The sequence below is a fragment of the Halobellus ordinarius genome, from assembly GCF_031823395.1.
GTDB lineage: Archaea > Halobacteriota > Halobacteria > Halobacteriales > Haloferacaceae > Haloquadratum > Haloquadratum ordinarius.
The window spans coordinates 57,672-171,515 of record NZ_JAVQKJ010000006.1; the positions used below are offsets into that span (position 1 = coordinate 57,672).

General features: G+C 62.2%; 109 protein-coding genes, 1 tRNA gene and 1 pseudogene (2 of these 111 running past the window's edge). 56 read left to right on the forward strand and 55 right to left on the reverse strand.

Annotated elements, in window-relative coordinates; translation table 11 throughout:
- The 6 genes from RJT48_RS09410 to RJT48_RS09435 form a co-directional block, all read left to right on the forward strand.
- Positions 1 to 161 carry the end of a universal stress protein gene (locus RJT48_RS09410; protein ID WP_311172027.1) on the forward strand. Its footprint begins 277 nt before the window's first position, so the window shows 161 of its 438 coding nt (coding positions 278-438); its start codon lies beyond the left edge, outside the window; its stop codon occupies positions 159 to 161.
- Positions 162 to 290: 129 nt separating this feature from the next.
- A complete protein-coding gene (locus tag RJT48_RS09415; protein WP_311172028.1) occupies positions 291 to 980 on the forward strand; it encodes a proteasome assembly chaperone family protein in 690 nt (229 codons plus the stop codon).
- A gap of 215 nt (positions 981 to 1,195) precedes the next feature.
- Positions 1,196 to 1,330: a hypothetical protein gene (locus tag RJT48_RS09420; RefSeq protein ID WP_311172029.1), complete on the forward strand. Its 135-nt coding sequence runs from the start codon at positions 1,196 to 1,198 to the stop codon at positions 1,328 to 1,330.
- Positions 1,327 to 1,773 (forward strand): universal stress protein, encoded by a 447-nt coding sequence (locus RJT48_RS09425; RefSeq protein WP_311172030.1) that lies wholly within the window; start codon positions 1,327 to 1,329, stop codon positions 1,771 to 1,773. The genes RJT48_RS09420 and RJT48_RS09425 overlap by 4 nt, the downstream gene beginning before the upstream one ends.
- Positions 1,774 to 1,991: 218 nt before the next feature.
- On the forward strand, positions 1,992 to 2,438 hold the full coding sequence (locus RJT48_RS09430) for an Hsp20/alpha crystallin family protein (RefSeq protein ID WP_311172031.1): 447 nt from the start codon (positions 1,992 to 1,994) through the stop codon (positions 2,436 to 2,438).
- Positions 2,439 to 2,862: 424 nt separating this feature from the next.
- Positions 2,863 to 3,012 (forward strand): DUF7557 family protein, encoded by a 150-nt coding sequence (locus tag RJT48_RS09435; protein ID WP_311172032.1) that lies wholly within the window; start codon positions 2,863 to 2,865, stop codon positions 3,010 to 3,012.
- A gap of 283 nt (positions 3,013 to 3,295) precedes the next feature.
- Here RJT48_RS09435 and RJT48_RS09440 read toward each other — a convergent pair.
- From RJT48_RS09440 to RJT48_RS09450, 3 genes are all read right to left on the reverse strand, one after another.
- A tRNA-Ser gene (locus RJT48_RS09440) sits at positions 3,296 to 3,379 on the reverse strand.
- A gap of 93 nt (positions 3,380 to 3,472) precedes the next feature.
- Positions 3,473 to 3,985 (reverse strand): DUF2267 domain-containing protein, encoded by a 513-nt coding sequence (locus RJT48_RS09445; RefSeq protein ID WP_311172033.1) that lies wholly within the window; start codon positions 3,983 to 3,985, stop codon positions 3,473 to 3,475.
- A gap of 185 nt (positions 3,986 to 4,170) precedes the next feature.
- Positions 4,171 to 4,803: a dienelactone hydrolase family protein gene (locus RJT48_RS09450; protein ID WP_311172034.1), complete on the reverse strand. Its 633-nt coding sequence runs from the start codon at positions 4,801 to 4,803 to the stop codon at positions 4,171 to 4,173.
- 113 nt (positions 4,804 to 4,916) lie between these two features.
- On the opposite strand from RJT48_RS09450, the gene RJT48_RS09455 reads away from it, so the two are divergent.
- The 3 genes from RJT48_RS09455 to RJT48_RS09465 all read left to right on the forward strand — a co-directional run bounded on the left by RJT48_RS09455 (position 4,917) and on the right by RJT48_RS09465 (position 7,087).
- Positions 4,917 to 5,561 (forward strand): phosphoribosyltransferase, encoded by a 645-nt coding sequence (locus RJT48_RS09455; protein ID WP_311172035.1) that lies wholly within the window; start codon positions 4,917 to 4,919, stop codon positions 5,559 to 5,561.
- Between the two features lie 325 nt (positions 5,562 to 5,886).
- Complete coding sequence (locus RJT48_RS09460) at positions 5,887 to 6,603, forward strand: metal-dependent hydrolase (protein WP_311172307.1); 717 nt, start codon at positions 5,887 to 5,889, stop codon at positions 6,601 to 6,603.
- An 85-nt stretch (positions 6,604 to 6,688) separates the two neighbouring features.
- Positions 6,689 to 7,087, forward strand: coding sequence for an OsmC family protein (locus tag RJT48_RS09465; protein WP_311172036.1), 399 nt, complete (start codon positions 6,689 to 6,691; stop codon positions 7,085 to 7,087).
- Positions 7,088 to 7,116: 29 nt separating this feature from the next.
- Here the strand turns inward: RJT48_RS09465 and RJT48_RS09470 are convergent, their stop codons facing one another.
- The 3 genes from RJT48_RS09470 to RJT48_RS09480 all read right to left on the reverse strand — a co-directional run bounded on the left by RJT48_RS09470 (position 7,117) and on the right by RJT48_RS09480 (position 8,946).
- Positions 7,117 to 7,293, reverse strand: a complete 177-nt coding sequence (locus RJT48_RS09470; RefSeq protein ID WP_311172037.1) for a hypothetical protein — start codon at positions 7,291 to 7,293, stop codon at positions 7,117 to 7,119.
- Between the two features lie 156 nt (positions 7,294 to 7,449).
- Entirely contained in the window at positions 7,450 to 8,040 is a 591-nt protein-coding gene (locus RJT48_RS09475; protein ID WP_311172038.1) for a DJ-1/PfpI family protein, read from the reverse strand.
- Between the two features lie 51 nt (positions 8,041 to 8,091).
- Positions 8,092 to 8,946, reverse strand: a complete 855-nt coding sequence (locus RJT48_RS09480) for an HAD-IIA family hydrolase (RefSeq protein WP_311172039.1) — start codon at positions 8,944 to 8,946, stop codon at positions 8,092 to 8,094.
- Between the two features lie 168 nt (positions 8,947 to 9,114).
- Between RJT48_RS09480 and RJT48_RS09485 the strand changes: the two genes are divergently transcribed.
- A complete protein-coding gene (locus RJT48_RS09485) occupies positions 9,115 to 9,906 on the forward strand; it encodes a GTP cyclohydrolase III (RefSeq protein ID WP_311172040.1) in 792 nt (263 codons plus the stop codon).
- A gap of 137 nt (positions 9,907 to 10,043) precedes the next feature.
- On the forward strand, positions 10,044 to 10,592 hold the full coding sequence (gene dpsA / locus RJT48_RS09490; RefSeq protein WP_311172041.1) for a DNA starvation/stationary phase protection protein DpsA: 549 nt from the start codon (positions 10,044 to 10,046) through the stop codon (positions 10,590 to 10,592).
- 65 nt (positions 10,593 to 10,657) lie between these two features.
- Here dpsA and RJT48_RS09495 read toward each other — a convergent pair whose 3' ends face one another.
- Positions 10,658 to 10,840, reverse strand: a complete 183-nt coding sequence (locus tag RJT48_RS09495; protein ID WP_311172042.1) for a hypothetical protein — start codon at positions 10,838 to 10,840, stop codon at positions 10,658 to 10,660.
- Positions 10,841 to 11,074: 234 nt separating this feature from the next.
- Here RJT48_RS09495 and RJT48_RS09500 point away from each other — a divergent pair, with 234 nt between their 5' ends.
- Complete coding sequence (locus RJT48_RS09500; RefSeq protein WP_311172043.1) at positions 11,075 to 12,769, forward strand: DUF1508 domain-containing protein; 1,695 nt, start codon at positions 11,075 to 11,077, stop codon at positions 12,767 to 12,769.
- Positions 12,770 to 12,899: 130 nt separating this feature from the next.
- Positions 12,900 to 14,081 (forward strand): outer membrane protein assembly factor BamB family protein, encoded by a 1,182-nt coding sequence (locus RJT48_RS09505; protein ID WP_311172044.1) that lies wholly within the window; start codon positions 12,900 to 12,902, stop codon positions 14,079 to 14,081.
- Positions 14,082 to 14,135: 54 nt separating this feature from the next.
- On the opposite strand, the gene RJT48_RS09510 is transcribed toward RJT48_RS09505, so the two are convergent.
- Complete coding sequence (locus tag RJT48_RS09510; protein ID WP_311172045.1) at positions 14,136 to 14,834, reverse strand: hypothetical protein; 699 nt, start codon at positions 14,832 to 14,834, stop codon at positions 14,136 to 14,138.
- Between the two features lie 114 nt (positions 14,835 to 14,948).
- On the opposite strand from RJT48_RS09510, the gene RJT48_RS09515 reads away from it, so the two are divergent.
- Positions 14,949 to 18,917, forward strand: a complete 3,969-nt coding sequence (locus tag RJT48_RS09515) for a PAS domain S-box protein (RefSeq protein ID WP_311172046.1) — start codon at positions 14,949 to 14,951, stop codon at positions 18,915 to 18,917.
- A 63-nt stretch (positions 18,918 to 18,980) separates the two neighbouring features.
- Here the strand turns inward: RJT48_RS09515 and RJT48_RS09520 are convergent, their stop codons facing one another.
- From RJT48_RS09520 to RJT48_RS09540, 5 genes are all read right to left on the reverse strand, one after another.
- Positions 18,981 to 19,379, reverse strand: a complete 399-nt coding sequence (locus tag RJT48_RS09520; RefSeq protein ID WP_311172047.1) for an ArsR/SmtB family transcription factor — start codon at positions 19,377 to 19,379, stop codon at positions 18,981 to 18,983.
- A gap of 221 nt (positions 19,380 to 19,600) precedes the next feature.
- Entirely contained in the window at positions 19,601 to 20,743 is a 1,143-nt protein-coding gene (locus RJT48_RS09525; protein ID WP_311172048.1) for a pyridoxal-phosphate-dependent aminotransferase family protein, read from the reverse strand.
- Positions 20,744 to 20,949: 206 nt separating this feature from the next.
- Positions 20,950 to 21,255 (reverse strand): hypothetical protein, encoded by a 306-nt coding sequence (locus tag RJT48_RS09530; RefSeq protein WP_311172049.1) that lies wholly within the window; start codon positions 21,253 to 21,255, stop codon positions 20,950 to 20,952.
- Between the two features lie 148 nt (positions 21,256 to 21,403).
- The gene (locus RJT48_RS09535; protein WP_311172050.1) at positions 21,404 to 21,856 is read right to left on the reverse strand and encodes a pyridoxamine 5'-phosphate oxidase family protein; all 453 of its coding nucleotides are present in this window, start codon (positions 21,854 to 21,856) and stop codon (positions 21,404 to 21,406) included.
- A 397-nt stretch (positions 21,857 to 22,253) separates the two neighbouring features.
- Positions 22,254 to 22,688, reverse strand: coding sequence for a universal stress protein (locus tag RJT48_RS09540; RefSeq protein WP_311172051.1), 435 nt, complete (start codon positions 22,686 to 22,688; stop codon positions 22,254 to 22,256).
- 278 nt (positions 22,689 to 22,966) lie between these two features.
- Between RJT48_RS09540 and RJT48_RS09545 the strand changes: the two genes are divergently transcribed.
- A complete protein-coding gene (locus tag RJT48_RS09545) occupies positions 22,967 to 24,112 on the forward strand; it encodes a pyridoxamine 5'-phosphate oxidase family protein (protein ID WP_311172052.1) in 1,146 nt (381 codons plus the stop codon).
- A gap of 532 nt (positions 24,113 to 24,644) precedes the next feature.
- Here RJT48_RS09545 and RJT48_RS09550 read toward each other — a convergent pair.
- The 3 genes from RJT48_RS09550 to RJT48_RS09560 form a co-directional block, all read right to left on the reverse strand.
- Entirely contained in the window at positions 24,645 to 25,412 is a 768-nt protein-coding gene (locus RJT48_RS09550) for an IclR family transcriptional regulator (RefSeq protein ID WP_311172053.1), read from the reverse strand.
- A 192-nt stretch (positions 25,413 to 25,604) separates the two neighbouring features.
- Positions 25,605 to 26,741: a dipeptidase gene (locus RJT48_RS09555; RefSeq protein ID WP_311172054.1), complete on the reverse strand. Its 1,137-nt coding sequence runs from the start codon at positions 26,739 to 26,741 to the stop codon at positions 25,605 to 25,607.
- Positions 26,742 to 26,822: 81 nt separating this feature from the next.
- Entirely contained in the window at positions 26,823 to 28,451 is a 1,629-nt protein-coding gene (locus RJT48_RS09560) for a BCCT family transporter (RefSeq protein WP_311172055.1), read from the reverse strand.
- Positions 28,452 to 28,689: 238 nt separating this feature from the next.
- Between RJT48_RS09560 and RJT48_RS09565 the strand changes: the two genes are divergently transcribed.
- From RJT48_RS09565 to RJT48_RS09615, 11 genes are all read left to right on the forward strand, one after another.
- Positions 28,690 to 29,850 carry an iron-containing alcohol dehydrogenase gene (locus RJT48_RS09565; protein ID WP_311172056.1) on the forward strand — a complete coding sequence of 387 codons (1,161 nt, stop codon included), beginning with the start codon at positions 28,690 to 28,692 and terminating at the stop codon, positions 29,848 to 29,850.
- Positions 29,851 to 30,053: 203 nt separating this feature from the next.
- Complete coding sequence (locus RJT48_RS09570) at positions 30,054 to 31,196, forward strand: TAXI family TRAP transporter solute-binding subunit (protein WP_311172057.1); 1,143 nt, start codon at positions 30,054 to 30,056, stop codon at positions 31,194 to 31,196.
- Between the two features lie 72 nt (positions 31,197 to 31,268).
- Positions 31,269 to 33,365: a TRAP transporter permease gene (locus tag RJT48_RS09575; protein ID WP_311172058.1), complete on the forward strand. Its 2,097-nt coding sequence runs from the start codon at positions 31,269 to 31,271 to the stop codon at positions 33,363 to 33,365.
- Positions 33,366 to 33,453: 88 nt separating this feature from the next.
- The gene (locus tag RJT48_RS09580; RefSeq protein WP_311172059.1) at positions 33,454 to 33,849 is read left to right on the forward strand and encodes a universal stress protein; all 396 of its coding nucleotides are present in this window, start codon (positions 33,454 to 33,456) and stop codon (positions 33,847 to 33,849) included.
- 79 nt (positions 33,850 to 33,928) lie between these two features.
- Entirely contained in the window at positions 33,929 to 35,647 is a 1,719-nt protein-coding gene (locus tag RJT48_RS09585) for a hypothetical protein (protein WP_311172060.1), read from the forward strand.
- Entirely contained in the window at positions 35,647 to 36,597 is a 951-nt protein-coding gene (locus RJT48_RS09590; protein WP_311172061.1) for a hypothetical protein, read from the forward strand. The genes RJT48_RS09585 and RJT48_RS09590 overlap by 1 nt, the downstream gene beginning before the upstream one ends.
- Before the next feature lie 51 nt (positions 36,598 to 36,648).
- On the forward strand, positions 36,649 to 38,097 hold the full coding sequence (locus RJT48_RS09595) for an aldehyde dehydrogenase family protein (protein WP_311172062.1): 1,449 nt from the start codon (positions 36,649 to 36,651) through the stop codon (positions 38,095 to 38,097).
- Between the two features lie 106 nt (positions 38,098 to 38,203).
- The gene (locus tag RJT48_RS09600) at positions 38,204 to 39,184 is read left to right on the forward strand and encodes an ornithine cyclodeaminase family protein (protein ID WP_311172063.1); all 981 of its coding nucleotides are present in this window, start codon (positions 38,204 to 38,206) and stop codon (positions 39,182 to 39,184) included.
- Positions 39,185 to 39,571: 387 nt separating this feature from the next.
- Complete coding sequence (locus RJT48_RS09605; RefSeq protein WP_311172064.1) at positions 39,572 to 40,678, forward strand: Rossmann-fold NAD(P)-binding domain-containing protein; 1,107 nt, start codon at positions 39,572 to 39,574, stop codon at positions 40,676 to 40,678.
- A 68-nt stretch (positions 40,679 to 40,746) separates the two neighbouring features.
- Positions 40,747 to 41,880: an N-methyl-L-tryptophan oxidase gene (solA, locus tag RJT48_RS09610; protein WP_311172065.1), complete on the forward strand. Its 1,134-nt coding sequence runs from the start codon at positions 40,747 to 40,749 to the stop codon at positions 41,878 to 41,880.
- A gap of 300 nt (positions 41,881 to 42,180) precedes the next feature.
- Positions 42,181 to 42,540 carry a 4a-hydroxytetrahydrobiopterin dehydratase gene (locus tag RJT48_RS09615; RefSeq protein WP_311172066.1) on the forward strand — a complete coding sequence of 120 codons (360 nt, stop codon included), beginning with the start codon at positions 42,181 to 42,183 and terminating at the stop codon, positions 42,538 to 42,540.
- 11 nt (positions 42,541 to 42,551) lie between these two features.
- Here the strand turns inward: RJT48_RS09615 and RJT48_RS09620 are convergent, their stop codons facing one another.
- A complete protein-coding gene (locus tag RJT48_RS09620; protein WP_311172067.1) occupies positions 42,552 to 42,935 on the reverse strand; it encodes a SaoD/DsrE family protein in 384 nt (127 codons plus the stop codon).
- A gap of 151 nt (positions 42,936 to 43,086) precedes the next feature.
- On the reverse strand, positions 43,087 to 43,689 hold the full coding sequence (locus tag RJT48_RS09625; protein WP_311172068.1) for a hypothetical protein: 603 nt from the start codon (positions 43,687 to 43,689) through the stop codon (positions 43,087 to 43,089).
- Positions 43,690 to 43,716: 27 nt separating this feature from the next.
- On the opposite strand from RJT48_RS09625, the gene RJT48_RS09630 reads away from it, so the two are divergent.
- Positions 43,717 to 44,001, forward strand: coding sequence for a DUF7967 family protein (locus RJT48_RS09630; protein ID WP_311172069.1), 285 nt, complete (start codon positions 43,717 to 43,719; stop codon positions 43,999 to 44,001).
- A 50-nt stretch (positions 44,002 to 44,051) separates the two neighbouring features.
- On the opposite strand, the gene RJT48_RS09635 is transcribed toward RJT48_RS09630, so the two are convergent.
- Both RJT48_RS09635 and RJT48_RS09640 read right to left on the reverse strand, forming a co-directional pair.
- Complete coding sequence (locus RJT48_RS09635; RefSeq protein WP_311172070.1) at positions 44,052 to 45,287, reverse strand: ABC transporter permease; 1,236 nt, start codon at positions 45,285 to 45,287, stop codon at positions 44,052 to 44,054.
- Positions 45,287 to 45,988 (reverse strand): ABC transporter ATP-binding protein, encoded by a 702-nt coding sequence (locus RJT48_RS09640; protein WP_311172071.1) that lies wholly within the window; start codon positions 45,986 to 45,988, stop codon positions 45,287 to 45,289. Before RJT48_RS09640 ends, RJT48_RS09635 begins: the two co-directional genes overlap by 1 nt.
- A gap of 96 nt (positions 45,989 to 46,084) precedes the next feature.
- Between RJT48_RS09640 and RJT48_RS09645 the strand changes: the two genes are divergently transcribed.
- Entirely contained in the window at positions 46,085 to 47,170 is a 1,086-nt protein-coding gene (locus RJT48_RS09645) for a hypothetical protein (protein WP_311172072.1), read from the forward strand.
- 109 nt (positions 47,171 to 47,279) lie between these two features.
- On the opposite strand, the gene RJT48_RS09650 is transcribed toward RJT48_RS09645, so the two are convergent.
- Together RJT48_RS09650 and RJT48_RS09655 are read right to left on the reverse strand one after the other, a co-directional pair.
- Entirely contained in the window at positions 47,280 to 48,089 is an 810-nt protein-coding gene (locus RJT48_RS09650; protein WP_311172073.1) for a nucleoside phosphorylase, read from the reverse strand.
- 39 nt (positions 48,090 to 48,128) lie between these two features.
- Positions 48,129 to 48,734 carry a class I SAM-dependent methyltransferase gene (locus RJT48_RS09655; protein ID WP_311172074.1) on the reverse strand — a complete coding sequence of 202 codons (606 nt, stop codon included), beginning with the start codon at positions 48,732 to 48,734 and terminating at the stop codon, positions 48,129 to 48,131.
- A gap of 119 nt (positions 48,735 to 48,853) precedes the next feature.
- Here RJT48_RS09655 and RJT48_RS09660 point away from each other — a divergent pair, with 119 nt between their 5' ends.
- Entirely contained in the window at positions 48,854 to 49,177 is a 324-nt protein-coding gene (locus RJT48_RS09660) for a DsrE family protein (protein WP_311172075.1), read from the forward strand.
- A gap of 123 nt (positions 49,178 to 49,300) precedes the next feature.
- Here RJT48_RS09660 and RJT48_RS09665 read toward each other — a convergent pair whose 3' ends face one another.
- The 8 genes from RJT48_RS09665 to RJT48_RS09700 form a co-directional block, all read right to left on the reverse strand.
- Positions 49,301 to 50,593: an MFS transporter gene (locus tag RJT48_RS09665; RefSeq protein WP_311172076.1), complete on the reverse strand. Its 1,293-nt coding sequence runs from the start codon at positions 50,591 to 50,593 to the stop codon at positions 49,301 to 49,303.
- Between the two features lie 824 nt (positions 50,594 to 51,417).
- Positions 51,418 to 52,755: a phenylacetate--CoA ligase family protein gene (locus RJT48_RS09670; protein ID WP_311172077.1), complete on the reverse strand. Its 1,338-nt coding sequence runs from the start codon at positions 52,753 to 52,755 to the stop codon at positions 51,418 to 51,420.
- Positions 52,756 to 52,774: 19 nt separating this feature from the next.
- Positions 52,775 to 54,835, reverse strand: coding sequence for a hydantoinase B/oxoprolinase family protein (locus RJT48_RS09675; protein ID WP_311172078.1), 2,061 nt, complete (start codon positions 54,833 to 54,835; stop codon positions 52,775 to 52,777).
- Complete coding sequence (locus RJT48_RS09680) at positions 54,832 to 57,006, reverse strand: hydantoinase/oxoprolinase family protein (RefSeq protein ID WP_311172079.1); 2,175 nt, start codon at positions 57,004 to 57,006, stop codon at positions 54,832 to 54,834. The genes RJT48_RS09675 and RJT48_RS09680 overlap by 4 nt, the downstream gene beginning before the upstream one ends.
- Positions 57,003 to 57,344, reverse strand: a complete 342-nt coding sequence (locus RJT48_RS09685; protein ID WP_311172080.1) for an acetone carboxylase subunit gamma — start codon at positions 57,342 to 57,344, stop codon at positions 57,003 to 57,005. The genes RJT48_RS09680 and RJT48_RS09685 overlap by 4 nt, the downstream gene beginning before the upstream one ends.
- 193 nt (positions 57,345 to 57,537) lie before the next feature.
- Positions 57,538 to 58,497, reverse strand: a complete 960-nt coding sequence (locus tag RJT48_RS09690; protein WP_311172081.1) for a uroporphyrinogen decarboxylase family protein — start codon at positions 58,495 to 58,497, stop codon at positions 57,538 to 57,540.
- Positions 58,494 to 60,512 carry a hydantoinase/oxoprolinase family protein gene (locus RJT48_RS09695; RefSeq protein WP_311172082.1) on the reverse strand — a complete coding sequence of 673 codons (2,019 nt, stop codon included), beginning with the start codon at positions 60,510 to 60,512 and terminating at the stop codon, positions 58,494 to 58,496. Before RJT48_RS09695 ends, RJT48_RS09690 begins: the two co-directional genes overlap by 4 nt.
- Before the next feature lie 351 nt (positions 60,513 to 60,863).
- Positions 60,864 to 61,658 carry an IclR family transcriptional regulator gene (locus RJT48_RS09700; protein ID WP_311172083.1) on the reverse strand — a complete coding sequence of 265 codons (795 nt, stop codon included), beginning with the start codon at positions 61,656 to 61,658 and terminating at the stop codon, positions 60,864 to 60,866.
- Between the two features lie 163 nt (positions 61,659 to 61,821).
- On the opposite strand from RJT48_RS09700, the gene RJT48_RS09705 reads away from it, so the two are divergent.
- The 3 genes from RJT48_RS09705 (at position 61,822) to RJT48_RS09715 (ending at position 64,483) form a co-directional block, all read left to right on the forward strand.
- Positions 61,822 to 62,589: an IclR family transcriptional regulator gene (locus tag RJT48_RS09705; RefSeq protein WP_311172084.1), complete on the forward strand. Its 768-nt coding sequence runs from the start codon at positions 61,822 to 61,824 to the stop codon at positions 62,587 to 62,589.
- Between the two features lie 365 nt (positions 62,590 to 62,954).
- The gene (locus RJT48_RS09710; RefSeq protein ID WP_311172085.1) at positions 62,955 to 64,094 is read left to right on the forward strand and encodes an amidohydrolase family protein; all 1,140 of its coding nucleotides are present in this window, start codon (positions 62,955 to 62,957) and stop codon (positions 64,092 to 64,094) included.
- 2 nt (positions 64,095 to 64,096) lie between these two features.
- On the forward strand, positions 64,097 to 64,483 hold the full coding sequence (locus tag RJT48_RS09715) for a Rieske (2Fe-2S) protein (RefSeq protein ID WP_311172308.1): 387 nt from the start codon (positions 64,097 to 64,099) through the stop codon (positions 64,481 to 64,483).
- A 453-nt stretch (positions 64,484 to 64,936) separates the two neighbouring features.
- Here RJT48_RS09715 and RJT48_RS09720 read toward each other — a convergent pair whose 3' ends face one another.
- Both RJT48_RS09720 and RJT48_RS09725 read right to left on the reverse strand, forming a co-directional pair.
- Complete coding sequence (locus RJT48_RS09720) at positions 64,937 to 65,698, reverse strand: IclR family transcriptional regulator (protein WP_311172086.1); 762 nt, start codon at positions 65,696 to 65,698, stop codon at positions 64,937 to 64,939.
- An 82-nt stretch (positions 65,699 to 65,780) separates the two neighbouring features.
- The gene (locus RJT48_RS09725) at positions 65,781 to 66,926 is read right to left on the reverse strand and encodes an acyl-CoA dehydrogenase family protein (RefSeq protein WP_311172087.1); all 1,146 of its coding nucleotides are present in this window, start codon (positions 66,924 to 66,926) and stop codon (positions 65,781 to 65,783) included.
- A 154-nt stretch (positions 66,927 to 67,080) separates the two neighbouring features.
- Here RJT48_RS09725 and RJT48_RS09730 point away from each other — a divergent pair, with 154 nt between their 5' ends.
- From RJT48_RS09730 to RJT48_RS09740, 3 genes are read left to right on the forward strand one after another with little or no spacing between them, the layout of a single operon-like run.
- Positions 67,081 to 67,869 (forward strand): electron transfer flavoprotein subunit beta/FixA family protein, encoded by a 789-nt coding sequence (locus tag RJT48_RS09730; RefSeq protein WP_311172088.1) that lies wholly within the window; start codon positions 67,081 to 67,083, stop codon positions 67,867 to 67,869.
- A complete protein-coding gene (locus RJT48_RS09735; RefSeq protein ID WP_311172089.1) occupies positions 67,866 to 68,822 on the forward strand; it encodes an electron transfer flavoprotein subunit alpha/FixB family protein in 957 nt (318 codons plus the stop codon). The genes RJT48_RS09730 and RJT48_RS09735 overlap by 4 nt, the downstream gene beginning before the upstream one ends.
- Before the next feature lie 23 nt (positions 68,823 to 68,845).
- Positions 68,846 to 69,697, forward strand: a complete 852-nt coding sequence (locus tag RJT48_RS09740) for an SDR family NAD(P)-dependent oxidoreductase (RefSeq protein ID WP_311172090.1) — start codon at positions 68,846 to 68,848, stop codon at positions 69,695 to 69,697.
- Positions 69,698 to 69,784: 87 nt separating this feature from the next.
- On the opposite strand, the gene RJT48_RS09745 is transcribed toward RJT48_RS09740, so the two are convergent.
- Positions 69,785 to 70,222: a MaoC family dehydratase gene (locus RJT48_RS09745; protein ID WP_311172091.1), complete on the reverse strand. Its 438-nt coding sequence runs from the start codon at positions 70,220 to 70,222 to the stop codon at positions 69,785 to 69,787.
- 186 nt (positions 70,223 to 70,408) lie between these two features.
- On the opposite strand from RJT48_RS09745, the gene RJT48_RS09750 reads away from it, so the two are divergent.
- Positions 70,409 to 71,029, forward strand: coding sequence for a winged helix-turn-helix domain-containing protein (locus tag RJT48_RS09750; protein WP_311172092.1), 621 nt, complete (start codon positions 70,409 to 70,411; stop codon positions 71,027 to 71,029).
- Between the two features lie 82 nt (positions 71,030 to 71,111).
- Here RJT48_RS09750 and RJT48_RS09755 read toward each other — a convergent pair whose 3' ends face one another.
- From RJT48_RS09755 to RJT48_RS09775, 5 genes are read right to left on the reverse strand one after another with little or no spacing between them, the layout of a single operon-like run.
- Positions 71,112 to 71,819, reverse strand: a complete 708-nt coding sequence (locus RJT48_RS09755; RefSeq protein WP_311172093.1) for an ABC transporter ATP-binding protein — start codon at positions 71,817 to 71,819, stop codon at positions 71,112 to 71,114.
- Positions 71,816 to 72,631, reverse strand: a complete 816-nt coding sequence (locus tag RJT48_RS09760; protein WP_311172094.1) for an ABC transporter ATP-binding protein — start codon at positions 72,629 to 72,631, stop codon at positions 71,816 to 71,818. The genes RJT48_RS09755 and RJT48_RS09760 overlap by 4 nt, the downstream gene beginning before the upstream one ends.
- Positions 72,624 to 73,733 carry a branched-chain amino acid ABC transporter permease gene (locus tag RJT48_RS09765; protein WP_311172095.1) on the reverse strand — a complete coding sequence of 370 codons (1,110 nt, stop codon included), beginning with the start codon at positions 73,731 to 73,733 and terminating at the stop codon, positions 72,624 to 72,626. Before RJT48_RS09765 ends, RJT48_RS09760 begins: the two co-directional genes overlap by 8 nt.
- The gene (locus tag RJT48_RS09770; protein ID WP_311172096.1) at positions 73,730 to 74,749 is read right to left on the reverse strand and encodes a branched-chain amino acid ABC transporter permease; all 1,020 of its coding nucleotides are present in this window, start codon (positions 74,747 to 74,749) and stop codon (positions 73,730 to 73,732) included. Before RJT48_RS09770 ends, RJT48_RS09765 begins: the two co-directional genes overlap by 4 nt.
- Positions 74,750 to 74,754: 5 nt before the next feature.
- On the reverse strand, positions 74,755 to 76,062 hold the full coding sequence (locus RJT48_RS09775; RefSeq protein ID WP_311172097.1) for an ABC transporter substrate-binding protein: 1,308 nt from the start codon (positions 76,060 to 76,062) through the stop codon (positions 74,755 to 74,757).
- A 421-nt stretch (positions 76,063 to 76,483) separates the two neighbouring features.
- Here RJT48_RS09775 and RJT48_RS09780 point away from each other — a divergent pair, with 421 nt between their 5' ends.
- From RJT48_RS09780 to RJT48_RS09790, 3 genes are read left to right on the forward strand one after another with little or no spacing between them, the layout of a single operon-like run.
- Complete coding sequence (locus RJT48_RS09780; protein WP_311172098.1) at positions 76,484 to 78,430, forward strand: 3-hydroxyacyl-CoA dehydrogenase/enoyl-CoA hydratase family protein; 1,947 nt, start codon at positions 76,484 to 76,486, stop codon at positions 78,428 to 78,430.
- Positions 78,431 to 78,435: 5 nt separating this feature from the next.
- Positions 78,436 to 79,632, forward strand: a complete 1,197-nt coding sequence (locus RJT48_RS09785; protein ID WP_311172099.1) for a thiolase C-terminal domain-containing protein — start codon at positions 78,436 to 78,438, stop codon at positions 79,630 to 79,632.
- Positions 79,629 to 80,180 (forward strand): Zn-ribbon domain-containing OB-fold protein, encoded by a 552-nt coding sequence (locus RJT48_RS09790; protein ID WP_311172100.1) that lies wholly within the window; start codon positions 79,629 to 79,631, stop codon positions 80,178 to 80,180. Before RJT48_RS09785 ends, RJT48_RS09790 begins: the two co-directional genes overlap by 4 nt.
- Before the next feature lie 46 nt (positions 80,181 to 80,226).
- Here RJT48_RS09790 and RJT48_RS09795 read toward each other — a convergent pair whose 3' ends face one another.
- Together RJT48_RS09795 and RJT48_RS09800 are read right to left on the reverse strand one after the other, a co-directional pair.
- Positions 80,227 to 81,828: a long-chain-fatty-acid--CoA ligase gene (locus tag RJT48_RS09795; protein WP_311172101.1), complete on the reverse strand. Its 1,602-nt coding sequence runs from the start codon at positions 81,826 to 81,828 to the stop codon at positions 80,227 to 80,229.
- 259 nt (positions 81,829 to 82,087) lie between these two features.
- Positions 82,088 to 82,558 (reverse strand): VOC family protein, encoded by a 471-nt coding sequence (locus RJT48_RS09800; RefSeq protein WP_311172102.1) that lies wholly within the window; start codon positions 82,556 to 82,558, stop codon positions 82,088 to 82,090.
- Positions 82,559 to 83,025: 467 nt separating this feature from the next.
- On the opposite strand from RJT48_RS09800, the gene RJT48_RS09805 reads away from it, so the two are divergent.
- From RJT48_RS09805 to RJT48_RS09830, 6 genes are all read left to right on the forward strand, one after another.
- Entirely contained in the window at positions 83,026 to 83,628 is a 603-nt protein-coding gene (locus RJT48_RS09805; RefSeq protein ID WP_311172103.1) for an LURP-one-related/scramblase family protein, read from the forward strand.
- A gap of 217 nt (positions 83,629 to 83,845) precedes the next feature.
- Positions 83,846 to 85,297, forward strand: coding sequence for a dihydrolipoyl dehydrogenase (locus tag RJT48_RS09810; protein WP_311172104.1), 1,452 nt, complete (start codon positions 83,846 to 83,848; stop codon positions 85,295 to 85,297).
- Positions 85,298 to 85,479: 182 nt separating this feature from the next.
- Complete coding sequence (locus tag RJT48_RS09815) at positions 85,480 to 85,836, forward strand: hypothetical protein (RefSeq protein WP_311172105.1); 357 nt, start codon at positions 85,480 to 85,482, stop codon at positions 85,834 to 85,836.
- Between the two features lie 67 nt (positions 85,837 to 85,903).
- Entirely contained in the window at positions 85,904 to 86,689 is a 786-nt protein-coding gene (locus RJT48_RS09820) for a sulfite exporter TauE/SafE family protein (RefSeq protein ID WP_311172106.1), read from the forward strand.
- A gap of 71 nt (positions 86,690 to 86,760) precedes the next feature.
- Positions 86,761 to 88,629: a PAS domain-containing sensor histidine kinase gene (locus RJT48_RS09825; RefSeq protein WP_311172107.1), complete on the forward strand. Its 1,869-nt coding sequence runs from the start codon at positions 86,761 to 86,763 to the stop codon at positions 88,627 to 88,629.
- A gap of 179 nt (positions 88,630 to 88,808) precedes the next feature.
- Positions 88,809 to 89,306 carry a redoxin domain-containing protein gene (locus RJT48_RS09830; RefSeq protein ID WP_311172108.1) on the forward strand — a complete coding sequence of 166 codons (498 nt, stop codon included), beginning with the start codon at positions 88,809 to 88,811 and terminating at the stop codon, positions 89,304 to 89,306.
- Between the two features lie 534 nt (positions 89,307 to 89,840).
- On the opposite strand, the gene RJT48_RS09835 is transcribed toward RJT48_RS09830, so the two are convergent.
- From RJT48_RS09835 to RJT48_RS09850, 4 genes are all read right to left on the reverse strand, one after another.
- Positions 89,841 to 91,076, reverse strand: a complete 1,236-nt coding sequence (locus RJT48_RS09835) for a methyl-accepting chemotaxis protein (protein ID WP_311172109.1) — start codon at positions 91,074 to 91,076, stop codon at positions 89,841 to 89,843.
- A 74-nt stretch (positions 91,077 to 91,150) separates the two neighbouring features.
- Positions 91,151 to 91,396, reverse strand: a complete 246-nt coding sequence (locus RJT48_RS09840; RefSeq protein WP_311172110.1) for a glutathione S-transferase N-terminal domain-containing protein — start codon at positions 91,394 to 91,396, stop codon at positions 91,151 to 91,153.
- Positions 91,397 to 91,486: 90 nt separating this feature from the next.
- Entirely contained in the window at positions 91,487 to 91,939 is a 453-nt protein-coding gene (locus RJT48_RS09845; protein ID WP_311172111.1) for an OsmC family protein, read from the reverse strand.
- A gap of 108 nt (positions 91,940 to 92,047) precedes the next feature.
- Positions 92,048 to 92,557, reverse strand: coding sequence for a hypothetical protein (locus RJT48_RS09850; protein ID WP_311172112.1), 510 nt, complete (start codon positions 92,555 to 92,557; stop codon positions 92,048 to 92,050).
- 108 nt (positions 92,558 to 92,665) lie between these two features.
- Between RJT48_RS09850 and RJT48_RS09855 the strand changes: the two are divergent.
- The 3 genes and pseudogenes from RJT48_RS09855 to RJT48_RS09865 form a co-directional block, all read left to right on the forward strand.
- Positions 92,666 to 92,929: pseudogene (locus tag RJT48_RS09855) on the forward strand (thiamine pyrophosphate-binding protein); the annotation flags it as partial.
- A complete protein-coding gene (locus RJT48_RS09860; protein WP_345784747.1) occupies positions 92,906 to 93,607 on the forward strand; it encodes a thiamine pyrophosphate-dependent enzyme in 702 nt (233 codons plus the stop codon). The pseudogene RJT48_RS09855 and the gene RJT48_RS09860, both read left to right, overlap by 24 nt.
- A 52-nt stretch (positions 93,608 to 93,659) precedes the next feature.
- Complete coding sequence (locus RJT48_RS09865) at positions 93,660 to 94,886, forward strand: cation:proton antiporter (protein WP_311172113.1); 1,227 nt, start codon at positions 93,660 to 93,662, stop codon at positions 94,884 to 94,886.
- A gap of 38 nt (positions 94,887 to 94,924) precedes the next feature.
- On the opposite strand, the gene RJT48_RS09870 is transcribed toward RJT48_RS09865, so the two are convergent.
- Together RJT48_RS09870 and RJT48_RS09875 are read right to left on the reverse strand one after the other, a co-directional pair.
- Positions 94,925 to 96,457, reverse strand: a complete 1,533-nt coding sequence (locus RJT48_RS09870; RefSeq protein ID WP_311172114.1) for a potassium channel family protein — start codon at positions 96,455 to 96,457, stop codon at positions 94,925 to 94,927.
- 267 nt (positions 96,458 to 96,724) lie between these two features.
- A complete protein-coding gene (locus tag RJT48_RS09875) occupies positions 96,725 to 97,129 on the reverse strand; it encodes a hypothetical protein (protein ID WP_311172115.1) in 405 nt (134 codons plus the stop codon).
- Positions 97,130 to 97,369: 240 nt separating this feature from the next.
- Between RJT48_RS09875 and RJT48_RS09880 the strand changes: the two genes are divergently transcribed.
- The 5 genes from RJT48_RS09880 (at position 97,370) to RJT48_RS09900 (ending at position 101,017) form a co-directional block, all read left to right on the forward strand.
- On the forward strand, positions 97,370 to 99,019 hold the full coding sequence (locus tag RJT48_RS09880; RefSeq protein WP_311172116.1) for a glutamate synthase-related protein: 1,650 nt from the start codon (positions 97,370 to 97,372) through the stop codon (positions 99,017 to 99,019).
- 88 nt (positions 99,020 to 99,107) lie between these two features.
- The gene (locus RJT48_RS09885) at positions 99,108 to 99,377 is read left to right on the forward strand and encodes a hypothetical protein (protein ID WP_311172117.1); all 270 of its coding nucleotides are present in this window, start codon (positions 99,108 to 99,110) and stop codon (positions 99,375 to 99,377) included.
- A complete protein-coding gene (locus RJT48_RS09890; RefSeq protein WP_311172118.1) occupies positions 99,374 to 99,871 on the forward strand; it encodes a dihydrofolate reductase in 498 nt (165 codons plus the stop codon). Before RJT48_RS09885 ends, RJT48_RS09890 begins: the two co-directional genes overlap by 4 nt.
- A gap of 19 nt (positions 99,872 to 99,890) precedes the next feature.
- The gene (locus RJT48_RS09895) at positions 99,891 to 100,061 is read left to right on the forward strand and encodes a hypothetical protein (protein ID WP_311172119.1); all 171 of its coding nucleotides are present in this window, start codon (positions 99,891 to 99,893) and stop codon (positions 100,059 to 100,061) included.
- Positions 100,062 to 100,273: 212 nt separating this feature from the next.
- Positions 100,274 to 101,017 carry an NAD(P)H-hydrate epimerase gene (locus tag RJT48_RS09900; RefSeq protein ID WP_311172120.1) on the forward strand — a complete coding sequence of 248 codons (744 nt, stop codon included), beginning with the start codon at positions 100,274 to 100,276 and terminating at the stop codon, positions 101,015 to 101,017.
- Positions 101,018 to 101,040: 23 nt separating this feature from the next.
- Here RJT48_RS09900 and RJT48_RS09905 read toward each other — a convergent pair whose 3' ends face one another.
- Complete coding sequence (locus RJT48_RS09905) at positions 101,041 to 102,261, reverse strand: MFS transporter (RefSeq protein ID WP_311172121.1); 1,221 nt, start codon at positions 102,259 to 102,261, stop codon at positions 101,041 to 101,043.
- A gap of 63 nt (positions 102,262 to 102,324) precedes the next feature.
- On the reverse strand, positions 102,325 to 103,341 hold the full coding sequence (locus RJT48_RS09910) for an NAD(P)/FAD-dependent oxidoreductase (RefSeq protein WP_311172122.1): 1,017 nt from the start codon (positions 103,339 to 103,341) through the stop codon (positions 102,325 to 102,327).
- Positions 103,342 to 103,448: 107 nt separating this feature from the next.
- Here RJT48_RS09910 and RJT48_RS09915 point away from each other — a divergent pair, with 107 nt between their 5' ends.
- Positions 103,449 to 103,874: a hypothetical protein gene (locus RJT48_RS09915; protein ID WP_311172123.1), complete on the forward strand. Its 426-nt coding sequence runs from the start codon at positions 103,449 to 103,451 to the stop codon at positions 103,872 to 103,874.
- 270 nt (positions 103,875 to 104,144) lie between these two features.
- The gene (locus RJT48_RS09920; protein ID WP_311172124.1) at positions 104,145 to 105,134 is read left to right on the forward strand and encodes a sulfite exporter TauE/SafE family protein; all 990 of its coding nucleotides are present in this window, start codon (positions 104,145 to 104,147) and stop codon (positions 105,132 to 105,134) included.
- Positions 105,135 to 105,281: 147 nt separating this feature from the next.
- Here RJT48_RS09920 and RJT48_RS09925 read toward each other — a convergent pair whose 3' ends face one another.
- From RJT48_RS09925 to RJT48_RS09950, 7 genes are all read right to left on the reverse strand, one after another.
- On the reverse strand, positions 105,282 to 105,878 hold the full coding sequence (locus RJT48_RS09925; RefSeq protein WP_311172125.1) for a MarR family transcriptional regulator: 597 nt from the start codon (positions 105,876 to 105,878) through the stop codon (positions 105,282 to 105,284).
- 57 nt (positions 105,879 to 105,935) lie between these two features.
- Complete coding sequence (locus RJT48_RS09930; protein WP_311172126.1) at positions 105,936 to 106,229, reverse strand: hypothetical protein; 294 nt, start codon at positions 106,227 to 106,229, stop codon at positions 105,936 to 105,938.
- A gap of 756 nt (positions 106,230 to 106,985) precedes the next feature.
- Positions 106,986 to 108,293 (reverse strand): hypothetical protein, encoded by a 1,308-nt coding sequence (locus RJT48_RS09935; protein ID WP_311172127.1) that lies wholly within the window; start codon positions 108,291 to 108,293, stop codon positions 106,986 to 106,988.
- The gene (locus RJT48_RS09940) at positions 108,290 to 109,015 is read right to left on the reverse strand and encodes a hypothetical protein (RefSeq protein ID WP_311172128.1); all 726 of its coding nucleotides are present in this window, start codon (positions 109,013 to 109,015) and stop codon (positions 108,290 to 108,292) included. The genes RJT48_RS09935 and RJT48_RS09940 overlap by 4 nt, the downstream gene beginning before the upstream one ends.
- Before the next feature lie 238 nt (positions 109,016 to 109,253).
- Positions 109,254 to 110,189, reverse strand: coding sequence for an outer membrane protein assembly factor BamB family protein (locus RJT48_RS09945; RefSeq protein ID WP_311172129.1), 936 nt, complete (start codon positions 110,187 to 110,189; stop codon positions 109,254 to 109,256).
- Complete coding sequence (locus tag RJT48_RS20775) at positions 110,092 to 110,355, reverse strand: outer membrane protein assembly factor BamB family protein (protein WP_425604714.1); 264 nt, start codon at positions 110,353 to 110,355, stop codon at positions 110,092 to 110,094. Before RJT48_RS20775 ends, RJT48_RS09945 begins: the two co-directional genes overlap by 98 nt.
- A 2,129-nt stretch (positions 110,356 to 112,484) precedes the next feature.
- A complete protein-coding gene (locus RJT48_RS09950; RefSeq protein ID WP_311172130.1) occupies positions 112,485 to 113,273 on the reverse strand; it encodes a DUF7344 domain-containing protein in 789 nt (262 codons plus the stop codon).
- Positions 113,274 to 113,737: 464 nt separating this feature from the next.
- On the opposite strand from RJT48_RS09950, the gene RJT48_RS20780 reads away from it, so the two are divergent.
- Positions 113,738 to 113,844, forward strand: the beginning of a protein-coding gene (locus RJT48_RS20780; RefSeq protein WP_425604711.1) for a HalOD1 output domain-containing protein. 151 nt of this gene lie beyond the right edge of the window; the window shows 107 of its 258 coding nt (coding positions 1-107); the start codon lies at positions 113,738 to 113,740; its stop codon lies beyond the right edge, outside the window.

Sequence of the window (113,844 nt, forward strand, 5' to 3'; positions counted from 1 at the left end):
TCGATTACGTCGACGAGAACGACGTCGACCTCGTCGTGATGGGCACCCACGGACGGACGGGGCTGGATCGATATCTCCTCGGGAGTGTCACCGAAAAGGTCGTTCGACTGTCCGAGGTGCCAGTGGTGACGGTCCCGATGCTGTCCGAGTCGGAGTCGTAATCACAGATAAACAGGGCGGAGGCCCACGAGCCCAGTCGTGGGTCACTGACCCCGAAGTTTTCCCACAGAACAGTAACGAGGACCGCTGATAAGAGGCCACGAGGCGTTCACCCGAATGGGTGTTACGTGGTGAACGCAAATTCGTCGACGCGCTTCGAGAAGGAGACAGAACTGACGGCCGAATCGCCGACGCTCATCGAGGGACTTCCCGGACTGGGACTGGTTGCGTCGATCGCCGTCGATCAGATCACGAAACAACTCGAGTTAGAGCAACACGGGACCATCGTCTCCGAGGACTTTCCGCCGGTCGCGTCGTTCGACGAGGGTCGGGTTCGGGACGCCGTCCGCGTATACGCCGGCGAGGATCCGGCCGTGATGACGCTTCAAAGCGACGTCCCGATCCATCCGACGGCGGTCGAATCGTTGAGTCAATGCGTTCTGAGCGACGTAGCCCAAGAGTTCGATCGTGCCGTCTTCCTCGCCGGTGCACCGGCGGAGTCCGAAAGCGAGATCGGGGACGTCGTCGGCGTCGCCACGACCGATCGACTGGAGAGGGAGATCACCGACGCAGGGATCTCCCTGGCGGAGGGCTCCGGCGTCATCGGCGGCGTTACCGGGGCGCTGTTGCGGGACTGTTATTACGGCGACGTTCCGGCGGCAGTGCTCATCGTCCGCTCGAACCCCTACATTCCGGATCCGGGGGCCGCCCGTGCCGTCATCGAGAACGCGCTGGAACCGCTCGTGGAGTTCGACATCGACACCAAAGAACTCCTCGAACAGTCCGAGAAGATCCAAAAACAGAAACAACTGCTGTGTTGAATAGCGGTGCTGGTCAGGACAGTCGGAATTTGAGTTGGGTTGTCAGGGGCCGATGCCGCTGGTCTCAAAGCTGGTGTCACTTCGTTATGGCTCAGAGGACGCTATTCAACACAGCAGAAACAACAGATCGCCGAGCAACTAAAGCAGTATCAACAACAGGAACAGCAACAGCAACCGCGAATGGGGATGTACCAGTAAAACGCGCTTCCAGTCCAATGGAATTACCAGAGACCCCTACTGAACCCGGACCTGACGGGAGCGTACCGATGAGCCACCAGACGGAGGACGACCGATCCACACCCGATCGGGAACTGTTCGGACCGACCACCGTCCGGGGGGCGGGCGAATGACGAAGAACGTCCTCGTGCCGGTCGACGGGTCGCCACTGTCCCACGAGGCCCTTCGTCACGCGCTGCGGGAGTTTCCGGACGCGTCGATCACCGTCCTCCACGTGGTGGATCTCTTCGAGCCGAGTTACGGCGCGTATCCCGACTTCGACACCTCGTATGAACCCCTGATGGGGTCCGAAGAGTGGTACGAGCGAGCCGAGGAGATCTCGGAGCGACTCCTCGAGGAGGCCAGTGAGATCGCCGCCGATCACGACCGCGAGGTCGACACCGCGTCCGAGATCGGCGATCCGAAGCGAATCATCGTCGATTTCGCCGACGAAGAGGACATAGACCAGATCGTGCTCGGGGCGCACGGACGGACCGAGGGCGAGCGGCCCGTGTACGGAAGCATCGCCGAGATCGTGGCGCGTCGCGCGTCGGTTCCGGTGACGCTCGTCCGATGACAGAGCCAGCAGCGACGCCGCAAGCAACGGCGGTGACGGACCGTCGGGTGCAGACTGTCACCGGCCGGACCGCCCCGCTTTCGCGTCCCGGAGGTCGATCCAGGAAAACCACCGCAGTCATCCTCCGCCGACCACCCCGGCACGAGCGCGTCAGTATTCCCGCGCGATGGGAAGGATGGAACTTTTGATTCGGTCTCGCCTCGTACCCCCGTTGAGAGATGGCTAAACAGACAAACCCGTTCAAGGACCTCACGCAGGTCTTCGAGCGAATGCAAGAAGAGTTCGATGAGATAGCCCGAAGGTGGGACAGCGAGGAGCTTCCAATGGAACCGACGACGACGTCGTCGATCAGGATCGATCTCGAAGATCAAGACGAGGAACTCGTGTTGACCGCCGAACTGCCGGGATTCGACTCCGAGGACATCGACGTTCGAGTGACCGGTCAAACGCTCGAACTCGAAGCCGAACACGAGGAATCCGAGAAAGAGGAGACAAGCGAGTACATCCGACAGGAGCGTCGCCGTGCTTCCGCTGTTCGTTCCGTTCCGCTTCCCGTCGACATCGAGGCCGAAGACGTCTCGGCAAGCTACAGTAACGGTGTCCTGACGGTCCGGATGCCGAAGAGCGAACCAGCCGCAGAGACTACCGAGATCGACATCGACTGATCACCGAGACCGACGAGGTTCCTCGTTTCCTTCGACGGATCCGACAGTAGCGTTTGCAAGCCTTCGCTCATCTGATCGCACAACGGCGTTCGGTCGGATGAGCAATCAGTTGCAAACGCTACTGTAGCTGGCAGAGGCTGCACTGACGAGAGCATCGGAGCACGGGGCGGCACTCGACGAAGACGTCACCGCCGCCACAGTCATCCCCGACGACGAACCCTCTGCCGCCCAGAAGCGGTGCTACGACAGCGACGAAACAGAGCCCTTCAGCGTCCCGTACATCGCAGGCAGAATTCACGCCGGGGAGCGTCAGAAACCAGTCGAAAGTATCGGTCGGTGAGTACTATGGGGCGAGAATCGCAGGGTGAAGTATTAACCTCCGGACTACGATACAACTGGTGACGGAATCCCACCGTCGCCCACTATGACATACACGCTCGAAATAAGTGAGGAGCTCAAAGAGCGACTGGACGGCCACCTCGAGGAGGACGAATCCCACGAGGAGTTCATCGAGGAGTTGGTGTCGATGTACGAGACGGAAGGGACGTTCCTCACGGAAGGCTACTCCGAGTAACCACGACTGCCGTGTGACCCGACGGCGCGGGGATTCGCCTCGGAGATCCGCAGACCGTCCTGCGAGCTGCGGCCGGAGGGCCTCGAACTGCTCGAAGCCGACGTGAGCAGGAGGCGGTCCAGCCGCGTCCCTATTCGGTCCCGCCGGTCGTGCTGTCGGGCTCTTGCGAATTGGACTGTCCGGTGAGGAGGCGCCGGGGGACGGGGGACCCGGACCGATACGTGACGAGATCACATTATGGGGGAGGTACGCGGAAGGTCGGCTGGTCGCGTGATCCGCTACGCGGTGGGAGTGGGATTCGAACCCACGAGGCCTCTCGGCCACCTGCTTTCCAGGCAGGCACGTTAGTCCACTCTGTCATCCCACCACAGCGGTCGACCCGTACCGAACCCGGACGCGATCTGATGCTCTCCGTCCCGGAACGGAGACGTCCGCCACCGACGATCGAGTCCGGATCCGACTACTCCGACGTCTCTGAGGGGGTTTCGTCCCCATTGTCGCCTTCGCCCTGGTCCGTCGCTTCGGACTGTGGGCCGCCACCCGTCTGTGCTTCCTCGGCGTCGCCCCAGCCGCCAGCATCGACAATCTCGAAGAGTTTGCGCCAGTTCTCCTCGTCCTCGCTTTCGGGAAGCGAGTCACGCAGTTGCTGGAAGTCGGACTCGGGGACCTGCGAGTGGACGAGGTCGACGACGACGCGTGCGTGATAGGCCGCATCCGCGGGGTCGGCGCTCTCGATTTCGCTGACCCGGTCGACGAACTCCTGCCAGCCGAACCGCTGGCCGTGTTCGTGGACTGCACCGGTCAGATACCACTTGATCTCCATCGGGAGCGACGCGGCGAGGTCCTCGGCGTTCCCCTGCGGAATCCGTTGCCCCAGCGTCATCAACGTCGCTCGGGCCGCTCGCACTGCCTCGCCCGTCCCGGACAGTTCGAGTCGGTGCTGCAGTTGACCGATGAACTCATCGAATTTCATACGAGTGCTCAATGGACGGTCTAAGACGTCAAACCGGACGGCCTTTCCCATTTCGTGAAAACAGTCTCGTTTTCGCTGTCAACCGCGCCTGGAACGGACAGGTGTCGCGTTCACGTGCAAAATCAAGAGTTTCCCGTCGAGAATTTGTGGAGATCCCATCCGAGTCGACGGCGTGCCGCGAGCGCTCAGCGGAGTGTCTCGGCGAACCAGTCGGCGGCCACGTCCGCCACCTCCTCGAGTTCACCCTCCCCCTCGAAGAGGTGTCCCGCTCCCTCGACGACGTGTAACTCCTTCTCAGAGGAGAGTCGTTCGTAGGCCTCCCGATTGAGTTCGAGCACCTGCGTGTCGGCGCCGCCGACGATGAAAAGCGTCGGCACGTGAACGTCGCTGAGGACCTCTTCGGCCAGGTCGACGCGGCCGCCGCGGGAGACGACCGCGCTGACGGCTCCCTGCAGACGCACGGCCGCCCGGAGTGCGGATGCAGCACCGGTACTGGAGCCGAAGTACCCGATGTTCAACCCCCGAGTGGCGTCGCGATCCCGGAGCCACCGGGTAACGGCGACGAGGCGGTCCGTGAGTAGCGGGATGTCGAACCGGTTCTCACGAACCCGGTCTTCCTCCTCGGTGAGCAGATCGAACAGGAGCGTCCCGAGCCCCCGCTTTCGGATGACCTCCGCGACGAAGTTGTTGCGCGGGCTCTTCCGACTGGAGCCGCTCCCGTGGGCGAACATCACCAGCCCCGATGCTTCCGCCGGGACGTTCAGGTTCCCCTGGAGTTCCACATCGCCGACAGGGATCTGTAGCTGAGTCTCCGTCATCTCTTCTCTGAATTGACGTTCTCGCTCGCCTTTATGACAACTGTCGTTACCGATTCCCGAGAATATCCGCAGACTACAGGTCGCCGAACCCGCTTGACCTCTAGTGAGGGACTATGCCAGGACCTGACCGATTCAGAGACCGTGCCGAAGCGGGCGAACAACTCGGTGAGGCACTTCGGGAGCAGGAGCCGGACGTCGACATCGTGCTCGCCATCCCCCGGGGCGGCCTCCCGCTCGGACGGGCTGTCGCCGACGCACTCGACGTGCCGCTGGACATCGTCGTCGCGTCGAAGATCGGCGCCCCGGGAAATCCGGAGTACGCCATCGGCGCTGTCGCCAGCGACGGCAGCGTCTGGCGCAACGAAGAGGCGTTTCGCGGGACGGGGTCCGACGACGCGTACTTCGACCGGGAACGCGAGAAGGAGGCGGAGAACGCGCGTCAGAAGGCCGACCGCTACCGGGACGGCCGGCCGGAACCGGACCTGACTGGAAAGACCGTCGCCGTCGTCGACGACGGCGTGGCCACGGGGTCGACTGCCAGAGCGTGTCTGGAAAAGCTCGAAGGGAGCGACGCGGACCGCATCGTCCTGGCGATCCCTGTCGGCCCGCCGCAAACCGTTCGGGAGTTGGAGGAGATGGCCGACGCGGTCGTCTGCCTCCAGACGCCGAGGGACTTCAGGGGGGTCGGACAGTTCTACGACCGATTCGACCAGGTCAGTGACGAAGAAGCAATAGCGTACCTCGACTCGGGGGAGTGACTCTCCCTGTGCTCTGCTGCGCGGGCGCTCGACCGCAGTCGGATCGTTCGGCCGGCCGCAACTTTCGAAGGACGGCGTCGTTTCCGGTCCACGAGAACTGTTCACTCGACCTATTCGATTTCTTCGATGCCGTCTCGTCCCTCTTCGATGCCGTCTCGTCCCTCTTCGATGCGCGATTGGTTCAAACACGACACCGCGAATCCTCGGGTCCGAAAGCGAGAGCGGCGGGGGAATTCGGTTCGCCGTAGCCCGCTCTGCGATCTGCAGTGTCTCTCGATAGTACGCTTTATTGTCGACCCATTCGAATTACCGCGTGGATATGACGATGGAACTCACTTGGCACGGCCACTCTACGTGGCACGTCGACGTCGACGGCACAACCTTCCTGATCGACCCGTTCTTCGACAACCCGAAGACGGATCTCTCGGCCGCGGACGTCGAGACGCCGGACTACCTGCTTTTGACGCACGGCCACGCTGACCACATCGCCGACGCCGGCGCATTCACCGACGCGACGGTCGTCGGGGTCCCGGAGATGACCGGATATATGGAATCGGAGGTCGGCTTCGAGGACTCGATCGGCATGAACATCGGCGGCACCGTCGAGTGCGGCGAGGCGTTCGTGACGATGCACCGCGCCGATCACACGAACGGGCTCAACACCGACTACGAGTACAGCCTCGGCACGCCGGTGGGCTTCCTCATCAGCGACAAAAAGCCGACCCAGGAGTCCGATCCGGACACGACGACCTTCTACCACGCGGGCGATACCGGCCTGATGTCCGAGATGAAAGACGTCGTCGGGCCGTATCTCGAACCCGACGCCGCCGCGCTCCCCGCCGGGGACCACTTCACGATGGGGCCGACGCAGGCGGCGATCGCCACCGATTGGCTCGCCGTCGATCACGTCTTCCCGATGCACTACGACTCGTTCCCGCCGATCGAAATCGACACCGACGACTTCGTCCGCGAGGTGAAGGCGACCGGGACAGGTGCCGAGGTCCACGTCCTCGACGGCGACGAGACGTTCCTTTTGGAGTGATCGGGCATCGCCCGGATTCGACCGAGGAGCACCGATTGCCGGGCGGTCGGCAGCCTTTAGATGGCCCCGACCCTGTGTGTATCCGATGAGCGACATTCAGACTTCGACCATCAGCGAGGAAGGGTTCGCAAGCACGAGTCAGGTGGGCGACTTCGAACTTACGATCGACGCGACGGACGAGGCGGGACCGAACCCGAACGCCGTGCTCGTCGCCGATTACGCGTCCTGTTTCCTCCCAGCGTTCCGGGTCGGCGGCGAACAGCGCGGCCACGACGACCTCGGGAAGATCCAGATCGACGCCGACGCCGATCTCGACGACGATGACGACCTCGAAGCGATCCGCTTCGACGTCTACGTCGAGGCCGACCTCGACGACGGCACCCTCGCGGAGATCCTCGACCGCGCGAAAGACATCTGCCACGTCCACTCGGCGCTCCGCGAGGAACTGCACGCGGAGGCGACGGTCCACGGCGACGCGTTCTGACTGGACGGCAGCAGGAGTGATCCGGCGGCTTACCGTTGCCGATTGTACGCCCGGAAACTCATCGCTCGCCCCTCGGCGATCACGACGTCCCGGCCTTCCGGGTCGGGGAGGGGATCTTCTTCGACCTCGTCGTGGGACACGTACGGGTCGACGGGCTCGGGAACATCCTCCGAGTAGACGTATGGACTGTTCGGCTGACTTTCCATACACGGTATCTCGCGACGAACCTATATAAAAGTTTGTCAGACGGTATCATACCACGCGACGGGGGTCGTCTGCGTGCCTCGTACCGTCTGGGCTCCGTTCGCGATCGGTTACGAAATCCGGGAGTGCGATCCCGACGGCTCCCGTCCGACCGAATATCAGTCGTCCGCGACTGCCGGCTCGCCCGCCTCGACTTCCGTCCCCAGGAGGTCGAGAAACGCCGCGAGCCACTCGGGGTGGTCCGGCCACGCTTGCCCGGTGACGAGGTTGCCGTCGACGGTGACCTCGTCGACCCACGAACAGCCGGCGGCCTCGACCTCGGCACGAACGGCGGGGTAGGCGGTCATCTCGTAGCCGTCGAGGACGCCCGCGGCGGCGAGAATCTGCGGCCCGTGACAGACCGCCGCGACCGGCTTGTCCTCCTCGAAGAAGTGCCGGACGGTGTCGAGAACGATGTCGTGCGTGCGCAGATACTCTGGCGCACGTCCGCCCGGAACGACAAGCGCGTCGTAGTCTGCGGGATCGATCGACGCGAAGGTCGTGTTGACCTCGAAGTCGTGGCCGCGCTCCTCGAGGTACGTCTGGTCGCCGCGGAAGTCGTGGATCGCGGTCTTGACCGTCTCACCGGCCTCTTTCTCCGGACACACCGTATCGACGTTGTGGCCGACCATCTCGAGGGCCTGGTACGGTACCATCGTCTCGTAATCCTCGCCAAAGTCGCCGACGATCATCAGGATGTTCTTGCCCATCGTTTTACCTCACTGATTATTTCGTCCCAGCGTCTATAACTATTGTGCGTGTCATTCCGACAGCGTCGCCAGCACCTCTTCGAGGCCCGCAAGCGAATCGAGGACGAAGTCGGGTTCCTCATCGGGGCTACTCCGCCCCGTTTCGACCGACACGCCGGTCCGGACCAGTGCGGTCGCCATCCCCGCACGGTTGCCGAAGGCGATGTCCGTATCGGGTCGATCGCCGACGACCAGGACGTCCTCCGGCGGGAGCCCTAACCGCTCCAGTGCCATCCGGCGGGCGGGCTTGCTCGGCTTCCCGAGGACCGTCGTCGGATCGCGCCCGGCGACGTTCGCAATCGCGTCGATCACCGCCCCGGAGCCCGGGATATCGCCCTCGGCCGCCGGGATGACGACGTCGGGGTCGGTGCCGACGAAGGTGACGTCCGGATCCTCGAGGAGCCACAGACACTCGCGTAGCGTCTCGTAGTCGAACCTTCGATCGACTGAGGCGACCAGGACATCAGGGTCGAGTCCGGGCGGCGTAGCGGCTTCGCCGCCGTCCGTTCTCCCGGCTACAGTGTCGGCGCTGGATCCGTACGGAAGTACGGAGAGGCCGGCGTCCCGGAGGAGATCGACCAGCCCCGATTCGCCGACGACCGCGATCTCGCTTTTCGCGTGCTGTTCCGTGAGATACCGTGCGGTCACGGTGCCGGCGGTGATGATCTCGTCGGCGTCGACGGTGATGCCGGCGCTCGCGAGCCGATCCTCGTACGCTTCGGGCGGTTTGGTCGGGTTGTTCGAGACGAAGAGCCGATCAAGTCCCGCCGATTCTACTGCCTCCAGGCCGGCGTCGGTTCCTTCCAACGGTTGCTCTCCGCGCACGATCGTCCCGTCGACATCGAAGATGACTCCGCGGACACCCATCACTCGGGGTTAGGACGGGGGGCTGTTGAACGTAGCGGGCGGTTCGTGGCGATCGGCAGCGGGCTGATTTCCGTCGATCGCGTCCAGCACCGTTTCCGTTCCAGATCTGAGACGGTAATCCAATCTGATACGGAAAGACCGATATATGTCACGTCCTTCGGGACAGACGTGACGAACTCCCAGCTCACACTCATTCAGATCGACAACTACGGGCCGTGGACCGTGACACCGGATCCACGTCGTGAGATGGACCTCCAGACGCTTCAATCGCGGTTGTTTGCCGACCTGGCTCAGTTCGTCGGGAGTCGCGACGGCTACGTCTTCTTCACGCGATTCGACAATATGGTCGCGATCACGAACGGGCTCGACCGCGACGACCACGAACTCCTCCAGGAGTCGATCGGGAACCGTTACCCCGTCTCGATCAGCCTCGGCACTGGTGTCGACCCCTCGCCGATCGAGGCGCTCGAACGGGCGACTGCGGGGCTCCAGCAGGCCGGCTCGGCACAGGACGGCGATCGCCGCGAAGTGCTCGCCGGCGATTATCTGACGACGGACCGGCGGACGCCGTCGGACGTGCAGATCGCTCACTTCGACGTCAACGACGCGACGGGGAAGTACACCGACCGGCTCAACGAGTTCGATTCGTTCATTCGGATCGAACAGGGCTATGCGACCCTGATGCGGCACCTCCGCGAGGAACACGGAGCCCTTTCGTTCTTCGTCGGCGGCGACAACATCATCTCAATCTGTCCGGCGATGGACGAAGACGACTACCACGGGGCGATATCGCAGGTGGAAGCCGACGCGGGCGTCGAACTCAAAGTGGGCGTCGGGAAAGCGGAGAACCCGCACGTCGCGGGAATGGACGCAAAGCACGCGCTGGAAGATTGCCGACACTACGGGACGGCGGTCGAACTGAGCACTCCCAAGGAAGACGTCGGCGTGGCAACGGACTGACAGCGGTATCCCGCCCACAGATTACGGTCAAAAAAGCCGGTATCGGCCGGGACAGGGGTATCAGGATTTTCGATTGAGAAAAATATATTTCCGAATGTCAAAGTATTAAGCCCCTGGCGATCCTACTGACAACTGCAATGAGTACCCAACGGACAGTCCGACAGCAGGCCGGCGAGGTTGAGGGAAGCGAAGCGCTCCGGATGGACGCCGAGAAGGCCGAACAGATCGTCGACGCGCTCAACACCGACCTCGCGTCGACCTACGTGCTGTATCACCAACTGCGCAAGCACCACTGGAACGTCGAGGGCGCGGAGTTCCGCGACCTCCATCTCTTCCTCGGCGAGGCCGCCGAAGAGGCCGAGGCGTTCGCGGACGAACTCGCCGAACGCGCGCAGGCGCTCGGTGGCGTCCCGGTCGCCGGGATGAGCGCGCTCGAAGAGCGGGCCACAGTCGAGCCCGAAGACGAGGACGTCTACGACATCCGGACGTCGCTTCGGAACGATATGGAGATGTACGGGGACATCATCGAGACGCTCCGCGACCACGTCGAACTCGCGGAGAACCTCGGCGATCACACGACCGCGCATATGCTCCGGGAGAACCTCATCGAGGTCGAAGAGGCCGCCCATCACGTCGAACACTACCTCGAAGACGACTCGCTCGTCCTCGAATCGGCGACGCAGTAAGTCGGCGCCGCTCGCTGCTGTCTGACTGACCTTTTTGAAGCTGATTGATCAGCGGGCCGCCGACCTTACCGGCGGAGCGAAACCGCAGCGTCGACGTCGAAGGCGATCCACCCGTCGCTGTTCCCGTCTTCGGTCAGTACGACGCGATCGGGCGAGGACTGGTGAGCGGAGATCTCGGCCACCGGTGGCGCGAACTCCCCGTCGGACTCGGTCGATCCGTCCGCGTCGATCACGTTTGATCCGTCCATCACCCGGAGCTGGTGCTCGGACAGATATAATGGTTTTGGTACACCTAAAACGTCGACTGTGACGTAGTGGTACCGGTCCAATTTTTGCGGGAATCCGCCTCTACCCTTTCCTATCAGTTAGATTAGCGGGCACATCTCGGAATATTTGTGACGATGTACCTCACAAATACACGGATATCTCACCAAACTCGTAGCACGATTTATACGTGGGGGCTATGATTATAATGATGGATTATGCCATTTGGTAACGAGAACGGAATCCTGTATCGCATCTACCGAGACCGGGTGGGCGAACCGACGACGCACGACGAGGTCAGGGGGTACTGGGTGTTCCTGACAGGTCTCGTGCTCGGGACGCTCGGCATCCTTCTCTTTTTGCCGAGTTCCTCACCGGGAACGACCGCCTTCACGGTCCGGGAAGCGAGTATCTTCATCGCGGCCGTCGGAATGGCGATGCTGGTCGCCGGCCCGGTGATCAGACTCCCGCTCGCGTCCTGGTCGAACTATGCGGCGTACCTCGGACAGGCCATCTGCTTCCTTGCAGCCGTCTGGTTCGTCCTGATATTCCCGAACAACTGGTTCGTCGGGACCGGCAATCAACCGGTGGTTGTCCTCTACGCAGTCGGAATCGTAATCATCGGGGTCGGCGGCGCACTCGGGCCGCTCGTTGCGGGTGTGACCCAGGAAGACCTCGAAGGCAGCGAGCGCCGCGGCGCTGCGCTCGAATCGGAACTGGCCGAGGTCAGAGCGGAGCGGGATCGGCTCGAAGACGAACTTGCGGAAGTCGAGGCGGACTCGGACGCCGACGAAGCCGTGAGCCGCGGCGCTGCGCTCGAATCGGAACTGGCAGAGGTTAGAGCGGAGCGGGATCGGCTCGAATCGGAACTGCCAGAAGTCAGAGCGGAGCGGGATCGGCTCGAAGACGAACTTGCGAAAATCGAGGCGGACTCGGACGCCGACGAAGCCGTGACAGCGGACCTGCACGCACGGATCGACGACCTCTATTCGAGCCAGGCCCGGTTCGAACTCTACGAGGACAGGGCCGAGGAGTGGCGCTGGCGACTCCGACACCGGAATGGGAATCTCATCGCCAACAGCGGCGAGGGATACACCCGGAAGTACAACGCTCAGAAGGGAATGCAGAGCATCCGACGGAACGCGCTCGGCGCCGAAACGCTCCTCTTCGAACGGGAAGCCGAACTTCCCGAACCCGAGACAGAGTTCGAGCCCGTCGAAGAGCGAGACAGCCAGGCTACCTTCGAGATGTTCGAGGATAAAGCGGGCGAGGCCCGCTTCCGACTCCGGCACGAGAACGGGAACATCATCGCCGACGGCGGCGAGGGATACGCCTCCCGCGGCAACGCAAAGCGGGCGATCGAACGCCTCCGGGAGTACGTCGGGCCGGCGGATTACCTCTGGTTCGACCCGACCGGCTTCGAGGTGTACGAGGACAGGGCCGGCGAGTGGCGCTTCCGACTCCTCCACCGCAACGGGGAGGTCCTCGCCGACAGTGGCGAGGGGTACACACGGCGGAACGACGCTAACCGGGCCGTCGACCGGCTCCGCGAGCGGATCGACGAACTGGAGTTCGAGATATTCGAGGACAACGCCGGCGAGTACCGCTGGCGGTTGCTCGCCGGCAACGACGAGATCCTCGCCGACAGCGGCGAAGGGTACGAATCGAGAAGCGGCGCCGAGGAGGCCGTCGAACGGGTAACGGAGTATGCGCCCGACGCGGACGTCCTCGACATCGGGCGTGCAGCGTTCGAGATCTACGAGGACAACGCCGGCCAGCACCGGTGGCGACTCCGCCACCGCAACGGGAACATCCTGCTGGACAGCGGCGAGGGATACAGCGACCGGAGCGGCGCCAGAGACGGCATCGAGAGCGTCAAACGGAACGCACCGGGCGCGGAACTGGACGCGTAACTGATCTTCAGTCGGCGCCCGGTTTTCACCGACGAACCAGCGTCGAGTTCGTCGAAGCCGGGCCACGACGAAGCCGACCGCGCTCGTGTAGCAGCCGATTTTTTCACGCTGCTCGTCATACCGGCGCCCGATGGATTCCGAGAGCGTCGATATGTGGCGACCGACCACGCCGCTCATCTCGCTTCGCGCGGCGGCCGACCGCCTGTTTCTCGCCAGCGACGACCAAGTGATGGCCGTCGCGGCGCACTCGAAACGGATCGAGTGGCAGTTCTCCGTGAGCGGCACCCAGCTGATGCACGCGCCGGTCTCGAACGGGGAGTCGGTCTTCGTCGGCACCGACGACGGGACGCTTTACGCCCTCGACATCCGGACCGGGCGGGAGGTGTGGATCTTCGAGGCCGACCACGCGATTTACGGTGCCCCTGCAGTTCAGGGCGACGACCTGTTCGTCGGCAGCCACGACGGTCGCGTGTACGCTCTCGACGCGCGAGACGGTCGGGAACGGTGGCGGTACGACGCCGACGGTGGGATCTCGGCGACGCCCACGGTCGCCGCCGACACCATCTACGTCGGCGGTGACAGCCACGAAGTCGCCGCGCTCCGACGGCGGAGTGGGTTCGAGGAGTGGCGATACGGGACCCGCGCCCCCGTCGACGTCGGACCCGTCGTCGTCGACGACGTGCTCTACGTCGGCACTCACCCCGGTACCCTCCACGTCCTCGACAGGGGGACCGGGACGTCGCTTTCGACACGTTCGCTCGGGCGCTCCCCGTGCCGCGGGATGGTCCGCGAGGGGGAGACACTCGTGGTGAGCGCGGGTGACACCGCCTTCGGGTTCGACGTCACGACCCGGCGGTTCGACGTCGCCTGGCAGGCCCAGTTCGGGGCGGAAGTCGGCGTCCCCACCGCCACCGACGGTGTCGTCTACTGTGTGACCTACGACGGTGCCGTCACCGAAATCGACGTCTCGTCCGGGCGACTCAACTGGGAGTTCGATACGGAACGCCCTGTCTACGCACGGCCGAGCGTCGCCGGCGAAACCCTCTACGTCGGCTCCGAGGAGGGGTATCTGTACACCGTCCCGATCGGAGGCGGCGCAGACGAGACGAGCGTCTACGTGCCGGAGGGCCACGACGGCGCAGGGTCAGGTCCGGAGCAGGTCGGCGGGACTCCCGCCTCTTCGGGCTCGTCGGAGACCGAGGTCTTCACGCCCGGCGCCGACACCGGACAGGAAACCCGCTACTGCTCGGCCTGTGGCGCCGCGGTCGATCCGGGAGACAGTTACTGTTCGTCCTGTGGCGAGAAGCTCTGATAGTGACTGTTGTAACAGTTCACATTGTCTTGGTGCTGTCGCCGACGGCCCTCCTCAGTTGAACGACCAGTCGTCGTACACCTCCTGGGCGTTCGTTTCGGCCGGCGATTCGTCGGTTCCCTGCGTGACGTACCCGTCTAAAGCCTCTAGTTCGTCTGTCAGGGATTCGTAGACGTACGCGAGGCGTTCGCGCTCGTTGGCCGCGATTTCGTCGTCGTTCGCGTCGACGCGTTGGAGCAACTCCCGGGTGCTCGCCAGAAGGGTCCGGGCGAACATCAGTGCCTGCGAGGGGGGATGAGCGAACTCACAGAGCCTGACGTCCCCGGAGTAGACGTCGTACCCGAGGCGGGGGAGTTTGATCGATTCGGAGTACCGGAACGCACATTTCACCTGCGGCATCGGGTTCCGGAGATCCTGTGTCTGTTCGGCGAACACCAGTTCGATTTCGTCCGAAAGCCGCTGATACTCCCGGCCCAGGGCGCGGAGTTCCTCGGTGGGCGCCTCTCCGTCGTCGTACTGTTCCGCCAGGTCGTCGTAGACCGTCTCGATGTCGATGGTGACGAGCGCGATGAGGCGGAAGATGCCCGGTTCCGCCTCCCCGAAGGCCCGTAACCGTTCGCGGACCGCCTCGGTTTCGCCGAGCAGATGTTGCTCTCTGATCCCGTCCAGCACGTCGCGGACCTCCGCCTCGCTCTCGTGGAACGACTCGACCCACGCTCGTGGCGGATCGGCGGCGTCGTCAGTCTGTGACATCGTCGTGCCCCGTTTATTCCGCAACGACATGTGATTTTCTCCGATTCTCTCCCGGTCACTTTCCGACACCCCGCACACGAACGATTTACAACCGTCGAACCAGGGACTATGTGTATGTTTCCCGTGGGGGCTCGTCCACTGCAGATCGCAGTGGTGGGAGGAAATCGGGTCGTCGAGGCGCTGACCGGATGGGAGGACGACGCCAGCATCGACTTCGCGATCGACGCGGTCGAGCCGACAGCCGGTGGTATCGACACCGAACGGGTAGACTGCGTGGTCGCCGACGGTGGGTGCTCGACGATCGACGTCGTCGACGCAGCCAGTCGATGGGGCGACGAGTCGGAATCCGTCGCTGTCGTGGTCCTGGCCGACACCTGGACCACGGACCGCGTGACCGAGGCGCTCGCCGTCGGGGCCGACGAGGCGATGCCCCGGGAGCTGATCGACACCGATCCCGATCTCGTCGGGGAACGGATCGCCACGGCAGTCACCTCGGCGGGCGATCCGCGCGGGATACGGACGCTTTTCGACACCATCAACGACGGCGTCTGTCTGCACGACCCGTGGGCCGAGAACCTGCTCGACGTCAACGAGCGGATGGTCGAACTGACGGGCTACGACCGGGAGACGCTACTGGACCGCGGCGTTTCCTGGCTGAGTGTCGAGGCTGACGGATACACGAGGGAGAGCGCCTACGAACTCCAGCGGCGGGTCGCCACGACCGGCGAACCCGAAACCGTCGAGTGGGGGATCGAGACGGCCGACGGCGGCGACCGACTGCTGGAGGCGACGATCACGCCGGCCACTGCTGCCGGGGCGGATCGGGTGTTCGTCGTCTCCCGTGACGTGACCGAACGCCGCGAACTCGAAGTGACCTACCGCAACCTCTTCGAGAACGTCTCGGACGGGCTCGTGGTCCACCATCCCGAAACCGGCGAGATCCGCGACGTCAACAGCCGCTTCTGCGAGATGAACGGGTACGACCGCGAGGATCTGATCGGGGAGACGATCGACGTCGTCACCGCGCCCGAATTCGCCTACGAGCGGACACAGGAGCAGATCGAGATGGCACGCGAGGAGGGCCCACAGCTCTTCGAGTGGCGCAACCAGCGGGCCGACGGGGAGACGTTCCCGGTCGAAGTTCACCTGAGCGTCGTCGAGATTCGGGGCGAAGAGCGGATCCTCGGGAGCGTCCGCGACATCACCGAACGGAAACGGCGGGAACGCGAGTACGCGCAGATCTTCGACGGCGTCAACAGCCCGATCACGGTGAACGACCCGGAGACCGGCGAGATCGTCGATGCCAACCGGGCGATGTGCGATCTTTTGGGTTACAGTCGCGAGGAGATACTCGATCGAAACGTCGACGGGGTCAGCGTCACCGACGAGGGGTACACGATGTCCGAGGCCCGGGCGGTCGTCGAACGAGTGATGGACTCGGGGGAGACGGAACCCGTCGAGTGGAAGGTCGAGACCGCCGACGGCGAGCATCGCTGGCTGGAAATCGAGGGGACGACGGCCGAAATCGGCGGCGAGGAGCGGTATCTCGGGCTCGGCCGGGACGTCACCGAACATCGCCGCACGGAGCAGCGCCTGCGTGCGATCCTGGACCGCATCGACGAAGCGGTCTATCTCACCCCGGTCGAGGAGCTGCCGGCGGACTCACAGCCCCCGGAGTACCTCAGCTCCGGGTACGAGGAGATCTGGGGCCAGTCGCTCGATCAACTCCGTGAGACGTACGAGAACGGGTTCTTCGATACGCTCCATCCGGACGACAAGGGTGACTACCGGGCGTTCGTCGAGCGTATCGTCGACGACGTGAAATCCGATACCGCGTCGGACAGATACACCGTCGAGTATCGGATCAGACGCCCGGACGGGGGGATTCGGTGGGTGCACTCCGAGTACTACCCGCTCGAGTGGGACCGCGGGCCGCCGCGGGTCGTGATCGTCAGCCGCGACGTCACAGAACGGAAGCGAACGGAGCGGAATCTCCGCGTGATCGCCAGACGCGTCGACGAGGCCATCTATATGTCCTCGCCGGACAAAACGGAGGTCTACTACGCCTCGCCGTCCTTCGAGGAACTCTGGGATATCCCGACCGAGCGGATCTACGAGAACCCCCAGGCGTTCATCGAGCGGGTCCATCCCGACGACAGAGAGTGGTTCCGGGAGGAGTACGAACGGATCCGCACGGACCTCACCGATCCGGACCGCGAGCCACAGGACACGTACGAACTGGAGTATCGCGTCCGACACGAGGACGGCGAGGTCCGGTGGATCAGCGTCCGTGGATATCCCGTGTTCGACGACCGCGGCGACGTCGATCGCTGGATCGCCGTGAACCGCGACGTAACCGATCGCAAAGAGCGGGAGCGACGCGTGGCGTCGTTCGAGGAGGCGACCGACGATCTCGTGACGGCTGACTCCCCCGCAGAAGCCACCGAAACGGCAGTCACGGCGGGTAGTGAGACACTGGAGTTGCCCGCGATCGGCGCGTTCCTCTACGACGGTGAGGACGGCGTGCTTCGCCCCGAGTCGCTCGCCGGCCCGCTTCTCGCCGAGGCTGGTCTCGATGCTGTCGGACCGGACGACGGGCCGCTCTGGGACGCGTTCGCGACCGGGGAGCCGGTGACCTCCGCCAGGACCGGGACCGACGCCAGGAGTGTCGTCTCGGAGAGCACGTCCGGAATTCCCGAGTATCTCGACGCCTGGCGGGTTCTCACACTCGGGAACCACGGTGTCCTGCTGGTCGGGACGGCCGAGCAGTCGCTCGATTCCGAAAGTGTTCAGGGGGCACACATCCTCGCTGCGACGCTCGAAGCTGCACTCAATCACCTCCGTGGGCAAAAACGGCTGGCAGCACAGGAAGAACAGCTCCGGACACAGACCGAGCGGGCGGAGCGCCTGGACCGGATCGCACGCCTGACGCAACAGGTCGAGGCGGCGATCACCGATGCCTCGAGCCGTACTGAGGTCGAAACCGCGGTCTGTGAGCGGCTCGTCGACGCCGGACCGTACGATCTCGCGTGGATCGGGGGCGTCGAGGTCGGCAGCGACCGGCTCACCGCGAGGGCAGTCGTCGGCACCGGGGAGCAGTACGTCGCGGCGATGGATCTGACGACGACCGACGGAGTGGCAGATCCCCACCCCGCCGTGGCGGCCTGGCGCAACGAAGCGGTCCGGGTGGTGAACTCGCTGGTGGACGAGGGGCTGTCCGGAAACTGGCGGCAAAACGCCCTTTCGGCGGGCTACCAGTCGCTCTGTGCCGTTCCGTTGATGCACGAGGGAATCGTTCACGGCGTGCTGACGATCGGCACCGACACGCCGCAGGCCTTCGCGGACCGCGAACGTGACGTGCTCGGCCAGCTGGGGAGGACGATCGCGAACGCACTGTCGGCGATCGAGCGGCGACGAGCCCTCGAATCCGACGAGACCGTCGAACTGGAGTTCCGTGGTCCGGGCGACGCCCTCCCGTTCGCTCGCGTTGCTACCGCTGCCGACTGTACCGTGCGACTCGAACGGACTGCCGCTCGGGAAGACGGCGCCGTGAGCGTCTATTTCAGTTTCGCCGGCGGCATACCGGACGACGCACCGGAGCTCGCGCGACGGTCGCTGCCCGGGTCGGTCGACGTCGTAACCGAGACCGGCCCGTTGGTGGTGGAGATGCGGACCGACGAGTGGTTCGGGGCTCCACTGGCGGCGTACGGGGGTCGACTGCGCGAAGCCAGAGCGGGTGCGGGCGAGACGGTCATCAGAGTCGAGGTGCCGACGCAGACCGACGTCCGCTCGTTCGTCGAGCGGATGGGCGATATCGCGCCGTCCCTGGAACTGGTCGCAAAACGACAACACAGAAAACGGCAGCAGACGCCGATGGAGCTGAGCGACCAGGTTCGCGCGGAACTCACCGATCGACAGCTCGAGGTGCTCCGGACGGCCCTCTCGGCGGGATACTTCGAGTGGCCGCGGGACCACGACGGCAGCGAGGTCGCAGAACGCCTCGGGATCACCCAGCCGACGTTCAACAAGCACCTCCGGATCGCCGAACGGGAGACGTTCGGGTTGCTGTTCGGTGATGAGTGAACTCCCCACGGTTTCGGAATCATCGAGGTCGACCACGGGCAGACACGTGCTCCGAACCCGATGTCAGTCGCCCAGTTGCGGCGTCGGCTTGGAAGCGATCGACCGGCGGGCGTCCGAAACGGCGTCCTGTTCGCCGACGACCAGCACGAACGGGCTCGATTCGGGGGCGTACACGTCCATCTCCCGTCCCTTCTCGGAGTACCACTCGTCGATAACGGTTACGAGGCCGGCATCCGAGAGGTTCTCCAGGTGGTGGCTGACGTTCTGAATCGACGTCCCGACCCGGGCCGCGAGTTCGGATTTCGTCGCCGGGTCCCGGTACAGTTCGACGAGGATCGAGCGGGCGCTCTCGGAGGCGAGCACCGAGAAGACGTCCTCGGAACCCCGGCTATCGAGTCCGACGACTTCTGGCTCCGGATCGGGTCGGTCAGTGATCGGTTCCTTCGAGAGGAGGTGGGGCATACACAGGTGGTCGGATTCTATCTCTACAAGTGGTTTCACTACGACTGTCGACCCCCGCGACGGGCCAGGCTAGATAGATAGTCTCTTTTTAAACGACGCTGCGCTCCCCACCGACTACGTGTTCGCAGCGGACTGGCACCACGACAGCAGGGGGTCCGTCGAGAACTCACGGGTGTCCACGACAGCGCGGCGCGGTCGACCGAGCGGGCGTTTCGGAGTCGCTACTGGTCGAAGCCCTGCGCTTCGAGCCCGTCCTCGATAGCGGCGAGGAGGAACTCGATGTTCTGCGGGCGAGCGGAGTAACCCATACAGCCGATTCGCAGAATCTCGCCTTCCAGCGCACCGAGGCCGCTGGCGACTTCGATGTCGTACTCGCGCTTGAGGTAGTCCAAGAGTTCAGTGTCGTCGACGCCGTCAGGGACACGGACCGCGTTCAGCGACGGCAGCCAGAACTCGTCGTCGGGGTTCAGCTCGAAGCCGAGGTCCTCCAGGCCGGTTTTGAGCTTCGTCGCCATCTCTCGGTGCCGTTCCCAGCGGGCTTCGAGCCCCTCTTCGGCGACCAACTGCAGGGACTCCCGGAGCGCGTACACGTTCGTGATCGGCGCGGTGTGGTGGTACGCCCGTTCCTCGCCCCAGTAGCCTTCCAGAAGCGAGAGGTCGAGATACCACGAGCGGACTTCCGTGTCACGGTTGAGCACCTTCTCCATCGTCCGATCGTTGACCGTCAGCGGACTCGCACCCGGCGGACAGGAGAGACACTTCTGGCCGCCCGAGTAGGCGACATCGATGTCCCACTCGTCGACGCGGAGTTCCACGCCGCCGAGAGAGGTGACTGTGTCCGCGATGACGTAGGCATCGTGCTCGTGGGCGATGCTCGTGAGTTCGGAAACGTGCGGCTGCAGGACACCCGTACTCGTCTCCGCGTGGACGAACCCGAACACGTCGGGGTCGTGCTCGTCGAAGGCCGCGGCCACGTCGTCGGGTTGGAGCGGCTCACCCCACGGGGCGTCGACGGTGACGACGTCGCCGCCGGCCCGCTCGGCCATCGACTCCATTCGCCCGCCGAAGTAGCCGTTCGTCGGGACGAGGACGGTTTCCCCGGGTTCGACTACGTTCGCGAAGGCCGTCTCCATCGACGCGGAGCCGGTCCCGCTGACCGGAATTGTCCATTTGTTGTCGGTCTGGAACGTGTATCGGAGAAGCTCCTGGACCTCGTCCATAATCTCGATGAACGCGGCGTCCAGGTGGCCGATGAGCGGTGCAGACATCACCCGGAGTACGCGGGGGTGGACCTCGCTCGGTCCCGGCCCCATCAGCGTTCGTTCCGGCGGGTTGAGTGGCTCGGTCTCTGGCGGTTGCTGCATACGGTTTCCGGTAGGTCACCCGTGAAATAAAAAGGACAGGAATCGGTTCCCTCCGTGCTACCCGCACTCGTCCGCCTACTGGTCCTGCTTGGAAAAGACTGGACTCAGCGGGAACGTGGCTCCTTCCAGATCCACCTAAGAGCATTTCCGGAGGGCTATCGAGTAACGAAACACGACCCGAGACGGAACGACGCGATCGTGGGGGCTTATCGCCGACCCCGCACGTGTTGGCTCGTGTCGACGTCGATATTGAGATGCTCAGTCCCGCGGATCCACGCGAGGTAGTCCGCCAGTCGATCGGCATCCCGCAGTTTCTCGGCCGTATCGAACCCTTCGCGCAGTTCCTCGTTGGTGAAGAGCGCGTGGACCTGTTTGTGGCAGGGGCGACACAGCAGCACGGTCGCGCTCTCTGCACGGCGCTCGGGGCGGAGATGATGCTCTTGGACGGCCTGGGGGTCCGCGAGTCGTTCGGTCGGGATCCGCCGTCGGCAGAGCGCACACACCGTCGACATCGACGCACCAGAGAGCCCGGAGACGGATGAATATCGGGTTGGGGACTCGCAGGTACCGTGGTGCCTCGTAGTGATTACTCTCGTCTCTTCGCGCCGAGCACCATCGACGGGGGTGGCACTCGGCGGGAACCAGTGAGAGTAACCATCATCAATCGATCCCGACAGCCCGGCCGGATTTTTCCTCGGCCTCGAGGACCCACACCTGTGGGTTGTCCTGTCGGTCGACGTCGACAAGCAGATCCGGCTTGAAGGCGTTTTCTGCGATCAGTTCACGGGCCTGTTCCCACTCTTCGGCGGTGATGCGGTCGAAGGAACCCGTGACGATCGCGCTCCGCCATCCCGATGCGGATTCCACGTCGAGGGCCAGGAGACTCACGGTTTCAGACTCATCGGCGAAAGTCATCTTTTTCCACTGCTCGGAATATCCGACGAACACGAAGTACAAGCGTTCGCTCCCGTCGTACCCGAACGACAGCGGGATACCGTACGGAACGCCGTCGGCCACCATCGAAAGGACGCCGTACCCGCGCTCTTCGAGGAACTGATCGATCTCCGATTCCGTCATCTGCTTGCCATACAGTGATTCGATTCCGGATGTCATAGTCCCTGATATGAAACACCGATATAAATGGTTTGATTCGTTTCCCAAACAGGAATAAATATGTGCCGAACAGCTATGATCAGAAGCTGAATTTGGACACTGGAAAACAATACCGGTGTTTTAGCTAGTGGGCTGGCTGTTTGAAATATTGCTGCATTCGTCGGGGAGGCCACTCCGTCGAGGACTCTTCTGCCCGCTCGTGGTGGCTTCCGAGAGCCATTTCCCTTCCGAAGACCCCGAGCTCTCCGAGCTACCAGCCTACTGTAGGGTTTGCAAGCTTTCACTCAGTGAACTATGGTAAGATGGGTCCCGTTCCGTTTCGACGCCTTCGGGGGTCGTCTACAGTATATTCCCCGAAACCCGATTTTGCACCGCCGTCCAGGCGGGTCGCTCCGGGCTACGGAACGAGCACAACAGGTGTCTTCCGTTCTTCGAGAATCTGTTCCGGGGTACTGCCGGTGAACATCGCATCGGCGAACGAATCCTCCTCGTACCCCATCACGACCGTCTCGATGTCCTCTTGGGCGACGATATCGAGAATCTCCTGTCTCAGGTCCGCCATCGATTCGAGGTCCTGTACGGAGTGCATCGAGATCTCCGCGTTCGCGCCCAGTTCATCGGCTATCTTCCGCATCTCGGCGACACCCATATTCTCCTCGAGATCGATCGTGTCGGCGGTCAGTTGGACGGCGATGATTTCGAGATCGTCGTGATCGCCGAAAATCTCCAGCGCATACCGTACGGCCCGCTCACTTGCGGGCGCGACGCCGAATGCGCTCTGTGGCACCTGGGTTTCCACCGGGACGATGTCGAACGGGATCAACAGTCGCATACACATATCTAGTACTCAATATCAAGTAAGTGTTACGTCGAGGGGACCACTCGTCGGGGACTGCTCGACCGGGACGGCTGGTAGATCAGTGTTTAGGTCCCAATCCAGCGGGGACGTTCGTGAGTATCTACCCGGATCGGTGGCTCTAGATGTAGCTGTGAAGCGCCCAATAATGATTACTCTCGTCTCTTCGCGCCGAGCGCCATCCCCGTTGGCGGCGCTCGGCGAGAGAAAGTGAGAGTAATCATTATAAGACACACCACCCGAAAGCCCGAACTATGACAGATGGTCAGCCGCGACAGCCCGCGCGCTCCGGGCCGACATTATATCTGGAATCGTCCGAAATCGACCTCTCGGAGGCGTTGTGTACGGAGGTCTTCGCGGATACCGACGAAAGCGAGTATAGAGTGGTTCAGGTGACAGCGACGCAGTCGTTCGAATCCGTTCGGGACGCGCTGGACGCACGACTCGAACAGATCAACGATCCGTCCGAGGCGGCGGTCATCATCACCACCCCCCAGGCGGAAGAAGACGCCGAAGTGACAGAGGTCGGCGATCAGACGCCGCTGTACGGATTCAGAGTGAGCCCGGACGATCTCACTGGGATCTCGATCGCGTTCTCCCAACTGATCGAAAAGTGGGAACAGGAGGAGGGCCAGGTGAAAATCTGTCTCCGGGATATCGAATCGTTGCTTCCGTACCACGAAACCGAACTCGTCTACCGATTTCTCAACACCGTGCTTGCGACGCTTCAGGGGGCTGGCGCCGACGTCCACGCCCACCTCCAGCCGGACGTCGCCGACGAACAGGCGCTCCAGTTGTTCCGGTCGCTGTTCGAGAGCGTCGTCGATCAGGACGCATCGACGTTGGAGACGGGATCGGCGTCAAAGTCAGATGCCAAACGAGAGCGGTCAGCCGGAACACCCGGGACAAAGGAGGGCGCGCCTAGCGAATCAACGGACCGAAAGTCGTCGAGCGGGAGCCTTTCGAGCGCGCGTATGTCGGCGGAGGAGATCGACGCATTTCTCGAACGTGAGGGCTACGGGACCCTCGCGTTCAGCGGCGAGCCACCGTATGCGGTCCCGATCTCGTACGGATACGACGCCGACAAGCGGGTCCTGTTTATGCATATGGCCGCCTTCGACGGGAGCGAGAAGCAATCACGACTGGAAGAGTCGATGGCGGTTTCGCTGGTCGTCTCCCGGTACGAACGGCCGGACAAATGGCGGAGCGTCATCGTCGATGGGTCGGTATCACGCCTCTCGAACGAGGAAATCCGTGATCGAGACGGACTCTCGGCGTTCGCCGAAAGCGAGATGGCCTCTGTCGATATCTTCACTCGTGATCTCGCAAATCTCGATTTCGACTGGTACGTTCTCGAACCCACGTCGATCAGCGGCCGGCGGAGCGTCGGATCGATGTAATCGTCCCCGGAAGCTTTCTTTTCAGTGAGCGAATGGTGGGGGAGTAGTTACGGCTACTGTCCAGAAATTCTATGAATTCATATATAAAAATAAAAATGAAGTAATAGCTTTGTAAGTCGTAGAATAAGAATAATACCAACAATAAACTCGTCGAATGATTATAATATACATAAATATCTTATAAATAAGAATTTCTGACCTGAAAAAATTATTTCCACAGTCGCATTGATATACAAAGCATATTATAGTAAGCACTTAATATACGAAAATTTATAATATTTCGTAAGCCGGTTCACGCTCGTAATCGGCGTGAGAATCGCTCGGGGGAGCCACCCAAACTTGCTCAATCGCTCGGGAGAGCCACCCAAACTTGCTCGACAGACACGTCAGGTAGAGGCCCGCAGGGGAAGGCCGACTTCAAAAATAACAAGCGTACATCTGTTTATTTGATCATCCTCCGAGGGATCCACACCCCGAAAGGAACGGAAGTTGCTACTGAACCAACCATTATGCAAATACCGAATTTGGTTTGTCACTGATACTCAAGCTTCAGTTCGATCGTATCGACGGCCTCCAGGATTTTTGTCGGAATCGATTCGGTGAACCGCTCACCGCTCAACCGATGTTTCGGACCAGCGATACCGACCGCTCCGCGGACCTCGTTGTCCCAGATGATCGGGCTGGCCACCGCGCGAACTTTCTCAGTCGTTTCGCCGTCGTTGGTCGCATACCCCTGGTCCCGGATCGATTCGAGTTCCTCGTCCAGCGTTTCCCGTTCGGTAATCGTGTTGTCGGTCCGCTCTGGGAGGCCGAAGGCGTCGATGATGTCGCCTACTCGTGACTCCGGCAGATGAGCGAGAATTGCCTTTCCGGCCGCGATGTCGTGCATCGTCGTTCGCCGCCCGACCCGCCCACGGGTACGCACGGCGTTTTCGCCGCTGCTTTTCATCAGGTACACCGCCCGGCCGTGTTCCTCGACCACTACCCATGCAACCTCCCCGGTGTCGTCGGAGAGCTGTTCGATAACCGGTTTCGCGGCCCGCGTCAGCGGCAGTTCACCCCGCACACGGATTCCGTGATCGAGAAACTTCAGGCTCAGCCGGTAGGTCGTTCCGTCTTTCACCACGTACTCGTGATCGAGAAGGGTCGCCAGATGACTGTGGACGGTGCTTTGAGCCATCTCTTGGCTCTCTGCGATCTCTTTCACCCCCGACCCACCGTTCTCGAGGAGGAATTCGACAATCCCGAATATCGTATCCGCCGTTTTCACGGATCGTTTGGGTGACTCGTCAAGGCCCATACTACCCTACAAGGCCTGTGGCGACTAATATGTTTGTAACTGGTTCACGCACGTACCCCCGAAAGCGGTCGGAAGGATTCGGTATCTGCATAACGGAACTGCTGGCTGTGGATCTGCTTTTCAACACGAGAGAACTGATCGGGCTACATCAGCGGCCAGTTGCAACAGACTCCCCCGTCAGGCCGTCCCGCGTTAGACCGCACGCTCCCAGTAGTTCAGGAAGTTCTCGCCCAGGATTCCCTCGACTTCGGCTGCCGAGAACCGCTCGCCGAGCTTCTGGGGGATAACCGGCCAGTCCTCGTAGGTCTCGAACTCGCCGATACCGCGCGCGATGGTTCGGCTTTCGACCTTTTCGCGGTCGAACCCGAGACCGATGATGAACTCCTTGTAGTAACTCAACAGCTCCTCGGGGAACTGCGAGTCCGCGGGGAAAAAGTCGGTTCCGATCCCGACGTTGTCGGGGCCGAGGATCGAACTCGCGTGTTCCAGGTGGTCCGCGAGGACGTCCAGTGTCGGGTTTTCGTCGCCCGGGGCGATGAACCACGGGAGACCGACGATCCCCATATATCCGTCCGCGTCGGCGAGTGCCTCGATCTCCTCGTCGGACTTCCCGCGGTAGTGGTCCGCAACTGCCTGACAGCCGGCGTGGGTGACAGCCACGGGATCGTCCGAGTATTCGATCGCATCGAGCGTTGTCTGCTTGCCACAGTGAGACAGGTCCACGATGCCGCCCAGTTCGTTGATTCGATCCACCGCCTCCCGGCCGAAGGAGGACAGCCCACCTTCGGAGGGATCGTTACACCCGGTCCCAAGCAGGTTCTGGTAGTTGTACGTGAGCTGGAAGATCCTGACGCCCTCGTTGTACAGGATGTCGATCGTCTCCAGAGAGCCGTCGATGGCGCCGCCGACGTTCTGGGTGTTCAGGATGATTCCCACCTCGTCCGTTTCTGCCACCTGCCGGACGTCTCGGGGAGAAGTGATCTTCCGGAGCCAATCTGCAGCAGTGAACCGTGACTGCCAGCGCGACAGGTCACGCCGCTGACCCACGTGTTCGGGGACGCCCCGCTCGTGGACCCACGGGGTGACGCTGATGACGTCGACTCCCGCAGTTTGGTAGACACGCTGGACGGCCTTCCGGAACTCCGCGTCCGTCTCGAACCGGCGGGCCTCGTGGTCCCAGATCCGCTCCCAGCACTCGTCTTTAGAGACGCCATCGGCGACCAGCCGTCTGATCTCCTCGTCGAGTTCCTCGCGGCCGCCGTACGCTCTGATGACCTGCTCCCACGGAGCGGAGGCTGCATAGTCGAAAACGGGCGCTCGATCGGACATATTCGGCACGAAACAGCGAACGGTATTAATGGTTCGGTTGTGAGTCCTTCGAGAAATCGAGAACCAGAAGCGGAGTGGCCGTCAGTCGTCGTCAGTCGGCACGGTGCTCTCGTCCGGTGTCACGCTCCGATCCGGTTTACTGAACCAGGAGAAGCCGGATTCGAACACCATCGCGTCGTGATCCTGGCCCAACCGCACGAGGAACAGTCCGAATGCGAGCAGACACACGATGGCGAACGGAGCCCCGGTGACGATGACCGACGTCCGCAGCGCGCTGGCGCCACCGAGGACGATGAGGATTGAGGCAATAACCCCCTGCAAGACGCCCCAGAACACGCGGTTGAGGCTCGATGGCTCCTCCTTCCCGCCCGTAGTCAGGAACGCGACCGCAAGCGTCGACGAGTCAGCGGAGGTTGCAAAGAAGGTGATAACCAGGATCAGGAAGATGGTTCCCCACAGATCTCCGAGCGCGAACGACTCGAAGAGCACGTAGCCGGCGACGCCGTCGCCGTACTCGCCGACCGCCCCGAGGATGTCGACGGCGCCGGCGTTCTGCAGCCACATCGACGTGCCGCCGACGACGGTGAACCAGATGAACGAAACGCTCGTCATCGTGATGAGCGCCGTGAAGAGCACCTCCCGGATGGTGCGGCCCTTCGAGATCCGTGCCAGGAACAGGCCCACGAACGGCGCCCACGCGATCCACCACGACCAGTAGAAGACCGTCCAGAAGGAGGTCCACGTGGCACCGCCCTCGGTGCCACTCCCGGTGAAGAGGCTCATCTGGCCGATGTTCTGCACGTACGTTCCGAGCGCTGCCACGCCGGTGTTCAGGACGTTAAGCGTCGGTCCGAGCACGAGGGCGACGATCAGGAGAACCACCATCATCGCGATGTTGAAGTCCGACAGCCGCCTGATACCCCGGTCCACGCCGGCGACGAGCGAGATGGTGAAGATCACCGTGATGCCGACGACTGCGATGATCGTCTCGACGTTGCCGAACTGGATCCCAGTCCGATACGTGACCCCGGCGAGCAACTGCTGGGCGATGAACCCGAGTCCGGTCGCGATACCACCCAGCGTCGCGACGACCGCCAGCGTGTCGACGGTCTTGCCGACGATACCGTCGAGGTTGTCCTCGCCGATGAGCGGCGCGAGCGCGGTCGAGGTCCGCATCGGCATCCCGTAGTTGTACACGTAGTATCCGACGGGAATGCCGATTGCGAGGTAGCCACCCCACGCGTGGACGCCGTAGTGGAAGATGCTGTACGCCAGCGCCGGCACCATCGCAGCTTGGGTGTTGGCTTCGATCCCACTGGAAAAGAGCGGCGGCACGCTGCTGTAGTGGGTGAGTGCTTCGACAGGTCCGAAGAACACGATCCCCGCCGAGAGGCCGGCCGAGAAGAACATCGCCACGTACGAGAAGTAACTGTACTCGGGTTGCCCCTCGCCCAGTTTGATACGTCCGTACTTGCTCATCATCAGGTAGATCCCGACGATCAGGAGGGCACTCATCGAACCGAGGTACATCCAGGCGAGGCCCTGCCCGAACACGTTGAAGGCGGTGCCCAACTGTGTACTCATCCAGTCTGTTCTGAACCCGGCCACGAGGACGAAGGCCAACGTTACCAACGCCCCGACCACGAAGGGGATCGGGTCGATCTCGTCGATGAATTCTCCGATGACTCCCGTTTCTGACGAACTTGACATGCTATGTCTACCAACCTTTTTCATACCTTTTGTCTCTTATATTTTTTGGTGAGGGATGCGGCCGGATACCGGACCTCGGTGAAGCTCCAGCGGTACTAACTGTCGTGTTTCGGTAATCGATTGCCGGGGGAAAGAACTGGAGTCTCAGGACTTCCTTCCGACAGTATATCAACTGGGGACGATCGGTTTTCACACCGATAAACTATTATCGTTCCACAACAGGGCTTCTCGTATCGCAATGAAAAACGAACATTTTGAGTTCGTCAGCGACGTCCCCGTCAGCTTTGGACAGAACAGGGCCGCAGAACTCGGCAGTCTTGTATCTCAAGAGGGATGTAGCCATCCAGTTATCATTACGGATCCGGCTCTCGAAGAGATGTCTGTCATTGCCCCAGTCTGCCAGGCACTTGAGGAGAGCAGTATTGAGTACAGTATCTACACCAACGTCGAACCCAACCCGAAGGCTCAAGATGTAGATGCTGGCGCTGAACGTGCTGTGGAGGAAGGATGGGATGGGATCGTCGCGGTTGGGGGAGGAAGTACCATTGACACTGCGAAAGGTATCGCAATAGTCGCAACCAATGCTGGAAGTATAACCGACTACCAGAGGAAGAGCGGTTCCTACCCGACACTCAGTTCCGATCCCCTGCCGTTATTTGCGGTCCCAACCACCGTAGGAACCGGGAGCGAAGTCACCACAGGTGCTTTGGTTACAGATGTTGACGCGGGCGAAAAGATCGTCGTCGGTGCCCAATCGTTTGCTCCCACCCGGGCTGTACTTGATCCCTGTCTGTTGGAGACGCTCCCACCGGATATCATCGCCTCGACGGGTATGGACTCGTTTACACAGGCAGTCGAATCATACATCGCACTTGATGCAAACCCGTTCACGGAAGCGCTTGCACTTGAAGCTATCAGGATCATCTCCAAGAACATTCGTCCGGCTGTCTCCGGGACGAATCTGGAAGCTCTTGGGGATATGCAAATAGCGACAACGCTGGGTGGTGTCGCCTTCAACGTCTCCGGATTAGGACTCGTTCACGGCATCTCCCACCAGGTCAGTGCGATGTACGATACTCCACACGGAATCACAAATGCTGTTCTTCTCCCTCACGTCCTCAAATTTAACCAGATAGCAGCGCCCGAAAAATACGCCCGTATGGCTAAAGTGATCGGTCTCCCCGTGGCTGATTTAACATCCAGACAGGCAGCGGCGAGGTTCCTGGATGAAGTTGATCGATTAGTTGCCGACCTCGGGATTCCGGACGGACTAAACGAACTCGGGGTTGAGATGGAGGCTCTACCAAAAATCGCAGGGATGGTGATGGAAACCGGTTCGACGAACGTTCGAGAGTATTCTGAGGACGATGTGATCGAGATTCTCGAATCTTCTTTCTGAATCGGGTTTCACCGCCATCTTGACGCTTAAATCACAGCGCTCGGAACCGTCGAATCCGATTGTTATCACAAATTACACAAAAGGGACGCGTCTGAAAAACGGTCTTACCGTCACGCGGATTCGCCCCCCGTATTCGTAAGGAAAGATCGTGAGATCAATAAATATATAAGGCATTGCTATTATCTCCCAGTGAGGAAGCCACTATGAAGGAAAGCGAACAGCCGTCAGAGTCGGAAAATGTCAGAAATAAGAAATTTGGCCGCCGGGACTTCTTGGCGAGCACGGCGGTCGCTGGTGCTATTGGGATAGCTGGTTGCGCTGGAGGAGGAGGTGGCAGTGATGGTGGCGACAGTGACGGTAGCAGCAGTGACGACAGTAGCGGCAGTGAGGAAACCGAGTCTGAGGTCGCCAGCGTCGAACTAGCGTCGGGTACTCAGGGGACGAACGCTTACGATAGTGGTCTCGGAATACTCAGAGCGGTTGAAGAACACAGCGACACGCTGGATTTGACGATCACCGAAGGCGGTGGGTACGTCAACCAGGCGTATTTATTCGATAGTGGTGAAATCAACGCAGTAGCTCTGAACAACAACACGATCGTTCAGGCGAGGGACGGAACCGGTCCGTTCGCAGATAAAGCCGTCGACATCGTTCCCGCACAGGGCCACTGGTTCCAGAGCTCTCACATCTACTTCCTGGCGAGGGAGGGCTCTGGAGTCGAATCACTCGCGGACATTGATGGGCACTCGGTGTATCCCCTTCAGCCGGGATGGGGCGCACGCGAACTTACCGAGACGATACTCGAAGATGCGGGTATCGCCGATAGAGCCGAGTACGTAAACCTCGATATCGGCGATATGCCGGGGGCATTAGAAGAGGGGAGAGTCGATGTCACCGCCATCACTGCTGCAAATATGATACAGTTGGGTGGCTGGGTACAGGAGATGGATGTTCGTAACGACCTCTATGCCGTCGAAACCACGGACAGCTACGCGCAGGCTATCAAAGACCACCCGGGGGCACGCCACATCGTGATGGAGCCTTACGGGTGGGAGCAGGACGTAACCGGAGTCACGAACGAGGTTGACACGATCGTCAACGACGCGCAGATGTTCTTCGGCGACGAAGTGAGTGCCACGGCGGTTCGTGAACTGACTCGAACTGCCTACGAACATCAGGACACGATCCGGGAGGCAGCAAAGCACTACCCGGAGATGGATGGTCCCGAAGAGTTGACTAAAGCGGTCATCGGAAATCACCCGGTCCACGAGGGTGCCGCGGAGTACTACAAAGAGCAGGAAATCTGGAACGACGACTGGACGGTTGGTAACGTCTACGAGGGTTAAGACCGCCCTCAGGTCGTCAGTACCGCCAATCGAGTAAACCGACGCGAACCTACAAAACGATTATACCGCTATATGTCGAACAAAATAAACTGGAATTCGATCGAGCCGAGAATATCATCGTTCATCACCGTCGCTGCCATCGTGCTCTGGGCGGTCGTTATTTATTACGCTTACACTCTGGAGATATCGAGACATGCCTACACCATCATTTTCCTCATATTTATTCTGCTGATCTACTCGGCTAACGAATTCATCAAAGACGTCAATCGAGGGAATCGGCTACAAGCCGCCCTCGTTTCGATCGCTACTGTCTTTTCAGTTATTCCGCTTGGGTACGTGTTTCTGAATTTCGAGGCCCTCCTCACGACCCGCGTCGGGTACGCGTTCACCCACGAATATGTACTCGCCTTCGCGTTCACCCTGGCAGTCATCTACTACACGTGGCGCTCGTTCGGGCGGGGTTTCCTATTCGTACTCCTATTCGCCATCTTTTACGGAATCTTCGGTCAGTACTTCCCGGGGGTTCTCGCTCATTCGGGTATCTCCCCAACCCGGATGATGTTGATTTTGGTCTTGGATATTGAGGGATTCCTCGGAGGGATCGTACGACTAGTGGCAGCGTGGGTCGCACTCTTCCTGCTGTACGCCGGGCTGATGAAAGAGTATGGCTTGTTTGATCTGTTGCTCAGAGCCGCTTCTAAATCACGAAATTACATCAGCTCTGGCGTTGCTCAGTCCGCCGTTCTCGGGAGCGTGGCTATTGGCTCGATTATGGGGAGCCAGACAGCAAACACCGGTATGACCGGTTCGTTTACCATCCCGATGATGCAGGAGAACGGGATGAAAGGAACGACCGCCGGAGGCATCGAATCCGTTGCTTCGACGTTGGGACAGATTTTGCCTCCGATTATGGGCGCCGCGGCGTTTATTATGCCCACACTGATCCCCGGCATCTCGTATTGGGACGTCGTCAGATCCGGGCTCGTTCCTGCGCTTATCGTACTCAGCTCGGTGATTCTGTCGGTACACTTCGCGGGTATCAGACAGCTTGAGTCGCACGTTATCGACGAACTTGTTCAAGGGAAACTTTCGACCCGACAAAAGCTGATTGAGATTGTCCGGTTTGGACTTCCATTTGCAGTGTTGCTCTGGGCCCTTGGAATTCGTCAGTACACCGTTATGACCTCTGCACTCTATGCGAGTGTTCTTATGCTGATCATCGGAACGTTTGCACCGGTTTTGGGCGTTGTCTATGAGATTGCCCTGGGGAAAGACCCCCAAATCGTTGATGTAGAAGAAAATCCGGATACGTCTGCGTCATACTCCGGCACCATTGCTGGTCTACTCTCGAAACGATTCAGCGCGATAACAGACCAAGTGCAGAAGAACAGACCGATATATACTGTTGTCTCTCAAACAAAAAAGAGCATTGCGGGAGCACGTGAGGGAGCGATCATTCTGGCCCCGATCGTAATTATCGTGGTTGCAATCAATGGGATTGTTGATATCCTGACCGTAACTGGTGTCCCGAATATCATCGCCCTACAGCTGTATCAGCTCTCGGGCGGGATCCTCTTCGTTGCAACAGTACTCTCGATCCTCATTTGTATTCTGCTGGGTCTTGGGATGCCAACGATCGCTTCGTATACACTCGTTGCGCTGCTGATTGCACCTGGGCTGATCTCACAGTTCAACGTCCCGGACTTAGCTGCTCATTTCTTGGTCTTCTACGGGGCAATTCTGGCAGGACTGACCCCACCAATTGCGACGTGTTGTGCAGTTGCGGCCGGTATTGCTCAAGCAAGTTTCCTCAAGACCTGTTATGAAGCGATCAAAATAGCTGCCCCGATCTTCGTCATTCCGATATCGTTCGTCTATTATCCAGTTCTGGTGAGTGGCGAATTCTCAGCCTCACTCCTAGTACCGCTCTTCCCTATCTTCGTCGGATCCTTAGCGATAGTGATCGGACTAAACGCTCCCTTCCGTTTCGGGAAGTACACTACGTACGGCGCACGCGGACTCTACACGACACTCGGAGGTGTACTCGTAGTATTCCCCGATCTTCGAGTTAAGTATCTAACAGTTACCGCTCTGCTTGTGATCTTGGCTGCAACGAAGCTTCTCGAAGAAGAGCCGCTCGGGAATATAAAGCAGACGTACTTCTCATAAGGAAGTTTATATTTTGTTCAGTAATTGTCGTGGCTACGATCTCTGACCGACAATAAATTTAAATATTAGGCTAAGGGACCGTGAGACGATGTACGAAGTACTCGTACCGGTCGATCAGGACGAAGAGCGAGCGAAACACCAGGCAGAATACGTGGCATCGCTTCCCGGTGCCGGAGACGAGGTGCGAGCGACGGTCCTGTACGTGACGCCGCGCGAGGAGTACTCGGACGGGCCACGCGACTTCGAGGAAGTCGATTCGGCGGTCGCCGCCGCCGACGAGTTGGAAGGGGCAGGCGTGGCCGTCGAACGCGCGGCGGCGGTCGGGACGGTCTCGCGGGAGATCATCGACCACGCCGACGAGATCGACGCCGACGAGATCGTGATGGGCGGCCGAAAGCGCTCGGGCGTCGCGAAGGTACTGGTCGGGAGCAGCACTCAGGACGTGATCTATTCCACCGAACGCCCCGTTGTCGTCACCGGCTAATCGTGGTGAAGCGGCGCGCGGGCCGCCTGCCACCAATACCCAAAGATTTTAATCTGGGGAGCGAGCACCTCCGTTATGAATGCCAGTGAATAGAGAAATGGATAGATTCGAGGCGGGACCGCTCCGGGACGCGACAGAACTGATGCAACCGGAGCGGCTCGCCTCCCTCAAGCAGACGCGGCTGAGTTTCGCGCGTCTCCTGATCGACAAGATGACGCGCGAAGAGTGGGAGATCGAGCGCGCCGAGGGCGGCTACGACGAGCACGGTGTCGGTCGTGCCGTGTATAGCATCGAAACGCCGGACCGCCGATTCTCGTTTTGTGTCTTCTCACACGAAGCCGGGGAGGGCGACCACACCGGCCGGATCGTCGCCGAGGACTGGGATATGTGGGGGTTCCTCTGTGAGGGAGAGCCGACAGAGGAGCTGATGGAGTCCCAGTACGAAGAGCTGCCGAAAGTCCGGGAGGGACGCGCGACGTCGGATATCCTCATCTGGGTGCGCGGCAACCGGAGTACCCGCGTTTTCGATCACGTCGTCGAGTCGCTTGCGGCCGGCCATCAGCCGGACATCGACCGGCTGGCGAAAGGCGGGTATCTCACGCGCTCGTCGGGGTACTACGGGAACGGACTCAACGGGACGAAGGAGTTCAAAGCGATGGACGACGACCATCCGCTGAGTGGGCCGTATATGGCGCAGATGCTCACGATCTGGATGCTCCGCATCTACGGCTTCGACGTCGCCGAGGAGATGGCGGCGTCTCGGAGTGCGGACGCGGCCTCACTGGATTACGAGATCAAGCGCTACCTCGGGACCGGCAACTCCTCCGGGATCGGCATCATCCACTACGTCATCAACCACCCCCAACTGATCCACACCTGGATTCGGGCCCGGGAAGTCGCCCTCGCCCGAGTGAAGACGATCGAACCGACGACAGACGAGATCCGTCAGTTCGAGAGCCTGCTCGCGGACGCGACGCGGTGGTTCCGGGAGGACGAAAGCGAGACCAAGGAGTTCTTCCAGTCGAAGGATCTGATCGCCGACGGACTGACCCGGATCGACGAACGACTCGCAGCCAGAGAGGAGGCCGCCGGTGAACCGACGCTCTGGGCCGACCTCTGTTCGTGGGCCGACGAGGCACTCGAGATGGAGACACAGGAGGTGTTGCACTCCCTGTTGCTCGACGTGTACCCGGAAGTCTCTCAGGGCCTGGAGAACACGCTGACGATCAAAGAGCAAAGTGATATTGTTCCCGGGATGACGCTCGACAGACTCGAGTCGCAGATCCTCTCGAGCTACCAGTGGGCCCTCGACATCGATCTGACCGAACCGGGCACCCAGCGGTACTTCTGGTATCGCTCCATCGACAGCGAGGAGCCGCGCCTCGGGATCAGGGGCGAACACGAGTACGAGGAGTACGGGTTGCCGGTCGACATCGCACGGCAGGTCCAGCGCCTCGAACTCGATCTGCAGGCGTTCGATGCGACCGATACAGTCGCGGAGTTCCTGCTTCAGCATCCGGAACACCGGAGCATCGTCGAACGCGTTCAGACCGTCCACAACCTCCCGTACGCGGAGGTCCGGGCGAACCCACTCGGCAGGGATTTCGTCCCGTTGTCCCTGATCTCGTGTCTCAAAGCGATCTGGGGAATCCAGAAGGCGCACCCCAAATCCGAGGGCTGGGTGCGTGGAACGTTCTTCCAGGGGGCGCCGCTCCCGGTCGATATCAAACACGGCGACGAATCGTACTGGCTGTATCCCGAGAAACCACAGCGAGCCGACACATGGAGGGAGAACTGATGCATCTGAGCATTCGAGAGGTGCTACAGCTCGCCGAACGGTGTTTCTACGTGGCGGGCTTCGACCAGGGCCCCGCCCGGGCGAACGCCGAAACGGTCTGGTGGATGGAAGCCTACCGGGGGACCGGGCTATCGACGCTCCACGGCCTGTTAGACGATCTCGACGAATTCGATCGATCGTGCCTGTCGATCGACGAGGACGGTGCCGAAATCTCCGTCGTCGACAGCGGCGCCCAGCCGAGTATCGTCTCGGCCAACCCCACTGTGGACCTGAGCTGTTCGCTGGCGGAACAGAACGGGCTCGGCATCGCGTGTACGAGCACCGCTGCCGGCGACGATACGCTGGATGCGCTCGGACACCAGGCTTACCGGGCAGGGAAGCGTGGATACGTGGCGCTGACACTGTACGCTGACGAGAAGGGATCGGGCACCATCCTCGGCGTTCCGGAGGAACCGTACCCAACCGTGGTCGAGAAAACACTCGACGAGCCGTCGGTGACCCAAACCGAGATCACGAAAATCGTCGACGCGGGGCTGCACCAGCGACGGCAGAGCCCGCTGGTTCAGTCGCTTCTGACCACCGCTGTCGACGAGCAACTCGCCGCCGAGGAACACCTGCTAACGATGCTCCTGCGGAGTTCGCTGGAAGCCTCCTCACGCTCCGAACTCGACGACGAATCCGGGTTCGTCACGATCTGTATCGATCCCGATCATCCGCGGTACGCTGGGGGGGCACAGAACACCGCCGAGGAGTTCCTCGAAACCCGCGAGACCGAGTTCACCGAGACGTTCCATCCGAGTACCGTCGGTCCCCGCGTCGAGAAACTGTTGAACGACGGCGTCGAAATCGAAGAGCCAGTGTGGCGCGATATCTTCGAGTACAGTAGCGACATCCTGGCTCCGGAGTTCGAGGGCTCCTATCGCGGCGCAGGGTTCGACATCAACGAGTAAGCGGCCGCGTCGAGGGACCGTTCGTAACTGCAGACAAACTACTGACATAAAATGACAGACACACAGTACCAGTACATCGACGGCGAGTGGACCGAGGGCGAGAGCGACGAGACGATGACGGTTCGTGATCCGGCGGCACCCGACGACCCCGTCATCTCGTTCCCGCAGGCGGACAGAAACCAGGCCAGATCGGCGGTTGAGGCCGCCGATGCCGCAAGCGACCAGTGGGCGGCGACCACCCCGGACGAGCGCGATACGATCCTCTACGACGTCGCCGACCGAATCGAGGACAACCTGGATGAACTCGCGGCGACGCTCACCCGCGAGGAGGGCAAACCGATCTCGTCGAGCCGCGCCGAAGTGTCCAGAGCCGCGGAGCTCTTCCGCTATATCGCCAGCTATGCCCGGACGGCGACCGGCGATACGGTGCCGTCGAGCGATCCCGAGACGTTCACCTACACGTTCCGGGAGCCGCTGGGTGTCGTCGCGCTCGTCACCCCGTGGAACTTCCCCATCGCGACACCGTCGTGGAAGCTCGCAACGGCGCTTGCGACCGGCAATACGGTGGTATTCAAGCCCTCCTCGGAGACTCCGATGATCGCAAAACGGCTGGTCGAACTGGTCGAAGCGGCCGGCTTGCCGGACGGCGTACTGAATCTGGTCGTCGGATCGGGATCGACCGTCGGTGACGAGGTCACGACCAACGAGCGCATCGACGGCATCTCCTTTACCGGCTCGACGGGGACCGGCCAGCACATCGCCGAGTCGGTGGCCGACCGCGGGATTCCGGTCCAGACCGAGATGGGCGGCAAGAACCCGCTCGTGGTGCTGCCCGACGCAGACATCGAGGCGGCCGCCGACGCTGCGACCGCCGGCGCGTTCGGGCTGACCGGCCAGGCCTGTACCGCGACGAGCCGTCTGATCGTTCACGAGGACGTCGCCGAGGAGGTGACCGAGGCAGTCGTCGACCGCGCGGAGTCGCTGTCGGTCGGCCCCGGGATGGACGATCCGGATATGGGCCCGGCAGTCTCTGCCGATCAGGACGAAACCAACTTCGAGTACGTCGACGTCGCCGCAGACGACGGCGCGACGCTCCTGACCGGCGGGGGTCGCCCGACGGGCCTCGATTCGGGCTACTTCATCGAGCCCACCGTCTTCGGCGACGTGGAATCCGAGATGCAGATCGCCCAAGAGGAGGTGTTCGGTCCCGTGCTTTCGGTGATGGAAGTCGGGGACTTCGCGGAAGCCGTCACCGTCGCCAACGACGTCGCCTTCGGGCTCTCGGCAAGCATCTTCACGTCGGATATGGCCGCTGCGCGGCAGTTCACAGAGCAGGTCGAGGTCGGCGTGATCAAAGTCAACGGGACGACGACCGGATCACAGATCCAGATGCCCTTCGGCGGGATGAAGGCGTCCTCGTCGGAACGACAGAAAGAGATGGGGCAGCGCGCCTACGAGTTCTACACCCACGAGAAGGTGGTGTACCGAACAGATCCGTGAACCCGGTCGACTGACACTGTCGTCCCGAAGTCCGTTGCCGTACTGAAGGAACTGCCCGACCGAAATGAACGCTACTCCGGCGATGCCGCCGACCAACTGATAGACAATGGCTACCAAACTATACGCGAAAGAGGACATCCGTACTCATCTGGACCTCGCCGACTCGCTCGCTGCCGTCGAACAGACGTACACCGAACTCGCCCGCGACCGAGTCCTGAATCCGCCGAAACTCACGATGCATATGGGGGACGACGGGGAATGGCCGCACCACAACGCGTTCTCGATCGATATGCCCGCGTACGTGGACTGGCTCGACGTCGCGGGGATGAAGTGGGCCGTCGCGACCTGGGATCTCGATGCGGCGGTCCCGATCAGTTCGCAGATTCTCCTCTTCGACCTCGACGCGGGGACGTTCACCGCGGTGATGGAGGGGATGTACGTGACAGGTGTACGGACTGCCTTACAGTCCGTCGTGGGCCTCGAGCATCTCGCCGCGGAGGCTCCGTCGACGATCGGCGTGTTCGGCGCGGGATTCCAGGCCGGATTTCAGGTGTCGACGATCGATAGTCTCCTCGATATCGACGAGTTTCGCGTCTACGACGTCGACCCGGACGCTGCACACGAGTTTGCAGCGGACCTGAACCCGGAAACCGACGCCGAAATCGTCGTCACCGACTCCCCCGCCGAGGCGGCCGGACAGGAGGCTGTGATTACTGTCACAGATTCCAAGACGCCCGTTCTCGAGGCCGAGTGGCTCGACGATGCGGCGTTCGTCATCGCGCTGGGATCGTATCGGGAACTGCCGGACGATGCCATCCTCGCGACGGACCACATCGTCGTCGATCAGGTAGAGCAGTGTCTGCAGCGGGGCAGTCTCGCCGATGCCGTTGAGAGAGGCGTTTTGACGGAGGACGACATCGACACCACGATCGGGTCGGTTCTCACCGAGGGGTACGAAGGCGAGATCACTGCCGACGATTTCACGCTGTTCGTCCCGATCGGCCTAGGCGCACTCGACATCGCGCTCGCGGAGCGCATCCACAGAACCGGATCGTCGACCGGCATCAGCGAGTTCGAGTTCGTCTGAACGGTTTGGGCCCAGGGTCTTTCGAGACCTCTCATACTGATTACTCTCACTGTTTCCCGCCGAGCGCCGCCAACAGGGATGGCGCTCGACGGGAAGAGACGAGAGTAATCAGTATCAGTCGCTTTCGCTCGTTCGATAACGGCATCCGTTTGTGGGTTCCCAAGGGCGGGGGACCGATCTTTTTCGCGTCGTATCTTCGGAGTGCTGACCGAGATCTTTGCGGAACGTAATGGCTGCTACGCTCCAAACTGCTCTCACCTGTCTTTCGCAGCCTCGAACATCGTCATCCTCGACACGTGGTCGTTCAGTGCGGCGGTTCTGAGTCGAACATACATATTTTGGATGCGACCCCAACAAATATATGGTTTTGCTACGGAACGGTTGATGATGCCTGACAATCAGCCGCTAGAACTGACGTTCCTACCACAGGAGGGTGCAGTCGAGGCGGGCGCCGCAGCGATGGTACCCTGCGTGGAGACGATCGAATACGCGTTCGACCTGTACAACCACAACCGGGTCGCGATGGGTGATGCCGGGCAGCATATGCACGGCCACGTCACAACCTTCCCGGGGGAACTGGAGGGCGAAGACCTGGGTGGCGGTCCCGACCGGCGGTTCAGCGCGATGCCAGCCTACGTCGGCGGCGACATCCGCAAGATGGGGATCAAGTGGTACGGATCGAACGTCACGAATCCCGACGAGTACGGCTTGCCCCGCTCGCTGCACACGATCACGCTCAACGACCCCGCGAGCGGCCGGCCACTGTTCCTGACCGACGGGCAAGTGATCAGTTCGATGCGGACCGGTGCTGTCGCCGGGATCGGCGCGAAGCAGATTCAGGGCGACCGTGCTCGCGTCGCGACGATCATTGGTCCTGGCGTGATCGGACAGACGTCGGCACTCGCGCTGGACGAGGCGCTTTCCTCGCTTGAGGAACTCCGAATCGTCCACCCCGAACGATCGAAGGCTGAAGCCTTCGCAGCCGAGATGCGAGACGACGTCGACGCCGAGATCACGCCGATCGATTCGACCGCCGAGGCGGTGACTGGCGCCGACGTGACAGTGGTCGCCACGACCGCGTCTCCGCCGCCGAAAATCGACCCCTCGTGGTTGGAGGAAGATTCACTGGTGATCCCACTGGGCGACCTCCGGATGCCGCTTTCGGCGTTCGACTCGGACCGGATCTTCTGCGACATTCCGCAGAACACCTTGGAGTTCGCCAACCAGGTCGACTGGCAGATCTTCAACGCGATCGGCGCAGCGGTGGAGTACGGCGTGGGACTCGATATCGATCGCGCGGATCTCAGAGCGCTTCACGAACTCGTCGGTGAAGACGATACGGCGTCGACCGACGGAACCTCGATCCTGTTCGCGCCGGGACTGCCGATGGAGGACGTCGCCTGGGCCAGCCACGTCTACGAGAACGCCCGGGAAGCGGATCTCGGCCAGACGCTGCGGCTGTTCTCGGAGCCGTACTTCACCAAGCCGTACTGATGCGTCGAATCAGCAGGTACAAATCTCAGCAGAAAGAGCCCAAATCGAAGAAGTAGATATCTCTCACTATGTCAGACCACTACGATGTGATCGTGATCGGCGTCGGCGGAATGGGTAGCGCAGCGGCGTATCACCTGGCGGACCGGGGCATCGACACGCTCGCTCTCGAACGGTACGACATCCCGCACGGGATGGGCTCGTCCCACGGGATCACGCGAATCATCCGGCGGGCGCCCTCGGAAGATCCCGCGTATCTCCCGCTCGTCGAACGTGCCTACGAGAACTGGCGGGAACTCGAATCGGAGACCGGACGGGACCTGCTCCACATCACGGGCGGTATCGACGCCGGCCCACCGGATAGTACCGTGTTTACGGGCTCCCGACAGTCCTGTGAAGAACACGATATCGACCACGAGATCCTCACCGGTGACGAAGTAAACGAGCGATTCCCCGGGTACGGGATTCCCGAGAACCACCGCGCGGTATACCAAGCGGAGAGCGGGTTTCTGGTCCCCGAGCAGGGTATCATCGCCCACGTCGAGGCGGCACGCGCAGCGGGTGCCGAAATCCGCGCCCGTGAACCTGTCGAGGACTTCACTACCCAATCAGACGGAGACATCCGTGTCTCCACATCACGGGGCACGTACGAAGCCGACAAGCTTGTCGTCACTGCAGGCGCGTGGACGAGCGAGTTCCTGCCCGAGTTTGAGGCGTACGCGGTGCCCGTCCGGCAGGCACTCGCGTGGTTCGGGACGTCTGATCCGGACCTGTTCGCGCCGGATAACTTCCCGGTCTTCGTTCACGGCACGGAAGCAGACCACTACTACGGGTTCCCCGAACACGACGTGCCGGGATTCAAACTCGGGAAGTTCAACCACTTCGGGAACACTGTCGACCCCGACGAGATGGACAGAACGCCGAATCAGGACGACGAAGACCTCCTCCGGTCGTACGCCGAGAACACGTTCCCCGAGGGCGCGGGCCCGACGATGCAACTCGCCACGTGTCTGTTCACAAATACGCCGGACAACCACTTCATCGTCGATACGCTTCCCGACCGATCGGACATCACCGTCGGCGCGGGGTTCTCCGGACACGGGTACAAATACGCGAGCGCTATCGGAGAGATTCTCGCCAGTCTGGCCATTTCCGGGGAATCGGACCTGGATATCGGATTGTTCAGTGCGGACCGATTCGACTGACAACTGGCTTCTGCGGAAGTTTTCGAAGTTTGAATATAATACTAATATAACAGATAGTGAATAATAATTGGGATATGAATCGAAACCGGGAGTAGAGCTCAGAATCTGGATAAACACCCCATACTAATCGTTATTACTCGATTTTTTTGGCTCTATTCATTTTCGAACTCCACCATACTGTCATCAGAGACTAAAAAGACAACAATATCTACTATACAGAAAATTTATATAAATATCTTATTACCTGGAGCAACTCGTCCGGAGGAAAGACTCAACCGACTCCAAAACCATCTGTCGTGTATGACGGAGAAGGCCCTGGCAGACCAGGAGTGTGAGGCATGCACGAGCGACGACGAACCACTCGCCGGCGACGAGTTGACGTCGCTGTACGAACAGATCGATACCGACGTCTGGGACGTCGTCGACGGGCACCACCTGGAAGGGAGCTACGAGTTCGAGGATTTCCGGGACGCCCTGGAGTTCACCTACGAGATCGGCGAACTCGCAGAAGCGGAATGGCACCACCCCGACATCCACCTGGCGTGGGGTGAGGTGGTCGTCGAAATGTGGACACACAAGATCGACGGTCTGCATCACGCGGACTTCGTGATGGCCGCCCGGATGGATCGCATCCACGAGGACTACGCGCCCGGCGCATAGCTGGCTGGCACCTATAGGGTAATGACGTTATCTACGCCGTCTTCCCCGAGCGCCGCATAGAGGTCGGGGAAGCAGCCGACGGTAGCGTTCTCGACGGTCCCGACCGGCTCGTACTGATCGCGGCCCGCGTCGTCGGTGTGATCGAACTCCGCGAGTCCACGCTTCGTCGCACACTGGTCACAGAGCATCAGCAGGATGTCCCGCTCGGCAGCGACTGTGGCGAGTCGGTCGCCGAGCGGATCGCCCTCCCGTAGCGCGTACGTGTTGTCGTGGAAGAAGAACATCCCGGCGACGTCGACGCCGTGGGTGTCGTTCTCCAGTTGCGGGAGGATCATCTCTCCGAGCACGTAGTCGATGGTCTGGCCGGCGGTCGCAAAGATGTACGCGACGTCCATACCCGTCGCTCGGTCCGACAGGGATTTGCTCTACCGACAGCGGCGCGAATCACCGACGTCTCTGACGTGACCGTCGTAGGTGAACGCTCGGACCTCGCTCCTATTTATCAGGTCGACTCACCTCGCCGGAGTCGAACCTGTTCGGTGATTTTCAGGTCGACTTACCTCGCCGGAGTCGAACGTATTCGGTGATCGACCGAACGAGGCTTCCGAAAAGAATCAGCAGGCTGAGACCGACGAGTATGTAGAAGAGGCCGAGCGCTCCCGGTCCCGCCATTGGGCCGTCGGGGAGCAACACGAGAATAACACCGACCGCGCCGACGGCCAGAAGTGCAAAGAGGAACTCCCCTATGCGAACCACGCCGTACAGCGGATCTCTTGAGAATCGTTCCGCAAACGACGTTCCATTTTGCACGACATGATAGCCAGCGAGTACTGTCTCGGCGGTGATCACCACCGCGAACACGAATGCGACGACCGGCACGAAAAACAGCACTGTGATGCTCTCGGTCGGAACAATCTCGAAGACGATTCCGAACAGGACGGCGGCGGTAGTGACCACGCCGAGGAGCTTGCACGCCTGGAGGGGCTTCGTAGTGAGGAACGGAGGGACCATCTGCGTACCGAAGAATTCGATCGGTCCTGTAAGCGCTTTGTGGTGGCCTCCGGCGGATGCATTTTGCAGCTTTCCCGAAAGCTCCCAAAGTGCTGACTCGACAAGCGGGTCGTCAGCGGCTATCTCACCACCACACACTTCCGGTTCACCGACGAAGAGACCAGTATGAAACAGAATTCAGCGGACGCCGTCCGCGTCTGGCTGGTCGAGCGAACGTACTCCGACGACGAACAGAACCTCATCATCCTCACCTACGCCACCACCGACGGTGAGCAGTACTTCCGGAAGGAGCGGGCGCTGACGTCCTTTACCGACGTTCGCGATACGACCGCCGCCGTCGACGCCGACCCGGACAACCTGGGGCCGGTCGACGAACCGGAACTCCGGGAGCGGTATGCCGCCGAAGCCACGCGGATGGCAGACGAACACGCGCCAGACGACGTCATCTGACCTCCCTCGGGCCGTACGCTGAATTCACTGTAGGGGAACTTCCCCGATGATCACTCGTACCGCAGAGCGTCGATCGGGTCGACGTGCGCCGCCCGCCAGGCGGGATAGAGCCCGGCGACAACGCCTACGAGCACTCCCACGAGCACGGCCAGCGCCGTCCAGTACGGCGCGAACGCGAACCCGACCTCGGCGTAGCGGGTCGCAGCCCAGCCGACGACGAGCCCCAGCGGGAGTCCGAGCAGCGCGCCCCCGGCTCCCAGCAACGTCGCTTCGAGAAGAAACAGTTCCATCACGTCGCGGTTCCGCGCCCCGACGGCCTTCATAATCCCGATTTCGCGGGTCCGTTCGGTGACGCTGACCAGCATAATGTTGGCGATGCCGATCGCGCCGACGACCAGGGCGATCACCGCGATCCCGGTGACGAACCGGGTGATCTGGTCGATCACGTCGCTGATCTCCTCGGCGAAGTCCCCGCTGGTGCGCGCCACCAGATCGACGCCCGCGGGGGCAAGCTGCCGCGCGTCAGATTCGTCCGCCAGATACGTTTCGATCGCTTCGGTGACGGCCAGCGTTTCGGCCGGCTCAGAGATGACCGTGACCTGCGGATACGCTCGCTGTCTGGCGTTCGTGGCGGGGCTTTCGACGACGGCCTGATAATGTGGGTCCGCGGGCACGTAGAACTGCGGCTGGGGGCCGAAGTTGCCGACGGGCAGTTCGCCCGCGGTCCCGTTGACGACCCCAACGACCGTCAGGTTCACCGTCTCGCCGGTCCGGCGAACGGTTATTTCGTCACCAGCTGTGATGTTTTCCTCGAAGGTCGTCTCCGCAGCGACGCGATTGAGGACCACCTCGTCTGTGCCGCTGTGGAAGCTCCGTCCCGCGACGAGCGTTTCGTTCGTCAGGGCGGCCGGTGTCGTCGCCGTGAGCTGCTGGATCGAGACCGTATCGCCGCCGTGACTCACCGAATTGGCCGGGATCGACCCCCGCGGAATGACGGCCTCGACTCCCTCCAACTCCGACAGCCGGTCGATATCGTGTTCGGTGAAGAGGGGCTGGAGCGCCTGCTCGAACCCCTCCTCGTCGGCCGGCTGTCCGAGCACGTAGATATTGTTCGCCCCGGAATCGGCGATGCTCCCGACGATCTCGGACTCGACGCTGGCCCCGAACGTCGCGAAGGTGACCACCGACGCGATCCCGATGACGACACCGATCACCGTGAGCGTCGAGCGCAGTTTGTGTGATCGGATCGATCGGGCCGCGATCGTGAACGATTCACGCGGATCCATCAGTCGGTCAGCTCCTCGGTCCGTTCGATACTGCCGTCCCGAACGTGGACGATGCGTTCTGCACGCTCTGCTATCCGTCGCTCGTGCGTCACGAGCAGGATCGTGTTCCCGGCAGTATGGAGCTCGTCGAGCAGGCGCATAATTCGGTCACCAGTCTCGGTGTCGACGTTGCCGGTCGGCTCGTCGGCAAGCAGTAGCTCCGGGTCCGGCGCCAGCGCGCGGGCGATGGCGACCCGCTGCCGTTGTCCGCCGCTGAGTTCCGTCGGCTTGTGGTCGAGTCGGTCGCCCAATCCGACGTCCGAGAGCAGCGCTCGAGCGCGCTCACGGCGGCGGGGTCGCTCCCAGCCGTCGAACACCAGCGGCATCGTCACGTTCTCGAGCGCCGTGAGCCGCGGCATCAGATTGAACGTCTGGAAGATGAACCCGACTTGCGTGCCCCGAACTGCCGCCCGCTCCGTCTCGCTGGCTGCCGCGAGGTCCTGTCCCGCCACGGTGACCTGGCCCTCCGTTGGGGTATCCAGGCCCCCCACGAGATTCAACAGCGTGCTCTTCCCCGATCCGCTCGGGCCCATCACCGCCGTATAGGATCCTCTCGGCAACGACAGCGACACGTCGGCCAGCGCTTCGACGATGCCGCCGAGCCGATAGGTCTTCCGCACGTTCGACAGCGTAACCACGTCATCGGTGTCTGCCTGCGCCATTCGATCGCGTTTGGGGGGCGACGGGTATGAGCGTTTTCCGCCAGCGGGCGTGGGAGAGCAAGAACACACTTTACTGTCCAGTCCTAATCGACTGTTATGTTACCGAGATTGGGTGGACGTCGCGGCCTGCTGGGCGTTCTCGTGGTGGTACTCGCGGTCGTTCTCGCGGGATCGGCAGCCGTCACGGGCGCGCTCGGGCCGCTTCAGCAACCGTCCGGCGACGAGGTCCTCGATCGCGTCGAGCAGCGGTACGAGTCAGCCGAGACCGCGACGAGCACCGCGCGCGTCACAGTCGAAAACGAAACCACGTCGACGACGGCGACTGTCGAAGTCGCTGCCGCCGCCGACAACAGGTCTCGAACGATCGTCACCCACGACGGCACGACGTACCGGATGGGCTCGAACGGGTCGGTTGTCTGGGCCGTCGGTCCGAACCACTCGGCCGCGTGGCCCGTTGAGGCGGTGGAAGCCGGCGCTGCTCCCGACCTCTCCTCGCCTGCGACCGGCGAGGCCGTGGTGCCGGACGAATCCGACGCACAACTCCCACACGAGGGAGCGCCGGAGTTCAACGGATCGAACGTGTCGGCGACGCTCGTCGGGACGCCGACGGTCGACGGGATCAGTACCTACGAGGTCGAACTCACCCACCCTGAGGTGGACGCTACCACCTCGCTTTGGGTCGCCCAGGACGACTACCGAGTCGTGCGTGCGGTCGCCACCGACGGAACGAACCGGACTGTTGTCGCCGTCCAATCGACCGAATTCAACGTCTCGATCCACGAGAGTACGTTCGAACCGCCGAACAATCGGATCGCGCTGACGACACACGATCAGTACGACGACTTCGCGGCCGCCCAGCAGGCGACTGATCTCACGCTGCCCCGCCTGGACGGAACGTTCGCGGAGGCCAGCGTCACTGTCCGGCAGAACGAGACGATCGTCGGCCAACGCTACGTCACCGATGACGGCAACGTCAGCATCGTCTCGACCACCGCCACAGACCGGTTCGATCGCGTGTCGGAGAACGCATCCACCACGACGATCGACGGGCAGACGGTCACCGTGACGACTGCCGAGGACCGCGCGATCGCCGCCTGGACCGACGACGGTGTGACGACGGCTGTCGTCGTCGAAGGATCCACCGACCGCGCTGTGGCGGTTGCCGGCGACCTGTCCCGATAACGGTTCCCAATCACCCATCGAATTCGGCGCCCTCAAGTTCGGCGCCCTCGAGTTCCTTCGTCTCGCGTCCTTGCCGTTCGCCCGTTGTCCTGGAATCCAGCTCGCGAGTTCACTCCTCGGACCGAAAGGCAGTCGCGGCCGCGTCGACCACCGCGAGCGCGTCTCGGCTCCCCTCGGAATCGCCTTTCTCGAAGTCCGTCTCGGTCTGTCCCATCTGGTTCGTCACGTACGCGAAACACACGACCGGCCGGTCGCGGACCGCCGCGAACGTATAGAGGGCCGACGCCTCCATCTCGACGGCGAGGATACCCTCCGATCGGGCGCGCTCGATCGCGGTCTCCGTTTCCCTGAAGGGCGCATCTGTCGTCCACGTTGCTCCGGGGTACACCGGTCGGGCGACAGCTTCGCAGGCCTCCTCGACCCTCGCCCCGAGTTCGGTGTCGATGGTCGCGTAGCGCCCGCTGGCGCGGTAGTGGTGGCTCGTTCCCTCGTCGCGGAGCGCTCGCTCGATGAGCACGAAATACGGGGGGTCGTCTTTCGGGACGATCTGGCCCGAGGAGGTGATACTAACGAGAAACTGGCAGCCGGCAGCAAACAGTTGCTCTGCGACGAGCACGGCGAAGGAGGCCCCGACGGCACAGCCGATGATCCCGAACTCCTCGCCGTTGCGCTCGAACCGATACAGATCCGTGTGGTAGCCTGGCCAGGTCGGGTCCTTCGACGCATCGCCCGAGGCAGCGAGTTGACGGACGACGTCGCCGTCGGGGTCGAGAACACAGATATCCGGGACCGATCGCTTGGGGAGGTCCTTCTGGCGGCGTGCGTTTTCCAGCAGCGATTCGGGCGTGAACACGGAGGATTCGTCGAACGCTTTCGCCTCCAGGAGCGGGGGTCGATCAGGGTTCGGCGAGTCGGTCATACGGAGGGTGTTCGGGGAATCCCCCAAAGGAGATTGTGGTCACCTCGCTGGTGTTCCGACAACCGGGACGATGGCGGCAGTCGTCGGATCCTTACTCTCGATGACAGTCCGATCTGCGACGCCCAGGAAATATTCGCTGTCACCGTCGATGTACTCGAATATCGTGTCCGTCAACGCGTCGGTATCTCGGTGGTGCAGCCGCTGAAAGTAGGAACCCTCCCGTCGGAGGCCCGAGCGGACGTACTCGGAACGGGTGTTCAAGATCAGCGCAACGAAGGTCCCGTCGGTATCGAGGATCCGAACGGCCTCAGCGAGCACTGCGTCGATATCGGGGATGAATTCGAGCGTCGCAACGGAGACGAACGCGTCGACGGCGCCGGTCGCGACGGGAAGTGCGGTCGCATCTCCGAGGACGAACGGCGCCGAGACGCGTTCCCACGCAGTCCGAATCATCGCCTGCGAGCGATCGAGGCCGACAATTTCGTACTTCGGGAGTCGTTCTTCGAGCGCCCCGATCCCGCAACCGACGTCGAGGACCCGGTCCTCCGGAGCGAGGTACTGCTCGATGTACGCGGCCTCACGCTCCATCACGGCCGTGCCGAACTCGCTCTCACAGAAGCGAACGAAGTTTTGAACGTCGATCATAGGCGACCCTCCTGCCGACTCATTCGGTATCGGGAGCACCTTGGCTTAACTGTCACTGTGATTTCTCGTGTCGGAGAACCGGACTGTGCGTTCAAGGTGCGGCTCTCGAACAGTCGCGTATGGACCTCGGAATCATCCTCGAAACCAACGATCCCGAACGGGTCTGGAACGCGTTTCGGCTGGCGAACACCGCGCTCGACGCCGAGCACACGGTGGAGGTGTTCCTCCTCGGCGACGGCGTCGAGGCGCCGGACCTCGACCATCCGAAATTCAACCCGCACGGTGTAATGCTCAAATACGGGCAGAACGGCGGTCAGCTCTCCGCTTGCGGGACGTGTCTCGACTCTCGGGACCTCGAAGCGGACGGTCTGAGACCCCGCGGAACGATGGAAGAGTGCCTCGAAATCGTCGAGTCCGCCGACAAGGTGCTCACGATCGGATAACCTATAGCAGCGTTTGCAAGTCTTCGCTCACACGATCGCACGACAGCGTGCGACCGGTTGAGTAATCAGTTGCAAACCCTGCTATAGTGCCCCACACGCTCGATTCATCGAAACGGAAGCAGTTCAATCCCCGGCGGGAGCGGCGACCGTCTCGTCGGAGTCCGGTTCGACCACCTGCGTGATTACCAACACGAGTCCGATCGCCCCGCCGGCGGTCGCGACGATGAATGGAACCACGAACCCGAAACTCACCAATACGCCCGAAAGCAGGGTGCCGACCGCGATTCCGAGGCCGAACCCCATCGTCAGCAACGACAATGTCGATCCCGACGCACCCTCGCGTGCCAGGTCGCCGGCCAGTGCCAGCGACGGAGCGAACACCGCGGCGACAGCGACACCCTGCAGGAAGCGGGCGACGATCATCCCCGTCGACGAGGTGACGAGCCCCTGTGCCAGCGTCGTCGGCAGCAACAGGATGAATCCGCCGATCAGGAACGGTCGACGCCCGTAGGTGTCGCTCAGGCGCCCCAGGGGCAACTGAAACAGCACGTTCGCGAGCACCGTCGCGCCGAACTGGATCGAATACAGGAAACTCCCCTGGTTGAGCCGTTCGTTGATGACGTTCGCGAGCGGCGCGTAGATGGCGATCGATAGCGCCATCACGATCGTTGCGACGCCGAGCGCGAACACCGGGTCCAAGCCGCCGTGTTCGCCGCGAACGCGGATGGAGATATCCTCGCCGGCGGTCTCCTCGGCCCGCTCGGGATCGCTGATCAAAAGCGTGATGAGCGCGAAACTCACTGCGGCGCCGACGACCGCGACGAGGAACGCGGCGTCGAATCCGGAGATCGACCGTCCGGTGAGCACGTACGGACCGCCGGCGACGACGACCCCGGCGACGAGCGGGCCGACGCCGAAGCCCAGCAGCCGGAAGGTGTTGAACAGGCCGAAGTTGTTGCCGCGTTCCTCCGGATCGGATAGTTCGTTCACGAGGGCGACGGAGATCGGGATCGAAAACGCCGCGCCGATGCCCTGTAGTCCGCGCATCGCGAGGACGAGCAGGTAGTCGGTGAAGATCAGATACCCCGCACTACCGCTCGCGACGAGGGCCAACCCGAAGAGGAGGAACGGTTTCCGCCGGCCGGTCCGATCTGATAGCGACCCAGTCAGGGGCTGGCTCAGGCTGTTGAGAAAGCCGAACAGCGACAGCACAATCGCGATCAACAGTTCCACGCTGACCGCGATCCGAACGCCGAGCACGGAGACCGCCGATCCGGTGAGAGCCGGGAGTCGTACTGCCTGGCTCCCGATATACAGCGGGAGGACGACGACCAGAAACGAGTTCGCGAGCGCGCTGACCATCCGCGCGATCGCAAGCGAGAAGATTCGAGGATCGAGGAGCGGCGACTCTCGCATCTAGTGTAGTCGTGACGCTGCTCCGCATCAAAGGTGTCGGCCGCGGCCGGAGGATCGGGTTACGTTAGCGGATGATGCGTTCGAGTTCAGCGCGTCTATGCCCGATATCAAGCGCCTTAGTGGTTCTATCGAGTAGTTTGGCTTGTCGTTTGTGGAGCGCGATCGGACTTTCGAATTGGCGAGTAGGTATCCGGTATCATCTAGCAAATATATCACATCAATATTCAAGTCAGTTTTTCGATTATTTAAAAGTCGACCGCGGTCACCTCGCTATTCCTATCTGGGTGCACACCGCCGGTATACAGCCCGTTTCGGCGGTAACTGCGGAACAACTCGCAGTTGACGAAAAGTGATCCGCGTCAACGGCGACGACTACTGGCTGTGCGTGCTGTTGATCCTGAAACGCACGAAATATTGCAGTTCAGTCTGTTTTCGACGACAACAAACCAGACGGCGCGATCGTTTTTGACAGAGCTCTATCGACGATAGAAACGGTATAACGTCGAATTTACCGTTGCTGACGCCGATTCTTGGTGAACGTCCTCGACGGAGATGGATACTGATTCTAGATGGTATCACACGGGGATCGGAACGCCATCGGACATATATTTTTAGAAATAGAACAACGAAATTTTTCGTTTACGAATAGTTTCAGCCATATCGATCCGTCGACAGCAGAATCGTGGCTCCAGGCCTTCCCCGTCCGGCACAACTCACGCCAAAGTTAACGCGACCATTCGACGAGCCCGTAAACCACGATGCTGATCTGGATGCCCGGTCGATGGCTGATTGCTATCCCCGAGCGAGTGGATGGCAGCCGGAGATTACGACTCGGCTGTCACCTCCAGGAGGGATGTTTTGTACTCGGAGAGTTCGATCGCCGACTTCGGAACCGGATTCGGGTCGATCCGAACTTTCAGCCGCGAGCGGATGCGGCCGGCCGCATCGTCGGCAACGTCGCTTGGATCGCGATCCGACGCCGGATCCAAGACGACGTCGACCGGTATCGGCGACTCGAAGTGCACAGTGTCCGTCGAGGGGACTTTCACGCGAGCGTAGGGGAGCGCTCCCTCGACTTCGGCGACGACGTCGCGGATCGCTGACGGAAACACGTTCATTCCCTTGTAGATGAGCATCTCGTCGACGCGGCCGATACACTGCATCCGGGGCGAGGTCCGCCCGCAGGAGCAGGTCGTCCCGGTCACGCGGACGTAATCTCCCGAACGGTACCGGAGCAACGGCGTCGCCTCGCGGCCGAGCGGCGTGTAGACGAGTTCTCCCTCGGTACCCTCCTCGAACGGAATGACCCCGCCCGTGTCGGGGTCGATCAGTTCCACGTGGGCGTGGCCCTGTGCGCAGTAGTGCATCCCGTCTTCGGCCTCGCACTCGGCCCACATACAGCCGATGACGTCGCCGAGACCCATCAGCTCGCGGACCAGGGTCGCGTCCCACTCATCGTAGAGGGTCTGGCGGATCTCCGGGGTTGCAATCCCGGGGCCCCCTCCGCCGATCAGTTTGACCGCGGGCAGCTCGTCGACGCCGTGATCCAGAATTTCCGGTGCGCGCTCCGTGAGATAGCGGAGATGGGAGGTCGTCGTGAAAAGCACCGGTGCGTTCAAGTCCTGTATCGCGGACAGCAGCCGTTCCGTGGTGCCGCCGCCGGCGGGCACCACGTTCGCGCCGAGTTCTGTCATCGCCTCGAAGTAGGGCGTTCCTCCCGGCACCATCGTCTGTCCGACGCCGAAGATCACCGTCTCCTCGGGACGGATACCCGTGGCGTAGAAACAGCGCTCGATCACTGTGTTCCAGTGTTCGCGGTCCCCTGCCGTGAGTCCGAAGTACGTCGGCTTGCCGGTCGTCCCGGACGAGGAGATCGTCCGGTTCAGCTCCTCGGTCGGCACAGCCTGGTGGCTTCCGAGCGGCCGCTCCGGCGAGGGGTTCGCCTGGTTCCGGCGCTCGTCTTCCTTCGTCGTGAAGGGGACCTCGCGAAATTCGGCGAGTGTGTCGATCGTGGTCGGATCGATATCCCACTCGTCGAATTTCGAGCTGTAGTACTCGGAGTTCTCCGCTAGGTACGCGAGTTGCTCACTCAGTAGCGACTCGTGGCGGTCGACGACCTCGTCCCAGGGCGCCGTTTCGATCGGATCGTGTGTCTCACTCATAACTGATACCCCCCGATCGTCACATCCGCATCACGGGGCCTTCCTTCGCCGCGTCGGGCCAGCTCCCGTAATGCTGCAGGATCTCCTCGGGCGGCTGCTTCTCCGACCACTCTTCTTCGAACTCGTCGAACGGCACCGCCTCTTCGAGCCGACGCTTTCGGTACTGGTCGCGACGCTCCGCCGTCGCTTCCTCGTCGACGGTCAGCGATTCCTCGTCGTACTCGATCTCGTAGATGTTCTCGGCCGCCCAGTGGGAGACGCGGTCGGCCTCGATGTCCGCCATCACGGCTTCGGGATCGCGTTCGAGCGCGTCGCCGTAGCCGCATCCGCCGCCGGAATGGCCGACGAACAGGTCGCCGTTCTCGTAGGGCTGGGACTCGCGGACGTGGCTCGTGATGTTGTAGTCCGCGTCGAGCGGCTGCTCGGTGAGCAGCTCGATGAGGTCGTCGGGGACGTACTCGCCGTTTGCCATCCGCTCTTTCAGATCGGAGTCGGTGATCGTGACCCCGGGGATCGTTCGCGGGGGGTACCCCCCGAACAGTCCCTGCCCGGTCACGAGCTTGGAGTTGTGACAGATCGACAGCCACTCGACCGCCGGGACGTGGTGCTGCATATACGCTAACTGCATCCCGATCCCGCCGCGATGCTTGCCGTGCCCACAGGAGTCGGTTCCGTGGCGGAAGTACTGGTGCGTGAACGGGTACTCGTTCTCGACGAACTCCATATTCGAGGCGTGCCCGAACGGACACCACGGGAAGATGGCCTCGTCCTCGCCGTCCCGACGGGCCTGCCCGCCGGTCCCGTCGGTGTTGAGCGCGTGCGACATCAGGTCGGCGACCGGTTCGCCGTGCTGGCTGACCGCGCCGAACGCATAGCCCGCGCCGGTGTTGGCCATCGGCGCCGTCACGTGCTCGTTTTCAGTTTCGTCGTCGTACATCGACCGCGAGAACAGCGTGGTGGTCGAGTCCATCACCACCTGGTTGACCATCACGGCCTGCACGGTGGCCGCCTCGGCGTCCGGATAGAGGATCGACCCCTTCGGGATGTCGAAGTCGATCAGGTCGTAGGTGCCGTTGCTCTTCGGCAGGTCGTGGAACGGGACGCTGAAGAGGTAGTTCGCCGTGTGCGCGATCGAGGCCACCGGCTGGGAGTTGAACGACCCGTCGTTCTCTGGCGACGTCCCGGCGTAGTCGATGAGGATCTCCGGCCCCTCCTTCTCCATCGTCGCCTTGAGACGCCAGAGCCCGTCCTCGTAGCCGACGGAGTCGGCGAAGTGGACGGTCCGGAACGTGCCGTCGTTCCACGACTCGACTCGCTTTTTGGCGCCCTCGCGGGATTCCTCGATGTTGCGGCGGATGAGGCCCCTGAAGAAGTCAGGCCCCTTCTTCTCGATGATGAGTTCCTTCACCCGGCGTCTGACGCGATCGCACGTCGTCAGGCGGGCACGGAGGTCGATCTCGTGCATCCGCGGGGCCCGCGAGATGAAGTTCTTCTGCATCTCGACCATATCGCTCTTGAGCTGGTAGTTCTCGCCGATCTTGATCGGGGAGAGTTTCATCCCCTCGTCGTGCCGCGTCCGCGCGGAGATCGGCATTCCACCGGGTTCGATCGCGCCGGTCTCGGTGGTGTGGACCGCCGCCGAGACCCACGCCATAATTTCGCCCTCGTGGAAGACCGGCATAAACGCAATCTGGTCGGGGTTGTGGATGCCGCCGTAGAGCGCGTCGTTCGCGTAGAAGACGTCGCCGGGCTCGACGCCGACGGTCTCGTCGTCGGCGAAGTTGTTGATGACGTACTTCAGCGGCGGGATCCCGGTGACGACGTGGAGGTACGCGCCCGCCGCCGAGTCGATGAGGTCGCCCTCCGGCGTGTAGATGGCGACCGCCAGGTCGCGGGCGGCGATGAACTGCGAGACCCCCGAGCGCACGAACACGTCGATCCCCTCATCGAGGATCAATCGCAGGCGTTCGGAGTAGATCTCGTAGTCCCCGTGGTCGAGTTCGTCCATACAGGCCAGTTCCTCCGCCGAGGGCTCTTCGAGGTCGAGCCAGTCGATCAGTTGGTCGCGGTTGACAGTCATTGGGTGCCTCCTGGTTGTTGGTCGGTAGTTCCGTCGCTCGTCTGTTCGAGGATGCCGTTGCGGTACGTATCGAGGTGGTAGGTCCACCCGTCGGGAACGGCGGTCGTGGTGTAGTCGGCGTCGACGACCGCGGGCCCCTCGACCGTCATCCCCGGACGCATCTCGTCGTACTCGAAGACGGGGGTCGAACGGTACTCGTCGGCGTCGGCCCACAGGATGTCGCGCTCCCCGTCTCGGGCGGGATCCGGGACAGACTCTCCCACCGGTTCGGTCGGGAGATCGATGTCCTCACTGTCGACGCGCGCCTTCAGCGCGAAGTTCTCCACCGTGATCCCGTGTTCGGGCGTCACCGAGTACGAGGAGAACCGCTCGGTGTACTGGTCGATGAAGTGGTCACAGATCGCCTCGACGTCGGACTCGTCGTGGACCTCGAGTCGCGGCGATCCGACCCGCGCGACGTGGATCTGCCCACCGAACCGCATATCGAGTTCGAGTTCGTAGGTGATGTCGTCGGGGTCGTAGCCCTCGCTTTCGATGTCTCGTCGCCCCTTCGCTTTCAGGTCGTCGACGACGCCGTTGAACACGTCGTAGTCGATCTCGTAACTGGGCTCCCCGCCGGACTCCCGCAGGAACATCGACCGGGACTGCTCGTAGATGTGCAGCGTGTCCATCGTCGCCGAGCCCATCGCGCAGAACACCGGCGAGTACGGCGTCGTGACCACCGTGTCGATGTCGAGGTACGACGAGAACGACGCCGCGTGCAGCGGCCCCGCGCCGCCGAAGCTATACAGGATGAACTCCCGTGGGTCGTGACCGCGGAGCATCGTCTCCTTGCGGACCGTGTTCCCCATATTGCCGTCGGCGATCCGGCGAATGTTCCGTGCGGCCTCGGTGACCGACATCCCCGCGGGGTCGGCGACGTGCGTTTCGATCGCGTCTTCGGCCCGTTCGACGGCGAGCCGCTGGTTCCCGGCGTAGAACTTCTCGGGATCGATGAAGCCGAGCACGACGTCGGCGTCGGTGACTGTCGGCTTCGTACCCCCGCGGTTGTAACAGGCGGGGCCGGGATCCGCCCCCGCGCTTTCGGGACCGACCTCAAGCCGGCCGCCGAGTTCGTCGTTGACCGACGCGATCGAGCCGCCGCCTGCGCCGATCGACTTCGACTCGATCATCGTCCCCGAGACCCGCCACCGGTCGATGATCGGTTCGAACTCGTAGGACTGGACGCCGCCGCCGGTGAGAATGCCGATGTCGAAACTGGTGCCACCCATATCCGTCACGACGGCCTTCTCGTAGCCGAGGAGGTCACAGAGGTACTCGCCGCCTTTGAGTCCCGCGACGGGGCCGCCGTTGAACGTCTCGACGGCGGTGGTTTTGTAGGATTCGGCCATCCCGCCGGTGTTGTGCAACATCTGGACGTCGCCCTCGTAGCCGAACGCCTCCAGCCGCTCTTTGATGTCGGCGATGTGTTCCTGCATCAGCTCCGAGAGGTAGGCGTCCAGAAGCGTCGTGTTCGTCCGCTCGTACTCCTGTTTCGTCGGCATCACCTCCGAGGAGAGGAACACCGGAATACTTCCCAGATACGACGGGGGGTACTCCTCGCGGACGAGTTCCCGGATCCGCTGTTCGTGCTCGGGGTACTCGTAGGACCACAGCAGGTTGACGACGATCGCCCGCGCGCCGCGGTCGACGAGGTCGCGGATCTGTTCGCGGGCGTGCGCTTCGTCGAGCGGGCGCAGGACGTTGCCCTCGCTGTCGACGCGTTCGCGGATCCCCTTGGTTCGGGAGTCGGGGACGAGATACTCCGGTTTCTTCGCGTCGGAGATGTTGCGTTGCTCGCTGTCGGTGAGGCCGTCCGCCCAGCGCGGCCCGCGGCCGATCTGCGGGTAGTCTTGGACCCCTGCCGTGGTGAGCAGCCCGAGTTTGGGACCCTTCCGCTCGATCAGGCGGTTCATCGCGGTGGTCGTGGAGTACCGGATCGAGTCCACGTCCGAGATGAGATCAGCGAGGTCGACGTCGAGTTGCCCCGCGCATTTGCGGATCCCCTGGAAGAAACACTCCGACATGTCGTGTTCGGTCGTCGGCGTCTTCGCGGAGACAGCCTCGCCGTCGTGGACCGTGAAACAGTCGGTGAACGTTCCGCCCGCGTCGATGTTGATCCGCGTCGTCATTGTGACTCCCCGTGACGTTCGATTAGCGTCTCGATGTCCAGTTCGGTGTCGTGTGTGATCGGGTGTCCCGGCGGGAGATACTCGTTTTCGATCATCGTCCCGCAGCCGGGACAGTAGAACTCGACGATCCGCACCCATTCGGGGTCCGGCGCAAAGGAGTACTCCGCGTCCTCGATCAGCGGCCGGTGGACCTCGTGGGGGTGGCGTTCCCGGACCAGACACCCCCGCTTGTAGTTCTCCGCTGCCGGACCGATGGTCTCTGCACACTCCGTGCAGACCCAGGTCCGGTCGTCGAGATCGATCTCCAGGTATTCGGTGATCTGTTTCGTCGTGCTCATCTGTTCGCACCCCGTTTTTCAACTGGTTCGCTCGGTTCGGTCGGTTCGCTCAGTACGTTCGATGTGGCCGTGCCGTTCGGTTCGGCCGATCCGTTCGATTCCCCGCGTCCGATTCGCGTAGTCGTGTCGTTTGGTTCGTTCCTTCGTATCATATTCTCTGTTTCGAGACGGCTCACAGCGTCGTCGAGACGGCTCATAGCGTCGCCTCCACCGCCCGAGCGACGGCTTGGAGTTTTGTCGGATGGATCGCTGCCGGGATCTCCGTGCCGCTCGCCGGGAACACCGACGTCGGCGCGCCCGCGAACCGCGACTCGATCGCCGATTCGATCTCGTCGGTCGACTCGGCCAGGAGTTCGGGCGTGATCCCGCCCCCGACGCGGACGTCGGGGAAGCGGTCGGCCACAGACGCCGGATCCGTGCTGTCGACGAACACGCCGTCGACGGCAGTTTCTTCGACGATCTCGGCGGCGACGTCGACGTCGAAACCTTCGGGGACGAACGCCACAGGGACCCCGAAGAACTCCGCGATGTTCCCGAGCATCTCCAGGGCCGCCACGTCCGCCTCGATGACCGCAGACGGTGACTGGGCGCCACTTGCGAACTCGGTAACCAGAAACGCGTCGACCCCGGCACGGCCGTACGCCCGCGCCAGGTCGCCGAAGACCTCCCGGATCAGCTCGTTTGCTCCCCGGTTCGCGTCGATTTTCGCGTCGCCGAGCAGTTCGTTGAACGTCGCCACCGGTCCCGGAATCCCGCCGACGACCGCACAGTCGTCGAGGGTCGAAGCGAGCCGTTCGGTCACTTCGAGTGCGACCGGGACGCGCCCCGCGGCCGTCACGTCGGACGGTGCGTTCAGGTCCGTCGCGCCCGAGACGGACTCGACGACGAACCGGTCTGCATCGTCGCTCCACTCGACGGCGGCGTCGAGGACGTCACACAGCAGCGTCCGATCGAGCGTGGTCACGACCGCGTCGTGCTCGAAGAGCCGCTGGGCGCGCTTTCGGCTGTTCGCCGAGTGGGTTGCGTTGCGGTGGAACTCCTCGTGGGGGATCTGATTGATCTCCGCCGCCAGCGTGTCGACGAGCGGCACGAACGGACGGCTCTCCGAGAACCCCTCGAAGTACTCGACGGCCGGCGGCGATCCGAAACTCATCGTTCGATGATTCCGTTTCCGTACTCGTCGATTCGGTACGTCCACGCCGAGGGAACGACGTAGGTCGTGTCGGTCGCCTCGATCAGCGCCCGTCCCTCGACGACGTTGCCGGGCCGGAGATCCTCCCGCTGATACACGCCCGTCTCCTCCCAGCCGTCGACCGGCCAGTAGGCCTCACGGGAGCCCTTGCGGGCGTCGCTCGGATCTTCACCCTCCAAGGCCTGCGGTTCCAGCGTCTCGGTGGCGACGGGCCCGACGGCTGTGAGGACCACCGTGTCGAGATCGATCTCCTCTTCGGCATCCGCGTCGAAGGCCTCGATCACCGGATCGAGGTCGTCTGTCCCCCGAAGCCGGGAGGGGAGCGTGACCTCCCTGACCTCCGAACCCCTGCGGGCGAGGATCGACGTCTGAAGCTGGACGTCCTCCTCGTCGAACCCCTCGCCGGCCATGTCCTGAATAGCCTCCGCCTCCAGTTGTTCGACGGTCCGGTCGAACGCGCGAGTGTCGATCGACGGCGCGTCGCCGGTGATCGTTTCCCCGAACGCCTCCGAGTAGCGGTGCTCCACATCGAGCGTGGCGCCGCCGAAGGCGCTGAACTCCGCGGCCGCAGGCGCGGTTATGACGCGACTCAGGCCGGCCTTTTCGGCGAACGTACAGCAGTGAGTCGGACCGGCGCCGCCGTAGGCGATCAGCGTGACGTCTTCCGGGTCCTCGCCGCGTTCGGCGAGCTGTGATTCGATGCTGTCGGCGATGTTCTGGTCGACGCGCTCTCGGATCTGCAACGCGGCTTCCGCAACCGAGACGTCGAGCGCGTCGGCGACCTGGCGCTCGATCGCCTCCTCGGCCCGTTCGGCGTTCAGTTGCTGATCGCCGCCGAGGAAGTAGTCCGGGTCGATGTATCCCAGGGCGACGTCCGCGTCGGTCGTGGTCGGATCGAACCCGCCCAGGTCGTAGCAGGCCGGTCCCGGCTCCGCACCGGCACTTTCCGGTCCCACGGAGAGTTCCCCGTCGCGGACCGATGCGATACTCCCGCCGCCTGCCCCGGCGGTGTGGACGTCGATCATCGGAACGTGGACCGGTAGTCCGGCGACCTCCGGGAGGAGGTTCCGGTCGAGTTCGCCATCGACGATCGTTCCCAGGTCGATACTCGTCCCGCCCATATCGGCGCTCATCACCGAGTCGAGGTCGTACAGTTTCCGGAACGCGTCCGCCCCGAGAACGCCGGCGACGGGGCCGGAGTTGTAGGTGTGCAACGCGACGGTCTTCGAGACGCCGGCGACGCCGCCGGTCGACTGGCCGATGAGAAGCGGGTTCGAGTAGCCGCTGTTGCGGGCGTCGTCTTCCGCCTTGTACAACGATCGGGCCATCGGACGGTGGACGTACGCGTTGACGAGCGCGGTGTAGGTCCGGGTCCGGTAGCCCGGTCGGCTACTGACCTCGTTTGCGGTGAGGACCTGGTTGGGGCCGAGATAGTGGGGTGGGTACTCCGTCTCGATGACGGTCCGGGCCCGCTCCTCGTTGGTCTCGTCGTGGTACGAGTTGGCAAAGCTGATGAGCAGGAGCTTCGCCCCCCGGTTCATCAGCGTCTTCGCCGCCGACTGTACCTCGTCGGCGTTGACGGGTTCGATAACCTCTCCGTTGGCGCTGGTCCGCTCCTCGACGCCGACTACGAGGTCGTCGCTTGCGATCAACTCTCCGTCGCCGTCCTCCGCGCGAAACAGGTCGTCCTCGTTGCCGCCGGTCACGATGAGTCCGATCTTCGGCCCGGACCGCTCGATGATCGTGTTCGTCCCGATCGTCGTCGAAAACCGGATGACGTCGGTGTCGACGAGAAACTCCTCGGTTGGTTTTTCCAGTTTGTCCGCTGCCTTGTCGATACAGTTGCGGAAACACACCGTGAGGTCGTGGTCCGTCGTCGGAACCTTGACCGTCGTGGACCCTCCCGGATACGACACGTATCCGTCGGTGAAGGTGCCACCTGTGTCTACGCTTACGTAGTAGTTTTCCTCCGCCATACGATCGGCCAATGGCAAACAATTATTATAAATATTGGGGTGAACTCGGTCGAGGGAGTCAGTTCGATCGACGTTTGGAATTGACAAAGGATTGACGCTGCGGAACGAAATTCTGTACGCGGTCGTCGTCAGCTACTATCAGTCACAAAAGTATCTGTTACGGGAAGGCCCGAGTCTGGCGTTTCTCACTATAACTGTAGCCGAACACGGTTGCTCTGAGAGCAGATTGCCCCCTACGGAACAGATCGAGCCGCGCGATCGAATCGCCCTACCGGTCAGTTTCTCCCCGTTGGAACCAACTTATTCAGTATTAACAAACGAGTACGGACGAGGCGATCTCCATCCGTCATCTCAGGAACTGAGTTCCTCAGTGTGAATCCGTATTTCGATCTCGTTTGCTGCCTTCTTTACGACAGTCGGAAGTTCCTCTCTGAAGAGGTCTCCGGTCCAGCTCGCGGCGGAGACGGACACGCTGACGGTCCCGATCACGTCGCCGCTATCGTCGTGACGGACCGGTGCTCCCACCGCACGAATCCCGGGCATATGTTCCTGATCGTTGAGCGCGTAGCCGCGCTCGCGCACCCGCTCCAGTTCGTCGAACAGCCGGTCTCGATCGGTGACCGTGTGGGACGTTCGAGCGGGAAGTCCGTGGCTATCGAGAATCTCGTGGACCCGCGGTTCCGAAACGTGAGCGAGGATAGACTTCCCACCGGCCGTACAGTGGAGATGAGGCTGTAACCGTCCGCGCTTTTTGAAGTGGAAGTCCTTATCGACCGCATCTTCCCCGTACACTTCGTCGAGGATGAGGAGCCGATCTTCGTACTCGGTCATCAGGTGGACGCACCCGCCCGTGCTCTGGGCAAGTTGATGGATGATCGTCTTCGCGGCGGGGTAGAGGCTCGATTGGTTCCGGACCCGGACCCCAAACGGGATGAATAGCGCTCCGAGCCGGTATCGTGACTCCTCCTGTTCGACGAACCCGTAGTCTTTGAACGTCGATAGATACGTGTGAATACTCCCAGCTGATAGCTCCGAGTGCGACTCCATCTCCGCGATCGTCGCCGGGCCGTTCCGGCGAAGGTAATCCAGTAACTCACATCCCCGTTCGATGGATTGGATGGTTCGTTTCCCCGTGTTGTGTGTCATACTGTCACATTACCTCTTCGGACCTTAGTTTTTGTTATTCCCAAACTCCCACTACGGGCAACAGATACGGACTGCGGTCGCGTTTCACTGCCGATCACAGTACCATATGGGGTAACCAGTAAGAGGCGAACGTTTTTACTTCACATACGGAGATTACTTCGGTATGAACCAGTCCGATCCGCCGAATCGACCGATCAAATCTGCGCTCCGTGCGTTCGATATCCTCGAAACAGTGCACGCGTTGGAGGAGCCCACGTTCACTGATATTGCCGAGGAGTTTGCTGTCTCCGATAGCACGCTGTACGACTACCTGGAGACGCTCACCTATCGGGGATATCTCACGAAGGACGACGGCACCTATCGCCTGACGCTTCGGTTCTTCGACCTCGGGGCTGCGGCGCGGGATCGATTTCCCGTCTACAGGAAATCCCGCGAGCCGTTGAAAAAGACGGCCGACGAGAGCGGTGCGGCTGTGTGGTTGATGGTGGAGGAAGCCGGCAAAGCCGTCTATCTCGCACGTGAGATGGGCGAACAGTCCATCGAAACCCACGAACGGCTGGGCAAACGGGAGTATATGCACTGCCTGGCCTCGGGGAAGGCGATGCTTGCGTTCGCTCCGCCGGATCACGTCGAGAACGTCATCCAGCGCCACGGCCTTCCGGAGCGGACCCACGAATCGATCACCACGAAGGAGGAACTCACCGCGGAACTGGATCGGATCCGCGAACAGGGATACGCGACGAACGAACACGAGACTGCAGAGGGCGTCTCGGCTGTCGCAGCGCCCATCATAGCCAACGATCGGGTGTACGGGGCGGTTGCGATCGCCGAACCTGTCGCACGGATGCGAAACGAGTCCCGGAAACAACGGCTCATCGAACTGGTTACCACGGCCTCGAACGAGATTGAACTCAAACTGACCTACGAGTAGACGCAGACACTTTCTTCACGTGAATGCAAACCCGTATCGCCAACGGGCGACCGCAGGAGATAACAGAAGTACATATGTTATCTATCTCCCCGTCCCGATCAGTAACTTCGACAATTCCGAAATTCAATCGCCGAGGTTGGACGAGAGTTCAGGAGTGAATTCGACGGGGAGAGACTCATCTATCCCCCGTATTCCGTGAATTATTGGATCAATTCAGCTGACTGTCCAGCAGGAACTATCTCAATCTATTTCCCGTATATCGAAGTAGGGCGGTACTTTTCGAATCCCTGTCAGTCCGGATCGAGAGGGGGTGGGATTCCGACCATACCAAAGAATATATAATATATTATCTCCACAATCCGGATATGGAATCGTCGATCAGGAGACTCGACTCCGACGTAGAGGTTCCGGCGGAGGCCGCCGACGTGGAAGTCATCGATCTGGACTTCCACGTGAATCCGCTGGAGGAAGAACTCCGCCCATACGTCGATGACGAGCGGGCCTTAGACCGACTGACGACGGAATTCGGGATGTGGCCGATTCCCGACAAGTGGGACGCGGCCTACGCCATCTCCGAAGGGACCGAGGGCCTGTTCACACAGGGCCGTGCGGAGTATCCGGAAGACGTCCGGGAGGCCTGCGAGAAGTTCTCGATCGACACGCCCATCGTCAACGCGGGGCTGAATATGCTCCCCCAGCAGCACCATCCGGTACTGAAAAACGCCGTGTTGAAGGCCGGCAACTCCTATATGCTCGATCACTTCGTCGACGAGGGGATCCCGACGGCGCTGTCGATCGCCAAGTGGGATGTCGACCACGCGCTGGCCGAACTCGATCGCTGGGGCGACGAGGACGGCGTCGTTGGCGTCTACAGCTGGTTCGATCCGCGCGAACCCTGGGGCGTCGAGGAGTTCGATCCCGTCTTCGAGAAACTGGAGTCGCTCGGACTGCCGCTTATCCTCCACGGCTCCCTGGCCTTCTGGCCACAGCATTCCTACATCGGCGACGAGATGCTCACGTGGACCGAGGTGCTCGGCCTCGACTGGCCGATCCACGGGATCGTTAACACGGCGAATATGATAATGCGCGGCGTCTTCGACAAGTATCCGGACCTGAACGTCGTCTTCCAGGAGGCCGGCCACTGGTGGATTCCGTTCCTGCGGTACCGGCTGGACGAGTTCTACGAGATGCACCCCGAGGACATCCAGATCACGCCGCGGAAGTTCCCGGAGGGCGGAGAGTACCTCGGTCGGGCACCGAGCGAGTACCTCCGTGACAACATCTACGTCTGTACCCAGCCGTTCGCGTTGCCGCGCGGGGCCGGAGATGCGCGGAGTATGCTCGACCTGAGTATGGCCGGAGACACGTTTATGTACTCCTCGGACTGGCCACACCAGACGCTCGACCCGCCGACGTGGTTCTTCACGAGCCGGGCCTTCCGCGAGGACGAGGAACTGCGCGACGACGTCCTGCACGGAAACGCCAGGGAGATCCTGCGCCTGTGACAATGTCAAGCGAAAGTACCACCATCGACGGCGACGAGTACACGAAGGTCGCCGAAATAGCCGACTTTGAAGCCGGTAACGACGGAATCGCTGTGGACGTAAACGGCATCGAGATCGCCATCTTCGAGGCCGACGGGGATCTGTACGCGATCAGCAACCGCTGCTCACACCAGAACGCCCCGCTGTGTAAAGCGGGCGAACGGAAGATCAACGCCGATCACACGTGGACCGAGTCGCGAGGCGGGGTAAACGAAGAGAAATGTACCGTCTCCTGTCCGTGGCACCTCTGGGAGTGGGACCTCGAAACGGGGAAAAACGAGGTCTCCGGGGAACGCATCGCGACGTTCGACGTTGCAGTCCGCGACGAGGACGTCTTCGTCCGGATCTGAGAGCCAAGAGCGGGGCTCCGACCCTTGCATCCGACCCGTCGTGGCCGTTTGGCGGGGTGTTGTGCGTCGCCCGCGGCGCCGCCGAATCGATAGATAGCGTCCGAACCGTCGTGGCAGTGTGACACTGCGGGAGTCACAGAGCTGCTCTCTGGTACTGTAGACATCGGTAGTGGGGTGTATGGCGGTGGGGGCACGTTCGGGCGGTGGAAATCCAACCGTGAATGGCCATCTCTTCGTCTAATATTATTGGACACAGCGGATATCCGCGAATCGCTTCGTCCGCCAGTTCGGGGTCCGAAATAGCCCGACAGAATGGACTCGGTAGTGATCACGGTTTCAGGGGCCACGCTAATTTTTAAGACTCGCACGGTCGTATCAGGCTGCGATCGATATACGTCTAACAATATTAGACATATGACGCCGCTCTGACTCACAGGGGCGTCGTGGATCGGATTAGTTCTGATACCGGTAGTTGATCCCGAGAGTGTCCACCGCGCCCCGGAGTTTCTGCAGTAGTTCTTGACGGTAGGACTCGTGCTGTAGTCTCCCCGTCGGACAGGCCACTGCCAACGTGGCCTTGATTTCGGAATCCACGAAGACGGGGAGCGAAACGATTCCCATCCCTGTCACCTGCTGATCACAGTCGAAGGCAAACCCCGTCTCGCGGATTTCCTCAAGGACACTCTCCAGTTTGACCCGATCAGTGATCGTCTCTTCGGTGACTGCCTCCAGCCCGTAGCGATCGATGACCTCACTCCGGCGTTGGGGGTTCATATGGGCGAGAAATAGCTTCCCCGACGCGTGAGAGTGCAAGGGAAGCGACATCCCGGGATAGGTGCCTAACTGGAGCGACCGATCGCCAGTTTCCTGATGGAGAAGGATCGATTTACCGTCCTCTTCGACGAAGAGAGCGACTAGCTCGCCGGTTTCCTCCGCGAGCGCCGCCATCACGTCGCGGGCGGTGTGAAACAGTCTGCTCCGGAACTTCAGCCGGGAGCCCATCGAGAGGAATTTGTAGCTGAGCCGGTACGTTCCGTCGTCGTTGACGACATACCCCGTCGATTCCAGCGTCCGCAGATACACGTGGGCGGTGCTCTTCGAGACACCCAGGTGATCCGAGAGTTCGGACGGGCCCACCTGATCGCGCTCCCAGATCGCCTGGAGCACCTCGAAGGCCCGCAGTACTGATTTGATCGGGGGTGTCGATCCCTCCATAGATCCCATACCCCCGCGTATCCCATTAACCGTTTGGATATGTTAGACGCAACCGACCCGAGATCGGCTCCTTCGAAGGAGATCAGGAGAGCAATTCGCGCGCGATGATGTTCTTCTGAATCTCCGTCGCGCCCTCGTAGATCTGTGTGATCTTCGCGTCGCGGTAGAACCGTTCGACGTCGAAATCGTTGACGTATCCGGATCCCCCGTAAATCTGGACCGCCTCCTGCGTCGTCTCGACGGCGACGCGGGAGCTGTACTCTTTCGCCATCGAAGCGAGTTTCGTCGCGTCGTCGTGGTCGTTCTCGACGGCCCACGCGGCTCTCCGTGTCAGGTGCCGCGCCGCCTCGATGTCCGTAAACATCTCCGCGAGTTTGTGCTGGATCGCTTGGAACTCACTGATCGACTGGCCGAACTGCTCGCGTTCCTGTGCGTACTCCTTTGCCCGTTCGGCGGCCCCGCGCGCGATCCCGACGCCCTGGCTGGCGACGATGATCCGGGTTTCGTCGAAAAACTGCATCTGCTGATAGAAGCCCTCCCCGCGCGTTCCAACGAGGTTCTCCTCGGGAACCCGGACGTTGTCGAGAACGAGTTCGGCCGTGTCACTCGCTCTGACGCCCATCTTTCCGGTGATCTTGTCGGCCTCGAAGCCGTCCCGGTCGGCTTCGACGATGATCTGTGAGAATCCGCCGTGGCGGCTGTCGGCGTCGGGGTCGGTCTTGCAGAGCACGACGAAATAGTCGCCGACGGTACCGTTCGTGATCCACATCTTGTTCCCGTTGATGACCCACTCGTCGCCGTCTTTCTCCGCACGGGTGGCGACGGACGACACGTCCGAGCCGGCCTGGGGTTCCGAGATCGCCGCCCCCATAATCGTCTCGGCGTCGGTGATCGGCGGGAGATACGTCTCACACTGCTTTTCAGTGCCGAATTCCAGCAGGACCTCGCTCCCGAAATCGGTCGACGTGATCGCCAGGGCGATACCGGGGTCGTGAGCGAACAGCTCTTCGGTAATCAGCACGCGCTCGATCGGAGAGGCGTCTACCCCACCGTACTCGACCGGGAACTGTGCCCCGAGCAGACCGAGTTGTGCGGACTGCTCGACGATGTCGTGAGGGAACGTCTCCTCCCGGTCGTATTCACTCGCGACCGGCCGGATCTCGTTTTCGCCGAATTTGCGCACCTCTTTGAGCATCGCCTGTTGTGCGGACGGAATCTCGAAGTCCATAGATGCTGGTAGCGATTCGCAGTACCTAAATCTGGGGGGTCGATCGCTCGACTAGGCCAAATTTCGATTATGATGGAAACCGAATTACCCATATCAGTTCATATCGGTTGTGAATCACCGATAATTATTAACGGTTGGTTACTAAAGGCCGAGTATGCGAGTCTTGACCACCGCCACGGAGGTGGCTTCAGTAGACGACGAATTCGCGATCGACGGAGACGCTGTGCCTGCGGAGTATCTGTCCTACGAACTCAACGAGTGGGACGACTACGCGATCGAAGCAGCGGTGCAGATCAAAGAGGCGCGGGAGGACGTCGAAGTCGTCGCCGTGACGATCGGTCCCGAACGGAGCGAGGAGGTCGCCCGGGAGGCACTAGCGAAAGGCGCCGATCGGGCCCTGCGCGTCTGGGACGACGCACTCGGGGACCGCGCCGTTCTCGATCCCACCTCGAAGGCACAGATCCTGGCCGCCGTCGCCGAGACTGAGGAGCCTGATCTGGTTCTCACCGGCGTCCAGTCCGGCGACGACGCCTGGGGAGCCACCGGTGTCGCACTCGCCCGCGACCTCGGGTACCAGTGGGCGGCAGTCGTCAACGATCTCGAACTCGACGACTCCGCCACGACGGCACACGTCCACCGGGAACTGGAGGGTGGCGTCGAAGAACTGACCGAGATCGGCCTCCCGGCGGTGTTGACGATCCAGACCGGGATCAACGACCCCCGGTATGCGAGCCTCCGCGGGATCCGTCAGGCACACGCGAAGCCGCTCGATGTCCAGTCGCTTTCGGATCTCGGACTCGATACGCTCCCTGAACGCCTGCGCCTGCGTGAGATGCGGATCCCGGAGAGCGAAAGCGAAACGGAGTATCTGTCCGGGAGTCCGGGCGATCAGGCCTCACAGCTGGCTACCGTGCTCTCCGACGAGGGGGTGATCGACGGATGAGCGGCGTGCTCGCGGTCGCCGAACACAGACAGGGCGAACTCCGAGACGTCAGCTACCAGCTCATCACCGCGGCACGGCGTCTCGCCGACGACCTCGATAGTGCGGTCCACGTTGCCATCATCGGCGGGGAACCCTCGACGTTCGCCGCCCAACTCGACCGCGAGGGCGTCGATGTCGTTCACACCGTTGCTGAGGGGGACGAGTTCAACCACGACGTCTACACGCAAGCGGTCGAACAGTTGTGCGACCAGCTCGAGCCCGAGGTTCTGGTGACGCCGAACAGCGTCAACGGACTCGATTACGCGCCTGCGGTGGCACGCGGGCTCGACTGGCCGATCGTGACCAATCTGGTCGGCGCGCGGATCGAGGAGGGATCGCTGATCGCGACGCGGGAGCGGTACGGGTCGAAAGTCGAGGCCGATCTCGAAGTGGCGGAACTCCCCTGTCTGTTGACGCTGCGCGAGGGAGAGTGGGACCCGGCACCGGACGGCGGTCACGCGGAAATCCGCGAGGCCGACGTCAGCATCGACGGGAGCGCCGTCGGTTCGACTGTCACCGGGTTCGAGGCGGTCGCTGCCGGCGACGTCGATATTTCGGAAGCGGAGTTCCTGGTGAGTATCGGCCGCGGGATCGACGAGGAGGAGAACCTCGAACTGATCGAGGAACTGTGCGACGTGACCGGTGCGACGCTGTCGGCGTCCCGGCCGATCGTGGACAACGGCTGGTTGCCGCCGAACCGGCAGGTCGGGCAGTCGGGGAAGACCGTCACGCCGGACGTCTACCTGGCAATCGGCATCTCCGGGGCGGTCCAGCATCTCGCCGGAATGAAAGGTGCAGAGACCATCGTCGCCATCAACACGGATCCTGACGCACCGATCTTCGACGTTGCGGACTACGGCGTCGTCGGCGACCTGTTCGAGGTCGTTCCGGAACTCATAGACGCCTTCGAGTAGGTTCGGGCGGACTAATCGACACAATGGACGGACCTGTGCACATCGTCACGGGCGGTACCGGGGGACTGGGGAGCGCCACCGCTCGCGAACTGGGAGCCAACGGTTCGACGGTCGTTATCAGCGATCTGCCGACTCAAGAGACCGAAGCGGAAACCCTCGCCCGGGAGATCCGAGCGGCCGGCGGGAGTGCCACGACCGATCTCGGCGACGTCACGGATTTCGAGTATGCGGACGCGTTGGTCGAATCCGTCGTCGACGAATACGGTAGACTCGACAGCATCATCAACTACGCGGGGCTGATTCGCGACTCGTATCTCACGAAAATGACCGACGCGGCGTGGGAGCAGGTCACGGACGTCCACCTCCGCGGTCATTTCGGCCTGTTGCGGAGCGCTGCGAGACACTGGCAGACGACCGCGGAGGAACGCTCAGGCGGAAGGGCGTTCGTCTGCGTGACGAGTCCGGCCGCGCTGGGGAACGTCGGACAGGCGAACTACGCCACGGCAAAGGCGGGTGTGCTCGGGCTGATGCGCACGGCAGCGGCCGAACTCGACAGATTCGACGTCCGCGTCAACGCACTGTTGCCCATCGCGCACACGGCGATGACTGAGTCCTTTCTCGATCCCGAGGAGTATCCGCCCGAGAAGGTCGCTCCCGTGGCGGCGTTCCTCGCAAGCGAGAAGGCGGCGGACGTCTCGGGCTGCACCGTCCGGGCCGCCGGCGACAGCGTCGGCCTGGTGTCGAACCCGGAACTGGAGCGCGTCGCGTTCAACGAGGGGGGCTGGGACGTCGATGCACTCGAAACGCGGATCGAATCAGTCTTCGGCGACGAGGCGAACCGGTCCCGGACGGATCCCCGGCCGGAGCGTAACTGACTCTTCTCTCATACTGTTGTAACTTTCTCCCAGTGCTCGCCACTCCCGGTACCGGCGAGCACCGATAAGGGACTACAACGGTCGGTATCAGTCGTCCCGATACCCGAACAGCATCACCGCTTCCATCGTCACGACGGTGTCTCCCGACCGCGTGTGGACGCGTATTCGAGTACGGACCCGTCCGAATCGAGCCGTCGAAGGCTCTTTCGCGACGATTTCGATCGTCACTCCGAGCGTATCGCCGGGGCGAACCGGTTCGGTCCATCTGAGTTCGTCGACCGCGGTGCCGCCGAGGAAGTCGGTTTCGGCTGTGAAGTGATCGGTCAGCAGTCGCATCGTCAGTGCAGTCGTATGCCAACCGCTCGCGATCAAGCCGCCGTACATACTCTCCTCTGCGGCTTCGGGGTCCGTGTGATACGGCTGTGGGTCGAACTGCTCGCCGAATTCGATGATCTCCGATTCCGTGATCGTGTAGCCGCCGAACGTCCGACTCTCCCCCACCTCGAAGTCCTCGTAGTAGCGCATCGATGTGTAGCGTACAGTCCTTTACAATAAATAATGTTCTACGAAAATTATTTACCAGTCAGTCCGGATTTAACGTATATGAATTTCCACCGCGCATTTTCGAGGCGGAATTTTCGTACGATGACCCTCATCGCTTCCGAGTCGAGCGAATCTCGAACGAACGGCGGGGGCGAAGGAGGGTCATAGATGGTCGATCCGAGCGACCGAGTCGAGGACGAGAACGTCGCTGAGGCGCTCTTTTCGACCGACGCGGTCGCAGAAAGGGAGAAGTCGGAGGGCGATGGGGAAACCACCGACAACACCCCGGATTGGGAGTTCAAGACGCGCGACGTGATCATCCTCCGTGAACTGGCACGTGATCCGCAACTGTCCGCACGGGAGGTGACTGACGTCTTAGCGGAGAAACACGGAATCGACGTGAGTCACGTGACCGTGAGCAAGGCGATTCGGAATATGCGTGACGAAGGCGTCTTCCGGGAGGCGCTCATCCCTCACGAGTCGTACTTCGTCTTCGCGCTGATGGAGTTTATGTTCAACCCGGAGCACTTCGCGGACAACTGGCGGGACGCGATGGAGCACATCCGAGACAGCCAGTACTCGATCTTCTACTTCCTCGCGGACGGCGTCTATCAGTGGAAGGCCGTGATGATGTTCCCGAGCCAGGAGGCCGAATCCCGGTGGCTCCACGAGTTCTACAAAGAACACGGAAAGGTCGTCAACAACGTCCGCAGTTCGACGATGACGAACGTGCTGAAGTTCGGGACGACCCCGGGCCTGTTCGATCACCTCGAATCCGAGGAAGGCTGATACGGTCGGTCGTAACGATTTCCGGTGATCACTTCGGACGGTATCGGTGATCGTCGGTAAGGCTACGACCGACCGTACGAGACTAGACGCCCAGATACTCCTGTCTGAGCGCTTCGTCCTCGCGGAGTTCCGCAGTCGAGACCTCGGTGACGATCTCGCCCTCGTCGAGGATGTAGTGTCGCTCGGCGACGGCCATCGCCACCGCGACGTTCTGTTCGACGAGGAGGACGCTCACGTCCCGTTCTGCGTTGATGTCCTCGATAATCGACTCGATCCGGCGGACGATGTACGGGGCGAGCCCCTCACAGGGTTCGTCCAGGAGGATGAGTTCCGGGTTCGTCACGAGGCTGCGGGCGATCGCTAGCATCTGCTGTTCCCCGCCGCTCATATTCTTCGAGGGGCGGTCCCGCATCTCTTCGAGTTCCGGGAACTGATCGAGCATCTCCTCTACCGACAACGGGTCCGTGGCGTGATTCGCGGCGAGCCGAAGGTTCTCCTCGACAGTGAGATCCCGGAAGCACCGCCGACCTTCGGGCACGAGACTCAGGCCAAGCCCGGAGATCTCGTAGTTGCGGCGGGCCCGGAGGTCCTGGCCGTCGAACGTCATCGAACCGCCGAGCACACGCGGCACGTCGGCGCCCACGATAGCATGCATCGTGGTGGTCTTGCCGGCGCCGTTGCGACCGAGCAACGAGACGACCTCGTTTTCCTCGACCGCGAGGTCGACGCCGAAGAGCACCTGTCCGGTCTCGTAGCCGGCCTCCAGATCGGATATTTCGAGTAAACTCATAGTTCCTCCCGCATCCCGCCGAGGTACGCCTCCTGTACCTCATCGTTGTTCTGCACCTCGTCGGCGGTTCCGGTCGCGAGCACCTGTCCCTGATCGAGCACGGTGATTCGGTCACTGATCGACAGGACGATCTCCATATCGTGTTCGATCAAAAGCAGCGTCAGGCCGAGATCCTCCTGGACCGACTCGATGAGATCAGTCGCTTGTTCGGTTTCGCTGGATCCCAGACCGCTCGTCGGTTCGTCGAGCAACAGCACCGACGGGTCGGTCGAGATCGCCATCGCGATCCCGAGGCGTCGCTGATCCCCGTGGGAGAGGTTCTTGGCCTCGACGTCGCGTTTGTCGGTCAGGCCGACCGAGTCCAGGACGTCGAGTGCCTGCTCGACGTACTGGGTGCGGCCCTCGCCGAGCAGATCGAACGAGAACGGCCCGGATTCCATCGTCTGGACGACGATGCGAACGTTCTCCAGGACGCTCAGTTCGTTGAACAACTGATTTGACTGGAACGAACGTGCCAGTCCGCGGTGTGGCCGTTTTTCCTGCGCGATGTCGGTGATCTCCTCGCCGTGGAGATACACCGAGCCCCTGGTCGGCGCCAGCGCGTTGGTGAGGACGTTGAAGAGCGTGGTCTTTCCGGCCCCGTTGGGGCCGATGATGGCCCGCAGTTCGCCTTCCGGAACGGCGAGGTCGACGTCGTCGACGGCGACGATCCCGCCGAACCGTTTCGTGAGTCCCGTCGCGCCGAGAGCAGCGGACTGTGGGTCTCCGTCTCCGTTCGGTCGGTCTGTCGTCGTGATTTGCTGTTCAGACATCGTCTCCCTCGGATCGGAATCGTTCATAAACCCGTTCGAGACCGCCTCTGGCGAGTCCCCAGACCCCTTCACGCGGCGCGATGAGGACCGCAATCACGAACAGCAGGCCCAGGAAGAACTGCCAGTAGGCGAGCACGCCGGCCAGTTCGAGGCTGACGATCGGCAGCTCCGACGCGGGCAAGACGAGCATCTCGAAGTCCGTGAGGTAGTCCTCGGCGAACAGCCAGATGAACGCGCCCGCAGGCGGGCCGAAGAAGTAGTTCGCCCCACCCAGGACGGTCATCAGGATGACGTCGCCGCTGGTGACGACCGTCAGAAGCGAGAGCGTCGCGCCCTGCTCGTTGATTTCGAGGATCGTGCCGGCGTAGGCCGCGATGATCGCGCTCAGCGTGAACGCCCACACCTTGTACCGGTAGGTGTTGATCCCCATCGCGCGGGCGAGTTCCCCGTTCTCGCGGATGGCGATGAGTGTCCGACCGAACGGTGATCGGACGATCTGCCACAGTATCAGCAACCCGACGAACACGGCCACGGCGACGAAGTAGTACCAGTCGAACTCGAAGCCACCAAGGCTCACGTACTTGAGACCGCGCTCGGTCTCGATCCACGCCGGGACGGCGCCGCCCGCGATGCCGGTCGTCCCGCCGGTCAGTCCGGCGGGGTTGAAATTCGCGATGAAGTGTGCGGTCGTCCCGAACGCCAGTGTGAGCATCGCGAAGTAGATCTCGCCTTTCTGGACCGTGATCCGGCCGATGAGGTACGCGACGACCCCCGCAAGCAGGAGGGCGACGACGGCGGAGAACACGAACGACGAGTCGAACCGCGAGAGCCCGATCGCCGTGACGTACGCGCCGATTCCCAGGAACATCGCGTGACCGAACGAGAGCAGCCCCGTGTACCCCAAGAGGAGGTTGAACGAGGCCGCAAACAGCATCCAGATGAGGATGGTGTTGGCGACCGCCCCGTAGCCCAGGAACGCGTCGAGCGAAATGATCGGACGCACGAGGACGACCAAAAGCAGTGCACCGATCGGGACCTGATACCGGCGCAGCGCTGTCAGCGGGAGGTTCGACGCGAGCCCCTGGTCGGACTCGTGGCTCATTCGAGGAACCCCTCCTGACCGAACAGCCCGCGCGGTCGGGCGAGCAGCACCACGATCATCACCAGATACGGGACCAGCCCGCTGATTCCGGGGATGTTGATCGCCTGGATGCTCGTCGCGTCCGCGAGCGTCTGCAGATACAACGGCGTGAGGTAGGAGGCCTCCCCGATGAGGATTCCGGCGACGACGCTCCCGAACAGGCTGCCGATCCCGCCGACGACGACGACGACGAACGCGAGGATGATGAACTGGTTCGCCATCCCGAGTTCCATTCCGACAGCCGTCCCTCGCAGCACGCCCCCGAGCCCGGCGATGGCCGCCCCGAGGACGAACATCGAGATGAACCGGACGTTCATATTCACCCCGAGGAACTCGGCCATCTCACGGTCGAGCACCCCCGCACGGACGGACAGCCCGAAGTCGGTCCGCTCGATGAGCAGGTACACCGCAGCGATGACGACGACCGAGACGACGACGGTGAAGATCCTGATGCGCGAGACGGTCGTGACGCCCAGGTTCAACCCCAGATCGAGCACCTCCGGGGTCGTCACACTCAGCGGCGACCCGCCCCAGGTCGCCCGGGTCGCCTCCCCGAGCATCATCGCGATCCCGAAGGTCGCAAGCAGTCCGTTCAGCGGGTCCTCGTTGTAGAGGTGGCGCAGCACGGACCGCTCGATGACGACCCCCACGAGACCGACTGCCAGCGGCGCGAGGACCAGGGTGGCCCAGAAGGAAACCCCCCACACCTCCATAAACTGGAAGGTGAAGTACGCGCCGAGCATAAACAGCGCCCCGTGGGCGAAGTTCACGATCCCGAGTAACCCCAGGACGATAGAGAGCCCCAGCGCGATCAGCACCAACACGAGCCCGTAGACGAGTCCCCCGACGGCCTGATCGATGAACAGGCCGGGACGCGCGACTGCGCTCATCACTGTCAAAAGCAGCAAGGCGCCCCAGATGAGCGCGGCTGCGGGGGTGGTGCTGCGGTTTGTTCCGGGGATCGGAATTTCGTTCATTCGTCTCACAACGAGCAGCCGGTCTCCTCACAGGATCGCATCACGTCCCCGCCGGCGGCTGTCGCCTCGATCTGGAACCACGCCTTGTAGGGATCGTCCTGCATATCCTCCATCGCCCGTCCCGAGACGGCCCAGGTCGGGTGGACGAGCTGGTGGTCGCAGGCCCGCCACTCGAGTTCGCCCGGCATAATATCGAGGCTGTTCTGGCTCTCGACGGTGTGGCCCTCCAGTTCGCCGCGGATCGCCTCGGCGTCAGTGGAACCCGCGCGGAGCGCCGCTCGGACCTGCTGATCCATCGCGATGTAGGCGTTGGCGTGGCGGACGAAGGGATCCGTCTCGCCCTCGTCGGCGACGCGCTGGCTGAAGTCCTGGGCGCTCTCCAAGGAGTTCGTCCAGCCGACCGAGGCGATGTCCATCATCGCCGCCGACTCCTGGTTGAGGCCCCAGAAGGCGATGTCCTCGGCCTGATGTCCCATCAGCCTGAAGTTCTCGTGCATCCCCTTGTTCCGCAGCTGCTTCATCGCCAGTCGCTTGTCCAGTGCCGGAAGGACGAGGCCGATCCCGTCCGCCTCCGAGTTCTGGATGTTGTTGAGGAAGGAGGTGTAGTCGTCGTTCGGGAACGGGGTCGCTTCGGACTCGACGACGGTGCCGCCGTTTGCTTCGATCTCGTTAATGTAGATCTCCTGTGCGTTCTGCCCCCAGATGTAATCGGAGTAAAGCAGGTACCAGTTGTCCGCGATGTCGGCCATCCGCGAGCCGATAGACCGGGCGAGCATCGTATTCGAGGAATACGTACTGAACATATGGGGGAGACAGTTCTCCCCTGTTAGCGTGTCGGACGCGCCGTCGGCGATGTACGACACGCCGTTGTCGGAGGCCCACGTCCCGATCTTCGTACACACGGCCGAGGAGAGCGCACCCTGGGCGAAGTCGATTCCGTCCGACGTCACCGCCCGTTTCATCCGCTCCAGCGCCGCACTCGGGTTGACCTCGGTGTCGTACGTGCTGATCTCGATATCGATGTCGAACTCGTTTTCGAGATCTGTCGCCGCGAGTTCCGCACCAGTCTTGAGTGACGATCCCCAGGGGGCGAAGGGGCCTGTCTGCGGGTTGAACACGCCCACGTGGAGTGAACTCGGTCCAGTGTCCTGGCTTGTCGTTCCACCTGATCCGGAATCCCCGTCACCGCCATCACCGCCTGAGTCGCCGCCGGAGTCGCCACCGCCACCGGAACAACCTGCAAGCCCCGTGGTAGCAATGACTGACGCCGCTCCCGCCTTCTTCAGAACCGACCGTCTGGTAGGTGAACTCATGGTTCACTCACCCACTTAGGACATAACATTATAATACTTTCGTTAAGGATTTATACGCTTTACTGGTAGATAGTAAACGAGCACCCGGTAGTAGAGACATCTTGTTAGAAATACTCTGCTACTCCGAACGCACGATAGTGGTACGTGCCACTCTCCCAAGCAGTGTCCGACTGCCGGAGTCCCGCAGGATCCGATAGTGACTCTCCCAACAATTCATCGGTCCGCTTCATACCGCCGGCGAGAGGTCCCTGCGGACTTGCGACAATCACCGTGATTCCCAGGCGAGACCACTCACGCGATGCTAACAAAATGTATCTAAGAGAGTTTTCTAATAACCAGTCTTTCCTCGATGTGCTATTTTTGTATACAATCGATTATTCCACCACAAGATTGAATAGCTACGTTATCCCCATAGTACTTGATGCAGGAGTCGAACGTCCAACACGTCGCAGTCCTCGGTGCCGGGAGTATGGGACACGGCATCGCCGAGGTCGCTGCGATGGCCGGATATACCGTATCAATCCGCGACATCGAAACGGAGTTCGTCGAGGACGGCCTCGACAACATCGAGTGGAGTCTCGGCAAACTCGAAGAGAAGGGTCAGATCGACGAGTCAGCCGAGGAGGTTTTTGCTCGCGTCGAGGGATACACCGACCTCGAAGCCGCCGTCGAAGACGCCGACCTCGTCGTCGAGGCGGTCCCCGAAAAGATGGAGCTCAAAAGGGAAACGTTTGCCGAGGTCGACGAACACGCCCCGGAAGACGCGATTCTCGCGAGCAACACGTCCGGCCTCTCGATCACGGAGATGGCGGCCGCGACGGACCGCCCCGAACAGGTCGTCGGTACCCACTACTTCAACCCGCCGGTGAAGATGGACCTCGTCGAGGTCGTTCACGGCGAGGAGACCAGCCAGGAGACGATCGAACGCGTTCACGCGTACGTCGAATCCATCGGGAAGGTCGGCATCGACGTGAAGAAGGACGTCCACGGCTTCGTCGTCAACAACGTCCTCGTCCCGTTTATGGGCGAGGCGGCGTGGATGTACGACACCGGCGAGAGTACGATCGAAGCCGCCGACGCCGGGATGGTGTACAACCGCGGGTATCCGATGGGGCCCTTCGAGCTCAACGACTACGGCGGCATCGACATCGCCTACGACTTCCTCGACGCCGGCGAGTACGACGTCCCGCCGTCGATCAGCGAGATGGTCGACGAGGACACCCTCGGCCGCAAGAGCGGCGCCGGCTACTACCAGTACGAGGACGGCGAGGGACCGACCTACGAACCCGGCGACGGCGAGGACTTCGATACGCTCCGGATCGAGGCGCGGATGGTCAACGAGGCCGCCAAACTGGTCGGGAACGACGTCGCGACGCCTGAGGACATCGACCTCGGCGTCCGTCTCGGCGGGCGGTTCCCGCTGGGGACCTGCCGGGTCGGCGACAACCTCGGGCTCGACACCGTCCTCGAGAAGCTCGAAACTCTCCACGAGGAGACCGGCGCACCTCGCTATGAACCCGCCGACTACCTCGTCGAACGCGTCGAGGCCGGCGAGACCGGCGTCGACGCCGGGAAAGGCTTCTACGACTACTCCGGCGAGTGGCCCTACCAGTTCCTGAACGTCGACCTCGACGACCGCGGCGTCCTCTCGATCGAATTCGACCGGACCGAACGACTCAACGCGTTCAGCGAGGAGATGTTCGCGGAGGTCGGGCACGCGCTGGACGACCAAGACACCGACGAGGTCTCCTGTGTCGTGTTCTCGGGCGCGGGCGACCGCGCCTTCTCGGCGGGCGCGGACATTACCGGGTTTATGGCCAACGAGCCGACCGAGATAATGGACGTCGAGGAGTCGATCGAGCAGATTTACAACTTCGATCGGCCGACGATCGCGGCCATCGACGGCTTCTGTCTCGGCGGCGGCTTCGAGCTGATGCTCGCCTGCGATATCCGCCTCGCGACGGCAAACTCCACGTTCGGCAGCCCGGAGGTCGACCTCGGCCTCATCCCGGGCGGCGGCGGGACCCAGCGGCTCACACGCCTCGTCGGCGAGCCGCGCGCCAAAGAGATCATCTTCCGCGGCAACCACTTCAGCGCCGAGCGGGCGGCCGACTGGGGGATCATCAATCGGGCGGTCGACCCCGAGGCGTTCGACGACACGGTCGCGGAGTTCGTCGACGACATCGCTTCGGGCCCGAAGACGGCGCTCAAGGTGGCAAAGCAGGTCATCAACGAGGGCCAGGACGCCAGCCTCGATGCGGGCCTGAAGATGGAGAGCCAGGGCTTCGGCCTCCTGACCACCACGGACGATATGATCGAGGGCGTGCAAGCCTTCAGAGCCGACCGCGAACCGGAGTTCGAGGACTGATTCGTATGTCACAGAACGCAGCAATCGTCGGCGGCGGGCTCACGAAATGGGGTGAGCGCGACGCCACGTGGAAGGATCTCGCACAGGAAGCCGGGAAGGCGACCTTCGACGACGTCGAGGGGATCGAGCCCGACGACGTCGAGGGGCTGTTCGTCGGCGCCGTCCAGCCGGAGCGCTTCGCGTTCCAGAGCCACGTCGCGCCGCTCGTCGCCGAACTGCTCGGCGTCGACGTGAACGGAATGCTCGCGCGGACCGAACTCGCCTGCGCGAGCGGGCAGGCCGCGCTTCGGTATGCCTGGCTGGCGATCGAAGCCGGCAAGATAGACGTCGCGCTCGTGCTCGGCGTCGAGAAAATGAACATCGACCGCGAGCATATGCCGGAGATCCAGTCGAATATGACGAACGTGCTGGATCGCGAGTTCGACGGCGTCAACGGACTCAACGGCCCCTCGTGGTTCGCACAGTACGCCCAGCGCCACATGCACGAGCACGGAACGACACCGGAACAGCTCGCGATGGTGAGCGCGAAGAACAAGAGCCACGCCGCAGAAACCGACTTCGCGCAGTACCAGAAGCACGTCGACGTCGACGACGTGCTGGAGTCGTACGAGATCGCGCCCCCGCTGCGGTTGCTGGACTGTAGCGGAATCACCGACGGGGCCGCGGGCGTCATCCTCGTCAGCGAGGAGAAAGCCGAGGAACTGGACGTCGACAATGCCGCCTACATCACCGGCAGCGGTCAGTCCTGTCAGGCGAGCAATTCCGTCAACAACATCCCGTCGTTGACCACGTGGCCGCAGGCGCGCGAGGCGTCCCAGCAGGCCTACGACGAGGCTGGCATCGAGGATCCCGTCGAGGAACTCGACGTCGCGGAGGTTCACGACTGCTTCTCTATCAGCGAGATCATCGAGTACGAACAGCTCGGATTCGCCGAAGAGGGCGAAGGCGGGAAATTCATCGAAGAGGGTCGCAGCCACCTCGACGGCGACGTCGCGGTCAACCCCCGCGGCGGCCTCCTCGGCTGTGGCCACCCGCTCGGCGCGACGGGCGTCTGTCAGGCCCTGGAGGTCTATCGCCAGTTCGCCGGCGACGTCCCCAGCGCGCGACAGGTACCGAACGACCCCGAGACGGGACTCATTCACAACCTCAGCGGCAGCGCCTCGGTGCACAGTGTGATGACGCTCGCGAGGGACCCACAATGACCAGCCACGACAGCCCACACGACGAACAGGGCGAGCACCGCAACACAGACGAGCGACTCCGACCCGACGGCGGCGAATCCGAACCGCCGAGAGGGACGATCACGCTCCCCGAGACGGTGGAGTTCCCGGTGCTCTTGGACTTCTATGACCTCCAGGACCCGGAGCACACCCAGATCCACGAGTTCTACGAGAACCTCCGTGCGGGCTCGCTCACCACGACCGAGTGTGCCGACTGCGAGGCGATCCACTTCCCGCCGCGTATCGTCTGTCCGGAGTGTCACAGCGACGACCTCGACTACACGGAACTGCCCCACGAGGGAGAGATGCACTCCTTTACGGAAGTTCGCGGCACCGCGCCGATCGGGATGACCGACGACCCGCCTTTCGTCGTCGGTGTCGTCGACCTCGGTCCGGTTCGACTCTCCGCGCGCATCGACGACGCCGCGTACGAGGACCTCGACATCGGCGATACGGTCCGACTGAAGGTGATGGACATCGACGGGCCGACCGAGCAGGATCGCGTGTTCTACCGGTTCGTGCCGGTCTAATCGAGCAGGTCCAAAGAAAAAATCGTCGAACGGATTCGCCTCTCGGTCAGTTCACGTCGCGCTCTTCGTCGTCCCAGTGTTCCTCGCGGAGTTCGAACTTCTGGATCTTCCCGGTCGAGGTCTGGGGGAGGTCCTCGCGGAACTCGACGCTCGTGGGACATTTGTAGTGGGCGAGGCGGTCGCGGCAGAATTCGATCAGTCCCTCCTCCGTAAGGTCAGACCCCTCCCGTTTGACGACGAGCGCTTTCGGTGTCTCGCCCCACTTCTCGTGGGGGACGCCGATGACGGCGGCCACCTTCACTTCGGGGTGATCGTAGATCGTGTCCTGTACCTCGATGCTGGAGATGTTCTCGCCCCCGGAGATGATGATGTCCTTCTTCCGGTCGACGATGGTGAGCATATGGTTCTCGTCCCAGGTGGCGATATCGCCAGTGTGGAACCACCCGTCGATGCGGTCGTTGAAGGCCTGCTCGGTCTTCTCGGGTTTGTTCCAGTAGCGGTCTAACACTTGGTTACCGCGGACGACGACCTCACCTTTCGTTTGATCGTCCGTCGGGACGACGTCGCCGTCCTCGTCGACGACCTTGATCTCGGTGTTGAGCGTCGCGAAGCCGGGTTTGTTGATGATGTCGTATTTGTCTCCCTGGTCGATCTTGCGCCGAGAGTTGCTGGTGGTGACGATCGGACCGGTCTCGGTGGCGCCGTAGGCGTGGATGATCCGCCAGTCGAGTTCGTCCTCCGTGCGCCTGATCGTCTGCTTCGGCGGCGGGCTCGCGGCCGTCTCGACGCGGACGTCTTTCTCGCCCGTCGAGGGGACGTCGCTGTCCTCGTAGTATTCCAAGAGCATATTCAGGACGGTCGGCGCGCCGCCGAGGTAGGAGACGTCGTACTCGTTGATCCGCTCGAACACCGTCGCGGGGTCGAACTGCCGCTGGATGACGTGTCTGCCGCCGATTCCCGTGAGGCCGTAGATGTGCCCCCAGCCGTTGATGTGGAACATCGGCGACGTCCAAAGCAGCGTGTCGTCGTCCTCGAACTCGACGTGGTGGGAGTGGATCAGCGCGTGGTAGTGCTGGATGCGATGAGTGTGGACGACGCCCTTCGGATCGCCCGTCGTGCCGCTGGTGTAGAGAATCGTCGCGTCGTCGTCTTCGCTGATGTCGGGCCGTTCGACCGCGTCGGGGTCGGCATCGCTCAGCACGGACTCGTAGTCGTGCCACGCCGCTGCGTCGCCGTCGTAGCGGTCGGCGTCGTAGACGACCCACTCGTCGACGTCGCTCTCGTCGCGGAGGTGTTCGAGTTTCCCCGCGTAGTCGTAATCGGCGACGACGACGTCCGGAGCGCAGTCGTCGATGAGGTAGTCGTACTCGTCAGGCTGTAGCCGAAAGTTCAGCGGGACGAAAAGCGCCCCGAGTTGCATCGTCGCGTACAGCGTCTCGATGAAGTAATGCGAATTCGGGGACAGCAGCGCGACGCGGTCGCCCTTCTCGACGCCCCACTCCGAGAGCGCATCCGAGAGCCGGTCGACGCGCTCGCCTACCTCGTTGTACGTGTATTCGGTCCCGTCCTCGGCGATGACGCCGGTGTCGTCGCCGAACAGTTCGACTGCGCGATCCAGAAAGTCCGTCGTGAGTAGTGGTCGGTGCATAGGTGATCAGCCGTGAGTTACGGTGTGGGAAGCAAGCGGGTCGTCCGCCGAGAGGGTTTCCGCGACCCGAGCGGCGGCCGTGTGCAATCACCACCTCCGACGGGGTGGTTTTGCTAATCGTTGCCTTCCCACGCTGCTGTTCGTGTACTGATTAACAATCGATTTTAAACTTTCGGTAAGGTTTACCATCCTATTACTATGCCACGCTGACTGCAACTAAATTAATGCACCCTGTGGACACAGCACACAGGTTCCGGCGTTACTCTTCCGCGCTCAACCGCACTTCATTCATAAAGAACGACTCCTCGTCGAAGTCGCGGCCGTCGGTGAAGGCGTCGGTGTACTCCATCAACTGGAACAGGACGCCAGTCTCGTTCCGGGGCGAGACGAACGCCTCGGTCCACTCGTCGTAGGATCGGCGGTCGATCGTTTCGATGCCCGCGCTACCGAGCGATTCGATGACCTCGTCGATATCAGCCACTTCGAGTGTGACGTGATGGAGTCCGGATCCGTGCCGCTCTAGATACTCCGTGAGAAACGAGTCTTCGGCGATCGGTTCGATGAGTTCGATTCTTGACACGTCCCCCAGCACGTAGTAGACCCAGCGGAAACGGTCCTCGACGGTGTCGTCGATAATTTTCTCACAGCCCAGAGCGGTCAGGACTGGCTCGGCGGACTCGACTGATTCGACTGCGATACCGATATGATCGACACGGATGTTCGGCGCCATCTCGTCTCACGAGTTTGCAAGCATCTCGTAAAACTGCTTTGTAGCGCGTTTCTTCGGGTTGGATGGTACGGATTTGGGGCAGATTCACAACCCCATTGACAGACTGCATTTGAATGTCCCTGGCGGAACTCGGTTCACTCGCGCCTGGTAACCTCTTGAACGGTAACTCAAAGCGAGTACAATAAGTATATTATATATTTGTCTTATATATTTAAAAATTGATGGTAATAGATCGACTATTATTGACTTGGTTTTGATGACTATAGAAGCGGGCGAACAACGAGTAGTTCAGCGATTCGAACGAACTCAGACTGTTACTTATATCACAAGTTAAATATCATATATCAGTACATACTTTCCAAATGTAATTCGAAGCTCTATACGATTTTTTCCACCAACAGCAACGGGGAGTAATCGTCCAAGACCGAGTGAAAGACTTAATTCGACCGTAGTTCATTTGGGTAACTATGTCCGAGTCCTCCACATCGCCGTCGACGACGTCCGACTACAACATCTCCACCGTCGATCTGGACGACGACCGCTACGAAGTCAAGCAGTCGATGATCCGGAACAAGTACGTCGTCCGAGACAGCGCCGGCGACGTCGCCCTGAGCGGAAAGCAGAAGCTCTTCAAGATGAAAGAGGAGTTCCCCTTTGTCAACGGCGACGGCGAGGACGCGTTTACCGTGAAGGCCGGTGGGATTCTCGACATCGCGGGGAACTACGCGATCATCGACGCGGGGACCGGCGAGGAGGTCGTCGTTCTCGACGAGGATTTCTCGCTGTTCGTGGAAAACTGGACGGTTCGGGATCCCGATTCGGGGGCAGTACTGGCGACCATCCGATCGAAAAACAAACTGTTGGCGGCGCTGCGACATCTGATCTCCGTCGCGAATCTCATCCCGAACAAATACGAAATCTTCGACGCGGACGGCGATCACGTCGGCGACATCGAGGGGAAGTTTTCACTCCGAGACGCCTATACTGTCACCATCGACGATGCCAGCGAGGTCCCGAAGGAGGCGGTGATCGCCACCGCGTGTGTTCTCGACGCGCTCGAAAACAAGTAGGCTGGCGGCGTCGCCTTTGACCCGGTAACTCATTCGATCGACGACGGACGCCAGTCGGCCTGTGGATCGGCGCGACGGCCCTCCGCGTCCGCTTGGCAGGACCACGGGCGGGAACGCCTCCCCGGACTGGATCGATGAACCCAATCGTTCGATGCCGGTCGGGTTCGGGGTTGCACGCCCGCGGATGATTCTTACACCAGGGCCCCGAGGGTACCCTATGGACGAAGTTGACTTCCTGGTGATCGGCTCCGGTTCCGGGCTCGACGTCGCGAACGCCGCCGCGAACCAAGGGCAGTCGGTGGCCATCGTCGAGAAGGGCCCGCTCGGCGGCACGTGTCTCAATCGGGGGTGTATTCCCTCGAAGCAGTTACTCTACCACGCGGACGTCCTGGAGACGATCGAACGCGCAGGCGAGTTCAACATCGAGGCCGAGGTGACGGACGTCGCGTTCGCGGATATCGTCCGCGAGGTCAACGAGGGCGTTTCGGAGGATTCGGAGTCGATCCGGCGCGGACTCCGCTCGTCGTCACAACATACCCTCTATGAGGGTGAAGGGCGGTTCGTCGCCAGCGAGGGGGGAGATCCCTCGGGCAGCCGGACAGTCGAAATCGTCGACGGCGCCGACGAGGGAGCACGCGTGCGGGCCGAGACGGTCCTGATCGCTGCGGGAACCCGACCGTCGATTCCGCCGATCGGCGGGATGGACGACGTCGACTACCTGACGAGCACCGAAGCGCTCCAGCTCGAGACGCCGCCGGACCATCTCGTCGTCGTCGGTGGCGGGTACATCGCGGCCGAACTGGGGCACTTCTTCGGGACGTTCGGCAGCGACGTGACCATCGTCGGCCGGCGGCCGAACCTGCTTCCGACGGCAGACGAAGAGGTCGCCGAGGCGTTCACCGAGCGATACACGGACCGTTTTACCGTCCACACCGGCCACGCGGCCACCGCCGTCTCGGAATCGAACGGCGCGGTGACCGTCGAAGCCAAGCCCTACGAGTACGGCGACGACAGCGGCGTGATCGACGAAGAAGGCGTTACGGTCACGGGTGACGAACTGCTCGTCGCTGCGGGACGGCGGCCGAACACTGACCTGCTGAACGTCGAGGCCGCGGGCGTCGAAACCGACGACCGCGGGTTCGTCGAGACCGACGAGTACCTGCGGACGACCGCCGAGGGCGTGTGGGCGCTGGGCGACATCGTCGGGGAGTACCTCCTCAAACACAGCGCCAATCACGAGGCGGGGGCGGTCGCCCGGAACCTCTTCGGCGAGGAACTCTCGCCGGTCGATTACACTGCGATGCCCTTTGCGGTGTTCGCCTCCCCCGAGGTCGCCGGTGTGGGTGCGACCGAGGGAGAACTTCGCACGGCCGGCACCGAGTATGCGACCCGGACGTACGAGTACGACCGGACGGCCCGCGGCAGCGCGATGCACGCCGACGGCTTCCTGAAGGCGATCATCGACCTCGAGGGGACCATCCTCGGCTGTCATATCATCGGGCCGGAGGCCTCTGACCTGATTCAGGAGGTCGTCGTCGCAATGAAGGCCGGGTCGGGAACGGTACAGGACATCAGAGAGTCGGTCCACATCCACCCCGCACTGTCGGAGGTCGTCCAGCGTGGCTTCTCGGGGCAGTTCACCCGCGGCGGACACGAGCACTCCCATTGAGGTAGCGCGAACGGACGTCGCCGATCCGAAATCGCCTCGGCCTACGTGACGGCATCCGTTTTGGGTCTACTGGTCCTCCTGCTGCCGGGACACCTCTCCCTACTTAAATCTTGGTCGCGGAGACAGTTCCGTCGCACGCCTGCCAACGTCATATATCGGAGCCGGTCCCAGAGAGAGGTGTAATGACGAAGGCAGCAGTCATCATTCTGGCAGGGACAGAAGGACACGAGAACCTCGGTCGCATCGTCAACGGGCTCGAAGCCGCCAAAGAGTTCGCCGAGACCGACGGCGACGACGTCGAAGTCATCTTCGACGGTGCGGGCACGGAGTGGATCCCGGAACTCGAAGACGAGGACCACGACCTCCACGGACTCTACCAGACTGTCCGCGACGACAGCGCCGTCTGTGACTACTGTTCGGGCGCCTTCGGCGTCGCGGACGCGGTCGCCGACTCCGGGCTGGTGACCCTCGACGACCACGACGGCCACCCGAGCGTCCGCTCGCTTGTCGACGAGGGCTTCGAAGTCCTCACCTTCTGAAACTTCTCCGGCGGAGCGGTACCCCACCCACTGTTTTGATCCCGCGAGTCCATCAGAGTCGTACGCGATGATCGTGACGGCCACACCGACGACGATCGCAATCGTGACAGCCGTCGTGCTCGTCGCCGGCGCAACCAACGGGGTCGCCGGCTTCGGGTTCGCCGTCGTCGGAACGATGGCGCTGGCGACGATGATCGACCCGGCGACCGCGGTCGTGTTTATGATCGTCCCGATCTTCGCGGTGAACCTCTCCCTCGTGAGCGATCTCTCCCGCCGGGAACTGCGGACGTGTAGCCGGCGGTTCTGGCCGCTGATCGGGGCGGCACTCGTCGGGACGGTCGTCGGAATGGCCGTACTCGGCCGGATCCCGGAGGCCCCGCTCCGCGTCGGCCTCGGCGTCCTGACGCTGGGCTTCGTCCTGAGCGCGCAAAAGCGGGTCCCGCTGCCGGCGTGGACGGCGGTCGGGAGCAGCGATCTCGGCAGATCGCGAGCGGGAATGTTCGGCGTCGGCGCCGTGTCGGGCCTGCTGTTCGGCGGCACCAACGTCGGCGTCCAACTGATCGCGTATCTCCGGAGCTTCGACCTCTCTCACGGCCTCTTCGTCGGCGTCGTTGCGCTGGTGTTCCTCGGCCTGAACGGCATTCGCGTGGTCGTCGCGGGAGTATTGGGCCTCTACCCGAGTTCGACGGTCGCCGCCGCGTCGCTTGCGGCCGCGCTGCCGGCAGTCGCGGGCGTCGCCGTCGGCAAACGGTTCCGAAGCCGGATCTCCGCGCGCGCACGACGGTTCACCGTCCTCGGGCTGTTGACAGTCGTCGGTCTCAGACTGGTGACTGGCGGACTCGGCATCCCCTGAACCGGGCGTCTGTGTCCCTCGGTTTCCTGCCCGCGGCGGTTTTAAACAGAACCGGCACACCTACCTGTCGTATGACCGTTTCCGGGTCCGATTCGGACGGCGCTTCCGACTCGGCGCTGCGTGCCCAGCGGTACGAGAAGATCTTCCGTCACAGCAACGACGCCGTGCTGATCGTCGACTTCGAGAGCGAAGCGTTCGTCGACGCCAACCCGGCCGCCTGCGAGATGCTCGGCTATCCCCGCGAGGAACTGCTGTCGCTCGACCCCGCCGACCTGCATCCGGGCGAGATGGACCGTATCAGAGCGGAGTTTCTGTCGCAGGTGTACGAGAACGGCTCGGGTTGGACGGACGACCTCGACTGCGTCACGAAATCCGGACAGGTGGTCTCGACGGAGATCTCCGGTGCCGTGCTCCCGGAGGGTGAGACGGACGGTGAGCCGACACGGATGGTCGCGATGCTCCGTGACGTGACCGAGCGCCGGAGGCGAAAACGGGAGGCAGAGCGGACCTTCGTGGAACTTGAAGGAGTCCTCGATAGCCTGAACGATCTGGTGTTTCTCCACGACGCCGACGGTACGATGCGATACGTCAACGAGGCCGCCGTCACGCGACTCGGATACACGAAAGCGGAACTGCTGGATGCCTCGCCGCAAGAGCTCTCGTCGCGGGAGGACGTCGGACGGTACGACGCGCTGGTCGAGCGGGTCAGAAAGGAGGGTTCGGTGACGTTCGAGACGACGCTCGTGACCGCCGCGGACCGCGAGATCCCCGTCGAAATCAGCACCTCGAAAACCCGGTTCCGCGGCGACCGGGCGCTTCTCAGCGTGGCCAGGGACGTCAGCGGTCGAAAGGAACGGGAACGGGCGTTGCGGCGGTTCAAAAAGGCGGTCCAGCAGGCCGCCCACGCCGTCTTCATCACCGACACGGACGGGACGATCGAGTACGTCAACGCGGCCTTCGAGAGACAGACCGGTTTCGCAGCCGCGGAGGCGATCGGGCGGACGCCTCATATTTTGGATTCCGGCACTCACGACGAGGCATTCTTCGCAGATTTGTGGGGGACGCTCCTCTCGGGGGGAGTCTGGCAGGGTGAGATCGTCAACGAACGGGCCGACGCGAGCGAGTACTACGCCGACCAGACGATTGCGCCGATACGCGACGACGACGGCGATCTCGAAGCCTTCGTCGCGGTGAGCACCGAGATAACGGAACAGAAGAAACTCGAACGGAAACTCACCGAACAGCGGGACAACCTCGACGTCCTGAACCAGATGTTGCGGCACGACATCCGGAACGATCTCCAGTTGGTGACCGCCTACGGCGAGATGCTCACGGATCACGTCGGGGACGGAGGCGATGCGGCCGAGTACCTCCAGACGGTACTCGAAAGTGCCGAGCACGCGGTCGGATTGACCAGAACCACACGGGAGATGTCCACCGTGATGCTCAGCAACGATGCGGACCGACACCCAGTCGACCTCCGGGATACGGTCGAAGCCGAACTCGAAAACTGCCGGTCGTCGTACTCGGAAGCACAGATCACAATCGAAGAGCCGTTCCCCGCCGTGGACGTCGCAGCGAACGAAATGCTGAGTTCGGTGTTTCGCAATCTGATCGAAAACGCCGTCCAACACAACGACAAGGCAGTTCCGAAGGTTGCCATCTCCGCATCCGAACGCGACGGAGACGTCGCTGTCAGGATCGCCGACAACGGCCCCGGCATTGCCGACGCACGTAAGGAGGCGATCTTCAACAAAGGGGAGAAGGGCGTCGACAGTGGTGGCACCGGACTCGGTCTGTTCCTCGTCGAGACGGTGGTCGAACAGTTCGACGGCGACATCCGGGTAGAAGACGGGCCTGCAGCGGAGTTCTCCGACGACGTTGCCGGCCCGGGGACGGTGTTCGTCGTCGAGGTCCCGACCGCGTCCAGCGCGGCGTAGCAGATCGCCCGACGGAACCTGGAGACATCGATGTGAGCGAAATTGGGTTTTGTTTGCACACCCGAACGGGGATTAATACGTCGTGTCACCCAGTTGCGATTGACTATGAAGCGTGCTAGCGTCATAGCTACGAACAACTGCGTCGGCCCGCGGACCCGGGCCATACTCCGAGTCGAACGATGATCGATCAGGGAGCGACGGCACCCGAGTTCTCGCTGCCCGGAATCAAGGTGAGTGCGGAGGATGGGACGCCGTCTACGTATCGGTTATCCGATGCGCTCGAAGACGGTCCGGTCTTCCTGAACTTCTACGTGTTTGACTTCCACCCTAAATGCACGGAGAACCTGTGTGACCTCCACGACGTCGAGTGGTTCGGCCTCGAAGAGTCGGTGACGGTCTTCGGGGTCTCAACCGACGGATCGTTCAGTCATCGGGCCTTCGCAGCGGAGCAGGGGCTGGACTATGCGCTGCTTTCGGACGGCGACGGAAGCGTCGCAGAAGCGTACGATGTTCTCTACGAGGAATTCAAGGGCCACAAGCGGGTTGCGAAACGCGCGGTCTTCCTCATCGACACGGATCGCACGGTTCGCTACGCCTGGAGCACGGACGATCCGAGTCGGCAGCCGAACTGGACGGAAATCGAAGCGGCACTCAGTCCGTTGATTCCGTCCCATTGAGTGCCCACGCGGACATCGACTGCAGAACCCCTCGTTTCGGGGACCGAGTATTCACCGTCCTTCGAGGCGGAGGCCCCGCCCTCAAGGAGCGCAGGGCTTCCGGCTCTGGCGGAAGCACAAGCGAGTAGGGCGGGGAGGAAGCCGACCCAGTGAGAAACAACCGAATAAGGGGCTGCATTGATGGTTCCGGAACGTTTTTGCGCTCCAACGTACCGTATCTCTGGTACTGCATCGGAACCAAACTGGGGTCGATGCAGGGGCCGCCGTAGACCGGCCCTGAACTCGGGGACGAGGACACGTCCCTGCACCGCAAATGTGTCCGTCTGAGTCCACCGGGAATTGAAGTCAGGTGAGACGGCTTCGGACGCTGACCACGGAACGGAACACCGCACAGGAATCCCCTCTGCGTGCCTGTTCTGCCGTCCTCCACCGCGCCACGTCCACGCACGGGGGCGGCTGGCTGAAACCGCAACCACGGAGAAAGCCCCGCCCTCAAGGAGCGAGCCGAAAGGCCAGTGAGTAGGGCGGGGTAGTTTACTCCCCGGTGCTGCCGAGTGTGTTTTCGAGCTTCCGGAGTAGCTCCTGGTTGTGACTCTTGATCCCGTTTGCCTCTGTCAAGATCATCTCGGATTTCCGAGTCGCTTCGTCGGTCATCATCGCGAGTTCCTCGGTGCTTTCGGCCTGTTGGCCGGTCGCGGTGGCAATCTCGTCCATACTGGCAGAGAGCCGACCCGTAACCTCCTCGATCTCCTCGAAGGTATCGACAGACTTCGACACCTCACGCCGTCCGGCCTCGGTCTGTTCGGACACGCCCTGAATGTCTTCGGCCACCGTTTCGGTCGCGTCCGTTATCGTCGTAACCAGGTCTCGAATCTGTGCGGCCTCCTTTTGACTGTCCTCTGCGAGCGACTTCACCTCCTCGGCGACGACAGCGAATCCCTCACCCCCATCGACGCGGGCCGCCTCGATGGAGGCGTTGATCGCGAGCATATCCGTCTGATCTGCGATCTCGTCGATGGTATCGACGAAGCGATCGATATCGTCGACGTGCGCCGAGAGCGCCTCGATCGCCTCGGCAACGCGTGTCGCCCGGGTATGAATCTCGTCGATACGCTCGCGCAGCGCACGGGCTTTCGTGTATCCCTCCTCGGCGAGGTCCGCCGCGTTGTCGCTTTGGTCGCTAACCTCGTCGGTCGAGGCGGCGATCTCTTCGACGGCGGCACTGATGTCTCCGACCTCCTGGCTCAGCTTTTCCATATTCCGTGCCTGTTGCTCCGTGAGAGACTCGATCTCGGTCGATCGCTCCGTGACTTCTTCGGTCTTCCCGTGTATTTCCGAAAGCGTCTCGGTCGTATCTTCGATTCCGTCCGCTCTTGCCTCTATGCGGGCGTGTGCGGTCGCGATTCCGGCGATATCTCTCGCGGTACTCCGTTGGATCTGAGAGACAGGAGCCGCCTTTTGATCCGCCTCCCGGAGGAGCCGCGTCTGGAGTTCCACCAGTAGCGTCGACAGGTGCTCCGAGGTGAGACCGCATTCGGCACAGCGGCGGGCGAACGCGGTGATCGCCTCGTCGCTCCCCGAAGGGAGAACCGACGTGAGATACGCCGCACCCAGTCCGGAGAGACGCTCCGATGGCTGGGCACTGGCATCAACCAGATCCGCCGGGATCGCCTCCCCGGCGAACGATTCCGCGCGTGCTTCGGTGTCCGGAAGGACCCCGTTCAGTTCCGCTCGGGTCAGTTCGCGCGAGGTGCTTTGCGGTTCGTTCATACGGTTTCTCGGAGTTGTTCGGTTGGGCTACTCGATTGCTGACGCGAGACGGAGGTCACACTCACTGTGAGCGATCAGCCGTAGGTCCGTTCCAGGTGAGCGACGATCTCGTCGCTGTCGGTGAGCCACCCGCTCTCTGTGGCCGGATCGAAGAGTGCAGGGACGCTCCGCTGTCCGGTCCGTTCGTGCAACTCCTCGCGATCAGTGTGTTTGTCCGGGACTACCGTCTCGTCGTACGCCAGGTCCAGTTCGCTCAGTTTACTGCGGACGCGCTTCGAGTATGGACAGTCACGCCGGTCGTACAGTTCCAGGTCGGACATTCCACTCGCGTGTACGATCGTGGGTATATTAGCCGTACATCGGGCGTGCAACTGGTCTACACACTCAAGGCGACGAGGCAGAGATGAGAGTCACTGTGTCGTGATCTCGACGGTCGGTGCGTCCAGTTCGGTCCGACAGAGCGCGTGAAGGAAACAGGTCTGTTCGGACATTTCGACGATGTCGCGGGCGGACGACTCGGATCCGTCGGCGTCGAGGAACACGGCCGTCTCGACGGGGTCGGCCCGACCGGGCGCTTCACCGCGTTCTCTCGCGCCAACCGAGAAATGTGTCTCTTGGACGATCCGGTAGGCGTCGAGATCTCTATCGACGATGTCCGCATAGCGGCCGATCTGCGTCATAAAGCAGAATCCCAACCCTGCGGCCACGTACGTCATCGCCGGCGGGGCTCGACCGCGCCCGCCGTGGCCCGACGGCTCCTCGGACCGCAACTCGAAGACGGTGCTGATCGGGCTAAACAGCTCGACTTCGACGGTTTTGACGCCGTCCTCGCCGATCGTGCAGGTGCCGCGGATATGGAGCACGCGGTCGTGATCCTCCTGGAGGCTGGATCCGCTGCCGCTCGTGTACTTTTCTTCTGCGTCCGGCAGTGGCTCTGTCGTCCGACCGGTCCGATGGATCGTCGGTCGGTCCTATTCCGCCGCGTCGTACGTCAGGTCCTCGAACGCCTCTTTCGGATCCTCGACGGACGTCGCCGTCGCGGCCCCGTTTTCGTCCAGCGGAACTGGGGAACCGTTGAGGGACAGCTCGAATGTGCTCTCCCGTACGTCGATCAGCAGGCCGTTGACCGGCGACGTCCGCGTCGCAGTCTCCGCGAGGTCGCAGAGCGTCTCGGCAGGGGCGTCGGCGTCGAGGTCGACCGACAACTCGACCGGGAGCGCGCCGCCCGTCATCGTCCCAGCGAGTGCCGATCCGTTCATCGTGTAGTAGTTGTCCTGTACCAGCGTGACGTCGCCGATCTCGATCCCGCGATCATCAGCCAGCGCCAGGAGTTCGTTCGCGAAGGAACTGACCATCCCCGTCGTGAAAAACGCGAGCGGCGCGGGAGCGATGTCGTCGCCGTCGAGGTACTCGCCCTCGTCGCTGACGAGCCGCCACGTCGCCCCGGAGACTGAATCGGTCACGAGCGCCTCCTTTTGCATCCCCGACAACGAGCGTACGAGGGTCCGTTGTGACTGTCCGAGTCTCGGTTCGGATGCATCGAATAACGGCGACGTCCGGTCTGTGACCTCGAACCCGAGCGGTTCGACTGCCCGGTGTTGACGACGTTCAAGGCGAAAGGACAGATCCCTGATTCCCACCCGCTCGCGGGCGGCGTTCTCGGTCGGAGCGGAACGCCGATCGCGAGCCACTTCATGAACGAGTCGGATCTCCTCGCGGTCTTCGGGGCGAGCTTTTCGAACCACACCGGGATCGCGGAGTACAAACCGATCATCCACGTCGACTTCGACGCGATGACGCTCGGGAAGTTCCACAGCGTCGACGTGCCGGTGTGGGGCGAGATCGGCGTCACGGTCGAGGAACTGGACGCGCGTCTCGACGACGACCTCGCGGCCGAGAGCCAGCGGGCGGAGCTCGCAGACCGGTGGGAGATCTGGCGCGAGGAGAAGGCCACGCGCCGCGCGGAGCCGCCCGAGCGCGGGATCAACTACGCGACCGCCTTCGAGGCGATGAGTCGGATCGTCCCCGACGACGCCATCATCCCCGTCGACGTCGGCAACAACACCTACGCGTTCGGTCGATACTTCGAGCCGGCGGGACAGTCCGTTCTTATGTCCGGCTACCTCGGCTCGATCGGCTTTGCCTTCCCGGCGGCGCTCGGCGCGTGGGCGGCCACGCAGGAGGCCGATTCGCGGTTCACGGGGTGTCCCGTCGTTTCGGTCTCAAGCGACGGCGGGTTCGGCCAGTACCTGAGCGAGTTCACGACCGCCGTCAAATACGAGATGGATCTCACGCACGTCCTGCTCAACGACGACGAACTCGGGAAGATCAGCAAAGAGCAGCGGACCGGCGGGTGGGACGTCTGGCAGACTGACCTCGTGAACCCGGATTTCGCCGCCTTCGCCGAGAACTGCGGCGGGTACGGTGTCCGGGTCGAGGACAGCAAAGACCTCGACGACGCGCTCGAAACCGCGATCGAGTACGAGGGCCCCGCCGTCGTCGAGATCCTGACTGACTCCGATCCCATCTGAATGCCGGATCGGACGGTCCGCAGACGACTCTCAGTCGGCTTGCCTCCCCACAATGAGTGAACTCACACCGCTCGTGGTGAACGTCATCGGCGTGTTCACCCTGGCGCTCGTCGCCCGCTTTCTCGTCCGGAACCGTGACCGACTGGCCTTCGCGAGCGTCCTCGTCTCTCTGGGGGTCCTCGTCTCGGCGCTGGGGCTCTCGTTCGACCTCGAACTCACGTCCGATCTAATTCTGACCGTCTTCCTCCCGACGATCATCTTCCAGGGGACGACGACGCTCGATGCCCGCCGGTTGTGGCGGAACGCCGGCCTGATCACCGTTCTCACCGTGCTCGGACTGCCGCTGGCGATCGTCCTCCTGGGAGCGGTGGGGACGGTCGCGTTCGGGTTTCCGCTGCTCGTCGCGCTGCTTTTCGCCGGGGTCATCCTTCCGACCGATCCCGCCGCCGTGCTGTCGATCTTCGAGGAACTCGACGTCTCCGAACGCCTCGCGATCACCATCGAGGGCGAGAGCCTCCTGAACGACGGCGTCGCCGTGGTGATCTTTTCGACGTTGCTCGCCGCCTTCGGCTCGACGGGGTCCGTCGCGGCGCTCGCGACGCCGCGCGGGCTGGCCGCCCTGGCCGGGGACGTCGCGGTGGTCGGCGGGGGCGGACTGCTCCTCGGCGCGGCGGTCGGGTACGCCGCCCACGCCGTGATGCGGCGGCTGGAAGACGAGATGAGTATCCTCCTGCTCACCGTCATCGTCGCCTACGGCGGGTTTCTCCTGGCCGAACACTACCTCGGGCTGAGCGGGATCCTCGCGGTGGTCGGCGCCGGGTTGCTGATGGGGGCCCACGAGGAGACCCACCACAAGATGAGCACGAGCGAGTACCACGTCCAGGAGCTGTGGACCACGGCGGGCTTTCTCGTCACGACGGTGCTGTACGTGCTCATCGGGGCCGAGGTCCAACTCGGCGCCTTCGTCCGGCACGCGGACCTCGTGGTGGCTGCCGCCGTGCTGGTCGTACTGGCCCGCGCAGCCACGATCTACCCACTGGTCTCGGCTACGAACGTCCTCGGCGACCGGCCCGTCCCCCTGTACTGCCAGCACGTGATGGTCTGGGGCGGCCTCCACACCGTGGTTCCCGTGGCGCTTGTGTTGTCGCTCCCGACGCAGTTTCCCTTCCGCGAGGAACTCCAGGTGATGGTCTTCGGCGTGGCGGTGGTCAGCATCGTCGCCCAGGGGCTTTTGATGCCGGCCGTGTTGTCGCGTCTGGGGATGGGAGATGCCGCATAAAAGCGACGGGCGCTCTTCCCATCGCGGCAGTTCCGCCCTCACCGCGTCACGCGGCGGCCGAGCGAAAAGACGAAAACTGCAGTCAGGAACGCCCCTGCGAGCCCCTCGGAGGCGGCCAGAAAGCGGCCGACGTCGCCGACCGGATGAACGTCGCCGAGGCCGAGCGTCGCGAAGGTCACGATGCTGAAATAGAGGCCGTCCAGCGCGGCGACGGCCCCGTGGCTGCCGTAGTTTACGACTTGGTTGCCGGACGAGAGACCGGCGGTCGCCGGGTAGACGAGCGCACTGACCGCGATGACCGCCCCTGCCAGCAGGGCCGTCCGCTGCGGCCGCTCCCCGTAGCCGGCGATCGTATCGAGGAAGGCGTTCGTCAGCCAGCGCACCCCGGCGTCGAAGCGATGGGCAGGCGTGTATGCGGCCGACGCCGCGTGGCTCGCGTACCGCTGCCGCCGGTATCGTAACTCCCGGACGAAAAACATCGACGCCGTCTCGCCGTCGCCGACTCCCGAGGCCCCCTGCTTGGCTTCGAGATACGTGTGTTCGAGTCCGTCCGTGTCCTCGGTCGCTTCAGCGTCTCCGATGTACTCGTGGAGGCGCCAGTCGTTGGCTCGCAGTACCTCCCGGTAGGCCGCGAAGGGGAACCCCTCGAACCGCGTCCGGTAGAACCGGTACCGGTCGAAGGTGTCCGGTTCACAGTCGAGGTCGACGTCGCCGACAGTGGCGTCGGTGAGATCGTAGGTCGCGACCGCCGAATCGGGTTGGTCGAGATGTCCTTCCGAGACCGTCGCTCGCGTCAGGCGACACCGGAGGCCGGCAGCCGGAAAGACGCGAAGTTCCCCGACGGACGTCTCCGAGGGGTCGAATTCGGTATCCACGTTTTCGCTCCCGACACGGTCGAACGTCGCGTGCTCGACGGCTGCGCCGACGAACTCCGCGCCCTGCTGGAACTCCGTCGCGACGAACTGCACCCGCCCCAGCGCGGCGTTCGGGAAGTGGCCACCGCCCGCGAGGATGACGTCGTCGAAGTCGAGCCACCCGTCCACCCGGCAGGCGGCACACTCGACGGTGCCGCCGAACTCCGTGTCTCTGACCTCTAGGTTCCGCTCGAAGGCACCACGGCGGGCACGCAGCGCGACCGACTGCTCGCTTGTGGCGCCGAACGCCGTTCCCTCGACGGTGACGTCCATCTCGGCTGAGGCGCCCGTCACGTCGAGTTGGCCGATCCGAGAGTCCGCGATCGCGAGCGGGTGTCGGACGACCGATCCCGAGAGGTCGAGCGTCCTCTCGACGGTTATCTCCCGGAACGTGATTCTGCCGACGTCGTCGCCGTCGATGACGAGCGCCGAGAGGTCCAGCCCGGTCAGGTCGACGTCGACGTACTCCCGGCGGGCGGGGTCGTCCGCGGTGACATCCGCGAGGAACGCAGTCCGGAGTTCCGACGGCGTGACCTCGGCTGCGCGCCGTTCGTCCGGCGTGAGATGGAACACACACCGCTCGTGATCTCCCGTCGTCGGTCGTGGGCACGTTCGCTCGGCCCCATCGACGGTGTAGCGGTAGGTACAGCGGCTCATACTGGTCGCTCCGCTCGGAGTGTCGGGACGGGTGTCGAGCGTTCCGGTGTCGGTTCTTGCTGCATCACTACTGAGGTGGTCCTGGGATCATCTGAATGTACTGTCTGGGTCGTTTTTGGGTTCGGAGCTCAGTCCGGTGCGTCCGGAGAAATCCAGGGGTTTGTTTCGATCAGCGGGAGGCCGTTCGCAGCCAGTGTCGCCACCGAGTGAAGCTGTCTCGACGTCGTTGCCGGGAGGACGGTCGTCCTCTCGGCACGCGTTCGGGAATCACTCCTGTGCCCGCTCCATCTCGTAGCTCAGCCGGTGGGGCATCACGCTCAGCGCGCGGACGATGGCGCCGAGGGCGATGAAGATGCCCACGAGGATGTGGCCGACGCCGCCGAGTTTGAGCCACAGGAGCGTCGAGGGCCACTTGTGGATCGTCGCAAGCGTCGCGTTGACGGCGCCGCCGCGCGTTCCACCACTGCCACCCGCGAGACTCGTGTCGGGGAACGACGCGAAGAAGTTCTCCAAGAGCGGATGGAACGACGTCAGCTCGAAGAACAGCGCGGCACCGATCAACAGATACCCCACGGCGGCGAAGACGGCGCCGACGGCGAGCATCTTTTTGATCGATCCGACCGTCGCTTCGATCTCTGCGAGGGATTGTCGGTCCGGGTATTCGTCTGCCATACCCGTTCATTCGAGGGAGTTATATATAGCGCCACAGCGAGCGTGGGTGTCGGTTACACACACGCCCAGCAGTTCTATTCCTCTGGGAACTCTGCAAGAAGTGAACAGTATGTTTTCAGGACACGAACGCAGGCAATACCGACTATCGAGTACGGTGTTTTGCGAAGAGGAGTACCGAATAGGCGGGCGAAAACGAAACGCGCGTCACGTCCGACTCCGCTCGAAGCGAGGGAGAGACGAATGAGCCGGAGCGACGCTGGGTCGCCGGAACGCGTCGCGACGTGGAGCGACCTGCCTGACCGGGAGCCGAGACACGTCCGGGTTGCGGACGTCGATCTCGTCGTCGTCCGGTACGACGGGGAGGTTTCTGTGCTCTACGGCCGGTGTCTCCACCGAGGCGTGCTCCTCGGCGACGGACGCGTCGAGGGCGATAACCTCATCTGCGGCGTTCACGGCTGGGACTACCGCATCGACACGGGGGTCAGCGAGTACGACAACTCAGAGGTCCTAGCGACGTTCACGGCCTGGGTCGACGAAGCTGAAGACGCCGTGTACGTTGATGCCGCGGAAGTCACGGAGTGGGCCGAGGACAACCCCCAGCCGTACGATGAGCCCGAGGAGGCCGACAGCGCGGCAAACCCCGAGTTCTACGGCGACCCCGACGAGGAGAAAGAACCCTACACCCACTACATCCAGAAGCTCGCACAGAGAGGGGCTGAGGGGATCGGCGAGCACGGCAGCGTCTCGGCGATGGGCGTGCCCCGCAGCGAACTCCCGAGCTGGGACGACCTCCAGATCCTGACGGCGCAACTGGCGCGGCGGCCGCTCGCCGACGGGGCACCCGTCGACACCGAACTGGTCGTTGGCCCGAACGCGGAGAACCCACTCGAACTGGAGATTCCGATCTTCGTCAGCGATATGAGCTTCGGCGCACTCAGCGAGGAGGCCAAAGTCGCCATCTCGACGGGCGCCGAACGCGCGGGGACGGGCGTCTGTTCCGGTGAGGGCGGGATGCTCCCCGAGGAACAGGAAGCCAACTCGCGGTACTTTTACGAGTACGCCACGGGCAAATTCGGTTGGGATCTCGACCTCGTCGAAGGGGTCCAGGCGTTCCACTTCAAGGCCGGCCAGGGCGCGAAGACGGGAACCGGCGGCCACTTACCGGGCGAGAAGGTCCAGGGTCGCATCGCCGAGGTCCGCGACCTCGAACCGGGAACCGACGCGGTGAGCCCCGCCCGCTTCGAGGAGTTACGGACCCCTGAGGACTTCGCCGCGATGGCCGATCGGGTCCGCGAGGTCGGCGGCGGCATCCCGATCGGGTTCAAACTCTCCGCCCAGCACGTCGAAGACGACATCGACTTCGCGCTGGAGGCTGGTGCGGACTACATCATTCTCGACGGCCGCGGCGGCGGGACCGGCGCGGCACCGGACGTGTTCAAAGACAATATCTCCGTCCCGACGATGGCCGCCCTGGCCCGCGCCCGCCGACACCTCGATTCGCGCGGCCGGTCGGACGTGACGCTCATCGCGACGGGCGGACTCCGGACGGAATCGGACTTCCTCAAGGCGATGGCACTCGGCGCAGACGGCGTCGCGGTCGCCAACTCGGCGATGCAGGCGATCGGCTGTCTCGGGATGCGCGCCTGCGACTCGAACAACTGTCCTGTTGGAATTGCGACACAGCGGGAGGATCTCAGAAGCCGGGTCGTCGTCGAATCCGCGGCGGAGGGGCTCCAGAACTTCTTCGAGGCGACGATCGAACTGATGAAGGTGCTGGCCCGCGCTTGCGGTCACGACAGCCTTGCGGGGTTCAACCGGCAGGATCTGACGACCTGGAAAAAAGACATCGCGGAGCTGACCGGCGTCGAATACGCGGGATTCGGGCAGTGACAGGACCTCCGGAATAAATGTATCGCCAGCGTGCGTCCCCGGGGGCATCGCGCGATAACTCCTAACCCGTACGGCACCACGGTGGATTATGGCGATTGAAACGACTCCCGAGCCGACACCGACCCGCAACGACGTCATCCCGGACTCATATGCGGTGTACGTGGACCCAGGACGGATCTACGTGTGGCAGTACCGGGTCAACATTTCCGAGCCGGACGGGCAGTGGTACTTCGTCGAGACGCTCGACCGCGACAACGATCCGAAACTCTCGATGGACCACGCCTCGCTGATGCCGCCGACGGGGGACGGATACTGGATCTACAGCCGAACGTACGACTGCGAACTGGATTGCGAATGACGGGGACAGACGTCGAACTGACGAGCGTCGCGGCCGTGGCGGAAAACGGCGTCATCGGGCGAGACGGTGAGATCCCCTGGCCGAGCATTCCGACGGACAAACGACAGTACCGGAACCGGATCGCCGACTCGCCCGTGATCTTGGGACGGGTGACGTTCGACTCGATGCGTGAGGACCTTCCCGGGACGGCCCAGATCGTGTTGAGTCGCTCGGAAACCGGGTACGATGTTGAGACGGCGTACCCTGCTTCCGGCGTCGCGGAGGCGATCGCGACCGTCGAATCGCTCGGAGCCGAAGAAGGATACGTGATCGGCGGTGCCGGCATCTACGGACTCTTTCAGCCGGCCGTTGATCGGATGGTTCTGAGTCGAATCCCCGGCGAGTACGAGGGAGACGCCTACTTCCCCGAGTGGGATACAGCCGAGTGGAGTCGGGTAAAGACCGTGGCGTACGACCGTTTCACGCTCGAAGAGTGGGAGCGGGCATCGTCCTGAAGCTGATGTTGTATCGAGGATGACACCCCCGACACTTCCCGACGATCTCGCGGCTTCGCTCGCGAACAACCAGGCGGAGCTGATCGGGTTTCTGGAGACCCTCGTGGGCTTTGACACGCAGAACCCGCCCGACGAAAGGGTCGCCATCGTCGAATGGCTCGAATCGACGCTCTCGGCGGGTCGCCGTTGACGACCATCACGTCGTCGTCATCGTCGCCGAAGTACTCGGGGCCGAACGATGGGGCCGACGCTCGGGATAGCGTCCCGAGGAAGAACGTCCTGAACGTGCACACCGTCCGTGCTGCTGCAGGAGACAGAATTCCCAGCCACGCCCCGCACAGCGACCGATAGTTACCTCCCACTCACTGCGAAATATTTGTCTGTACCGCGCGACAGGGAGGTATGACCCGAACCGAATTCCGCACTGTGGGCGGCAACGACGTCACGGCGATCACCGCCGCGGGGATGCGCGAGGTCGACCGCGTCGCCGTCGAGGAAGTGGGGCTGGAGCTGCTGCAGATGATGGAGAACGCCGGGCGAGCGCTCGCGTGGCACGTCCGGGACGTCCGCGACGATGCAGGCGATGTTGTCGTCGCGGCCGGCAACGGCGGCAACGGCGGCGGCGGGATGGCCTGCGCGCGGCACCTCGCGAACCGCGGCGTGGCTGTCCGGGTAGTGCTTGATCGGGCGCCGTCGGAGCTGACAGGTGCGGCGGCTCACCAGGCACGGATTCTCGACGAGATGTCCGTCCCGATCACGACCGGGACCGAGGAACTCGCCGGCGCGGACTTGTCTCCGGTCGTCGTGGACGCGCTCATCGGGTACGGGATCGCCGGCGAGGTTCGGCCCCCGGCGAGTGACTACATCGAGACACTGAACAGTCGATCGGAGCCCGTGGTGTCGCTGGATGTGCCGTCCGGACTGGACGCGACGACGGGAGACACACACGGAACCAGAGCGAGGCCCGACCGTACGGTGACGCTCGCACTTCCGAAAACGGGACTCCACGCCGTCGAGAACGACCTGTATCTCGCGGATATCGGGATCCCGAACGTCGTCTTCCACCGGCTCGATATCGCGTACGATACCCCGTTTTCGGACGGTGATTGGGTCGAACTGGAGCGGTCGGGGCCCGACGGTCAGTAGGAACGATCCCTCCGAGCGGATCGTCACCCCCGGCCCTCAGCGAGTAACTTAACTTCGGGACGGCCACGCAGTGTGAGCATCGCAGCCGTGCCGACCACGGGGCCGATTGCAAGCGGGGCGAATGCCCACCGCCACCCGATCAGATCCGCGACGACGGGCGTCAACTGTATCGATCCCAGGGTTAGCAGGAAGCCGATCGCGGTCTGGAACGTGAGTGCGCTCCCGACGTACGAATCGTCGGCGAGTTCAGAGACGGCAGCCGAGAACTGTGCGGAGTCCGCGACGATAGCGAACCCCCACAGGAGGACGAACGGGACGACCAGGACCGTCGGCGCGCCAAAGACGAACCCGGCGGTCAGGCACGCCCCGCCGCTTGTGACCATACTCGCACTGGTGACGGTCGTCCGACCTAACCGATCCGCGCTGATGCCTGCGACGACGGCACCGATCCCACCGATTGCAATCGTCCCAAACGTCACCAACGCGGCGAAGGCTTCGGTCTCGCCACCGCTTGCGGTGAAACTCGAAGAGAGGTACACCGGGATCCAGGCCCAGACCGCGTAGAGTTCCCACATATGACCGAAGTAGCCGATATTGGCGAGGGTCGTTGCCCGGTCCCCGACGATCCGCCGGATCGCCCCCGGATCGAACGGGGCCGCCATTGCCTGATACGGGCCGGGTTCCACGAACAGGACCAGCACGGCACCGAGCGTAGCGAGGCCCGCAGCACCGAGCAAAACGGGCGTGGGCTGTCCGACGCCACCGACGGCGCGCAGGAGGTGAGGCATCGCGGACCCGACGGTCAGTGCACCGACCAACACGCCGATTGCGAACCCCCGTCCGGCCCGAAACCAGCCCGCCATAATCTTCATCCCGGGGGGATATACCCCCGCGAGAGCCACACCGGTCAGGAATCGAAGGACGACTGCCGGGAGAAAGGAACTGACACTCGTCGCAATGACAACCGTCGCAGCCGCACCCGCGACTGCCGAGCCCGAAAACAGGTAGCGCGGCTTGATCACGTCGGAGACGGTGAAAAGCGCCGAGAGGAGCGCGCCGACGACGAACCCGAGCTGGACCGCGTTGGTGAGCCACGCGGTTTCAGTCGCTGAGAGACTCCAAGCCGCCGCCAACTCCGGACCCACTGCCGAGACGCTGAACCAGAGCGTCATCGCCAGTAATTCGGCTGTCGCGAGCAGTGTGAGGACCCGGTATTTCCGAGAGCGCGTGAATTCTTCGGCCATTATCTCACTCGTTTAATCCGGTTCTCCCGACTGCGCCAGTAGTTCGAGAACTTCTCGACAGTCTCATTCGCCGTAGGTGTGGAAGTCGACGGCCTGCTCGAGGAGTTCGTCGGGGAGCCCCGGAACCTCCTCGGAACGGACCGGCCCCTGTTCGTCGAGGAGGTCCGGATCACGCGGGAAGTCCCGGAGTTGGAAGTGCACGTCGATCCCGGCTTTCGCGCCCTGCCCGAGCGCGACCGGGACCTGGTTGTGGCCGGGCGTGCAGTCGCCGACGGCGTAGACGTCGTCGACGGAGGTCCGCCCGTGGTCGTCGACCACGATCGAGCCGTCGTCGTTGATCTCGCAGCCGAGTTCCAGCGCGAGGCCGTTGTTGTACTCCGCGCCGTACATCGCGAAGCCGCCTTTGTACTCTCTGACCGTTCCGTCCTCGAACTCTAAAGCCTTCAACCACCCGTCCTCGCCGTTCTGGACGCCGGAGACGTCCTCCTCGACGACGTCGATCGGGTGGCCGTCGAGCATCTCCGCGGTTTCCGCGCTCCACTCGGGGTCGTGACCCCGCGTGAGTATATCGACCTCGTCGGTGAAGTTGAGCATAATCCCCGCGACGTGGGCAGCGCTCTCGGCGTGGCCCATCACGTACACGGGCTCGTCGACGAACATATGCGCGTCACAGTGGAGGCAGTAGTGGAGTCCGCGTCCGGTGCGCGGCAGCGGCGGGTCCGGTCTGACGTCGTTGAATCCGGTCGCCAGCACGACCTGGTCGGCAGCATAGGTCGCGCTGTTGCCCAACAGGCGAAGTTTGTCACCGCGAGAGCAGGAAGTGACCATATCGCGGTGGATGTCGCAGCCGTAGGCGTCGAGTTGCTCCTGGCCGATTCCGAGGAACTCCGCGCCGGTAGTCCCCTCTTTGACGCCCAGAAGGTTGTGGACCTCCTGCATCATCGCCGCGCGGCCGCCGCCGCGGTTGATGACCGCCGTATCGTGTCCGAGGCGCGTGCTGTACAGTGCCGCCGTCATCCCGGCTGGGCCGCCACCGACGACGACGACCTCGTACTCGTGGTGAGTTTCATCTGTGCTCATATACACCACCTCCGCAGCGGTCTACAAGGGTCTTTTCGCGAGTGTGCAAGCGGATACAACACCCGCGTCGTGGCTTAATACGCGTCTCTCTTCTGTTCGGTCGAACGATGGCATCAGTTATCGCCGGTCTGGCGGGCGGGCTCGCGGCAACGATCGTAATGACTGCTTTGATGATGGTGATGGGCGGCGGCGACCCCCCGCCGACCGCGGGCCTCGTCGCGAAGGTCGCGGGTGGAGAGCCCGAGGACCACGCGATGCCGGGGATGGTGTTACACCTGATCTACGGCATCGTCGCGGGCGCCGTCTTCGCAATCGGCGTTCCCGTGCTCGGACTATCACTCGGTTCTCTCGGGATTGCGATCGGACTCGGGATCGTGTACGGGATCGTCTTGATGATCGGCGGGATGCTGTTCTGGATGCGGATGGTCCTCGGGATGGAACCCGACGAGGGGATGATGGTGATGTTCGGGACGGTCCATGTCGTCTACGGGATCGTGCTGGGTGCGTTCCTCGGACTCGGCATTCTCGCGTAACCCGCGTGACTACCTTCGCGTGCGATTCGGGAGCGAGTGGTCTTCGACGGCCGTCGACCCGCAGACCGGTGCTCGGCGGCGATCGACCCACCGCACGGGAGTTTCAACGAGCGGACCCCAAAACCGGGCGTCGAACGGCGGAGAGCTCATTTGACTCGATATGATGGTAACGACGATTAGTTCTGGACAGAGTGGTATCGACTACGCGAACAGAAGCGGCCGGGGTGAAGCAATCAGTAGCCTCGATGGAACAGCCAGTTCGGCGGACCGATGAGGGGGAACCGCGCTTTCGGGATTACCGGAGCGGTCTCGCTGCTCGGAGCGCTCAGCATTCCACTGCTACTTGGGGCATCCACAATCGAACCGGAAACGATCGCTCTGCAGTCGGGAGTGGTTCCGGCTGGCTTCCCGATCGAACGGTTTCTGGCCCACTGGTGGGTGTTTCCCGCGTCGATCCTGTTTTCCGGAGTGGCGCTGGCCTCGGGCGTTTCGGGGGCGCTCTTCTTCAGCCCGTTTTTTATGTTAGCCGTGGGGCTCTCGCCGGCGCAGGCGATCGGTGCCGGCCTCCTGACCGAAGTGTTCGGGATGGGCAACGGCCTGTTGAACTACGTCCGACAGCGGGTCGTCGATTACGCGACGGCCAAGTGGCTCCTCCTCGGCGCTATCCCGGCGGTCGTCGTGGGGGCCATCGCCGCGCACTACGTCCCGACGACGCTTCTCAAACTCGCTTTCGGGATCGGACTGCTCGCACTCGGGGCGTTCCTCGTGCTTCACGACTCGCCCGAGGACTGTGTCCCGGGTGAGGGCGAGGGGCAATTTCTCCGGCGGAAGAACGAGGGTCGCGGCGAGACGACGATCCGGTCGAGAGACGGCGAGACGTTCACGTACGCGAAATGCTGGCGGCCGCCGGGTGTCGGATTGGCGACCGTCGGCGGATTCGTGACCGGACTCATCAGCGCCGGCCTCCCCGAAATCACGACCACACAACTGATCGTCCGGTGTCGGCTGCCGCCCCGTGTCGCGGTCGCGACGAGCGTGTTTGTCCTTGCCGTCGCCGCGATCGCCGGGGCGGCCGTCCACGCGCTCGCGGCGACCCCAGTGTGGTACGTCGTGGCGTGGTCGATCCCCGGTGTCCTGACCGGCGGCACCGTCGGGACGCGCGTCGGCAAATACGTTCCGAGTGATGTGATGGAACCGGCCCTCGGGGTTGTCTTCGGCCTCGTCGGCGTGATCGTCCTCGCGAGCGAACTACTCGCTTGAGGGGCGCACGCGGAACCGGTTCCCCGCCCGCCGCGAGCGGAAATAGGATCGCGGGAAGAGACCGGTCATACTGAGTCCTCTCGTCTCTTCCCGCCGAGCGCCACCCCGGTGACGGCGCTCGGCGGAAACAAGTGAGAGAAATCAGTATCAGTCGTCGGGGAAGGCCTCCCAGAAGATGTCCGGGAGTTCCCGGTTGGGGTTCTCGTCGAGGTACTCCTGTTTCGTGATGTTCGCGTCCTCGATGAGCGCGGCCGCTTCGCCGGCCCAGACGTAAAAGCCGATCAGGGTCTCCCGCCGCATCCGTTCGAGGTCGATCGAGTGGTAGACGTTGACGACGCCGCCGCCCTCCCGGTTGAGCTCCGACCGGCGGAGCAGGCCCAGGTCGACGAGTTTGTTGAGATAGCGAGTCACCGTACTGCGGTCGTAGCCCAGCGTCTCGGCCACCTCGTTTGCCGATAGCGGGCCCTCGCCGATGACACACAGGCAGATGTCCAATCCGGCTTTCGGCAGTCCAAACGCCTGGAGCAATACCTGCTTGACGTCCGGGGGTTTGACGGTGATATCTGGATCGGTCACGCGCACCATCGACTCGCCGTGGCACGACATCGGTGGTTCGTCCCGGCCAAGCGCGAGGACGACGTTGTCGCAATCGGGACACTCGTAGACGTGATACCGGCTCGACGCGGGGTCGTAGTTGATCTCTTCTCGATCTGCCATCGATCCGTCCGTCTCGTCGGTGGTCATCGCGGGTGCATCTCCGTTAGGGTACAATCACGTGGGTCCGTCATAAATTCCGCCCCGTCACCGGTCCGACCTCTCAGTTTGAGGCTCGCCGCCCTCAGTTTGAGGCTCGACGATCACTAGTTCGTCGGTATCGAGGTCCAGTAGTTCCTCACCAGTAACGGTCACTCTGATACTGTCGTCTGCGTCTCTCCGGGCCAACTCGCACGCCAGTAGCCCCTCCAGATGCCGTTCGACCTCGTCCTCGTCGACGGCCAATGCAGCCGCGAGCGCCGCCGTCGTCGTCGTTTCCTGTCGCTGGGCATCGGTTTGAGTTGCCAGTTGCGAAAGGACGTTTCGTCTTGTTACGGGCATCGTGGTGGAGTGTGAGTTCTTGCGTGTCGTCAGGGCGGCGTCCGACTATTCTGTGAGTCAGATGCCGACCGACAGACCCGCAATCAGCAGCGGTGCACATCGGGCCGGTGACTTTGGTCGTTTCCTTACGGTACCGACCATCTCCTATTAATTTGTTCGCGAGTGTGCAAAGGAGTTCAGCGTCCGTGTTGAGACGAGAATACTCTGTTGACTTCCTCCTCGTGAAGCGGAGTTATCCCCCAACGGGATTGCAGGCCGGGCGTTGTGGCCTGTGAGTTTCAAGATGCATACGTTCCACGCGTCACCTGCTGGATTTCAGCATCCGCGTGGCTGTCCTGACCCCGGTCAAAGAGATCCTTCGAGACGCGGAGCGTCTCGTCATCACGATAATCATCGATTTTCGAACGACCCTTGGGCATTCTCCTTGCATTCTGTAAAACACTGCAGAGACAGCCCGCGCAGATCTCCACACCGCGTTCGATGAAGCAGCGGAACGAGACCCCTGTGCAGAGAGCGTATGGCTCGTCTCTTCCGGCGATCGTCAGGGGTCGAATGGTCGTACTTTGGTTGCAGCTCCCTCGTCTTTGAGCCGAGTTTCGAAGCCGGTGATTGTGTTTTGAATGATTTTGTTGTTGTCCGCAACGGGAACGAATTCGTTGTCAATATTGTCCTCGACCAGGATGCCAACACCGATGTTCCCGTCCGGGTCTGCCGTCCCCTCGATGCGGTTATTGACGACCTTGTTGTTACCAGTGATTACGCACTCATCAGTGTCTCAACAGCCTGCTTTGAGATACCTGGAGCTGCCCGTCCGATGGCAGTCGCGATAGTGTACTCAGCGATGGTAGTATCGAGACGTGACACGGCGATCTCTCCCTCGTACCGGGCGAGTTCCCAGTCGGCACTTACGACTCGCCACGCAGCACTGGTGAGGGCTGTTCGCGTCAAATCCGGTGCGGAACTCTCCTCGATTGCTGCATTTAGAGCATCGTAGGCAGTCGACCGGATTTCTCGGACAGCCTCGGCACTCTGTGGTCGGGACAGTTCGCCGTCATCGACACGCTCCTGTAGACGGTCCAGGGCCTGGAATTGCGTGAGGCGTCTATGCGCGTCGATCACGGCACCGGCTGGCCCGTTCGCGTCTGCGACGCGAGCGACCCCGCCGTCGGCTTCCCGGCGGAGGTCGCCGATCACCTGCTCGGGGATGTCCCACTCCTCTGCGGTCGGCTCCGACGGTAAGCCCGACCTGCGCGACCGGACGTCCGCGAGTAACGTCTCGGCGGCCTCGGTGAGTGTCTCCTCGACAGTGCCAGCGTCAGCAGGCAGCGACGTCGTGAACTGCTCGTCGAGATGGCGTGCATCGTCGAGGTGTGCCTGTGCTGACTCGGCTGTCTCACCCCACTCTGCAACGTACAGAAGGCCGTTCTCTTCCGTTGCGGGCTCCCGACTGTCGATCACTCGTTGCAGTGTGTTCTCAATACGAGCGTGGACAAGCGCTGCTCGAACAGGGTCACTCCCCACGTACTCGTGGGCATCCCGAACCGACTTGGCGTCCGAGACGGTTTGCCTGTACTCCTGCTGGATGGGTTCGACCGAGAGGTCCCGGTCGGCGACTGCCCACCCAGCGGCGGCGTACCGGGCCTCGGCACGTGCCCGCCGGAGTGACTCGAGTGCCACCAGTCCCGTCGGAGCGTTGCGCGCGTCGTCGAGCCCGGTGGTGGCGTCGGTTGCAGCGTCGGAGAGTTGCTGGCGGATATAGCCGTTCGGGATATCCCCCGGCCCCAGCGGCGTCGGAAGCTCTGCGAGTAGTGTCGTGACCCTGTTCCGGGCAGCGTCGAAGTGATCTGGGGCGATGTCGACGGGAACCGATTCGGGTATAGCCGGGTCCGGATCCTCGTCGGGGTCGATGTCCGGCAGGTCGGAGGCTCGTATCGTCGGTTCCTGCTCGTCCCCCAGTCCAGCGAGGCCACTACAGCCAGCAAGGACGCTCGTTCCGGCCAGTGCCAGCACCCCCCGGCGGGTCATTCGGCCCCGATCTGTCGCGGGCGCGCTCTCCTCGTTCATCGCTGGCCACCTCCGGAATCGACCGGTGCCGCTTCTGTTCGAACAGCGTTCTCGCTGACGGCTGCAGGCTCGGCTCCGGCCGCTTCCTCGGCGTTGCCTCGGCGCCGGTCGCAGGTTCCGGTTCCGATCGAAGACGAGTAGTTATTGACGTTGTCGGCCTCGATCGTGTCGGGGATCCGGATGAGTCGGGCCTCGGTCACCCACTCGTCGACTGCACACTGCGCCGTGTACGGTCGGGTCCGCCGGGTGTAGTCAGTCGAGATACTGCTCGGTGTCCAGCTGATGTGGCAGAGATCGAGCCGGAAACACTCCTCTACCGCTCCCATCTCGACGTAGACTGTCTCGGTGGTGAAGTCCGTTGCCGCGACAAACGACTCGACCTGTTCACGGTCTACGGGCTCCCCGATACCGAGACGGTCTGCACGGTCAGTACCGTCGACGACGATGGAATCGCGCCAGCGGTTACGCTGGCTCGGAGTCGGACGACCGCTGGATTCGCTGTTCGGCTCCGCGAGCCATATCGGTAGCCGATCAGTGTCTACGCGGATCAGGTGGATCTCTGGATCCGTCACCGACCCGGACGCGGGACCATCGTCCCTGCCATCTTGCGGTGCTGTGCGCGTCGATTCGGTGGAGCCGTCGAGCACTCCGCTACATCCGGCAAGGCCGGTGGCCAGTCCCGCGGCTCCGTGGAGGAGGGCACGACGTGTCGGGGTGACCATTACTCACCCGTCTTTCGTGTGGGTGTGTGTTAAAAACCAACCATATTTCTCTGGGTGCGCAGCGCTCACCTCAGATCCGTCTGTTCGGCCGTCGACTGCCAACTGTCGTACCTTTGCAACTGATTACGCATCCGATCGCCCGTTGTCGTGCGATCGAGTAAGTGAAGACTTGCAAACGCTACTAAAACAGTCCTGAAAGAGTCATTCTGGCATCGCTGTGGGTGGAGTGAGCGAACGGTCACTCCAGCGCCAACAACCCAGATTCGGTGTCTTCGCCTCCCGTGATCGGCACGAACAACGCGCCATCGGCGACGGTGAGGTTGCCACCGGACCCTTCGCCAAACCTGTAGGTCCAGCGCCGGGCCTCGACACGGGCCCCGCCGATTCCGAGGCCACCGCTGATCTTGAACGCCGCCACTTCTCTTTGCCCGCCGACGTAAACTGTATCACCACCAGCTGCTGCCGCTGAAAAGTAGTCGTCCCCGAGCCGCCAGTCACGCTCACCGGTGCGGTGGTTTTGGCGCGTGAGTCCGGCGCCGTCTGCACCGAACAGACCGATCCCGGCTAGCACGAACGATCGGTGTGCTGTCGGCCCGTCCGCAGTATGCCAGCGTGGACGCCCGGCGTGGGCACCGCCAGCGAGTCGGAGAGTCCCTCCACCGAAGGTCGCGACGTAGACGTCGCTTCCCTCGGCCCCGGCGAGTGCAGTCACCTTTCCCGGAACCGGCTGGCGCCAGAGCCCCTGCTCGTCATACAGGGCGTGGACCTCGCCTGCCGTCGTCCCGACGAACACCCCAGCAGGTTCGTGGGCGACCAGCCGCGTCACTGATCCGTACACGTCGGTAGTCCATTCGATTTCGCCGTCTGGGGTCACACGAACGACTCGGCCCGCATCATCGCCGACATAGAGCGCACGCCAGTCCCTGGTCGGGGCGGGCGGCGCTCGCATCCGATCGTCGCTCTCGACAGTCCACTTGACCGTTCCGTCGGTGACATCTATAGTAGCGTTTGCAACTGATTGCTCATCCGATCGCACGACTGCGTGCGATCGTGTGAGTGAAGACTTGCAAACGCTACTATAGTGCGACCAAGCCGGGATCTTCCCCGGTGACGTACACTGTTCCGTCGTGGACTGCCGGAGATGGGAAAAAGTGGGCAGCTTCCGCGGGTGCATATCGCCACTGTTCCTCGCCGTCGGCGGCGTCAAGCGCGATCAGACCGCCCATTGTCGGGAGAAAGACGGTCCCGTCGGCGACGACGGGGCGATCGGTCGGACTCGGGAGGTCGATTCGGAAGCGTTCTTTTGGGGCCTCTCGGGGGCGGCTGCATCGCGGGCCCAGCTAGTGGCCCGGCTATCGAAATCCGGCATAGGCCAGTCAGTGTCCGTGCTGGTTCCCGGATCTATGTCGCTGCTGACGTCGAGACAGCCAGCAGTTGCCGCGGTTGCGAGACTCCCAATGGAGGCGAGTACACTTCGTCTGGAGGGCATACAGCCATCCGGCGGGAGCTACTTCAATACGTTTTGTGGTTTTTCCATCCGAGACGCTCAGTCACCATTCCTGGAACGGCCGATTGCCGTTCCGGAACCAGCAGGCCGGTTCAGACACTAACGCTGAGCTGGCGTTAGTGTGTATCCGGGAACAGCTGTCCGGACAGCGAGGGCTGCTGATGCGACCAGCCACGGGAGCGGGTACAGCCAATAGGTATGATACGGTCTTACCAACAGGAATGCACTAAACAGCCCGGTGGTCCCGACAATAAGGGTCAGGAGTTGCGATCGAGAATTTCCTCTCTCCGACGGTTCGCCTATCGGGACTCGTCTTGTAACGACAGCTATCGTCCCAGCCGCGGCAAGTACGAGAAGCGGCCATAGTCGAGTTGTGAGTGCCAAGGTATATTTCCACCAAGCCCGCCGCCCGATCCATACGGACGGACCATATGCGGTGAAGTACTGCTCTGCAACGCCAGTCGTCCAATACAGACTGCCAATAAATGATGGCCATCCCCAGATCACGAAGACGGCACCGTAGGTAACGGCGATGAGCGTCATCGCCGCGCCGGCAAATCGAATCAGCCACGTTCGTGGCGTATCCGTTCGTCTATCTCCCCGGGGAGCGAGAATCCACCAACAGATTATGGGAAAACCGACGATCAGGTACTGTGAAAAGAGGGCTGCGACAGCGACGGCAGTCCCACAGCATACTGCTCGCCGACTGGAAAGTGCTAACAAAAACGCACAGACAGCGAACGATCGAACATTGATGTAGTGCCCTTTGATTACTGGGACGACGAGAACGAATCCGATCGCTGCGAGCAGACCCGTTCGCCACATCGTGTGTCGAACAAACAAGCGATAAAGAAGAAGGGCACTCAGTCCATTCGCTAAGCCGACCAAGAGCAGAAAACTGAACGCATACGCGTCTGTCGCTGCGACAAGGAGATTGAGGAACTCGAATAACGGTGTTTTGTTATCTGTCGCGGGAGCCACATACAGAGCAGCGTCATTGTGAACCGCCCGGGCTAGCGGTCGCCATACAAGCCGTGCATCAGGATGGAGAGTAGTACTCCCAGTGATTAATCTGTAGTATCGAATACTAGCCTCCCCAATAGTAAGGACAAGCAGTCCGATACCGAGTCCGAGATCACGCTGGTGACTTGTAAAGTCAAATCCCGGAAGTAACTGAGTGGAGGGCTCATTCGGGGACACACCGAGAATCTCTATCTTACTTGCAAAAGGGCCCTGTAAGGTCAAAACGCCACTATAGTATCCGTTACTGGATCTCTCTTTTGTCAGTAATCCCAGCAACAAATAGGAGAGGAGAACGTGTCGAAACCGGATGTGACTGTACCAAGCGGTTTGCGTTAGTCGCTTTCATACTGATTACTCTCACTGTTTACCGCCGAGCGCCGCCAACGGGGATGTCGCTCGGCGATAAGAGACGCGAGTAATCAGTATCAGCTTAGATTTACTGACCCAGATGTAGAACCGCACTTGCGAAGAGTTCAGAACCAACTGGTTCTATAATGGACTGAAAACCGTGCGGTGTATTTATAATGAATTAGCATCAAAGTCTAGAATAGTGGTATGTATGACCACACCAAAAAACACGGGAGGGCGTCCTCAACAAATCAAAGGTGCTAAACCCCGGTTCAACACGGTCTTGCGGTCTCTCGAGTGTGTTATGGCAGCAACTATCGCAGTGGTTATCAGCCTGTTCTCGTACTCAGTATTTCTTGATCTGGCAGCAGCGATGGGTCTGCTATCCTCGACGATGGTTACATTCGTCATTCTTTTCACGTGGATCTTTGTTTGGGGATTCATCGCAACCACTCGGGACCACGTTATGGGGGATACGTAGTGAAAGCCATTTTTCAGGCACAATACCGTATGAAACAGCCGGTAGTTCGAGAGTGCTTAGGAACCGACAAACGTTCTGTCAGAAGCGATAGGAGAGCCACAGGATACCGTCTACTCGGAGAATCCCCGATTGTACTCTTTCAACAGGTGAACGAGTGGTTCCACCTCAGTGAACTTCGGCCCTTTCGAGATGGTGTCCGCATCACTGTCCCACTGGATGTATCCGGCGTCGGCTAATTTGGGTAAATGAATATGGTACAGCCGTAGTCGCCCGTTCTCGTGGTTTACCCGTCGTTCGAGGGTGGCGATACTGGTCGTGGGATCTTCTAACAGCGTCATAAGAACGACGCGCCGTGTGCGACTTCTGAGTGCGTCCATCATCGAGTCGATAGCTTCTGAGGGAACGGCGCGTCCCTCGATGGTGTCGAGACGCGTTTCTCGGATCGACAACTCCTCCCAGAGGGTCAAGAGGTACTCTACCCACTGGCCGTGCATCTCGATAATGGCTTTTTCTTTTTCGGTGAGTTGGTCATCACGGGCGTCGGTGTCCGCAAAACACAGCGTTCCAAAGAACTCGTCGTCAACCGAAACGGTCGTCCCGAGGTAACTCTCCAACTCGAGTGTCTCATACGCTGGATCGTCTTCCCACCCTTCATCGGAGGCTTCACTGATAGCCATCGTCCCCTCCGGGTCTGCAATGGTTTTCCGACAGTATGTTTTCGAGAGTGGGAAGGTGGTGTCCGGTTTTAGCATCTCGTGGGAGCCGTGAACGACCTCCAAGCGTTGCGTCTCGTTTTCGAGATCGATGGACGACAGAAACGCGTAGCTCAGATCGAATTCGGCGGTTTCCTGTTCGAAAAGTTGTTCGAGTCTGGTTCTGGGGTCGGTATTGGGGGCCATCAGCGTTCGCCATAGCCGCTGTAAGTAGGGCAACTCCCCGTCGGCTTCCGATGTACAGATGCTATGTGCCATTAAACGAGTCAGGTGGCCGAGGCCGGTAGCGGGATCTTTCTGATGGGTTGGACAGTAACGTATCCGCCGTTATCGCACATAACTATGAAGTTCTTAACTGGCGATTAGGACCCACTCTACGAGTACTCCGTCTGGTTAATCAACATTCTGTCCTGCGCGAGTTGTGTTCGTTGCTTTCGAGTGAGCTGGATCGGACCGCCCGTACATTCGCGCTTGCGAATATGGTATGACAGATTCTATCAGATCCAACGTGTGTCGAGGGTCATCTACTGGATACACCGCGTACCGCTTCTCATTTCTCGAAGATACCGAGCAATATTTGTGGCGATAGTTGAGGCCAGTTCCGTGGAGAAAATATTTTAATTGTGGGGGGGAAGGGCACATTATCCATTGTGACTGATCCAAATAAATCGGAGTATGTCGTCGAAATTGGCGAAGAAGAGAACGTCAGCGAGGCCGTTCTACGAGCCGTTGAGCCTCTATCTGACAGACCGCTTCT

Coding starts and splice junctions, on each gene's coding strand:
- RJT48_RS09710 (WP_311172085.1), top strand. CDS start 62,955: ATGGAATCGTCGATCAGGAGACTCGACTCCGACGTAGAGGTTCCGGCG.
- RJT48_RS09915 (WP_311172123.1), top strand. CDS start 103,449: ATGGCATCAGTTATCGCCGGTCTGGCGGGCGGGCTCGCGGCAACGATC.
- RJT48_RS09605 (WP_311172064.1), top strand. CDS start 39,572: ATGCCTGACAATCAGCCGCTAGAACTGACGTTCCTACCACAGGAGGGT.
- RJT48_RS09720 (WP_311172086.1), bottom strand. CDS start 65,698: ATGGAGGGATCGACACCCCCGATCAAATCAGTACTGCGGGCCTTCGAG.
- RJT48_RS09930 (WP_311172126.1), bottom strand. CDS start 106,229: ATGCCCGTAACAAGACGAAACGTCCTTTCGCAACTGGCAACTCAAACC.
- RJT48_RS09565 (WP_311172056.1), top strand. CDS start 28,690: ATGAAAAACGAACATTTTGAGTTCGTCAGCGACGTCCCCGTCAGCTTT.
- RJT48_RS09580 (WP_311172059.1), top strand. CDS start 33,454: ATGTACGAAGTACTCGTACCGGTCGATCAGGACGAAGAGCGAGCGAAA.
- RJT48_RS09475 (WP_311172038.1), bottom strand. CDS start 8,040: ATGGGCAAGAACATCCTGATGATCGTCGGCGACTTTGGCGAGGATTAC.
- RJT48_RS09650 (WP_311172073.1), bottom strand. CDS start 48,089: ATGACCGACTCGCCGAACCCTGATCGACCCCCGCTCCTGGAGGCGAAA.
- RJT48_RS09575 (WP_311172058.1), top strand. CDS start 31,269: ATGTCGAACAAAATAAACTGGAATTCGATCGAGCCGAGAATATCATCG.
- RJT48_RS09840 (WP_311172110.1), bottom strand. CDS start 91,396: ATGTCCGACCTGGAACTGTACGACCGGCGTGACTGTCCATACTCGAAG.
- RJT48_RS09480 (WP_311172039.1), bottom strand. CDS start 8,946: ATGGGTGTCCGCGGAGTCATCTTCGATGTCGACGGGACGATCGTGCGC.
- RJT48_RS09800 (WP_311172102.1), bottom strand. CDS start 82,558: ATGGCGCCGAACATCCGTGTCGATCATATCGGTATCGCAGTCGAATCA.
- RJT48_RS09510 (WP_311172045.1), bottom strand. CDS start 14,834: ATGTCACAGACTGACGACGCCGCCGATCCGCCACGAGCGTGGGTCGAG.
- RJT48_RS09525 (WP_311172048.1), bottom strand. CDS start 20,743: ATGCAGCAACCGCCAGAGACCGAGCCACTCAACCCGCCGGAACGAACG.
- RJT48_RS09600 (WP_311172063.1), top strand. CDS start 38,204: ATGGCTACCAAACTATACGCGAAAGAGGACATCCGTACTCATCTGGAC.
- RJT48_RS09900 (WP_311172120.1), top strand. CDS start 100,274: ATGACCCGAACCGAATTCCGCACTGTGGGCGGCAACGACGTCACGGCG.
- RJT48_RS09755 (WP_311172093.1), bottom strand. CDS start 71,819: ATGAGTTTACTCGAAATATCCGATCTGGAGGCCGGCTACGAGACCGGA.
- RJT48_RS09895 (WP_311172119.1), top strand. CDS start 99,891: ATGACACCCCCGACACTTCCCGACGATCTCGCGGCTTCGCTCGCGAAC.
- RJT48_RS09780 (WP_311172098.1), top strand. CDS start 76,484: ATGCAGGAGTCGAACGTCCAACACGTCGCAGTCCTCGGTGCCGGGAGT.
- RJT48_RS09865 (WP_311172113.1), top strand. CDS start 93,660: ATGAGTGAACTCACACCGCTCGTGGTGAACGTCATCGGCGTGTTCACC.
- RJT48_RS09520 (WP_311172047.1), bottom strand. CDS start 19,379: ATGCCCCACCTCCTCTCGAAGGAACCGATCACTGACCGACCCGATCCG.
- RJT48_RS09950 (WP_311172130.1), bottom strand. CDS start 113,273: ATGGCCCCCAATACCGACCCCAGAACCAGACTCGAACAACTTTTCGAA.
- RJT48_RS09595 (WP_311172062.1), top strand. CDS start 36,649: ATGACAGACACACAGTACCAGTACATCGACGGCGAGTGGACCGAGGGC.
- RJT48_RS09700 (WP_311172083.1), bottom strand. CDS start 61,658: ATGACACACAACACGGGGAAACGAACCATCCAATCCATCGAACGGGGA.
- RJT48_RS09795 (WP_311172101.1), bottom strand. CDS start 81,828: ATGCACCGACCACTACTCACGACGGACTTTCTGGATCGCGCAGTCGAA.
- RJT48_RS09585 (WP_311172060.1), top strand. CDS start 33,929: ATGCCAGTGAATAGAGAAATGGATAGATTCGAGGCGGGACCGCTCCGG.
- RJT48_RS09495 (WP_311172042.1), bottom strand. CDS start 10,840: ATGGACGGATCAAACGTGATCGACGCGGACGGATCGACCGAGTCCGAC.
- RJT48_RS09450 (WP_311172034.1), bottom strand. CDS start 4,803: ATGACGGAGACTCAGCTACAGATCCCTGTCGGCGATGTGGAACTCCAG.
- RJT48_RS09460 (WP_311172307.1), top strand. CDS start 5,887: ATGGAACTCACTTGGCACGGCCACTCTACGTGGCACGTCGACGTCGAC.
- RJT48_RS09530 (WP_311172049.1), bottom strand. CDS start 21,255: ATGTCGACGGTGTGTGCGCTCTGCCGACGGCGGATCCCGACCGAACGA.
- RJT48_RS09570 (WP_311172057.1), top strand. CDS start 30,054: ATGAAGGAAAGCGAACAGCCGTCAGAGTCGGAAAATGTCAGAAATAAG.
- RJT48_RS09690 (WP_311172081.1), bottom strand. CDS start 58,497: ATGAGTTTCGGATCGCCGCCGGCCGTCGAGTACTTCGAGGGGTTCTCG.
- RJT48_RS09555 (WP_311172054.1), bottom strand. CDS start 26,741: ATGTCCGATCGAGCGCCCGTTTTCGACTATGCAGCCTCCGCTCCGTGG.
- RJT48_RS09805 (WP_311172103.1), top strand. CDS start 83,026: ATGTCCGAGTCCTCCACATCGCCGTCGACGACGTCCGACTACAACATC.
- RJT48_RS09835 (WP_311172109.1), bottom strand. CDS start 91,076: ATGAACGAACCGCAAAGCACCTCGCGCGAACTGACCCGAGCGGAACTG.
- RJT48_RS09640 (WP_311172071.1), bottom strand. CDS start 45,988: ATGGCGCAGGCAGACACCGATGACGTGGTTACGCTGTCGAACGTGCGG.
- RJT48_RS09715 (WP_311172308.1), top strand. CDS start 64,097: ATGTCAAGCGAAAGTACCACCATCGACGGCGACGAGTACACGAAGGTC.
- RJT48_RS09655 (WP_311172074.1), bottom strand. CDS start 48,734: ATGATCGACGTTCAAAACTTCGTTCGCTTCTGTGAGAGCGAGTTCGGC.
- RJT48_RS09750 (WP_311172092.1), top strand. CDS start 70,409: ATGGTCGATCCGAGCGACCGAGTCGAGGACGAGAACGTCGCTGAGGCG.
- RJT48_RS09785 (WP_311172099.1), top strand. CDS start 78,436: ATGTCACAGAACGCAGCAATCGTCGGCGGCGGGCTCACGAAATGGGGT.
- RJT48_RS09765 (WP_311172095.1), bottom strand. CDS start 73,733: ATGAGCCACGAGTCCGACCAGGGGCTCGCGTCGAACCTCCCGCTGACA.
- RJT48_RS09420 (WP_311172029.1), top strand. CDS start 1,196: ATGGAATTACCAGAGACCCCTACTGAACCCGGACCTGACGGGAGCGTA.
- RJT48_RS09665 (WP_311172076.1), bottom strand. CDS start 50,593: ATGCGAGAGTCGCCGCTCCTCGATCCTCGAATCTTCTCGCTTGCGATC.
- RJT48_RS09735 (WP_311172089.1), top strand. CDS start 67,866: ATGAGCGGCGTGCTCGCGGTCGCCGAACACAGACAGGGCGAACTCCGA.
- RJT48_RS09545 (WP_311172052.1), top strand. CDS start 22,967: ATGACAGATGGTCAGCCGCGACAGCCCGCGCGCTCCGGGCCGACATTA.
- RJT48_RS09705 (WP_311172084.1), top strand. CDS start 61,822: ATGAACCAGTCCGATCCGCCGAATCGACCGATCAAATCTGCGCTCCGT.
- RJT48_RS09825 (WP_311172107.1), top strand. CDS start 86,761: ATGACCGTTTCCGGGTCCGATTCGGACGGCGCTTCCGACTCGGCGCTG.
- RJT48_RS09675 (WP_311172078.1), bottom strand. CDS start 54,835: ATGACTGTCAACCGCGACCAACTGATCGACTGGCTCGACCTCGAAGAG.
- RJT48_RS09745 (WP_311172091.1), bottom strand. CDS start 70,222: ATGCGCTACTACGAGGACTTCGAGGTGGGGGAGAGTCGGACGTTCGGC.
- solA (WP_311172065.1), top strand. CDS start 40,747: ATGTCAGACCACTACGATGTGATCGTGATCGGCGTCGGCGGAATGGGT.
- RJT48_RS09455 (WP_311172035.1), top strand. CDS start 4,917: ATGCCAGGACCTGACCGATTCAGAGACCGTGCCGAAGCGGGCGAACAA.
- RJT48_RS09470 (WP_311172037.1), bottom strand. CDS start 7,293: ATGGAAAGTCAGCCGAACAGTCCATACGTCTACTCGGAGGATGTTCCC.
- RJT48_RS09925 (WP_311172125.1), bottom strand. CDS start 105,878: ATGACCACCGACGAGACGGACGGATCGATGGCAGATCGAGAAGAGATC.
- RJT48_RS09870 (WP_311172114.1), bottom strand. CDS start 96,457: ATGAGCCGCTGTACCTACCGCTACACCGTCGATGGGGCCGAGCGAACG.
- RJT48_RS09630 (WP_311172069.1), top strand. CDS start 43,717: ATGAAACAGAATTCAGCGGACGCCGTCCGCGTCTGGCTGGTCGAGCGA.
- RJT48_RS09430 (WP_311172031.1), top strand. CDS start 1,992: ATGGCTAAACAGACAAACCCGTTCAAGGACCTCACGCAGGTCTTCGAG.
- RJT48_RS09890 (WP_311172118.1), top strand. CDS start 99,374: ATGACGGGGACAGACGTCGAACTGACGAGCGTCGCGGCCGTGGCGGAA.
- RJT48_RS09590 (WP_311172061.1), top strand. CDS start 35,647: ATGCATCTGAGCATTCGAGAGGTGCTACAGCTCGCCGAACGGTGTTTC.
- RJT48_RS09635 (WP_311172070.1), bottom strand. CDS start 45,287: ATGGATCCGCGTGAATCGTTCACGATCGCGGCCCGATCGATCCGATCA.
- RJT48_RS09815 (WP_311172105.1), top strand. CDS start 85,480: ATGACGAAGGCAGCAGTCATCATTCTGGCAGGGACAGAAGGACACGAG.
- RJT48_RS09695 (WP_311172082.1), bottom strand. CDS start 60,512: ATGGCGGAGGAAAACTACTACGTAAGCGTAGACACAGGTGGCACCTTC.
- RJT48_RS09850 (WP_311172112.1), bottom strand. CDS start 92,557: ATGCAAAAGGAGGCGCTCGTGACCGATTCAGTCTCCGGGGCGACGTGG.
- RJT48_RS09540 (WP_311172051.1), bottom strand. CDS start 22,688: ATGCGACTGTTGATCCCGTTCGACATCGTCCCGGTGGAAACCCAGGTG.
- RJT48_RS09770 (WP_311172096.1), bottom strand. CDS start 74,749: ATGAACGAAATTCCGATCCCCGGAACAAACCGCAGCACCACCCCCGCA.
- RJT48_RS09775 (WP_311172097.1), bottom strand. CDS start 76,062: ATGAGTTCACCTACCAGACGGTCGGTTCTGAAGAAGGCGGGAGCGGCG.
- RJT48_RS09880 (WP_311172116.1), top strand. CDS start 97,370: ATGAGCCGGAGCGACGCTGGGTCGCCGGAACGCGTCGCGACGTGGAGC.
- RJT48_RS09620 (WP_311172067.1), bottom strand. CDS start 42,935: ATGGACGTCGCGTACATCTTTGCGACCGCCGGCCAGACCATCGACTAC.
- RJT48_RS09535 (WP_311172050.1), bottom strand. CDS start 21,856: ATGACATCCGGAATCGAATCACTGTATGGCAAGCAGATGACGGAATCG.
- RJT48_RS09670 (WP_311172077.1), bottom strand. CDS start 52,755: ATGAGTGAGACACACGATCCGATCGAAACGGCGCCCTGGGACGAGGTC.
- RJT48_RS09560 (WP_311172055.1), bottom strand. CDS start 28,451: ATGTCAAGTTCGTCAGAAACGGGAGTCATCGGAGAATTCATCGACGAG.
- RJT48_RS09760 (WP_311172094.1), bottom strand. CDS start 72,631: ATGTCTGAACAGCAAATCACGACGACAGACCGACCGAACGGAGACGGA.
- RJT48_RS09945 (WP_311172129.1), bottom strand. CDS start 110,189: ATGCACCCGCGGAAGCTGCCCACTTTTTCCCATCTCCGGCAGTCCACG.
- RJT48_RS09875 (WP_311172115.1), bottom strand. CDS start 97,129: ATGGCAGACGAATACCCGGACCGACAATCCCTCGCAGAGATCGAAGCG.
- RJT48_RS09660 (WP_311172075.1), top strand. CDS start 48,854: ATGGACCTCGGAATCATCCTCGAAACCAACGATCCCGAACGGGTCTGG.
- RJT48_RS09725 (WP_311172087.1), bottom strand. CDS start 66,926: ATGGACTTCGAGATTCCGTCCGCACAACAGGCGATGCTCAAAGAGGTG.
- RJT48_RS09445 (WP_311172033.1), bottom strand. CDS start 3,985: ATGAAATTCGATGAGTTCATCGGTCAACTGCAGCACCGACTCGAACTG.
- RJT48_RS09465 (WP_311172036.1), top strand. CDS start 6,689: ATGAGCGACATTCAGACTTCGACCATCAGCGAGGAAGGGTTCGCAAGC.
- RJT48_RS09790 (WP_311172100.1), top strand. CDS start 79,629: ATGACCAGCCACGACAGCCCACACGACGAACAGGGCGAGCACCGCAAC.
- RJT48_RS09820 (WP_311172106.1), top strand. CDS start 85,904: ATGATCGTGACGGCCACACCGACGACGATCGCAATCGTGACAGCCGTC.
- RJT48_RS09500 (WP_311172043.1), top strand. CDS start 11,075: ATGCCATTTGGTAACGAGAACGGAATCCTGTATCGCATCTACCGAGAC.
- RJT48_RS09505 (WP_311172044.1), top strand. CDS start 12,900: ATGGATTCCGAGAGCGTCGATATGTGGCGACCGACCACGCCGCTCATC.
- RJT48_RS09830 (WP_311172108.1), top strand. CDS start 88,809: ATGATCGATCAGGGAGCGACGGCACCCGAGTTCTCGCTGCCCGGAATC.
- RJT48_RS09435 (WP_311172032.1), top strand. CDS start 2,863: ATGACATACACGCTCGAAATAAGTGAGGAGCTCAAAGAGCGACTGGAC.
- RJT48_RS09935 (WP_311172127.1), bottom strand. CDS start 108,293: ATGAACGAGGAGAGCGCGCCCGCGACAGATCGGGGCCGAATGACCCGC.
- RJT48_RS09680 (WP_311172079.1), bottom strand. CDS start 57,006: ATGACGACGCGGATCAACATCGACGCGGGCGGAACGTTCACCGACTGT.
- RJT48_RS09615 (WP_311172066.1), top strand. CDS start 42,181: ATGACGGAGAAGGCCCTGGCAGACCAGGAGTGTGAGGCATGCACGAGC.
- RJT48_RS09685 (WP_311172080.1), bottom strand. CDS start 57,344: ATGAGCACGACGAAACAGATCACCGAATACCTGGAGATCGATCTCGAC.
- RJT48_RS09810 (WP_311172104.1), top strand. CDS start 83,846: ATGGACGAAGTTGACTTCCTGGTGATCGGCTCCGGTTCCGGGCTCGAC.
- RJT48_RS09910 (WP_311172122.1), bottom strand. CDS start 103,341: ATGAGCACAGATGAAACTCACCACGAGTACGAGGTCGTCGTCGTCGGT.
- RJT48_RS09740 (WP_311172090.1), top strand. CDS start 68,846: ATGGACGGACCTGTGCACATCGTCACGGGCGGTACCGGGGGACTGGGG.
- RJT48_RS09730 (WP_311172088.1), top strand. CDS start 67,081: ATGCGAGTCTTGACCACCGCCACGGAGGTGGCTTCAGTAGACGACGAA.
- RJT48_RS09515 (WP_311172046.1), top strand. CDS start 14,949: ATGTTTCCCGTGGGGGCTCGTCCACTGCAGATCGCAGTGGTGGGAGGA.
- RJT48_RS09905 (WP_311172121.1), bottom strand. CDS start 102,261: ATGGCCGAAGAATTCACGCGCTCTCGGAAATACCGGGTCCTCACACTG.
- RJT48_RS09550 (WP_311172053.1), bottom strand. CDS start 25,412: ATGGGCCTTGACGAGTCACCCAAACGATCCGTGAAAACGGCGGATACG.
- RJT48_RS09940 (WP_311172128.1), bottom strand. CDS start 109,015: ATGGTCACCCCGACACGTCGTGCCCTCCTCCACGGAGCCGCGGGACTG.
- RJT48_RS09920 (WP_311172124.1), top strand. CDS start 104,145: ATGAGGGGGAACCGCGCTTTCGGGATTACCGGAGCGGTCTCGCTGCTC.
- dpsA (WP_311172041.1), top strand. CDS start 10,044: ATGAGTACCCAACGGACAGTCCGACAGCAGGCCGGCGAGGTTGAGGGA.
- RJT48_RS09425 (WP_311172030.1), top strand. CDS start 1,327: ATGACGAAGAACGTCCTCGTGCCGGTCGACGGGTCGCCACTGTCCCAC.
- RJT48_RS09645 (WP_311172072.1), top strand. CDS start 46,085: ATGTTACCGAGATTGGGTGGACGTCGCGGCCTGCTGGGCGTTCTCGTG.
- RJT48_RS09885 (WP_311172117.1), top strand. CDS start 99,108: ATGGCGATTGAAACGACTCCCGAGCCGACACCGACCCGCAACGACGTC.